102 protein-coding genes, 2 tRNA genes and 2 pseudogenes (2 of these 106 only partly in view) are annotated in these 113,105 nt (G+C 61.6%); 52 read left to right on the forward strand and 54 right to left on the reverse strand.

The genetic code is table 11. From position 1 onward, the window contains the following. The 3 genes from gshA to D3879_RS06995 all read right to left on the reverse strand — a co-directional run. A protein-coding gene (gshA, locus tag D3879_RS06985) for a glutamate--cysteine ligase (protein WP_119953336.1) crosses the window boundary here: on the reverse strand, positions 1-830 show its 5' portion. The gene continues 754 nt to the left of window position 1, outside the view; only the first 830 of its 1,584 coding nucleotides appear in the window; the start codon lies at positions 828-830; its stop codon lies off the left edge, out of view. Between the two features lie 135 nt (positions 831-965). Continuing rightward, complete coding sequence (locus D3879_RS06990) at positions 966-1,349, reverse strand: PaaI family thioesterase (protein WP_119953337.1); 384 nt, start codon at positions 1,347-1,349, stop codon at positions 966-968. Between the two features lie 104 nt (positions 1,350-1,453). Continuing rightward, positions 1,454-3,766 carry a Tex family protein gene (locus tag D3879_RS06995; RefSeq protein WP_119954911.1) on the reverse strand — a complete coding sequence of 771 codons (2,313 nt, stop codon included), beginning with the start codon at positions 3,764-3,766 and terminating at the stop codon, positions 1,454-1,456. Between the two features lie 167 nt (positions 3,767-3,933). Between D3879_RS06995 and ompR the strand changes: the two genes are divergently transcribed. The 3 genes from ompR (at position 3,934) to D3879_RS07010 (ending at position 10,109) form a co-directional block, all read left to right on the forward strand. After that, on the forward strand, positions 3,934-4,665 hold the full coding sequence (gene ompR, locus D3879_RS07000) for an osmolarity response regulator transcription factor OmpR (RefSeq protein ID WP_119953338.1): 732 nt from the start codon (positions 3,934-3,936) through the stop codon (positions 4,663-4,665). A 146-nt stretch (positions 4,666-4,811) separates the two neighbouring features. Further along, complete coding sequence (locus D3879_RS07005) at positions 4,812-6,125, forward strand: ATP-binding protein (RefSeq protein WP_119953339.1); 1,314 nt, start codon at positions 4,812-4,814, stop codon at positions 6,123-6,125. Between the two features lie 222 nt (positions 6,126-6,347). Next, a complete protein-coding gene (locus tag D3879_RS07010; protein WP_119953340.1) occupies positions 6,348-10,109 on the forward strand; it encodes a bifunctional diguanylate cyclase/phosphodiesterase in 3,762 nt (1,253 codons plus the stop codon). Positions 10,110-10,285: 176 nt separating this feature from the next. On the opposite strand, the gene rimK is transcribed toward D3879_RS07010, so the two are convergent. After that, positions 10,286-11,191 carry a 30S ribosomal protein S6--L-glutamate ligase gene (gene rimK / locus D3879_RS07015; RefSeq protein ID WP_119953341.1) on the reverse strand — a complete coding sequence of 302 codons (906 nt, stop codon included), beginning with the start codon at positions 11,189-11,191 and terminating at the stop codon, positions 10,286-10,288. Beyond that, complete coding sequence (rimB, locus tag D3879_RS07020) at positions 11,188-11,670, reverse strand: retropepsin-like aspartic endopeptidase RimB (RefSeq protein WP_119953342.1); 483 nt, start codon at positions 11,668-11,670, stop codon at positions 11,188-11,190. Before rimB ends, rimK begins: the two co-directional genes overlap by 4 nt. Before the next feature lie 130 nt (positions 11,671-11,800). Here rimB and D3879_RS07025 point away from each other — a divergent pair, with 130 nt between their 5' ends. The 3 genes from D3879_RS07025 to D3879_RS07035 all read left to right on the forward strand — a co-directional run bounded on the left by D3879_RS07025 (position 11,801) and on the right by D3879_RS07035 (position 14,882). Beyond that, entirely contained in the window at positions 11,801-12,199 is a 399-nt protein-coding gene (locus D3879_RS07025) for an RNA-binding S4 domain-containing protein (RefSeq protein WP_119953343.1), read from the forward strand. 88 nt (positions 12,200-12,287) lie between these two features. Next, on the forward strand, positions 12,288-13,181 hold the full coding sequence (gene hslO / locus D3879_RS07030; protein ID WP_119954912.1) for an Hsp33 family molecular chaperone HslO: 894 nt from the start codon (positions 12,288-12,290) through the stop codon (positions 13,179-13,181). 156 nt (positions 13,182-13,337) lie between these two features. Then, complete coding sequence (locus D3879_RS07035) at positions 13,338-14,882, forward strand: phosphoenolpyruvate carboxykinase (protein WP_119953344.1); 1,545 nt, start codon at positions 13,338-13,340, stop codon at positions 14,880-14,882. Positions 14,883-15,217: 335 nt separating this feature from the next. Here D3879_RS07035 and D3879_RS07040 read toward each other — a convergent pair whose 3' ends face one another. The 3 genes from D3879_RS07040 to D3879_RS07050 all read right to left on the reverse strand — a co-directional run bounded on the left by D3879_RS07040 (position 15,218) and on the right by D3879_RS07050 (position 16,422). Then, a complete protein-coding gene (locus tag D3879_RS07040; RefSeq protein ID WP_119953345.1) occupies positions 15,218-15,403 on the reverse strand; it encodes a hypothetical protein in 186 nt (61 codons plus the stop codon). 469 nt (positions 15,404-15,872) lie between these two features. Then, positions 15,873-16,169: a LasR-specific antiactivator QslA gene (locus tag D3879_RS07045; protein WP_119953346.1), complete on the reverse strand. Its 297-nt coding sequence runs from the start codon at positions 16,167-16,169 to the stop codon at positions 15,873-15,875. Beyond that, positions 16,162-16,422 (reverse strand): hypothetical protein, encoded by a 261-nt coding sequence (locus D3879_RS07050; RefSeq protein WP_119953347.1) that lies wholly within the window; start codon positions 16,420-16,422, stop codon positions 16,162-16,164. The genes D3879_RS07045 and D3879_RS07050 overlap by 8 nt, the downstream gene beginning before the upstream one ends. 729 nt (positions 16,423-17,151) lie before the next feature. On the opposite strand from D3879_RS07050, the gene D3879_RS07055 reads away from it, so the two are divergent. From D3879_RS07055 to D3879_RS07070, 4 genes are all read left to right on the forward strand, one after another. Beyond that, positions 17,152-18,201 carry a DUF4238 domain-containing protein gene (locus D3879_RS07055; RefSeq protein ID WP_119953348.1) on the forward strand — a complete coding sequence of 350 codons (1,050 nt, stop codon included), beginning with the start codon at positions 17,152-17,154 and terminating at the stop codon, positions 18,199-18,201. An 81-nt stretch (positions 18,202-18,282) separates the two neighbouring features. Continuing rightward, entirely contained in the window at positions 18,283-18,759 is a 477-nt protein-coding gene (locus D3879_RS07060; RefSeq protein ID WP_119953349.1) for a GNAT family N-acetyltransferase, read from the forward strand. An 82-nt stretch (positions 18,760-18,841) separates the two neighbouring features. Then, on the forward strand, positions 18,842-19,768 hold the full coding sequence (locus tag D3879_RS07065) for a chromosome segregation ATPase (protein ID WP_119953350.1): 927 nt from the start codon (positions 18,842-18,844) through the stop codon (positions 19,766-19,768). Positions 19,769-20,145: 377 nt separating this feature from the next. After that, the gene (locus D3879_RS07070; RefSeq protein WP_119953351.1) at positions 20,146-20,580 is read left to right on the forward strand and encodes a hypothetical protein; all 435 of its coding nucleotides are present in this window, start codon (positions 20,146-20,148) and stop codon (positions 20,578-20,580) included. A gap of 460 nt (positions 20,581-21,040) precedes the next feature. On the opposite strand, the gene D3879_RS07075 is transcribed toward D3879_RS07070, so the two are convergent. Beyond that, on the reverse strand, positions 21,041-21,445 hold the full coding sequence (locus D3879_RS07075) for a fimbrial protein (protein ID WP_158592070.1): 405 nt from the start codon (positions 21,443-21,445) through the stop codon (positions 21,041-21,043). Positions 21,446-21,562: 117 nt separating this feature from the next. After that, the gene (locus D3879_RS07080; protein WP_119953353.1) at positions 21,563-22,462 is read right to left on the reverse strand and encodes a LysR family transcriptional regulator; all 900 of its coding nucleotides are present in this window, start codon (positions 22,460-22,462) and stop codon (positions 21,563-21,565) included. A 98-nt stretch (positions 22,463-22,560) separates the two neighbouring features. Here D3879_RS07080 and D3879_RS07085 point away from each other — a divergent pair, with 98 nt between their 5' ends. The 4 genes from D3879_RS07085 to D3879_RS07100 all read left to right on the forward strand — a co-directional run bounded on the left by D3879_RS07085 (position 22,561) and on the right by D3879_RS07100 (position 27,518). Beyond that, the gene (locus tag D3879_RS07085; protein WP_119953354.1) at positions 22,561-23,802 is read left to right on the forward strand and encodes a 3-hydroxyacyl-CoA dehydrogenase; all 1,242 of its coding nucleotides are present in this window, start codon (positions 22,561-22,563) and stop codon (positions 23,800-23,802) included. After that, positions 23,799-25,589: an acyl-CoA dehydrogenase C-terminal domain-containing protein gene (locus tag D3879_RS07090; protein ID WP_119953355.1), complete on the forward strand. Its 1,791-nt coding sequence runs from the start codon at positions 23,799-23,801 to the stop codon at positions 25,587-25,589. Before D3879_RS07085 ends, D3879_RS07090 begins: the two co-directional genes overlap by 4 nt. Before the next feature lie 230 nt (positions 25,590-25,819). After that, on the forward strand, positions 25,820-26,983 hold the full coding sequence (locus tag D3879_RS07095; protein ID WP_119953356.1) for an iron-containing alcohol dehydrogenase: 1,164 nt from the start codon (positions 25,820-25,822) through the stop codon (positions 26,981-26,983). A gap of 100 nt (positions 26,984-27,083) precedes the next feature. After that, positions 27,084-27,518, forward strand: coding sequence for an acyl-CoA thioesterase (locus D3879_RS07100; RefSeq protein WP_119953357.1), 435 nt, complete (start codon positions 27,084-27,086; stop codon positions 27,516-27,518). 181 nt (positions 27,519-27,699) lie between these two features. On the opposite strand, the gene D3879_RS07105 is transcribed toward D3879_RS07100, so the two are convergent. The 5 genes from D3879_RS07105 to D3879_RS07125 form a co-directional block, all read right to left on the reverse strand. Continuing rightward, positions 27,700-28,113 (reverse strand): YMGG-like glycine zipper-containing protein, encoded by a 414-nt coding sequence (locus tag D3879_RS07105; protein WP_119953358.1) that lies wholly within the window; start codon positions 28,111-28,113, stop codon positions 27,700-27,702. A gap of 120 nt (positions 28,114-28,233) precedes the next feature. Further along, a complete protein-coding gene (locus D3879_RS07110; protein ID WP_119953359.1) occupies positions 28,234-28,728 on the reverse strand; it encodes a glycine zipper domain-containing protein in 495 nt (164 codons plus the stop codon). 415 nt (positions 28,729-29,143) lie between these two features. Next, positions 29,144-31,474 (reverse strand): FdhF/YdeP family oxidoreductase, encoded by a 2,331-nt coding sequence (locus D3879_RS07115; protein ID WP_119953360.1) that lies wholly within the window; start codon positions 31,472-31,474, stop codon positions 29,144-29,146. Continuing rightward, positions 31,471-32,331 carry a formate dehydrogenase accessory sulfurtransferase FdhD gene (gene fdhD / locus D3879_RS07120; protein WP_119953361.1) on the reverse strand — a complete coding sequence of 287 codons (861 nt, stop codon included), beginning with the start codon at positions 32,329-32,331 and terminating at the stop codon, positions 31,471-31,473. The genes D3879_RS07115 and fdhD overlap by 4 nt, the downstream gene beginning before the upstream one ends. Before the next feature lie 273 nt (positions 32,332-32,604). Beyond that, the gene (locus D3879_RS07125; RefSeq protein ID WP_119953362.1) at positions 32,605-33,498 is read right to left on the reverse strand and encodes a LysR family transcriptional regulator; all 894 of its coding nucleotides are present in this window, start codon (positions 33,496-33,498) and stop codon (positions 32,605-32,607) included. A gap of 195 nt (positions 33,499-33,693) precedes the next feature. Here D3879_RS07125 and lysM point away from each other — a divergent pair, with 195 nt between their 5' ends. Next, complete coding sequence (gene lysM / locus D3879_RS07130; RefSeq protein WP_119953363.1) at positions 33,694-34,131, forward strand: peptidoglycan-binding protein LysM; 438 nt, start codon at positions 33,694-33,696, stop codon at positions 34,129-34,131. A 93-nt stretch (positions 34,132-34,224) separates the two neighbouring features. Here the strand turns inward: lysM and yrfG are convergent, their stop codons facing one another. Continuing rightward, positions 34,225-34,896 carry a GMP/IMP nucleotidase gene (gene yrfG, locus D3879_RS07135; protein ID WP_119953364.1) on the reverse strand — a complete coding sequence of 224 codons (672 nt, stop codon included), beginning with the start codon at positions 34,894-34,896 and terminating at the stop codon, positions 34,225-34,227. Between the two features lie 146 nt (positions 34,897-35,042). Here yrfG and nudE point away from each other — a divergent pair, with 146 nt between their 5' ends. Together nudE and cysQ are read left to right on the forward strand one after the other, a co-directional pair. Continuing rightward, entirely contained in the window at positions 35,043-35,621 is a 579-nt protein-coding gene (gene nudE / locus D3879_RS07140; protein WP_119953365.1) for an ADP compounds hydrolase NudE, read from the forward strand. A gap of 26 nt (positions 35,622-35,647) precedes the next feature. Beyond that, complete coding sequence (gene cysQ, locus D3879_RS07145) at positions 35,648-36,454, forward strand: 3'(2'),5'-bisphosphate nucleotidase CysQ (RefSeq protein WP_420800921.1); 807 nt, start codon at positions 35,648-35,650, stop codon at positions 36,452-36,454. A gap of 120 nt (positions 36,455-36,574) precedes the next feature. On the opposite strand, the gene D3879_RS07150 is transcribed toward cysQ, so the two are convergent. The 20 genes and pseudogenes from D3879_RS07150 to D3879_RS07250 form a co-directional block, all read right to left on the reverse strand. Further along, entirely contained in the window at positions 36,575-38,482 is a 1,908-nt protein-coding gene (locus D3879_RS07150; RefSeq protein WP_119953367.1) for a beta-ketoacyl synthase, read from the reverse strand. Positions 38,483-39,116: 634 nt separating this feature from the next. Next, on the reverse strand, positions 39,117-40,526 hold the full coding sequence (locus tag D3879_RS07155; RefSeq protein WP_119953368.1) for a sigma-54-dependent transcriptional regulator: 1,410 nt from the start codon (positions 40,524-40,526) through the stop codon (positions 39,117-39,119). Continuing rightward, a pseudogene (locus tag D3879_RS07160) lies at positions 40,523-42,330 on the reverse strand (sensor histidine kinase). Before D3879_RS07160 ends, D3879_RS07155 begins: the two are co-directional and overlap by 4 nt. 45 nt (positions 42,331-42,375) lie before the next feature. Beyond that, positions 42,376-43,245, reverse strand: coding sequence for a dTDP-4-dehydrorhamnose reductase (gene rfbD, locus D3879_RS07165; protein WP_119953369.1), 870 nt, complete (start codon positions 43,243-43,245; stop codon positions 42,376-42,378). Further along, positions 43,242-43,787 carry a dTDP-4-dehydrorhamnose 3,5-epimerase gene (gene rfbC, locus D3879_RS07170; RefSeq protein WP_119953370.1) on the reverse strand — a complete coding sequence of 182 codons (546 nt, stop codon included), beginning with the start codon at positions 43,785-43,787 and terminating at the stop codon, positions 43,242-43,244. Before rfbC ends, rfbD begins: the two co-directional genes overlap by 4 nt. After that, positions 43,784-44,656: a glucose-1-phosphate thymidylyltransferase RfbA gene (gene rfbA, locus D3879_RS07175; RefSeq protein WP_119953371.1), complete on the reverse strand. Its 873-nt coding sequence runs from the start codon at positions 44,654-44,656 to the stop codon at positions 43,784-43,786. The genes rfbC and rfbA overlap by 4 nt, the downstream gene beginning before the upstream one ends. Further along, positions 44,653-45,804: a dTDP-glucose 4,6-dehydratase gene (gene rfbB, locus D3879_RS07180; protein WP_119953372.1), complete on the reverse strand. Its 1,152-nt coding sequence runs from the start codon at positions 45,802-45,804 to the stop codon at positions 44,653-44,655. The genes rfbA and rfbB overlap by 4 nt, the downstream gene beginning before the upstream one ends. Positions 45,805-46,118: 314 nt before the next feature. Then, positions 46,119-46,194, reverse strand: a tRNA-Thr gene (locus D3879_RS07185). A gap of 270 nt (positions 46,195-46,464) precedes the next feature. Continuing rightward, complete coding sequence (locus tag D3879_RS07190; RefSeq protein ID WP_119953373.1) at positions 46,465-47,706, reverse strand: methyltransferase; 1,242 nt, start codon at positions 47,704-47,706, stop codon at positions 46,465-46,467. Between the two features lie 96 nt (positions 47,707-47,802). After that, positions 47,803-48,492: an ABC transporter permease gene (locus tag D3879_RS07195; protein ID WP_119953374.1), complete on the reverse strand. Its 690-nt coding sequence runs from the start codon at positions 48,490-48,492 to the stop codon at positions 47,803-47,805. After that, complete coding sequence (locus D3879_RS07200) at positions 48,489-49,184, reverse strand: ABC transporter permease (RefSeq protein WP_119953375.1); 696 nt, start codon at positions 49,182-49,184, stop codon at positions 48,489-48,491. Before D3879_RS07200 ends, D3879_RS07195 begins: the two co-directional genes overlap by 4 nt. Positions 49,185-49,241: 57 nt before the next feature. Continuing rightward, on the reverse strand, positions 49,242-49,991 hold the full coding sequence (locus D3879_RS07205; RefSeq protein ID WP_119953376.1) for an ABC transporter substrate-binding protein: 750 nt from the start codon (positions 49,989-49,991) through the stop codon (positions 49,242-49,244). A gap of 16 nt (positions 49,992-50,007) precedes the next feature. Next, entirely contained in the window at positions 50,008-50,781 is a 774-nt protein-coding gene (locus D3879_RS07210; RefSeq protein WP_119953377.1) for an ABC transporter ATP-binding protein, read from the reverse strand. A 487-nt stretch (positions 50,782-51,268) separates the two neighbouring features. Then, positions 51,269-51,775, reverse strand: a complete 507-nt coding sequence (locus D3879_RS07215; RefSeq protein WP_119953378.1) for a DUF1993 domain-containing protein — start codon at positions 51,773-51,775, stop codon at positions 51,269-51,271. 103 nt (positions 51,776-51,878) lie between these two features. After that, positions 51,879-52,097, reverse strand: a pseudogene (locus D3879_RS07220) (LysR substrate-binding domain-containing protein); the annotation flags it as partial. A 218-nt stretch (positions 52,098-52,315) separates the two neighbouring features. After that, a tRNA-Phe gene (locus D3879_RS07230) sits at positions 52,316-52,391 on the reverse strand. 77 nt (positions 52,392-52,468) lie between these two features. Next, a complete protein-coding gene (locus D3879_RS07235; RefSeq protein WP_119953379.1) occupies positions 52,469-52,756 on the reverse strand; it encodes an oxidative damage protection protein in 288 nt (95 codons plus the stop codon). Then, positions 52,753-53,820 carry an A/G-specific adenine glycosylase gene (mutY, locus tag D3879_RS07240; RefSeq protein WP_119953380.1) on the reverse strand — a complete coding sequence of 356 codons (1,068 nt, stop codon included), beginning with the start codon at positions 53,818-53,820 and terminating at the stop codon, positions 52,753-52,755. Before mutY ends, D3879_RS07235 begins: the two co-directional genes overlap by 4 nt. Continuing rightward, entirely contained in the window at positions 53,817-56,045 is a 2,229-nt protein-coding gene (locus D3879_RS07245) for an AsmA family protein (protein WP_119953381.1), read from the reverse strand. The genes mutY and D3879_RS07245 overlap by 4 nt, the downstream gene beginning before the upstream one ends. A gap of 191 nt (positions 56,046-56,236) precedes the next feature. After that, positions 56,237-56,635 (reverse strand): acetyl-CoA sensor PanZ family protein, encoded by a 399-nt coding sequence (locus D3879_RS07250; RefSeq protein ID WP_119953382.1) that lies wholly within the window; start codon positions 56,633-56,635, stop codon positions 56,237-56,239. Positions 56,636-56,765: 130 nt separating this feature from the next. Here D3879_RS07250 and hisB point away from each other — a divergent pair, with 130 nt between their 5' ends. The 7 genes from hisB to D3879_RS07285 all read left to right on the forward strand — a co-directional run bounded on the left by hisB (position 56,766) and on the right by D3879_RS07285 (position 61,772). Further along, positions 56,766-57,359: an imidazoleglycerol-phosphate dehydratase HisB gene (gene hisB, locus D3879_RS07255; RefSeq protein ID WP_119953383.1), complete on the forward strand. Its 594-nt coding sequence runs from the start codon at positions 56,766-56,768 to the stop codon at positions 57,357-57,359. Continuing rightward, on the forward strand, positions 57,359-57,997 hold the full coding sequence (gene hisH, locus D3879_RS07260; RefSeq protein ID WP_119953384.1) for an imidazole glycerol phosphate synthase subunit HisH: 639 nt from the start codon (positions 57,359-57,361) through the stop codon (positions 57,995-57,997). The genes hisB and hisH overlap by 1 nt, the downstream gene beginning before the upstream one ends. After that, positions 57,997-58,257: a DUF2164 domain-containing protein gene (locus D3879_RS07265; protein ID WP_119953385.1), complete on the forward strand. Its 261-nt coding sequence runs from the start codon at positions 57,997-57,999 to the stop codon at positions 58,255-58,257. Before hisH ends, D3879_RS07265 begins: the two co-directional genes overlap by 1 nt. A gap of 51 nt (positions 58,258-58,308) precedes the next feature. Then, the gene (gene hisA, locus D3879_RS07270; protein ID WP_119953386.1) at positions 58,309-59,046 is read left to right on the forward strand and encodes a 1-(5-phosphoribosyl)-5-[(5-phosphoribosylamino)methylideneamino]imidazole-4-carboxamide isomerase; all 738 of its coding nucleotides are present in this window, start codon (positions 58,309-58,311) and stop codon (positions 59,044-59,046) included. A gap of 118 nt (positions 59,047-59,164) precedes the next feature. Then, positions 59,165-59,935 (forward strand): imidazole glycerol phosphate synthase subunit HisF, encoded by a 771-nt coding sequence (gene hisF, locus D3879_RS07275; RefSeq protein ID WP_119953387.1) that lies wholly within the window; start codon positions 59,165-59,167, stop codon positions 59,933-59,935. 177 nt (positions 59,936-60,112) lie between these two features. Beyond that, positions 60,113-60,868 carry a substrate-binding periplasmic protein gene (locus D3879_RS07280; protein WP_119953388.1) on the forward strand — a complete coding sequence of 252 codons (756 nt, stop codon included), beginning with the start codon at positions 60,113-60,115 and terminating at the stop codon, positions 60,866-60,868. 142 nt (positions 60,869-61,010) lie between these two features. Further along, complete coding sequence (locus tag D3879_RS07285; protein WP_119954913.1) at positions 61,011-61,772, forward strand: substrate-binding periplasmic protein; 762 nt, start codon at positions 61,011-61,013, stop codon at positions 61,770-61,772. Between the two features lie 312 nt (positions 61,773-62,084). Here D3879_RS07285 and D3879_RS07290 read toward each other — a convergent pair whose 3' ends face one another. The 3 genes from D3879_RS07290 to gpmI form a co-directional block, all read right to left on the reverse strand. After that, entirely contained in the window at positions 62,085-63,410 is a 1,326-nt protein-coding gene (locus D3879_RS07290; RefSeq protein WP_119953389.1) for a S41 family peptidase, read from the reverse strand. 76 nt (positions 63,411-63,486) lie between these two features. Beyond that, positions 63,487-64,749 carry a murein hydrolase activator EnvC family protein gene (locus D3879_RS07295; protein WP_218567810.1) on the reverse strand — a complete coding sequence of 421 codons (1,263 nt, stop codon included), beginning with the start codon at positions 64,747-64,749 and terminating at the stop codon, positions 63,487-63,489. A gap of 289 nt (positions 64,750-65,038) precedes the next feature. Continuing rightward, positions 65,039-66,574, reverse strand: coding sequence for a 2,3-bisphosphoglycerate-independent phosphoglycerate mutase (gpmI, locus tag D3879_RS07300; RefSeq protein ID WP_119953391.1), 1,536 nt, complete (start codon positions 66,572-66,574; stop codon positions 65,039-65,041). A 143-nt stretch (positions 66,575-66,717) separates the two neighbouring features. Here gpmI and D3879_RS07305 point away from each other — a divergent pair, with 143 nt between their 5' ends. Genes D3879_RS07305 through secB form a run of 3 tightly spaced genes read left to right on the forward strand, consistent with a single transcriptional unit; the run spans position 66,718 to position 67,915 of the window. After that, on the forward strand, positions 66,718-67,131 hold the full coding sequence (locus D3879_RS07305; protein WP_119953392.1) for a rhodanese-like domain-containing protein: 414 nt from the start codon (positions 66,718-66,720) through the stop codon (positions 67,129-67,131). Position 67,132: 1 nt separating this feature from the next. Beyond that, positions 67,133-67,387 carry a glutaredoxin 3 gene (grxC, locus tag D3879_RS07310; RefSeq protein WP_119953393.1) on the forward strand — a complete coding sequence of 85 codons (255 nt, stop codon included), beginning with the start codon at positions 67,133-67,135 and terminating at the stop codon, positions 67,385-67,387. Positions 67,388-67,423: 36 nt separating this feature from the next. Then, positions 67,424-67,915, forward strand: coding sequence for a protein-export chaperone SecB (gene secB, locus D3879_RS07315; RefSeq protein WP_119953394.1), 492 nt, complete (start codon positions 67,424-67,426; stop codon positions 67,913-67,915). A 270-nt stretch (positions 67,916-68,185) separates the two neighbouring features. Here the strand turns inward: secB and D3879_RS07320 are convergent, their stop codons facing one another. Then, positions 68,186-68,647 carry a tRNA (cytidine(34)-2'-O)-methyltransferase gene (locus D3879_RS07320; RefSeq protein WP_119953395.1) on the reverse strand — a complete coding sequence of 154 codons (462 nt, stop codon included), beginning with the start codon at positions 68,645-68,647 and terminating at the stop codon, positions 68,186-68,188. Here D3879_RS07320 and D3879_RS07325 point away from each other — a divergent pair. Then, a complete protein-coding gene (locus D3879_RS07325; protein WP_119953396.1) occupies positions 68,646-69,086 on the forward strand; it encodes a hypothetical protein in 441 nt (146 codons plus the stop codon). The genes D3879_RS07320 and D3879_RS07325 overlap by 2 nt on opposite strands. A gap of 83 nt (positions 69,087-69,169) precedes the next feature. On the opposite strand, the gene D3879_RS26490 is transcribed toward D3879_RS07325, so the two are convergent. The 6 genes from D3879_RS26490 to glnA all read right to left on the reverse strand — a co-directional run bounded on the left by D3879_RS26490 (position 69,170) and on the right by glnA (position 75,156). Continuing rightward, on the reverse strand, positions 69,170-69,316 hold the full coding sequence (locus D3879_RS26490; protein ID WP_158592071.1) for a hypothetical protein: 147 nt from the start codon (positions 69,314-69,316) through the stop codon (positions 69,170-69,172). Between the two features lie 51 nt (positions 69,317-69,367). Then, entirely contained in the window at positions 69,368-70,801 is a 1,434-nt protein-coding gene (gene ntrC, locus D3879_RS07330) for a nitrogen regulation protein NR(I) (RefSeq protein ID WP_119953397.1), read from the reverse strand. After that, entirely contained in the window at positions 70,798-71,883 is a 1,086-nt protein-coding gene (gene glnL, locus D3879_RS07335; RefSeq protein WP_119954914.1) for a nitrogen regulation protein NR(II), read from the reverse strand. Before glnL ends, ntrC begins: the two co-directional genes overlap by 4 nt. A 454-nt stretch (positions 71,884-72,337) precedes the next feature. Next, positions 72,338-72,961, reverse strand: coding sequence for a DUF4124 domain-containing protein (locus tag D3879_RS07345; RefSeq protein WP_119953399.1), 624 nt, complete (start codon positions 72,959-72,961; stop codon positions 72,338-72,340). A 4-nt stretch (positions 72,962-72,965) separates the two neighbouring features. After that, on the reverse strand, positions 72,966-73,526 hold the full coding sequence (locus D3879_RS07350) for a DUF4124 domain-containing protein (protein WP_119954915.1): 561 nt from the start codon (positions 73,524-73,526) through the stop codon (positions 72,966-72,968). Between the two features lie 223 nt (positions 73,527-73,749). Continuing rightward, positions 73,750-75,156: a glutamate--ammonia ligase gene (glnA, locus tag D3879_RS07355; protein ID WP_119953400.1), complete on the reverse strand. Its 1,407-nt coding sequence runs from the start codon at positions 75,154-75,156 to the stop codon at positions 73,750-73,752. 335 nt (positions 75,157-75,491) lie between these two features. Between glnA and thiI the strand changes: the two genes are divergently transcribed. From thiI to D3879_RS26805, 4 genes are all read left to right on the forward strand, one after another. Continuing rightward, entirely contained in the window at positions 75,492-76,946 is a 1,455-nt protein-coding gene (gene thiI, locus D3879_RS07360; protein ID WP_119953401.1) for a tRNA uracil 4-sulfurtransferase ThiI, read from the forward strand. Between the two features lie 131 nt (positions 76,947-77,077). Further along, a complete protein-coding gene (typA, locus tag D3879_RS07365; protein ID WP_119953402.1) occupies positions 77,078-78,889 on the forward strand; it encodes a translational GTPase TypA in 1,812 nt (603 codons plus the stop codon). Between the two features lie 366 nt (positions 78,890-79,255). Beyond that, positions 79,256-80,086: a substrate-binding periplasmic protein gene (locus D3879_RS07370; protein ID WP_218567811.1), complete on the forward strand. Its 831-nt coding sequence runs from the start codon at positions 79,256-79,258 to the stop codon at positions 80,084-80,086. Next, the gene (locus D3879_RS26805) at positions 80,083-81,693 is read left to right on the forward strand and encodes a CHASE domain-containing protein (RefSeq protein ID WP_119953404.1); all 1,611 of its coding nucleotides are present in this window, start codon (positions 80,083-80,085) and stop codon (positions 81,691-81,693) included. The genes D3879_RS07370 and D3879_RS26805 overlap by 4 nt, the downstream gene beginning before the upstream one ends. 112 nt (positions 81,694-81,805) lie before the next feature. On the opposite strand, the gene D3879_RS07380 is transcribed toward D3879_RS26805, so the two are convergent. Next, the gene (locus tag D3879_RS07380) at positions 81,806-82,204 is read right to left on the reverse strand and encodes a YkgJ family cysteine cluster protein (protein WP_119953405.1); all 399 of its coding nucleotides are present in this window, start codon (positions 82,202-82,204) and stop codon (positions 81,806-81,808) included. A gap of 311 nt (positions 82,205-82,515) precedes the next feature. On the opposite strand from D3879_RS07380, the gene D3879_RS07385 reads away from it, so the two are divergent. The 7 genes from D3879_RS07385 to D3879_RS07415 all read left to right on the forward strand — a co-directional run bounded on the left by D3879_RS07385 (position 82,516) and on the right by D3879_RS07415 (position 92,013). Further along, on the forward strand, positions 82,516-86,175 hold the full coding sequence (locus D3879_RS07385) for a DUF2339 domain-containing protein (protein ID WP_119953406.1): 3,660 nt from the start codon (positions 82,516-82,518) through the stop codon (positions 86,173-86,175). Continuing rightward, on the forward strand, positions 86,172-87,557 hold the full coding sequence (locus tag D3879_RS07390; protein ID WP_420800904.1) for a DUF3999 domain-containing protein: 1,386 nt from the start codon (positions 86,172-86,174) through the stop codon (positions 87,555-87,557). Before D3879_RS07385 ends, D3879_RS07390 begins: the two co-directional genes overlap by 4 nt. A gap of 215 nt (positions 87,558-87,772) precedes the next feature. Further along, the gene (locus tag D3879_RS07395; RefSeq protein WP_119953407.1) at positions 87,773-89,428 is read left to right on the forward strand and encodes a histidine kinase N-terminal 7TM domain-containing diguanylate cyclase; all 1,656 of its coding nucleotides are present in this window, start codon (positions 87,773-87,775) and stop codon (positions 89,426-89,428) included. Between the two features lie 90 nt (positions 89,429-89,518). After that, positions 89,519-90,526, forward strand: a complete 1,008-nt coding sequence (locus tag D3879_RS07400; protein ID WP_119953408.1) for a class 1 fructose-bisphosphatase — start codon at positions 89,519-89,521, stop codon at positions 90,524-90,526. A 3-nt stretch (positions 90,527-90,529) separates the two neighbouring features. After that, positions 90,530-91,132: a DUF924 family protein gene (locus D3879_RS07405; protein WP_119953409.1), complete on the forward strand. Its 603-nt coding sequence runs from the start codon at positions 90,530-90,532 to the stop codon at positions 91,130-91,132. 69 nt (positions 91,133-91,201) lie between these two features. After that, positions 91,202-91,456 (forward strand): outer membrane protein assembly factor BamE domain-containing protein, encoded by a 255-nt coding sequence (bamE, locus tag D3879_RS07410; protein WP_119953410.1) that lies wholly within the window; start codon positions 91,202-91,204, stop codon positions 91,454-91,456. Positions 91,457-91,458: 2 nt separating this feature from the next. Next, positions 91,459-92,013: a lipocalin family protein gene (locus D3879_RS07415; RefSeq protein WP_119953411.1), complete on the forward strand. Its 555-nt coding sequence runs from the start codon at positions 91,459-91,461 to the stop codon at positions 92,011-92,013. 25 nt (positions 92,014-92,038) lie between these two features. On the opposite strand, the gene D3879_RS07420 is transcribed toward D3879_RS07415, so the two are convergent. Continuing rightward, entirely contained in the window at positions 92,039-93,403 is a 1,365-nt protein-coding gene (locus D3879_RS07420) for a formimidoylglutamate deiminase (protein ID WP_119953412.1), read from the reverse strand. A gap of 95 nt (positions 93,404-93,498) precedes the next feature. On the opposite strand from D3879_RS07420, the gene hutC reads away from it, so the two are divergent. Both hutC and D3879_RS07430 read left to right on the forward strand, forming a co-directional pair. Then, entirely contained in the window at positions 93,499-94,251 is a 753-nt protein-coding gene (gene hutC, locus D3879_RS07425) for a histidine utilization repressor (protein ID WP_119953413.1), read from the forward strand. Continuing rightward, entirely contained in the window at positions 94,248-94,838 is a 591-nt protein-coding gene (locus D3879_RS07430) for a HutD/Ves family protein (RefSeq protein ID WP_119953414.1), read from the forward strand. The genes hutC and D3879_RS07430 overlap by 4 nt, the downstream gene beginning before the upstream one ends. Positions 94,839-94,896: 58 nt before the next feature. Here D3879_RS07430 and D3879_RS07435 read toward each other — a convergent pair whose 3' ends face one another. The 3 genes from D3879_RS07435 to D3879_RS07445 form a co-directional block, all read right to left on the reverse strand. Next, positions 94,897-95,631 (reverse strand): amino acid ABC transporter ATP-binding protein, encoded by a 735-nt coding sequence (locus tag D3879_RS07435; RefSeq protein WP_119953415.1) that lies wholly within the window; start codon positions 95,629-95,631, stop codon positions 94,897-94,899. Then, positions 95,624-96,646 carry an amino acid ABC transporter permease gene (locus tag D3879_RS07440; RefSeq protein ID WP_119953416.1) on the reverse strand — a complete coding sequence of 341 codons (1,023 nt, stop codon included), beginning with the start codon at positions 96,644-96,646 and terminating at the stop codon, positions 95,624-95,626. Before D3879_RS07440 ends, D3879_RS07435 begins: the two co-directional genes overlap by 8 nt. A 74-nt stretch (positions 96,647-96,720) precedes the next feature. Then, positions 96,721-97,515 (reverse strand): transporter substrate-binding domain-containing protein, encoded by a 795-nt coding sequence (locus tag D3879_RS07445; protein ID WP_119953417.1) that lies wholly within the window; start codon positions 97,513-97,515, stop codon positions 96,721-96,723. 517 nt (positions 97,516-98,032) lie between these two features. Between D3879_RS07445 and hutU the strand changes: the two genes are divergently transcribed. The 6 genes from hutU to hutH (D3879_RS07475) all read left to right on the forward strand — a co-directional run bounded on the left by hutU (position 98,033) and on the right by hutH (D3879_RS07475) (position 106,624). Next, a complete protein-coding gene (hutU, locus tag D3879_RS07450) occupies positions 98,033-99,718 on the forward strand; it encodes a urocanate hydratase (protein WP_119953418.1) in 1,686 nt (561 codons plus the stop codon). Between the two features lie 2 nt (positions 99,719-99,720). Continuing rightward, positions 99,721-101,253, forward strand: coding sequence for a histidine ammonia-lyase (gene hutH / locus D3879_RS07455; protein ID WP_119953419.1), 1,533 nt, complete (start codon positions 99,721-99,723; stop codon positions 101,251-101,253). Positions 101,254-101,624: 371 nt separating this feature from the next. Then, on the forward strand, positions 101,625-103,037 hold the full coding sequence (locus tag D3879_RS07460; protein ID WP_119953420.1) for an amino acid permease: 1,413 nt from the start codon (positions 101,625-101,627) through the stop codon (positions 103,035-103,037). A gap of 17 nt (positions 103,038-103,054) precedes the next feature. Further along, positions 103,055-104,263 carry an imidazolonepropionase gene (hutI, locus tag D3879_RS07465; protein WP_119953421.1) on the forward strand — a complete coding sequence of 403 codons (1,209 nt, stop codon included), beginning with the start codon at positions 103,055-103,057 and terminating at the stop codon, positions 104,261-104,263. A gap of 7 nt (positions 104,264-104,270) precedes the next feature. After that, positions 104,271-105,095, forward strand: coding sequence for an N-formylglutamate deformylase (gene hutG / locus D3879_RS07470; protein ID WP_119954917.1), 825 nt, complete (start codon positions 104,271-104,273; stop codon positions 105,093-105,095). Beyond that, positions 105,092-106,624: a histidine ammonia-lyase gene (gene hutH / locus D3879_RS07475; RefSeq protein ID WP_119953422.1), complete on the forward strand. Its 1,533-nt coding sequence runs from the start codon at positions 105,092-105,094 to the stop codon at positions 106,622-106,624. The genes hutG and hutH (D3879_RS07475) overlap by 4 nt, the downstream gene beginning before the upstream one ends. A gap of 134 nt (positions 106,625-106,758) precedes the next feature. On the opposite strand, the gene D3879_RS07480 is transcribed toward hutH (D3879_RS07475), so the two are convergent. Further along, positions 106,759-107,190 (reverse strand): hypothetical protein, encoded by a 432-nt coding sequence (locus tag D3879_RS07480; RefSeq protein ID WP_119953423.1) that lies wholly within the window; start codon positions 107,188-107,190, stop codon positions 106,759-106,761. An 89-nt stretch (positions 107,191-107,279) separates the two neighbouring features. On the opposite strand from D3879_RS07480, the gene pip reads away from it, so the two are divergent. The 5 genes from pip to D3879_RS07505 all read left to right on the forward strand — a co-directional run bounded on the left by pip (position 107,280) and on the right by D3879_RS07505 (position 111,446). Beyond that, positions 107,280-108,251, forward strand: coding sequence for a prolyl aminopeptidase (pip, locus tag D3879_RS07485; RefSeq protein WP_119953424.1), 972 nt, complete (start codon positions 107,280-107,282; stop codon positions 108,249-108,251). After that, complete coding sequence (gene dtd, locus D3879_RS07490; protein WP_119953425.1) at positions 108,248-108,685, forward strand: D-aminoacyl-tRNA deacylase; 438 nt, start codon at positions 108,248-108,250, stop codon at positions 108,683-108,685. Before pip ends, dtd begins: the two co-directional genes overlap by 4 nt. A gap of 131 nt (positions 108,686-108,816) precedes the next feature. Beyond that, positions 108,817-109,611: a transporter substrate-binding domain-containing protein gene (locus D3879_RS07495; RefSeq protein ID WP_119953426.1), complete on the forward strand. Its 795-nt coding sequence runs from the start codon at positions 108,817-108,819 to the stop codon at positions 109,609-109,611. A gap of 145 nt (positions 109,612-109,756) precedes the next feature. Next, entirely contained in the window at positions 109,757-110,719 is a 963-nt protein-coding gene (locus tag D3879_RS07500; protein WP_119954918.1) for an amino acid ABC transporter permease, read from the forward strand. After that, positions 110,712-111,446, forward strand: a complete 735-nt coding sequence (locus D3879_RS07505; protein ID WP_119953427.1) for an amino acid ABC transporter ATP-binding protein — start codon at positions 110,712-110,714, stop codon at positions 111,444-111,446. Before D3879_RS07500 ends, D3879_RS07505 begins: the two co-directional genes overlap by 8 nt. Positions 111,447-111,768: 322 nt before the next feature. Here D3879_RS07505 and D3879_RS07510 read toward each other — a convergent pair whose 3' ends face one another. Beyond that, positions 111,769-112,359, reverse strand: a complete 591-nt coding sequence (locus D3879_RS07510; protein WP_119953428.1) for a 2-hydroxychromene-2-carboxylate isomerase — start codon at positions 112,357-112,359, stop codon at positions 111,769-111,771. 37 nt (positions 112,360-112,396) lie between these two features. Further along, positions 112,397-113,105 carry the 3' portion of an SDR family oxidoreductase gene (locus D3879_RS07515; protein ID WP_119953429.1) on the reverse strand. The gene runs 20 nt beyond the window's last position, so the window shows 709 of its 729 coding nt (coding positions 21-729); the start codon falls outside the window, past its right edge; it ends in the stop codon at positions 112,397-112,399.

A 113,105-nucleotide genomic window follows, 5' to 3' on the forward strand; every position in this document is an offset into this window, starting at 1 on the left:
TCGGCATAGGCCGGGTAGGGCGTGGAGACCGCTTGGTGCAGGCTGTGGGTGTAGCTGGCAAGGTCGTTGTAGCAGGGCGTCAGGCCGGCCTGGGCACTGCTTTGGTAGCCCAGATCACTCATCCGCAGACTCGTGGCGTAGGGCAGGTACAAGGTGTGCTCATCGAGCTGCTTGAGCTGGTGCGGGCGGCCACGCAGGAAGCCGGCGTCCAGCGTCGGCGAGGCGCCGAACAGGTACATCAGCAGCCAGCTGTAGCGCCTGAAATTACGGATCAGGGCGATATAGCGCGCCGACTGATAATCGCGCGGGCTCTGCGTATTGCCTTCGGCCTGTTGCAGCAGCGGCCAGAGCGCTTCCGGCAGCGAGAAGTTGTAGTGAATGCCGGCGATGCACTGCATGGTCTTGCCGTAACGCAGCGCCAGGCCCTTGCGATAGACGTATTTCAGCTGGCCGATGTGCGAGTCGCCGTAACGGGCGATCGGAATCCGCTCTTCTTCCGGCAGCGGGCAGGGCATCGACGGGCTCCACAGGTACTCGCCGTCAAGCTTGCTGTAGGCAAAGCGATGGATCTGCTCAAGGTCCGCCAGCGTGGCCGCCGGGTCGGGTTCTGCGGGAGTGATGAACTCCAGCAGCGACTCGGAGTAGTCGGTGGTGATCTGCGGGTGCGTCAGCGCCGAGCCTAGTGCGGCCGGGTGTGGCGTCAGCGCGAGCTGGCCGTGGGCATCGACGCGCAGGCATTCCCGCTCGATACCATGTAGGCACTGGGTGAGCAGGGCAAGGTTGGCGCGCTCGCCGAGCAGAGCCAGGCGGCGGGAGAGAAGATCGCTCAAAATGGTATTCCTTCACGCGTCGGTCGCCCCAATATGGGGGTGGACGGAGCGGTCTACAAGGGGCAAAGGAAGTAACCGGCGTTGTCGCCTGGTTGGGATGCTGCGCCTGTTATAGCGCAGCCGGGAGGCAACGAGTTATACGCGAGCGAAGGTGGCTTGTGCTTTGGCGACCAGTTTGTCGCCTTGATGGGTTTCCGCCTCGACCACCTGGGTGCGCCGGCCTGCGTGCAGCACCCAGGCGCGGCAGACCAGCATGCCGTCGCTCACCGGGCGGATGTAATTGATCTTGCTCTCCAGTGTCACGCACTCCGGCACGCCGCCGGAGAGGCTGTGGCTGGCCTGGCCCATGGCCGTGTCGATCAGCGAGAACAGCGCGCCGCCATGCAGTTTGCCCTGCACATTGCGCAGGCCGTCGTGCATGACCATGTGCACTTCCGCGCGACCCTCGGCGGCGGCGACGACTTCCAGGCCGAGTAGGCGGCCGAAGGCGCTGCTGCTGCCAACTTGCTCTTGCTTCATCAGTTTTTCCTCAGATCGTAGGCTGGGTATGAGCTGGGTTTCGCTTCGCTCTACCCAGCCTACAGGGACCGCGATAGGTCAACGAATCAATCGATCAGTCCACTTCAGCGTTTCTTGATCTGCTTGGCGTTGGCGAACAGCGCGGCCATGGCTGCATTGCTGGCCGGCTGCGGCTCGCTACGTGGCGTGCTTTGCTGGCGTGGCTGGCTACCGGAGCGGCTGCCGCGTTGGCCTTCGATCTTCTCACCGGGCGTATCCGACATACGCATCGACAGGGCGATACGGTTACGCGGGATGTCCACCTCCATCACCTTGACCTTGACCACGTCGCCCGCTTTGACCGCTTCGCGCGGGTCCTTGATGAACTTCTCCGACAACGCCGAGATATGCACCAGGCCGTCCTGATGTACACCGATATCGACGAAGGCGCCGAAGTTGGTGACGTTGGTCACCACGCCTTCCAGCATCATGCCCAGCTGCAGGTCCTTGAGGGTTTCGACGCCGTCCTGGAACTCGGCGGTCTTGAACTCCGGGCGTGGGTCGCGGCCAGGCTTTTCCAGTTCCTGGAGGATGTCGGTCACGGTGACCAGGCCAAAGGCTTCGTCGGTGAATTTCTTCGGGTCGAGGCGTTTGAGGAAGCTCGAATCGCCGACCAACGAGCGCACATCGCGACCGGTATCGGCGGCAATCCGCTGTACCAGCGGGTAGGTTTCCGGGTGCACCGCGGAGGCGTCCAGCGGGTTGTCGCCGTTCATTACGCGCAGGAAGCCGGCGGCCTGTTCGAAGGTTTTTTCACCGAGGCGGCTGACTTTTTTCAGTGCATCGCGGGTTTTGAAGGCGCCGTTGGCGTCGCGGTGGGCAACGATATTCTGCGCCAGGGTCGCATTGAGGCCGGAGATGCGCGCCAGCAGGGCCACCGAGGCGGTATTCACATCGACACCGACGGCGTTTACGCAGTCTTCCACCACCGCATCCAGGCTACGCGCCAGTTTCAACTGGGAGACGTCGTGCTGGTACTGGCCGACGCCGATGGATTTCGGATCGATCTTCACCAGCTCGGCCAACGGATCCTGCAGGCGCCGGGCGATCGACACCGCGCCACGGATCGACACGTCGAGATCGGGGAACTCCTTGGCCGCCAGTTCCGAAGCCGAGTACACCGAAGCGCCGGCTTCGCTGACCATGATTTTGGTCATTTTCAGTGCTGGGTATTTTTTGATCAGTTCGGCGGCCAGTTTGTCGGTCTCGCGGCTGGCGGTGCCATTGCCGATGGCGATCAGGTCGACCGAATGCTTGGCGCAGAGCGCGGCGAGCACGGCGATGGTCTGGTCCCACTGGTTCTTCGGCACGTGCGGGTAGACCGTGGCGGTGTCCAGCAGCTTGCCGGTAGCATCCACCACGGCGACCTTGCAGCCGGTGCGCAGGCCTGGATCTAGGCCCAGGGTCGCGCGCGGGCCGGCCGGCGCCGCGAGCAGCAGGTCGTGCAGGTTGTGGGCGAACACGCTGATCGCTTCGTTTTCCGCGCTTTCACGCAGCTCGCCGAACAGGTCGGTTTCCAGGTGGGTGTAGAGCTTGACCTTCCAAGTCCAGCGCACCACTTCGGCCAGCCATTTGTCGGCGGCGCGGCCTTGGTCTTTGAGGCCGAAGCGCTCGCCAATCATCAACTCGCAGGGGTGCAGGGTGCCCGGCGCATCGTCGCCAACTTTCAGCGCTGAACTGAGGATGCCCTCGTTGCGGCCACGGAAAATCGCCAGAGCACGGTGCGAGGGGACGCTTTTCAGCGGTTCGTCGTGCTCGAAGTAGTCGCGGAACTTGGCGCCTTCCTCTTCCTTGCCAGCGACCACTCGGGCGCTGAGGGTGGCATCGTGTTTGAGGAAACCGCGCAGTTTGTCGAGCAGGCTGGCGTCTTCGGCGAAGCGTTCCATGAGGATGTATTTGGCGCCTTCCAGCGCGGCCTTCACATCGGCGACGCCTTTTTCCGCGTCGACGAAGCGTGCGGCTTCGCCTTCCGGGCTCAAGGTCGGGTCGTTGAACAGGCCGTCGGCCAACTCGCCAAGGCCAGCTTCCAGGGCAATCTGGCCCTTGGTGCGGCGCTTTTGCTTGTACGGCAAATACAAGTCTTCGAGGCGCGTCTTGGTGTCGGCGAGTTTGATTTCGCGGGCCAGTTCGGGGGTCAGCTTGCCTTGTTCTTCGATGCTGGCGAGGATGCTGGCGCGCCGGCCGTCGAGTTCGCGCAGGTAGCGCAGGCGCTCTTCGAGGTTGCGCAACTGGGTATCGTCCAGGCTACCGGTGACCTCTTTACGGTAACGGGCGATAAACGGCACGGTGGAGCCTTCATCGAGCAAGGCCACGGCGGCTGCGACCTGTTGCGGGCGGACACCGAGTTCCTCGGCGATACGGTTGTTGATGCTGTCCATAAAACCACCTGACAGAGAAATGAAGGCAAGCCGCGCCTGCCGCAAAAAGGCCGGCATTATACCCAGGCCTCCAATAGTCGGGGACGGGGAAAAATCTGCTAACGAATGCAGCGCACGCGTAGCGCGGCGTCTGCGCCATAATGTGCGCCGAGCTGAAAGGAGCCTCTATGAGCAGCACTGCCACAGTTGAAGGCGAAAAAATCCTCATTGTTGATGACGATCCCGGTCTACGGCGCTTGTTAGAGCGCTTTCTCGACGAGCAAGGCTACCGCGTACGGACGGTGGAAAACGTCGAGCAGATGGACCGTCTGCTGGCCCGCGAGTTGTTCCAATTGGTGGTGCTCGACCTGATGTTGCCGGGTGAAGACGGGTTGTCGGCCTGCCGGCGCCTGCGCGATTCGAACAATCAGGTGCCGATCATCATGCTCACCGCCAAAGGCGATGAGAGCAGCCGGATCCAGGGCTTGGAGCAGGGCGCCGACGATTATCTGGCCAAACCGTTCAACCCGCGCGAGCTGCTGGCACGGATCAAGGCAGTGTTGCGCCGGCAGTCCGCGCCGGTGCCGGGCGCGCCGGGCAGCGAGGACGAAACGGTCAGCTTTGGCGACTATGAGTTGTTCCTCGCCACCCGCGAGCTGAAGCGTGGCGACGAGCTGCACATGCTCACAACCGGTGAGTTCGCCGTGCTCAAAGCACTGGTGCAGCACGCTCGTGAGCCGCTGACCCGCGACAAGTTGATGAACCTGGCGCGGGGCCGCGAGTGGGACGCGCTGGAGCGTTCCATCGACGTGCAGATCTCGCGTTTGCGGCGGCTGATCGAGCCGGATCCGTCGAAGCCGCGTTATATCCAGACGGTCTGGGGTGTCGGCTACGTCTTCGTACCGGATGGCAATAAATGAGTTGTAGGGTGGGTTAGCCGCTGTGGCGGCGTAACCCACCAACCGCCCCGTCGGGGCGGCCACGCGATGCCTGCTGGCATCAATGGTGGGTTACGCCGCTAGCGCGGCTAACCCACCCTACGTATGACCTGTGCAGATGCTGCCTGATGAAAACCCCGCTGTGGTTCCCGCAAAGCTTTTTCGCCCGCACGCTCTGGCTGGTGCTGGTGGTGGTGCTGTTCTCCAAGGCACTGACTCTGGTTTATCTGATGATGAACGAGGACGTGCTGGTCGACCGCCAATACAGCCACGGCGCGGCGTTGACTGTGCGCGCCTATTGGGCGACCGACGCGGCGTCGCGCCCGCTGGTCGCCAAGGCCGCCGGCCTGCGCTGGACGCCGGACGCCGCAGCGCCGCCGGGTGAGCAGCATTGGCCCTACACCGGGATTTTCCAGCGGCAGATGCGCATGGAGCTGGGCCCGGATACCGAAGTGCGTTTGCGCGTGCATCAACCTTCCGCGCTGTGGGTACGGTCGCCCAGCCTCGGTGACGGTTGGATCGAGGTGCCGCTGTACCCGCACCCGTTGCGCGGGCAGAAAATCTGGAGCGTGCTCGGCTGGTTCCTGGCCATTGGCTTGTTGTCGACGGCGGCGGCCTGGATCTTCGTGCGCCAGCTCAATCAACCGCTCAAGCAGCTAGTGTTCGCTGCCCGCCAGCTCGGCCAGGGTCGCAGTGTGCGCCTGCCGATCAGCGACACGCCGAGCGAGATGGCCGAGGTGTATCGCGCCTTTAACCAGATGGCCGAGGGCGTTGAGCAAGCCGCCCGCGAGCGTGAGTTGATGCTCGCCGGGGTTTCCCATGATCTGCGTACGCCGCTGACCCGCCTGCGCTTGTCGCTGGAGCTGATGAACAGCGACGCCGAGCTGATCGACGATATGGTGCGCGACATCGAGGACATGGATGCGATCCTCGATCAGTTCCTCGCCTTTATCCGCGACGGCCGTGATGAGCGGCTGGAAGAAGTGGCGCTTGCCGAAGTTGTGAGCGAGGTAGTGGCACCGTTCAATCAAGATCTGGAGCGGGTGCGCCTATGTCTCGAGCCGGTGCCGCCATTCCCGCTGCGTCGGGTGTCGATCAAGCGCCTGCTGAACAACCTGATCGAGAATGCCTTGCACCACGGCGGCAATGCCGTGGAAGTGGCGGCCTACGTTTCCGGGGATCAGAGCGCACCCTACGTGGTGCTCAGCGTGATGGATCGTGGTCAGGGGATTAATCCGGCGGAGCTGGACGATATTTTCAATCCCTTCATTCGTGGCGACCGCGCGCGCGGCGGCAAGGGCACCGGTCTCGGCCTGGCGATCGTCAAACGCATCGCCGCCCAGCACGGTGGCAGCGTCGAGTTGCGCAACCGCTCAGGCGGTGGTCTGGAGGCTCGGGTGTGCTTGCCGTTGGGGCTGTTACTGCCACGCGACGCGGCTTGATCCGTGGAATGGATCCCTCAGAGAGGTAGGCTGGGTAGAGCCGTTTTTCGGCGAAACCCAGCTCATATCCCACTGGATTTCGCCAGGCTCTACCCAGCCTAGGGTTTTGCGTATTTCCAATGCGCCCCTTGCAAAAGCCAATCCGGATATAGCCATTTAATCCGCATAACGGATGCAGCAGCGCTGATCTATGCTACTTCAGCGTATTGGCACGAGGTCAGCATGCTCGCCGTATTTAAACGCCTACCCAAATGGACTTGGTGGCTACCGCTGCCGCTGCTCCATCTTGCTACCCGGTTATCGCTCACCACCCAGTTCAGTGAGGGGGTGGCGCTTTGGTATCTGCCATTTGCTCTGGGCCTGGTTTTCATCTTCTGGTGGGGGCCACGGGTACTGCCGGCAATTTACCTGAATGCCTGGCTGAGCATCCCGTTGTGGGATCTGGATTGGCACTGGGGCCCACTGTACGCGCTACCGGAAACACTCTGCATTGGTTTGGCGTGGTTGCTGCTGTGGCGCCGCGACTTCGATGTCGCCCTTCCAGATCTCAGCCATTTATTGCGCTTTATGCTGTTGGGTGTGCTGGTGCCGGTGACTCTGCTGGCCATCACTGGGCAAGGCGCGTTGCTGCTGGCGGGGCATGTAACGGTGGAAAACTGGGCAGCTGCCAGCTTGAACATCTGGCTGGCCGACTGCTTGAGCACACTGGTGATTGCCACACCCCTGCTGACCTATGCCACCGTGGTGTTGCGCCGCCGGGGCTGGGTGGCGCCACTGCCGGGCAGCGGAGCGCAGCCGTTGGTCGAACCATTGCAACGCTTACCGCCGTGGCCATTGTTAGTGGCCCTGTTGTTTGGCCTGCCCTGGCTGCTGGGTGTGTTGCCACTGCCGCTTACCTTGCCGTTACTGGGCCTGGCCATGCTCAGCCTGGCAATGCTCTGGGGTTTTCCTGGCGCGCTCTGCGGCGCGGCGCTGAGCAGTCTGATGATTCTCGCGGTGCCGCTGGCATACGGTTATATCAAGGTATCCGAGTTGCCCGACCCGCAGCTCAGCGAGCTACACCTCAGTGCGCTGATGTTGATGTTCGCCACCTTGCTGGTCGGCCGCAGCCTGAGTGACCTGCGTCTGGCGCTCAGTCGCAGTGCGCAGATGCAGCAGCAACTGGCGCTGACCAATCTGGCGCTGCAGGCCAGCCCGCTTGGTATCAGCATCGCCGATGCGCGTCAGCCCGATCTGCCGCTGATCTACTGCAACCCGATGTTTGAGCGCATCAGCGGTTATTCCCGCGAGGAGGTTCTCGGGCGCAACTGCCGTTTCCTACAGAGTGGTGACTGTAACCAAACCGAGCTGCCGCGCATGCGCGCGGCGTTGCAACTCGGTGAGCCGTGCCAGGTGGTGCTGCGTAACTACCGCAAGAATGGCAGCCAGTTTTGGAACGAAATCACCCTGGCACCGATGCGTGACGAGCAAGGCATCAGCCATTACGTCGCCCTGCAACACGATGTCAGCGCCCGTGAGCGGCTGGCGCTAGAGCTGGCGACGCGGCGCGAGGAGCTGCTGCGCCAGGCTCATTTGCTCTCGCAAACCGAGGCCATCGCCGATATCGGCGGCTGGGTGCTAGAGGTGCCGAGTTTCAACATGTTCTGGAGCGAGGGCAGCTTTCGCATTTATGAACTCGATCCGTCCGGGGCGACGCCGACTCTCAGTCAGGCCCTGAACTATTTCGATGAAGAGGGCGTCGCCCTGGTGCAGAAAACCCTGGCCGAGGTGCTGGAGTTCGCTCAGCCGTTCGACATCGAAGTGCGCTTGCTCACCGCTCGAGGCAACAGCCGCTGGCTGCGGATCAAGGGTTTGGCCGAGCGGGACGACGGGCGGGTCATCCGAATCTATGGCGCGATCCAGGACCTCTCCGCCCGTAAGCGTGCGGAGCAGCAGTTGCGTGAGCGCGATGAGTGGCTGCGGCTGTTCTTTGAGGCGCCGCTGATCGGCATGGCCATGATCAGCCCGCAACGCGTGTGGCTGGAGGTCAACGCCAAGCTTTGCCAGGTTCTTGGGCGCAACCGCGAGGAGCTGCGCGCCAGTTCCTGGGTGGCAATTACCCATCCAGACGATGTGGCGGTGGAGGCGCCGCTGTTCGAGTCGGTCAGGGCCGGACACCGCGATGATTATGAGCTGGATAAGCGCTTCCTGCGTGAAGACGGGAGCGTGATCTATACCCGCCTCAGCCTGCGTGCGGTGCGTGATCCGCAAGGGCGTTTGGAGGCCTGCCTGACCCTGGTCGAGGACATCACGGCGCGCCATGAGGCGGAGGCGCGCTACCGCGCGTTGGTCGAGCACGCCCCGGAAGCCATCGTGTTGTTCACCGCCGAGGGCGGCATGCTGGATGCCAATGAAAATGCCGCGCGGCTGTTCAATCTCAGCCGCGTCGAGTTGATCGGCAAGAGCCCGGTCGAGCTGAGCCCGCTGCGTCAGGCGGATGGCCGGACCTCTGCGCAAGCCGGCAACGAATACATCGTGGCGGCGCTGGACGGGGCGGCCCCGGTTTTCGAATGGCTACACCGCGACAGCGCCGGGCGCCTGCTGCCTTGTGAGGTGCGGCTAGTTCGGCTGCCGGGCGAGCAGCAGCTGATTCGCGGCAGCATCACCGATATCTCCGAACGCCAGCGTTATCAGCGCGAGATCGAGCGGCTGGCCTACAGCGATGATTTGACTGGCTTACCCAATCGCCGCCTGCTGCTCGACCGCCTGCAGCATGCGATGACCCGCGAGCTGCGCGACAGCAGTTTTGGCGCGCTGCTGTTTATCGATCTGGATCACTTCAAAACGGTCAACGACAGCCTGGGCCATCTGGTTGGCGATGCACTGCTGCGTGAAGTCACTGCGCGCTTGGCCGGTTGTCTGCGGGCGGAAGATACCTTGGCCCGGCTCGGTGGCGATGAATTTGTCGTGCTCCTTGAAGCCCTTGGCGAGAGCCCGGAAGTGGCCGGTGAGCATGCTGCGGAGGTCGGCGAGAAACTACTGCAGAGTTTGCTCGGCAGCTACCAACTCGACGGCCATGAACTGTCGGTCAGCGCCAGTATTGGTATCGCCTTGCATCCGTTCGCCGCGCAGGACGCAGCGGACGTGCTGAAACAGGCGGATACGGCGATGTACCGAGCCAAGCAGGGCGGCCGCAACGCCCTGCATTTCTTTGCCCCGGCCATGCAGGCGGTGATCGATCAACGCCTTCAGCTGCAAAGCGAACTGCGCCAGGCCATTCCCCGTGGCCAGCTGCACTTGATGTTCCAGCCGCAACTGACACTGGTCAACGGCCGGGTGGCCGGCGCCGAAGTGTTGTTGCGTTGGACGCACCCGGAGCGCGGCGAGATTCCACCTGCGCAGTTCATTCCGCTGGCGGAAGAAACCGGCCTGATACAGGAGCTCGGGGCCTGGGTGCTGGAGCAGGCCTGTGCGGCACTGGGGCGCTGGCATCAGCGCTGGCCGCAACTGGTGCTGGCGGTCAATCTCAGCCCCCATGAGCTGCGTCAGTTCGATCTGGTGCAGCGGGTCAGCGGCTGCCTGCAACATCACGGCTTGCCGGCCAGCGTGTTGGAACTGGAAATCACCGAAGGGGTGTTGTTAGAGGACGTTGATCAATGCATCGCCGCCATGCAGGCGCTGAAGCGGCTGGGGGTCCGCTTCGCGATTGACGATTTCGGCACCGGTTACTCCTCGTTGACCTATCTCAAACGTTTGCCGCTGGACCGTTTGAAGATCGACCGCAGCTTTATCAACGATTTGGAAGGCGAGGCCAGTGGCTTGATGCTGGTTGAAACCATCCTGGTGATTGCCCGTAACCTCGGTCTGGAGTGCGTCGCCGAAGGGATCGAAACCCAGTCCCAGTTCGACAGCCTGCGCGCGCATGGTTGCTCGCTGGGCCAGGGTTACTACTTCAGCCCGCCACTCAGCGAAGCAGCATTTCTCACCTGGCTGGCCGAGAGTTGAGCGCGGGCAATGTGTAGTTTCGTAGGTTGGTGCTGAGCGCAGCGATGCCCAACAAGGAGTCGCCCAGCGACTCCCCACTTACGGTCTCGAACTTGGAAGCCCGGCCTTGCAGGCCGGTTGTTGGGCATCGCCTTTGGCTCAGCACCAACCTACTGTCCGTTCGTTTTGGCTGCGCCTCAGCCCTTGCCTTTGGTGCGCGTCAGGTGCGGGCCGCCGTTTTTCTCCAGGTACTGGATGATCATGCTGGCGACATCCTTGCTGGTGGTGACTTCGATGCCTTCCAGCCCCGGCGAGGAGTTCACTTCCATGACCAGCGGGCCGTGGTTGGAGCGCAGGATGTCGACGCCGGCCACGCTTAGGCCCATGACCTTGGCCGCGCGAATGGCGGTCATGCGTTCTTCCGGGGTGATTTTGATCAGGCTGGCGGTGCCGCCGCGGTGCAGGTTGGAGCGGAACTCGCCGGGCTTGGCCTGGCGCTTCATCGAGGCGATCACCTTGTCGCCGACCACGAAGCAGCGAATATCCGCGCCGCCAGCTTCCTTGATGTACTCCTGCACCATGATGTTCTGCTTCAGGCCCATAAAGGCCTCGATCACCGACTCGGCGGCCTTCTCGGTTTCACACAGCACCACTCCGATCCCTTGCGTGCCTTCCAGTACCTTGATCACCAGCGGGGCACCGTTGACCATCTGGATCAAATCCGGAATGTCATCCGGTGAGTGGGCAAAACCGGTCACCGGCAGGCCGATGCCGCGGCGTGAGAGCAGTTGTAGCGAGCGCAGCTTGTCCCGCGAGCGGGCGATGGCCACCGACTCGCTGAGCGGGAACACGCCCATCATCTCGAACTGGCGCAGTACCGCGCAGCCATAGAAGGTGACCGAGGCGCCGATCCGCGGGATCACCGCGTCGAAGCCTTCCAGCGGTTTGCCGCGATAATGAATCTGTGGCTTGTGGCTGGCGATGTTCATATAGGCGCGCAGGGTGTCGATCACCACCATCTCATGGCCGCGCTGCTCGCCAGCTTCGACCAAACGACGGGTGGAATACAGACGCGGGTTACGCGACAGCACAGCGATCTTCATGCAGCACCTGTGACGGAAGAGGAAAGAGCCGGGAACGCCGGCTTATCTTGGATATAGGAAAGTGCCGGATTGACCACCAACTGGCCGTCAACCAAGGCGTTGGAGCCGAGCAGCAGGCGATAGCGCATAGCTTTGCGGCAGGCCAGGGTGAACTCGACCGACCACACCCGATCACCCAGCGCCAGGCTGGTGCGGATCACATAACGGCTCTGGGTCTGGCCGTTGGAGCTTTTGATAGTCTTCACCGCCACCAGAGGCGCCTCGCAACGGCGGTGGCGCAACTGCACCAGGGTGCCGAGGTGGGCATTAAAGCGAACCCAGCTTTCGCCATTGCGCTCGAACGGCACGATCTCGGTGGCATGCAGAGTAGACGTGCTGGCGCCGGTATCGATCTTCGCCCGCAAGCCCGCCACCCCGAGATCGGGCAGAGCAATCCATTCACGCAGGCCAATTACGCTGAGTTGGTCAAAAGTCTTCAAGTGCGGCTTTCCGAAAGGCTTGTCGCATTCTAGTCGGGCCGTATGACAACCGCATCTGCCGTTAATTCGTTAGAGTGAGCTGATCACGCGACCACCGTGCGCGCAGCCTACAGGAGCCAAGAGGACGCCGATGAACGAAAAAGATGACGGCAAGGTACGCCTGGACAAGTGGCTCTGGGCCGCGCGCTTCTATAAGACCCGCGCCTTGGCTAAGGCGGCCATCGAGGGTGGCAAGGTGCACTGCCGCGGCGAGCGCTGTAAGCCGAGCAAAGAGCCGCGGATCGGCGATGAGTTGCTGATTCGCAGCGGTTTCGATGAACGCACGGTGGTCGTGCAGGCACTGTCGGTGGTGCGCCGTGGCGCGCCGGAGGCACAGGCACTGTATGCGGAGACGGCCGAGAGCATCGCCCGCCGTGAACACGCCGCCCTGCAGCGCAAGGCCGGGGCCCTCGGTGTGGAAACCGATGGTCGGCCGAGCAAGAAACAGCGCCGCCAGCTCCAGCAGTTCCGTGGCAACCAGGATCAATAGAGGCTGCCAGCCAAGTCGATAGATAAGAGGCGCTTGGTCGGCTGTGGGTTTGCGCCTAAAATCGCCAACCCTGGCCACACTCAGCGAAATTGGCATGTCTGACTTTTCCCAACGTTTTCTCTTCGACGACAGTGACGTGCGCGGTGAGCTGGTCTCCCTCGGCGAAAGCTATACCCATGTGCTGGCCAAACACCCCTATCCCGAACCGGTCGCGCAGTTGCTCGGTGAAATGCTGGCGGCGGCGGCGCTTTTGGTTGGCACCTTGAAGTTCGAGGGGCTGCTGATCTTGCAGGCGCGCTCCTCCGGCGCGGTGCCATTGCTGATGGTGGAATGCTCCAGCGAGCGCGAACTGCGTGGCATCGCCCGCTACCATGCCGATCAGGTAACGGCCGACGCCGGCCTGCGCGAACTGATGCCCGAAGGCATGCTGACCTTGACCGTCGATCCGCGTAACGGGCAGCGTTACCAAGGCATTGTGGCGCTCGATGGAATCAATCTGTCCGCTTGCTTGTCAGACTACTTCGCGACCTCGGAACAACTGCCGACGCGCTTCTGGCTGAATGCCGATGGTCGGCGTGCTCGCGGCATGTTGCTGCAGCAGTTGCCGGCCGAGCGGATCAAAGACGCAGAGGCGCGAGCCGCCAGTTGGCAACATGTGACTGTGCTGGCCGAGACCTTGAGCGCCGAAGAACAGCTCGGACTGGACAATGAAACACTGCTGCACCGCCTCTATCATGAGGAACCGCTACGCTTGTTCGACCCGCAACCGCTGAAGTTTCGTTGCAGTTGCTCGCGTGATCGCTCGGCCAAGGCTCTGGTTAGCCTCGGTCAGCAGGATGCCGAACAACTGCTGCGCGAGCACGATGGCACCGTGGTGATCGACTGCCAGTTCTGCAATCAGCGTTATTCATTCGATGCTGCAGACGTCGCGCAGTTGTTCGCCGGTGGCGGTGTGCAAACGCCATCCGATACTCGGCACTAAGGGGCGCGGGCGCTAACCGCCCAATGATCTAATCAGAGGCTGCACTCGGCTTGTGCTTTTCTGGCATAATCCGGCGCACTTTTTTCGATGTAGTAGTGCTTTAGCTTTTACTACAAAACGTTTGGAGGCTCGGCCCTTGGCCGACGGGGACCCCACATGACGCAAGCCAATACCGCCGTGTACACCGACATTAGCGCCGCACAATTGGTCGAAGAGGCCATCCGTCGCGGTGAAGGCGAACTTGCCGCCAACGGCTCGCTGGTCGTTCGTACCGGCCACCGTACCGGCCGCTCGCCAGTTGACCGATTCATCGTCGAAGAGCCGAGCACCCAAGCTGCCATCGCCTGGGGCCCGATCAACCGCAAGTTCCCGGCCGACAAGTTCGACGCCCTGTGGAACCGCGTTGAAGCCTTCAGCGGTGAGCGTGAGCGTTTCGTTTCCCACGTCCATGTAGGCGCCGATGCTGAGCACTACCTGGCGGTCAAGATGACCACCAGCACCGCCTGGCACAACCTGTTCGGCCGTTGCCTGTTCATCAACCCGGAACAGTACAACCCGAGCGCCAAGCAAGAGTGGCAGATCCTCAATGTGCCGGAATTCGAGTGCGTGCCAGAGCGTGACGGCACCAACTCCGACGGTTGCGTGATCCTCAACTTCGCCGCCAAAAAAGTGCTGATCGCCGGCATGCGCTACGCCGGTGAAATGAAGAAAGCCATGTTCTCGGTGCAGAACTTCCTGCTCCCGGCCGTCGACGTACTGCCGATGCACTGCGCCGCCAACATCGGCGAAGAAGGCGACGTAACCCTGTTCTTCGGCCTGTCCGGCACCGGTAAAACCACCCTGTCGGCAGACGAAAGCCGCTACCTGATCGGCGACGACGAGCACGGCTGGGGCGTTGGCAGCGTGTTCAACATCGAGGGCGGCTGCTACGCCAAGTGCATCGACCTGTCCCAGAAGAACGAGCCGGTGATCTGGAAAGCCATCCAGTTCGGCGCGGTACTGGAAAACGTCGTGCTCGACCCGCTTACCCGTCTGCCTAACTACGCCGACGACAGCCTGACCCAGAACAGCCGTGCGGCCTACCCGATCGAACTGGTCGACAAGCGTTCCGAGAAAAACCTCGGCGGCGAGCCAAATGCTGTGATCTTCCTGACCTGCGACCTGACTGGCGTACTGCCGCCGGTGTCGATCCTCAACGAAGAGCAAGCGGCTTACCACTTCCTGTCCGGCTACACCGCGCTGGTCGGTTCCACCGAAATGGGTTCCGGCGGCGGCATCAAGTCGACCTTCTCCACCTGCTTCGGCGCACCGTTCTTCCCACGTCCGGCTGGCGAATACGCGGAACTGCTGATCAAGCGTATCCGCGGCTTCGGTTCCAAGGTCTACCTGGTCAATACCGGCTGGACCGGTGGTGGCTACGGTGTCGGCAAGCGCTTCAACATCCCGACTACCCGTGGCGTGATTGCAGCGATTCAGAGCGGCGCGCTGATCGGTACCGAGACCGAGCACCTGCCGATCATCAACCTGAACGTGCCGAAGTCGGTGCCGGGCGTTGAAACCAACCTGCTCAACCCGCGTACCACCTGGGCTGACCAGAACGCCTACGACGAAGCCGCGAAAGGTCTGGCGCAACAGTTCATCGAAAACTTTAAGAAGTTCGACGTGTCTGACGCCATCAAGAACGCCGGTCCGCAGCTGTAAGGCGCACCCGCTCATGAAAAAGCCGCCTATTGGCGGCTTTTTTGTGGATCACATGGTAGAAGGCGCCTTATTGGCAAGGCATCAAGCCTGCTGCAGCCGTGGTTCTGGCCGAAGTGGCTGCTGGTTGTCGCCATCAGCCTCACGGCCTTGGCCGGTGGTTGGCGCAGCGTAACGGGCGCCTGAACATCAAAACTGCTGGCCGCCTGGTTGATTCCAGGAAGCGGCGTAGGGTCGCCAAGCTGTGCAGTTCGAACGGGTCTTGGTCAACGCTGTGGCTGCTCTGACTTTTACAGTCAGCTAGGTGTTCGACTGGTTTCGCTCTTTGCGATCTGCCTCTACGCTGCTGCGGCTTCACGCGCAATTTGCGCGTTGTACTCTGTCTCTACACGTTGTTGGCCGGCATCCACGGCCTGATCAATCGGCTCCGGGTCTACACGTTCATCCGGTGCTTTAGCGACTTCGCCGCCGCGCAGGATGACGCGGGTGCTGAGTGGGAGGTTGGCGGTGCACCTGATCGTCATAGGATGAAATCCTCCTCGCAGCTAGCCTTGACCTTAGTGTAGATCGCGATACCCAGAGGGCATAGCCGGATTGGCAATATGGCAGTGGCTCCTTGGACTAAACCCGAATAACGGCTTTGCCCCGCTACTTCGGCATCTGCGGTACCACTGTGTACCAAGCTCAAGGCTCGCGGCATTCCGGGCTTCGCGACGCGCGAAGCCTATCCCTAAGCCAAGATTAGTCGCTGGGCTCAACAGCAACTAGTCGCTTTCTAACGCTCACCCAAAACCTACCCGCCGCTGCGTAATGCTCCGGGCGATGGGGGGGAAAGAGCCATACGCGGATGGTAAGTGGGCACGTAGCTTGGCTCTGAGCAAAGCGATGCCCAACGGGCGATCTACCAGGCACCGAAGTTTGTAGGGTGCAGCCCGCGCGGCAATTCCAGCCAACGCGCAAGTTTCACCCTACGGCCGAGGCCACCCCGCGAGCTTACAAACGCAAGCGGGTGCGTCGGGCCTTGTGATTGCCGCCTTGCGGCGAACACAGGCGCTGGTGAATCCGGCTGAGGAAGCCGACCTCGAACGCGCGACGCTGTATGCCTGGGGGCAGCGCTTCGCGCTCCAGAATCAGGTTGCCCCACAGCCAACAGCTGTCCGGATTGCTCAACCAGGCTTTGGCGCATTCCACGCCATTGGTAAAGGCCAGCCGACAGTCCGCCCGCCAAGCGATCTCGGCGCCTGGGTATTGGTCATGATCGGGAAGGTAGGTGATAAACGACTTACTCATCGCCCTGCCTCCCTTCTGCCAGCGTTTTGCGGTACAGCGCCGTAATCTGGCGGAACCACTCGTCGGAGTTCTGACCGCTCTCCTGCGACGGGGTAGGCCTGGCCTTCGTTTCCTCCAGGATGCTGAACAGCCTTTGCCGCATCGCTATCCGCTGCTCTGCGGTCAGCTGAAACTGGTGAACAGCGGAATCTGGCAAACCCTTCGACTCGAAGCGTCTAGGGAACGGGGTAACAGTAGGTTTTGAGTCAGCCATGGCGCACCTCCAAGACGGAGGACGATGACAAGGTGAACAGCCCAGGGTGGAGCCCTTGGGTAAAAGGGGGATAGCGCATATTCCTTATGCTCCTTGGTTCAATTCAGGAGCCGCAACCATCCGTTACCACGCGGAATGGAGGCGGACCGTACAAGGGTGGTAATACCGGGAACCAAGGGAACCGGCCAAGCCGAAGCCTGCCTTGCACGGCCCACCATAGAAATGCGGTAGCCAGACACAAAAAAAGCGCCGGCTACTCAGCTATGGCGCTACCGCGCCTTGGTTTGTCCGGGTTACCACACCCGGTCACGGGATTGACCGTGACGGACGCACTCTAGCCCGGTGAGAAGTAATGGACAAGCCCGAAGGGGGGTGGCTATTAGCCATAAAAATACTTGTTACGGCGCTCACTGTTCGGGTAGGTTCAGCGCATGCAGTGACGCAATCCGCAGGCTGGAAGCCAAGATACTCCCCTCCGGTTAGAAGCAAACTGCGAACGAATGTTGGCGACAGATAAGAAAATAAATCGATCCCCTTTAATCGTGATAACGCAACGCAACGCAACGAGTAGTCAGGGCTTTTCGTCCATGGTGTATAACTCCCTTATGCTGCCAGTCGACCGCCACAATGCCCAGCCTAGACAGGGATAGACGAGAGGACAAGGAATGTTATCCACCACGCCCGTAAAATCGTTATTACACCATTTGGTGTCTATTTATAGTTAGATATATGAGCAAAAAATCGAATCAGCATTATGTGCCACAATTTTACTTTCGATTATTTTCAAATGACGGAAAATCCATTTGTGTTTTTAACAGAAAAAACGGCAAATCTTGCCCTTCCGCATCTATAAAGGGACAAGCCTCTAAGCACAAGTTTTATGGAAGCGAGGAAATAGAAGATGCATTCTCCAATCTTGAAGGAATATTTAGCGGTCCACTTCGGCTTTTAAAAAGCTGCTCGGATTTGCGTGAGCTTTCAGAAGCTGATTACCTTTTAACGCTTCAGGCAATAATGTTTCAAAGAGCGCGCACATTGGCAGCAAGAAACAGCTCTCATCCCATGAACGACCGGCTTACCAAACTATGGCTAGAAGCTGAAATTAATAAGAACGAAGACCTTTCAGATGAGCAAAAGCATGAATTCATATCTAGTCTGGACCTATTTGAAATAGACCCTCTCAGATTCCATCTTGAGCAAATAAAAATTTCAATTGAGCAAGCCGACTTATTAAGCGATCTTATACCGGTATTGCTTGATAATAGAACTAATCGGCCATTTATATTTAGTGACTCACCAGCAGTATTCCACAATTCATACTACGGGAATGTAAAATTAAGAGGGGTCTTAGGTTTTACCACACCCGGCCTGCAAATTTTCTTTCCACTATGTGAGAAACGAACCCTATTACTCGTAGACCCTCAAAGGTATTCAGTCAAGAGAATTCGCGACGGAAATATGGTTCATGTCCGAGACTTGCAGGATGTAGCAGCCATAAATAAGCTACAAATACACTCCGCCACTACAGCTATATATTTTTCTGACTACAAGTATGCTGATTATGTAACAAGCATCTGGGCTCAAGAGAATAAAAAATTATCTGAAAATCTAGTGAACGTAATTGAAGCACCAAGCTTCGACTACGACGGCACCCCACGGGGAGATATTGTCCACAGTTTCGCCCCAACACTACCAATTAATCTAAAGCTCTCATTCCTAGAACATGAAGTATTAGGGGACAACGACTATGATTTTTCAGAACGGAGTGCATACGTCTAACTAGCGGTTAAAGTCGTTCGCTTTGCTCACTCGGGACTGGCTAAAGCCCGCCCCTTAACCAAACGTTAGAGCTCTAGCCATATGAATAACAAAATTAATATTCGTCTTTCTGAACATCAAGATCATGAAGCGGTAGGCATACTTACTTGGGAGCTCTTAAATGAGTTATTCCCAAAGTGCGCGGACCAATTTGAAAAATCAAAATTTATAACCACATCGCGAACTTTGCTTTCCGAGGGTAAGCGTTTCTGGTCGCTGGTCGCGGAGCTAAACAACGAAGTCGTGGCCATATTAAATATTAATGAATGTGCAGCCATTTATACTGGCGGCTCATTTGGTGAAATAACAGAATTTTATATTAAGCCAAGTTTTCGTTCAAAGGGCATTGGTGCTAGGCTTATTGAGGCAGCAAAGATATTTTGTGCTGAAAAAGGCTGGTCCGCTCTAGAGGTAGGAGCGCCGCCATCTGATCCATGGCAAAGAACCATTGACTTCTATCTTGAAAATGGATTTTCAATTATTGGGCCTCGCCTTGAAGCCACAATTAAATCGCTCTAACTACAAGTTCAAGCCGCTCGCTGCGCTCTCTGGGACGGCGTGCCGCCACCCCTTAACTTAAACGTTAGGCACATTAGACGCTATGGAATATTCGGAGATTGAAAAGTTGATTTCGCTTCTAGGTAGCTTTGGCATAGGCGCCATAATAGGCGGCGGGACAATCTATCTATTTATAAAGTCCTTTATCCCTTCATATTTGTCCGAAAAAGCAAAGAATCTCGCTTCGAAAGAAGACATCAAATACATTACTGAAAAAGTTGAGTCAGTGAAATCTGATTACGCTCATCTATTAGAAGAAGCTAGAAGCAGTTATCAATTGAAATTTGCCGCTGTAGAGCGTGAGAAGAACATCAAGAAAGAAGTGTACATGGAGGCTGTGGAAGCCATTACACGCAGCCAAAATATAATTGCTGGCTTTTGCAATCTAAATTTGAGCGAAGAACAAATCACCTCAAGCATGAGCGTCGATGCTGGCAAAGTAGCAAAAATCCAGGTAGTTGGTAGCAAAGAAACCGTAAGAACTGTTACCGATTATATGGCTGAGATTGGAACAGCCTCATTAGATTTAATGCTAAAAAGAAGCGAGTTAATGCTAAGAAAAAGCTCAATTCATACCTATGAATCTTTGCGAAACAAGTCACAGCAAGAAATTGATCGATATATAGCAATCATGAAAAATCTAAACCTGCAGGGAAGCACAGATCAATCTCTATGGGATACAGTAAGTCGCAATATAGAATATGAACAGGGACAATTCGACAAATATCAAGCTGAGCTTGATACGCTCTGGAAAACCCAGAATAAGGAGCATCTGAAATTTACCAGAGAGTGTATGGGTAGATTCTTTGATATCTCGCTATTGCTTCCGCCAGCGGTTTTAGCTGTTAGAAACGAGCTAGATCTTGAAATAGCTAGCGAAGATTATTTGGATATTTTTAACGAAAATATTAATAAAGGCAGGCGCGTATTCGAAGCATTCTTGCATCGGATAGAGCAAGGAAATATCTAACAAAAATATCAACTACGCGCCTACGGCGCCGGTTATGTTAACGTTAGGTGGTAAAAGCAACTAACAAGGTGCGCGCATGGAAGTTACGCAACCCAATCATAAAATTCGCTTTCTTTCCGGCGCTCCGCGTCGTCGTGAAGAATCCGGCCCGCAACATCTGCTTGGCTCTCGCCGACACACCGCATGCACCCGCCTCAACCTTAAGCGCGGCACGCGTATGCTCAAACACGCAAATCAAGCATCGCTGAGTTATTCAATTTCTACGTCCGGCTTGAGTCCGCATCCGGGCCTAACAAACGGTTCAAATCGTTCGCTTCGCTCACTGGGACGGGCTAAAGCCCGCCCCTTAACCTGAACTTTAGACGCATGGAATCGCTATGAGAGCCTTAACATATATTATTTTAACTCTACTCTTGGTCGGTTGCGGATCAGAAACCATACAGATTCCTGAACAGTCAGAAATACAAGAAATAAATATTTGCCAAGGGAGGCATGACTGCAATATTGGCAAATCCATGATTAATGACCAATACATCATAAAAAAAGCGCTGCAAGAGACACTAAAACATAGCCAGTCATGGCAAACAGAGCCTGAAATGGCCTTAACAACAGGCTGGTTAACATATCCAACACCTACTGACACCGTTGCCTTCAAAGGTCGCGACAACAACACCCTGCTCGTCTTATGGTTTGGCAGTGGCTGGATTGGCACCTGGCAAATAAAAGAAGGAAAGCACGTCAAATTTTTCAAAAGGGTCAGTGCAGAGGAAGTTAAAAGCCTTAGACTCACCTTAAGCATGAAGAACCCTTAACCACAACCGTGCAAATGTCTAACTATTCGTATATGGACTCTCCCCACAAGTAGTGAGTAAAGCTCTTCCAACCCTGTCGTCAGTGCGGTTGCATTCGCATAATCACAACAACGCTGCTGTTCGAATGCAGGTCTATGCCACGGAATTTCATCACTGCCTCCGCGAGTAAAAGACAAAGTTCGCATCTTGAATTTTGCTCCACTGTTGCCCGGCGGGAGGAGGCTGGCTAGATGATTCTCAGACCACGAATATTTCCCTTATTTCTTTCCGATAAACCGTGGTCTACCCCCCATTACAGTTCAGGGCATTAGTCGGGAGCCTTTGCAGGCTGTGCGGCTCGGCTGGGTTTGAGTTGGCAGTAGGTTCGTTATCGCGGCCATGGGCCGCTCCTACAGGTTGGTGTTGGCGTGGGGCTGCTCGGCCTGGGTTTGGCCGAGCAGTGGCCAGGTGGGCGCTTTGGCTAGGGGTAGGTAATGGAGACCAGGTAGGCCTTCGGTTGCCCGGCCACAGGCGGTTGCCCGTTGATGCGGTAGCTCTGCGAAAAGGTGTTGCCGCCAGTTGCGGGCGTGCTGCCGAGCAGTCGCATGTCGGCGGAGGGGGCCTGCTGGCCAGTCTCGTCCAGCAGTTGTACCGTTCCCTGTGTGTTGCCGGCTGGCTGGATGTTTAGCGTCGCGCCGCGTGTGTGGAGCGAACATCCGCTCAGGTTCAAGGTCGCGCCTGAGGCATTCGTGCTGATCGAGCAGGGTGGTTCGACGATTGCGCCGACAAAACTGATCGTCCCCCCCGTGGCAGCCAGAGCCTGGGTGGATGCGATTCCGGCTAGGAGCAACAGACTGGCTATGTGCTTTCCAATGTTCATGGTCAAGGCCTCGCTCTGCTTAGAATTCTTGTCCGTGAAATTTAGGATAGTTCCTAGCTGGGTCGGGTCGACTGGTTCACAACTCACGCCGAATGATTGCAAATGGCCACTACTGGTGTGCGCTCACACTTGCGCGATCGCCATGATCTGCTCGATCAACCATTGCAGCGCCGCATCGCGCTGACGTTGGGCCAGGCTGACGATTTCCAGGTGGAAGGGGCCAAGGGCGAAGGGCAGGTCGAACAGTTGCAGCGGCAACAGCCCGGCGAAGTGGCGGGCCAATTGGGTTGGCAAGACGGCTGCCAGTTCGCTGCTGGCGACGATATGCGCGGCCTGTAGATAGTTCGGCGTGGTGTAAAGAATCTCGCGGCTGAGGCCTTGTTCGCCAAGCCACTGGTCGACCATGCCGCGGGTCTGTCCGCCGTGGACCCAGAGGTGGCGCAGTTGCAGAAAGGTGTCGAGATCCAGGTTGCCATGTAGCTGCGGATGATTCTGGCGCAGCGCCACTTGCAGGGTTTCGCTCATCCAGTGGCGGCGGGCGAAGCGCGCGGGCACCTCTTCGAAGCGCCCCAGCACCAGATCCAGCTCGCCTTTATCCAGGGCTTCTGCGGGCAGGGTCGGGCTCAGGTGGCGGATGTCGATGCGGATGCCGGGCGCCTGCTGGCTGAGCTGTTGGAGCAGGCGCGGCATGCAGATCAGCTCGACGTAATCGGTCACCGCAATGCTGAAGCGCTGACGGCTGCGCGCCGGGTCGAACACTTCGCCGGCGCTGAGGCTTTGCTCGATCTGCTGCAACGCCGCACGGATTGGCGCCTCCAGCGCCAGCGCCCGTGGGGTTGGTTGCATGGCGCGACCGACGCGCACCAGCAGGGGGTCGTCGAGCAATACCCGCAGGCGATTCAGTGCGTTGCTGACTGCTGGTTGGCTCAAGGCCAGGCGCTCGGCGGCGCGCGAGACGTTGCATTCGCGCAGCAGCGCATCGAGCACACGCAGTAGGTTGAGGTCGAAGTTAGAGATATTCATTGAGTGAATGCCAAATATCACAAGACTAAATTTCAAAAATAGTAGCGCCTTGATTAAGGTGATTGGCGATTTTCTGCTCAGGTACACGAGGGATAACAATGAGCCACTCCGCTTTCACCGTTCAGCAAGCCGCCGTGATCGGCGCCGGCACCATGGGCCGCGGCATCGTCATGAGCCTGGCCAACGCCGGCATTCAGGTGCTGTGGTTGGACAACAACCCGCAGATGCTGGAACAGGCGCTGAATGTGGTCGCCGACACCTACGCCCACAGCGTGCGTCAGGGCCGCATCACGGAAGAGCAGGCGGCCGCTCGCCGTGCCTGTGTCACCCCGGTGGCCGACTATGCCGCGCTGAAAGACGCCGACCTGGTGATCGAAGCGGTGTACGAGAACCTCGAACTCAAGCAGCAGATTTTCCTCACTCTGGACGCCACCCTGAAGCCGGGTGCGATCCTTGCCAGCAACACCTCGGCGCTGGATATCGACGCCATCGCCGCCGTTACTTCGCGCCCGGAGCAGGTACTTGGCCTGCACTTCTTCAGCCCGGCGCACATCATGAAGTTGCTGGAAATCGTGCGTGGCGCCAAGACCGCGCCCGAGGTGCTGGCGGCCACTCTGGAGCTGGGCCAGCGCATCGGTAAAGTCAGCGTGGTGGCGGGTAACTGCCATGGCTTTATCGGCAACCGCATGCTTCACACCTATGTGCGCGAGGCTCGGATGCTGCTGCTCGAAGGCGCCTATCCGCATCAGGTGGATGCCGCGTTGCAGGGCTTCGGTTTTGCCATGGGGCCGTTCCGCATGTACGACGTGGTCGGTATCGACCTCGAGTGGCGCGCCCGCGAATTGGCCGGCAAGGGCCAGGACGACCCGGCGGTGCAGGTGGACAACCGCCTCTGCGGTCTTGGCCGCTTCGGACAGAAGTCGCGCATGGGTTACTACCTCTATGCCGAAGGCAGCCGCCAAGCCGAGCACGACCTGGAAGTGGACGCGCTGGTGCTACAGGTGTCTGAGCAACTCGGCTTCCAGCGTCGCGAGATCGGCGCTGAGGAAATCCTCGAACGCTGCCTGCTGGCGCTGGTGAATGAGGGCGCGAAAATCCTCGAAGAGAACATCGCCGCCAACAGCCACGACATCGACTTGGTCTACCTCAACGGCTACGGCTTCCCGGCCGACAAGGGCGGGCCGATCAGCTGGGCCGACAACCAAGGCGCCAGCGTCATCCTCGAACACCTGCGCGCCTTGCAGGTTCGTTTCGGCGAGCATTGGCAGCCGGCCAAACTGATCGAGCGACTGGCCGCCAGCGGTAAGCGCTTCGCCGATGTGAAGGAGGGCCAGCTATGAGCTATCAAGCACCCCTGCGCGATATGCGCTTCGTGCTGCACGAACTCTTCGATGTCAGCGCCCATTGCGAGCTGCTCGGCAATGGTCTCGACCGCGAGCTGATCGACGGCGTGCTGGAAGAAGCGGCGCGCTACACCGGCGAAGTCATAGCGCCACTCAATCGCAACAGCGATGAGGAAGGTGTGACCCTGGTGAATGGCCAGGTCACCACACCGAAAGGCTTCCGCGAGGCCTATCAGCAGTACGTCGATAATGGCTGGGCGAGCATGACCGGGCCGACCGAGTACGGTGGCCAGGGCTTCCCGCAGATGGTCGCCGCCAGCTTCCACGAAATGCTGATGGCCGCCAGTTTGTCCTTCCGCGTCTATTCCGGCCTGACCGAGGGCGCGGTGCTGGCGCTGTACAAGCACGGCAGCGAGGAGCTGAAAAACGCCTATCTGGAGAAGATGGTCAGCGGCGTCTGGACCGGCACCATGTGCCTGACCGAACCGCAGGCCGGTACCGACCTGGCGTTGCTGCGCACCCGCGCCGAGCCGCAGGCGGATGGCAGCTACGCCGTCACCGGCAGCAAGATCTTCATCAGCGGCGGTGAGCAGGATCTCTCCGAGAACATCGTGCACCTGGTGCTGGCTCGCCTGCCGGATGCGCCGGCTGGGGTCAAAGGCATCAGCCTGCTGCTGGTGCCCAAGTTCATCGCCAGCGCCGATGGCACGCCGGGGGTGAAAAACACCCTGAGTTGCGGCGCCATCGAGCACAAGATGGGCATCAAAGGTGCGGCTACCTGCGTGATGAACTTCGATGGTGCCACCGGCTGGCTGATCGGCTCGGCCAACCAGGGGCTGGCCTGCATGTTCACCATGATGAACGACGCGCGCTTCCAGGTCGGTCTGCAAGGCTTGGGAGTTGCCGAGCGCTCGTTCCAAGGCGCCTTGAGCTATGCCCGCGAGCGTCTGCAGTCGCGCGCGCTGACTGGCCCGGCCGCGCCGGAAAAAGCCGCCGACCCGATCATCGTTCACCCGGACGTGCGGCGCATGCTGTTGACCCAGAAAACCCTGGTCGAAGGCAGCCGCATGTTGTCGGCCTACACCGCGCGCCAACTCGACCTGGAACACGGCCACCCGGATGCCGACGCCCGTAAGGCCGCGAGCAAGCGCGTGGCGTTGCTGATCCCAATCGTTAAATCCTTCTTCACCGACATGGGCCAGGAAGTCGCCAGCCTTGGTGTGCAGATATACGGTGGCCACGGCTTTATCCGCGAGTGGGGCATGGAGCAGCTGATGCGCGACAGCCGCATCACGCAGATCTACGAAGGCACCAACGGCATCCAGGCGCTGGATTTCATCCGCCGCAAACTGCTCGGTGACGGCGCTGCGGAGTTGGGCAAATTGCAGGATGAGTTGAGCGAGCTGTGCAGTGCCCAAGCTCAGCGCCGAGAGTTGAGCGAACTGGTTGCGCCGCTGCAGGTACGCCTGCAGGAATGGCGCGCGCTGACCGCCGAAGTGCTGGCCGCGAGCAATCGTGACCCGCAGGAGATTGGTGCCTACTCGGTGGACTTCCTGCAGTACTCGTCCTACGTGCTGCTCGCCGGGCTCTGGCTGCAAGCCGCTGCCCGCGCTCAGGATGCCCTGGACGCTGGGGCTGGCGAAGCGGAGTTTTACCAGGCCAAGCTGCACAGCGCGCTGTTCTACACTCGACGGATCCTGCCGCGGGTCAGCAGCCATCGCGAAGCCTTGCTAGGTGGCGCGGATTGCCTGATGGCCCTGCCGGAAGCGCACTTCGCGTTCTAAGTTTCCCTCTCCCCAACCCTCTCCCACGCGTGGGAGAGGGGGCTGATCGCGATGGCCGTTGGGTAATACGCTCTGCTCCCCTCTCCCGTTTATGGGGCGAGCAGGCATGTTTTTAGAGCCGCACAGGCTCGTGTGCCGATGAGCGCCTGAACGCTCCGCGTTCAGGCCGGGGCGCGGAGCGAGGGGCCGGGGGAGAGGGTAAATACAACACCGCAACAAGAGGATCAGCTATGCATCCATTCAGTTTCGCCACCACCGCGCAGATGATCTGCGAAACCGGCTCGGCTCGTCCCCTGGCGGCGCTGTGCCGTGAGCGCGGTGCGCAGTCGGTGCTGATCGTCACCGACCCGGGCATCACCCGTTTCGGCCTGCTCGACGATGTGCTGCCAGGCTTCGCCGCCGAAGGTGTAGCGGTCGCGGTGTTCGATCAGGTAGTCGCCGATCCGCCAGAAGCCATCGTGCTCAGCGCGGTTCAGCAGGCGCGTGAGTTGCGGGCGGAGCTGATCGTGGGCTTCGGTGGCGGCAGTTCGATGGACGTGGCCAAGCTGGTCGCCTTGTTGGCTCACCCACAGTGCGCGCAGGCCTTGCCCGAGATCTACGGCGTCGGCAACGCCAAGGGCCAGCGCCTGCCGCTGATCCAAGTGCCAACCACCGCTGGCACCGGCTCGGAAGTCACCCAGATCGCCATCATCACCACCGGCGGAACTACCAAGATGGGTGTGGTCTCGCCGCTGCTGCTGCCGGATCTGGCGCTGCTGGATGCCGACCTGACGCTCGGCCTGCCATCGGCGGTCACCGCCGCCACCGGTATCGATGCGATGGTGCATGCCATCGAGTCCTATACCAGCGCCTTGAAGAAGAACCCGCTGTCCGACTTGCTGGCCCGCGAGGCTTTGCGTCTGCTCGCGGCGAATCTGCATGAAGCGGTACACAACGGCCAGAACCGCGCGGCGCGCCAAGCCATGCTGCTCGGTGCCTGCCTCGCCGGGCAAGCCTTTGCCAATGCCCCGGTGGCAGCGGTGCATGCGCTGGCTTATCCGCTGGGCGGGCACTTCCATATCCCCCATGGCTTGAGCAATGCCCTGGTACTGCCGCATGTGCTGCGCTTTAACGCCCCGGCCGCCAGCGAGCTTTACGCCGAACTGGCGCCGTTGCTGCTCGGTAGCCAACTCAAGCCGGGCAATGCGCAGAGCCTGACTGCACAGTTCATCGACGAACTGGCTGCGCTCAATGCGCGCCATGGCCTGCCGAGCCGCCTGCGGGATGCCGGTGTGCCTGAGGCGATGCTGGCGCAACTGGCCAGCGAGGCCATGTTGCAACAACGCCTGCTGGTGAATAACCCCCGCGAAATCAAAGAGGCAGACGCATTGGCGATTTACCAGGCGGCTTACTGATCAGTTCCCTTCTCCCCCCTGGGAGAGGGGCTAGGGGTGAGGGGAACACCTAGCCCGATCAGGCCATTGATCCACCCAATTCCGTAGGACTTAAAAGCCCATGACCGACCGCCAACACCTGCGTGCAGATTACCGATACTTCCAACCGATCAGCACCCGCTGGCACGACAATGACCTCTACGGCCACGTCAATAACGTCACCTACTACAGCTTTTTCGACAGTGCGGTGAACACCTACCTGATAGAGCAGGGCGGGTTGGATATACACGAAGGTGGGGTGGTCGGTTTCGTGGTCAGTTCGTCTTGCGACTACTTCGCCTCCATCGCTTTCCCCGAACGCATCGAAATCGGCTTACGGGTCGGCAAGCTGGGCAACAGCTCGGTGCAGTATGAGTTGGCGGTGTTCAAGCAAAACGAGGGGGAGGCCTGTGCGGCCGGGCGTTTCGTGCATGTGTTTGTCGATCGTCAATCGAATCGGCCGGTTGCGATTCCGGATGGACTGCGTGCGGCGTTGAGTGTGCTGTTGGTAGGCTGAAGTCGGTGCGAACCGTAGCTAGGTGCTAAGCCAAGGGCGGGGAGCCAATCGAATTCGAGCCGTAGGGTGGGCTTCAGCCCACCACAGCACCAAGTATCGGTGGGCTGAAGCCCACCCTACGACTGCTCGCTAAACAAGAAAGCCCGCACAGGGCGGGCTTTCTTGTTTAGCGAGCTAACACTCAGTCGTGTTTGTGCTTCTTGTGTTTCTTGCCGTAGCCGTAGTGATGACCTTCATTGTCATCCGCGACCTCGTTGCCGAGGGCGCCGCCGGCGGCACCACCCAGGCCGGCGCCAATGGCGGAGCCGGTGCTGCCGCCCAGTTTGCCGCCGATTACCGAGCCACCAGCAGCGCCGAGGCCACCGCCGAGCGCTGCTTCGGTTTTGTTGCCGTTCTTGGCACTGATCGCGCCGCCGGCGGCACCGCCGAGACCTGCGCCAACGGCGGCTCCGGTGCTACCGCCGACCTGCTGGCCGATCACATTGCCGAGCACGCCGCCGAGACCGCTGCCGACCGCGGCTTTGGTATTGTCGCTGGCCAACACTGGCTGAGCAGCGATCAGGCTGAACGCGAGCAATATTAAGGGTTTACGCATGTTGGGTGCCTCAGACTAAGACGCGATGAGTAGTGGATATGCGTCGCGCAGGGGAGGGCAAGGGTAATCCGCCACTGCTAGAAGTTAGATCCGTTTCAGAGCAGAAAGTCCAACCGCCGATCAGTCGTCGTCGTGTCTGCGGTGCTTATGGCGTTTTTTGTAGTGGCCGCGGTGGTAGCCATTGTCATGCCAATCGTCGTCGTCATCGTAGCCGCGACGGTAGCTACGACGGTCGTCATCGTCGTCACGGTTGTTGTCGCCGTAGTTGTTGCCTAGCGCACCACCGGCGCCACCGCCGAGGGCTGCACCGATCAGGCCGCCGGTGGTACCGCCCATCTTGTTGCCGATGACGTTGCCGCCGGCCGCGCCGAGGCCACCGCCGATGGCCGCCTCGGTCTTATTGCCGCGGCGTGCGCCGACCGCACCGCCGGCAGCGCCGCCGACGCCGGCGCCGATGGCCGCGCCGGTGCTGCCGCCAACCGATTGGCCAACCACAGAACCCAACACCCCGCCTAGTGCGCCACCAACGCCGGCTTCGGTATTACCGCTGCCGCCGGCTAGGGCTACACCGCTGGCCAGGCCAAGGGATAGCAAGAGTATCGAGGAGTACTTCATATCCAGAAGAACCTTAAGTAGGAAAGGGACGACGGCGCGATCCTGTCGTGCCGTAACCACTCTGACAAGCGCTTGCCGACGAGTAGCACGGGTTATTTCACAGTTGGTAAATATTTGTTTTATGGGGAGAACTTGCGGTTTTTTTGATGGTCCTACCCAGCTTGTAGGACTGGTTTTACGCGTGCTTACCGGTCCGTCATGAGGCCGGTTTAGGGGTTTCTACAGGCCCTAAAGCTCGGCAATCCTCTCGCGCTGTTCCCGCCTTTTCAAGTTCAACCAATGACTCTGCGTACTGCATCTCAAACCTGCAGTATTGCTAGCGGCTGCCGGGCCGCTAACGGGCTGAGGGGTTGATTCGCTTACCTATCGCGGTCTACGTTGTTGTTTGAAGGCCGCGGGCAACCTAGCAAGGTTCTTAGACAATCCGTCCGTTATCGCGCGCCGCCTCGAAGCGAATGGCGATGAACTTCGAAGTCGGCGTGAAGCTGCCATCACCCACGCTTTCCAGCGGCACCAACGGGTTGGTCTCCGGATAGTAGGCGGCGGCCTGGCCTGCCGGGATATCGAAGGCCAGCAGGGTGAAGCCGCTGATCCGGCGTTCGCGACCGTCGCCCCATAACGACAGCACATCGACTTTCTGCCCCGGCTTGTAGCCCAGTCGGATGATGTCGGCTTCGTTGGCGAACACCACATTGCGTTGGCCTTTAACCCCGCGGTAACGGTCGTCGAGGCCGTAGATGGTGGTGTTGTATTGATCGTGCGAACGCATGGTTTGCAGGATCAGATCCGGCACTTCGCCACGGGCACGGATGCCTTCGTGGACGAGATCGGTCGGCAGGCTGTTGGCTTTGAAGTTGGCTCGCCCAGACGAGGTGTTCCAGCGCCGTTGCGCCGCGGCGTTACCGAGGTAGAACCCACCGGGTTCGCGTGCCCGCTGGTTAAAGCCGTTGAAGCCGGGAATGGTGTCGGAAATCAGCTCGCGAATGCGGTCGTAATCTTCGACCAGCCAGAGCCAATCCACCGGTTTCTTACCCAGGGTGGCGGCGGCGATGCCGGCGACGATGGCCGGCTCCGAGCGCATTTGCGGGCTTAGCGGCTGCAGTTGGCCATTGGAGGCATGCACCATGCTGAAGGAGTCTTCCACGGTCACGGCTTGTGGGCCGTTGGCTTGCTGGTCGATGTCGGTGCGGCCGAGGCACGGCAGGATCAGCGCCTGCTTGCCCATGGTCAGGTGGCTGCGGTTGAGCTTGGTGCTGATCTGCACGGTCAGCTCACAATTTTGCAGGGCCTGCGCGGTGCGAGTGGTGTCGGGCGTAGCCATGGCGAAATTGCCGCCGAGGCCGATAAACACCTTGGCGCGACCTTCGAGCATGGCGTGGATGGCCTCCACGGTGTTGTGCCCGTCGGCGCGCGGCACCGGGAATTTGAAGCGCCGCTCCAGCGCATCGAGAAAGAAGGCCGGTGGCCGGTCGTTGATGCCCATGGTCCGGTCGCCCTGCACATTGCTGTGGCCACGCACCGGGCAGAGACCGGCACCAGGCTTGCCAAGGTTGCCGCGCAGCAGCATCAGGTTGGCGATTTCCTGGATGGTCGGCACCGAATGGCGATGCTGGGTGATGCCCATGGCCCAGCACACGATCACCCGTTCGGCGTTGCGGTAGAGGTGGGCGAGCTGTTCGATCTCGGCTTTTGGTAGGCCGGATTGCTCGACGATCTGCTGCCAGCTCGTGGCGTCCACCACGGCCAGATAGGCCTCGACCTCGGCGGTGTGCTGCTCGATAAAGGCATGGTCGAAGACCGCGGAGTGCCCCTTGGCCAGGGCCTCGCGCTCCCATGTCAGGAGGAACTTGGCCATGCCGCGCAGCACCGCCATGTCGCCACCCAGGGCTGGGCGGAAGTAGGCGGTGTTGGTCGGTTTATCGCTGTTGCTGAGCATTTCCAGCGGATGTTGCGGGTGTTGGAAGCGCTCCAGGCCGCGCTCTTTCAGCGGGTTGATGCAGACCACCTGGGCGCCACGTTTGACCGCCTCACGCAGCGGTTCGAGCATGCGCGGGTGGTTGGTGCCGGGGTTCTGGCCGATCACGAAAATCGCATCGGCGTGCTCGAAGTCTTCGAACGTCACGCTGCCTTTGCCAACCCCGACACTCTGGCCGAGCGCCACACCGCTGGCCTCGTGGCACATGTTCGAGCAGTCGGGAAAGTTGTTGGTGCCGTAAGCGCGGACGAACAGCTGATAGAGGTAGGCGGCCTCGTTGCTGGCGCGGCCGGAGGTGTAGAACTCGGCCTGGTTCGGGCTTTCCAGGTTGTGCAGATGTTTGGCGATCAGGGCGAACGCGGCGTCCCAACCGATCGGCCGATAGTGGTCGCTGTCCGGGTCATAGCACAGCGGTTCGGTCAGCCGGCCTTGGTATTCCAGCCAGTAATCGCTCTGCTCGCGCAGGGTGCTGACGCTGTGTTTGGCGAAGAAGGCGGCATCCACCCGGCGCTTGGTGGCTTCCCAGTTGACCGCCTTGGCGCCGTTCTCGCAGAACTTGACCATGCCACTTTCTGCCGACTCACCCCAGGCGCAGCCGGGGCAGTCGAAACCGCCGTGCTGGTTGGTCTTGAGCAGGGTACGGATGTTCTTCAGCGCGTTATCACTCTCCAGCCAGGCGTGCGTCACGCTGCGCAGCGCGCCCCAGCCGCCGGCCGCACCTTTGTAGGGTTTGTAGCGTTTGGTCGGGTTGAGGTCGGCGTGGTGGCTCATGAGGTTAACTCCGGGCTGTAAACCCGCGGCGCACTATGGTGCGGCAGGTGGATCAAGTTGAGGTTGTGTTGACGCGCCCACTGCACGGCGAGGCCGGTGGGGGCGGAGAGGCTGACCAGGGTTTGAATGCCGGCGCGCAGGACTTTCTGGATCAGTTCCAGGCTGCAACGGCTGGTGACGATGGCCAGGCCGCCGGCCACCGGTAGTTGCTGGCGCTTGATGGCACCGATCAGTTTGTCCAGAGCGTTATGCCGGCCGATGTCTTCGCGGCCCAAACGCAACTCGCCGTCCCCATCCATAAACAGTGCGGCATGCACGGCACCGCAGTGCTGGCCGAGTGGCTGGTAGCAGCTGATGCGTTGGCGCAGGCCATGCAGCCAAGCTAGCGGCGGCAACGGGGCGCCGGCGAGTACCTTGAGCGAAGGTAGGGCCTGTTCCACGGCCTCCACGCCGCACAGGCCGCAGCCGCTGCTGCCCGTCAGTTGCCGGCGCTGTTGCTTGAGATTCCAGAAGGCACGGCTGCTGATCTGCAGCTGTGCTTGGCGAGCGGCGCCGGTGCCACTCAGGTGCACGTCATAAATTTCGTCGATGGACTCGACGATGCCGCTGCCGAGACTGAAACCGACCACGAAATCTTCCAGATCAGCGGGCGAAACCAGCATCACCGCCTGGCTGATGCCGTTGAAGGCGATGGCCAGCGCAACTTCCTCGGCCAACTCGGCGGAGGCCGGCTGGGCCTGCTCGAGGTCGCAAAAACTGTAGGTCTGGCTGGCGGCGGCCAGAGGTAAGGTGAGGGGTGTCGAGGGCGGCGTGGCGGCACTGGCTGCCGGCGCGTTGGGTTGGCGCAGGGCATTCATCGGGATTCACCGGCTGGTTGTTATTTAACCAGCCTAGGCCGCTTGCCAGGCCTCGTCTAATCGCTAGTTCTGATGTTTTGATAGATGCGCTCGATGATGGCGAAAACGAGTCTATGTAGGTTGGGTTAGCGGCGTAAGCGAAGATTGCACCGCTCCCACGATTCACGTTGCTGCGTAACCCAACATTGCGGTGGTGCAGGCATCGGCGTATCGGTGGGTTACGGCGCGTCGGATATGGCGCATGAGCCTGGGACGTGGCGCGCCTAACCCACCCTACGGTCGTGGCGTCTGCAACAACCCCTTGGCCTCGACGAAACAGGCTTCGGCCAGTGCCGAGCGCGGCGCGGTGCGGCGCATGATCAGCCCCAGCGGGGCCAGGGTGTGGGCATCCTCGATCGGTTGCAGGCGCAGGTGCTCGGTCAGCGCATCGAGACCGCCCTGCAGCGGCATGATCGCGCAGCACAGGCCGCCATGCACGGCTTGCAACAGTTGGTGGACGACATCGGTTTCCAGCAGCGGAATCGGGGTCAGACCACGACTGCGGAAGCCGTGGTTGATCGACTGGCGAAAATGCATGCCGCTGGACAGTAGGCCCAGTGGCAGCTCGATCAAGGCTTCCCAGCTCAGTGGCGTCGCGCCGAAGCTGAAGTGCCGTTGGTCATACAGCAGACCCATGCGGGTTTCGTCCAGCACCAGGCTGTCGAAGTGGTCGGCGTTCAGGTGGTCGAGGTAAGACACACCAAGGTCCAGACGGTTACTCGCCAGCTGTTCGAGGATCTGCTCGGAGCTGAGTGCCGACAGTTGGAAGCGCAGGCTCGGGTGCTGTTGATGCAGGCGTTGCAGCAGCGGCACCGGATCGAAGCTGGACAGCGGGACCACGCCCAGGCGCAAGGTGCCGATCAAGCTGCCGCGGCAGGCGGCGGCTTCGGCCTGCAGACCGTCGTATGCCGCGAGCACGCTGCGCGCCCAGGCCAGCACGCGCTCGCCCGGCTCGGTGAAACCTTCGAAGCGTTGACCGCGCTTGACCAGTGGCAGTTCGAGTTCTTCTTCCAAGCCGCGCAGGCGCATGGACAAGGTCGGCTGGGTCACGTGGCAGCGCGCCGCGGCTTGGCCGAAGTGGCGGGTCTCGTCCAGGGCGATCAGGAATTTCAGCTGTTTGATGTCCATCATCGCTCCGAGGCGCAGGCAGTCGACACGATTCTAACGTGCGCCGGCGTAACCGGTGTGGCGGCGCCGCTGGTCGGCTCGAAGCGTGTCTGCGCAAGGCCGACTAGACTTGCCCGGCGGCGGTTGGGTTGGACAGTGTGTGCAGCCGTCAGGACGACTAACTAATGGAGTTGCAACGCAACGGGAGTCACACCGATGAGTATCTTCACGTTTGTCAAAGAAGCGGGCGCCAAACTCTGGGAATCGCTGGTCGGCCAGGAGGCGCAGGCGGCCGAGTCATTGAAGGAGCACGTGGCCAAGGTCGGCCTGGGAAATCCGAATATTCAGGTCACGGTGGAAGGCGAGAAGGTGATCGCCGCGGGTGAGGTGGCGACCCAGGAGGAGAAGGAAAAAATTCTCCTGGCGCTGGGCAACGTGGCCGGGGTCGGTGCGGTTGAGGATCGCATCACGGTGGCTGCGCCGGCTGCGGCGGCGCATTTCGTGACGGTGAAGAAGGGCGACACGCTAAGCGCGATTGCCAAGGCCGAGTACGGCAACGCCAATCTCTATCCGAAAATCTTCGAGGCGAACAAGCCCATGCTCAGCCACCCGGACAAGATCTATCCGGGGCAGGTGCTACGGATTCCTGAGTAATTTCCAGGGGCCGGGAGGTTGCAGAGCCTGCCTCTCTCCAGAGGTGAGAAGGGTGGATTCTGCAGGGCGAGGGCAGGGGTGAGGGTTGGCTAATCAGGCTCCACCCAGCCCCTCAATAAGCCGGCGATAATCCTCGACCGCGGCGAATTCCTCGGTGTCCTTCGGGCCTTTACGGCTGTCCGGTTCGCGCACGGCGAGCAGGTGGGCCACGCCGAACTGCCTGGCGCTACGCAGGATCGGTAGGCTGTCGTCGATAAACAAACTGCGCTTCGGCTCGAAGCCAAAGTCCTGTTGCAGGGCGAACCAGAACTGCTGGTCTTCCTTGGGGAAACCATAATCGTGGGAGCTGATCAGTCGGTCGAAGTAGGGCGCCAGCTCGATCCTTTCCAGCTTCAACGACAGCGAGTCGCGGTGCGCGTTGGTGATCAGCGCCACGCGCTTGCCGGCATTACGCAGGGCGGCGAGACAGGTATCGGCGTCCGGGCGCAAGGCAATCAAGTCGGCAACCTCGCGCTTCAGCTCGCGGATCGACAGCTTCAGCTCGCGGCTCCAGAAGTCCGTGCAATACCAATTCAATTGCCCGGCGTGCTCGCGAAACAGCGGCAGCAGTTCGGCGTCGGCCTGGCTGCGGGCGATGCCGTGGTGCTCGGCATAACGCTGCGGCAAGTGCTCCAGCCAGAAGTGATTGTCGAAGTGCAAATCGAGCAAGGTGCCGTCCATATCGAGGAGGACGGTGTCGATGTCGGCCCAGGGCAGTTGAGGCATGGCGGCTTCTTGTACGGTTCTGGTGGCGGATTGCATGAGAATGACGCGATTGAGCTGGCAACGGTCGCCTAGACGAAATCTGTCACGGCGATAATCGCAACGGCCGCGGTATGATAACCCGCCAGGTCACGCCAAGGAGCCGTCCCATGCGTCAGAAACCCACCGTACTCGCCCGCGAGATCGTCGCGAGTAGTCGTCTGTTCCGCGTCGAGGAGTTGCAGCTGCGCTTCGCCAATGGCGTCGAGCGTACCTACGAACGTTTGGTGGGCAAGGGTGCGGGCTACGGCGCGGTGATGATCGTGGCGTTGGTAGATGCCGAGCATGTGTTGTTGGTGGAGGAGTACTGCGCCGGCACGGACGATTATCAGCTGTCCCTGCCCAAGGGGCTGATCGAGCCGGGCGAGGATGTCCTGGCCGCCGCCAACCGCGAGCTTAAGGAAGAGGCAGGGTTTGGCGCGCGGCGGTTGGAGCTGCTGACCGAATTGTCACTATCGCCGGGTTACATGAGCCAGAAAATTCAGGTGGTGCTGGCCCGCGATTTGTACCCGGAAAGCCTGCCGGGCGATGAGCCGGAACCGCTGGGCGTGGAGCGGGTCAACCTGCGGGAAATCACCAGCCTGGTGCAGCACCCGCAATTCAGCGAAGGGCGGGCTTTGGCCGCGTTGTATCTGGCGCGTGATCTGTTGACCCAGCGCGGCGACTTCTTGCCTGGAGAACGCCCGTGAACGCCGCAAGCCTCAGCCACCCTTATCTGCCGCAGGTCATTGAGCTGGCCCGGCGGGCGGGTGAGGCCATCCTGCCGCATTGGCGCTCGGGCGTGACGGTCACGACAAAGGTCGATGCCTCGCCGGTCACCGCCGCCGATCTGGCCGCCCATGACGTGCTGGTCGCTGGACTGACGGCGCTCGATCCGAGCATTCCGGTGTTGTCCGAGGAGGCGGCGGATATTCCCTTGCGCGAGCGCGGGCAGTGGACGCGTTGGTGGCTGGTCGATCCACTGGATGGTACGAAGGAATTTATCACCGGTAGCGAAGAGTTCACCGTCAATGTGGCGCTGATCGAACACGGTCGCGTGCTGTTTGGCGTGGTCGGTATGCCTACCACTGGCCGCTACTATTATGGCGGCGCCGGCTTGGGTGCTTGGCGTGCGGAGGCGGACGGCGTGGTCGCTGCGGTCGCGGTGCGGATTGCACCAAACGAGGCGTTCACCGTGGTTGCCAGCCGCCGGCACTCCAGCCCGGCGCAGGAGCGGTTGCTGGCCGGCTTGGCTGAGCGCTTTGGTGATTTGCAACTGGCCAGTGTCGGCAGTTCGTTGAAGTTCTGCCTGCTCGCCGAAGGCGCCGCGGATTGCTATCCGCGCTTGGCGCCCACCTCGCAGTGGGATACCGCGGCGGCGCAAGGCGTGCTCGAAGGCGCCGGTGGCGAAGTGCTGGATATCAAGGGCGCGCCGTTGACTTACGAAGCACGGGAATCCTTCCTCAATCCGTCCTTCCTGGCCCTGCCGGCGGCTGCCGAATGGCGCGCCGAGTTGATTCAGCTAGCGCGCGCCTTGGACTGATCGACATTTGATCGTGCCCACGCTCCGCGTGGGCATGCAGCCTGAGACGCTCCGCGTCTGCCAGGAGCGGCCCTCGCGGGGCTCCCACGCAAGCGCGGGAACCATCAGAATCAGAACCCTTCAGTCGAGCATGTCCGCATAGCGCTGATCCTTCTTGAAGATCAGCGGTTGCGCAAAGCCGGGCACAGTAATCTGCTCAGGCGTTATCTCGATGGCCTTGTCGTCGATCTGATCCTGGCCAAAGTTGTAAATGATATCGAGCTGCCCCTTCAGCGCTTGTTGGTCATAGCGCTGCGCTGCCGCACGGGTTTGCTCGCGCCGCTCGCAGTAGGCGGCGAAGGCTGCATGGCCATAACGCTTGCGCAGCATGGCGTTGACCACGCGCGGCGCTAGCACCACGCCGCTGGCATTGTTGCCGCCAAAGCCTTTGGAGTTGATAAAGCACACATCGAGGTGGCCTTCACCGACCCGCCGATCCTCGGTGACGATCTGCAGGTGCTGCTGGTGCACGTCTTTGGCAACTGCATCGATGGTCTTGATGCCAGGAATGATGCCGTACTTGAACGAGCCCAGAGCGGAAATCAACTGATCGCCACTGGCGGTGGCCAGTGAGTGGCCGACAAACGCTTTAACCGCAGTCACCGGCCACTGTTCGATACCGAACGCGCCGGCGACGCGGTCCAGCAGTTCGGACTCGGTCACCCGGTTAGCCGGTGTGCTGGAGCCGTGCGCATGGATGAAGCTGCGCTGCTGCACGCCGTCCAATCCAACCAGCTGCACGGCACTGGCGACGGCTTTGGCGACGGTCAGGTAATTGCCCGGGCCTGGAGCGGAAATGGATTTCTTGAAACCGTCGGCGTTGATGAATACATCGGGCACGGCGCCATGAATGTCAGCGCCGAGTTCGAGCGCCAGGGCATCATCCATCAGCACCACGAACTGGCTGGATTCGGCCAGGGTAAAGCCACAGTTCTCGCCGAACGGTCGGCTGGCACGGCGGAAGTCGACGTCATCGCGGCCTTCGATGTGGCGCAGGCCGTCTTCGGTGGCCAGGGCGCCCATGGCCCCATAACCATCGATACATTCCTGGTTGATCGGTGCCTCGCTGTTGCCGACGATGGCCACCCGCGTGCGTCCAGAGCCAATCAGATCGACGGCTTTTTGCAGGTTATAGAGGAAAGTCGCGCAAGCGCCGGTAACGCTGCCGGTGGTGCCGACACTGCCCAGCACATAGGCATTGATGAAGTCGGCGGGCATGCTGTTCAGGCCCAGCGCCAGCTGTTTGGCGGTGACCCGGCCGCCTTTGAGGCGCGATTGCATCAGGCCGCCGAAGCCGTTTTCATCGAGCTGGCTCATGATGCTGCCGGCGAACACGGCGATTTCATCCGGCTCAACCCGATCGACAATGGTTTTCCATTCCAGACCGGTGGAGCGCAGGGCGTCGGTCACGCCGACTACAGTCATTTGCAGCCCGCGCGGATGAAAGCGCGAGTTGTACAACTCGCCTGGCTCGAACCCGGTCGGTAACTGCCCGGCCGACTTCACCGGCAAGGCGCGATAGCTATCGACCTTGAAGTCACAGCTATCATGCAGGGTCACGCGAACATCGATTGCGTCAATCGGCTCAACTGACCAATTGGCCGGAATCGGTTCGGGCAGCTGCTTGCGTGGTGCGTTGAAGGTCAGCTGATCGCCAGCCGTACCGGCGACCGTGATGGTTTTCTGCCAATGGGCGGCATCTACGTCGAGGTGCTGCTTTTCAATACGCCGAACCAGGGTCGAGGCGAGGATTTGCTCGGCAAACTGCGCCTCGATCTCCGCCAGGGTCAGCGGCGCGCCCTCGAGCGTGAGGTAGTCGCCATCCACGACTTCCACCAGCTTCATCATCACCGCCAGCCCGGCCAAGGTTTCCTGGCGGGCCTGGGCATCCATCGACTCGATCACGGTGCGGCGAAAACCATGGTGAAAGGAGCTGCGGCCCGCGGCGTTATAGCCACCGAAACCAACAATCACAGGTAAGCGAGACATAACTCAGAAAACTCCTTCAAATAGAAAATCTATTACAAGCTCAGATGAGGCTGTAGACGCTTGTCGATAGTCGGCCGGTTGATCTGAATAGCGACGGCCCCGTTTACGGTGACAAGGAGCCTCTTCGAATGATCGAGATGACTATGCTGACGAGATCTGTGACTTGTGAGTCACTGTTGCGGCCAAGGTTGGGATTCGTCAAGACCTTACAATGATAAGGGTTTCTGCTCGCCGGGCGGCTGGTCAAGAAGTACTGATGATCGGTTGTAACCCTTATGCATAGGGTTGGCCGCAGGTTGCGCGAGCTTTCCAGCCATCAACCACCGAGCTTTCTCGGTCGTGATCCGCAGTGTCTGGCTCTTTATTGGCGATCAGCGGTAGTACTGAGGAGGGGCTGCTGTGCTGTTGGCATTAGCGGGGGGGCTGCTGAAGCCGTGAGCGCCGTTTGTCAGCAACCTCGGGCAGGCCAGAACGCCTTGGCTTCGCCGAGACCCTATTCACAATCCATTTGAGCAATCGACTGTAGGCTGGGTAGAGCGCAGTGAAACCCAGCTCCTATCCCGCTGGGTTTCGCTGCGCTCTACCCAGCCCACCTCGCCTTGCCTGAGCCAAGGTGGCGGCGCGATCTAGCCACTCAATCCAGCTCTTCTGTGGCCTGGCCGCCAGCGTCGGCGAAGTTCAGGCCGTGCTTGCGCAGTTTGTCGTGCAGGGTCTTGCGTGGAATGCCCAAGGCTTCGGCCAGGCTGCGTAGCGAGCCGTGCGGGCGCGCCAGTTCGGCGGCAATCAAGGCACGCTCGAAGGCCTCGACCTGTTCGCTCAAGCCGCCACTTATGGCCGGTAGATTGGGCTGATTGCCGTCCGGCGCCAGTTCCGGGCTCAGTTCAAGACCCAGATCGAGGCCCAGCGCGAAACGTTCGGCGGTGTTCTGCAATTCACGGACATTGCCCGGCCAGGTGTGGCGCAGTAGCAGGGCGCGTTGCCCGGGTTGCAGTGTGTGGGCCGGCAGGCCGTGGCGGGCGCTGGCGCCGTCGGCGAAGTACTGGAACAGCAGCAAGGCGTCTTCGGCACGCTCGCGCAGCGGGGGGATGCGTAGCGGAGCGACATTCAGCCGGTAGTAGAGGTCCGCGCGGAAGCGCCCTTGATCGGCCGCTTGGCGCAGATCCTCCTTGCTCGCGGCGATCACGCGGATATCCAAAGGGATCAACTGATTGCCGCCGAGGCGCTCGACCACCCGTTCCTGCAGCAGACGCAACAGCTTGACCTGCACCTCCAGGCTCATGCTCTCGATTTCATCGAGGAACAGGGTGCCACCATTGGCGAACTCGAACTTGCCGATGCGGCGCTTTTGCGCACCGGTGAAGGCGCCGGGTTCGTGGCCGAAGAGCTCGCTTTCCACCACCGATTCAGCCAGCGCGCCAGCGTTGATGGCGACGAAGGGGCCGCTGCGGCGACTGGACAGATCATGCAGCGCGCGGGCGACCACTTCCTTGCCGGTGCCGGTTTCGCCGAGGATCAACACGTCGGTGTTGATCGCCGCGAGTGCGCCAATCTGCGCACGTAAACGTAGGATCGCTGGCGATTGGCCGATCAGCCGGACGCTCAAGGCCTGGCGGTCGGCTAGGGCCAAGCGCAGGCTGCGGTTGTCCAGCACCAGGCGGCGCAGGGCCAGGGCGCGGCGCACGCTGTCGAGCAGATCGTCGCTGGGAAAGGGCTTTTCCAAGAAGTCGTAAGCCCCGCTACGCATCGCCTGCACCGCCAGCGGCACGTCGCCGTGGCCGGTGATCAGCAGCACTGGCAGCTCGGCATCTTGCTCATGCAATTGCTCGAGTAGTTGCAGGCCATCGAGCCCCGGCATGCGGATATCGCTGACCACCACCCCCGGCCAGTCGCGTTCGATGCGCTTGGCCAGACCCTGCGCATCGGCCAGGGTGAGCACCTTGAGCCCGGCCAGGTCGAGGGTTTGGCCGAGCGCCTGGCGCAGGTGCGGGTCGTCGTCGATCAGCAGGACCTGGGTGCGGCTGTCGATGGCGTTGTCCGTACTCATGCAAAGTGATCCTCGGAGGGCTGGAGGTTGACGCCCGGTGCGGCGGCACGCAGGTGTAGGGTCAGCAGCGCGCCGCCTTCAGGGTGGTTGGCCAGCAGCAGCTCACCGCCGAGGGCGCGCATCAGGGTATCGCAAATCGCCAGCCCAAGGCCGAGGCCTTGGGCGCTGGTCTTGGTGGTAAAGAACGGTTCGCGGGCACGGTTCAAGGCTTCGGCGGAGAAGCCCGGGCCGTTGTCGCGCAGGGTAAGTTGGATGCCGTCGGCGGTCTGTGCGGCGCTCAGCCAAATACGCCGTGGCGGGGCCTTTTCGCTGAGTGCGTCGAGGGCGTTCGCCAGCAGATTACCGAGCACCTGACGCAGCCGCGTCTCGCCGGCCTGAACCCAGAGCGTGGCATCCGGCAGGTCGCGGATCAGTTCTACCTCCATCGCCCGCCGACGCTTGGCCAGCAGTGCCAGGGCATCATCCAGGGCCGGCTGTAGGGCAACGCTTTCCGGGGCATGCCGATCGCGGCGAGCGAAGGCGCGCAAGTGCGCAATGATCGAGGACATGCGCCCGGTCAATTCGCTGATCAGTTTGAGGTTGCCGCGCGCATCGTCAGTGCGCTGGTGGTCGAGCAGTACTTCGGCGTTTTCCGCATAGCTGCGGATGGCCGCCAGTGGCTGATTCAGTTCATGGCTGATGCTCGCCGACATGGTGCCGAGGGCGGATAGCTTGCCGGCCTGCACCAGTTCGTCCTGGGCGCGCAGCAGTTCTTGCTGAGCGTGTTCGCGCTCCAGCACTTCATCCTTCAGGCGGCTGTTCAGCGCCTCAAGATCGCGGGTCCGCTCCAGCACACGGATTTCCAGTTCGCGGCGGGCGCGGGCGTCCAGAACGATGCGTTCGAGGTAATGGCGGCGGCGCTGCATCAATAGGCCGAGCAGCAGGATCAGCACCAGTAAGGTGGCGCCGCCGATGGCCACGGCGGTCTGCACTGGGCGGGTGATCTGTTCGCTGGGGGTGAGGATGCTGACGGTCCAACCGGTCTCCGGCAGGCTGCGGCTCTGGGTTAACCAGGTGTTGTTGGCCAGCGACAATGCCTGCGGTTGCAAGGTCGGGTAAGGCTGGTTGGCGGCGATCTCGTGGCGTTCTTGTGGGCTCAGTTCGCGGCTGGCGCGGAACCGCCAATCCGGGCGCGAGGTGAGGATGACCACGCCGTTGCTATCGGTTACCAGCAGTTGCTCGGGGTTTTGCCCCAGAGGGTTTCGGTGTGAGTGAGGTCGACCTTGATCACCAGTACACCGATGATCGACTCGCCATCGTGTACCGCGGCGGCGAAGTAATAACCGCGCTTGCCGGAGGTGGTGCCGAGGCCAAAGAATCGCCCCAGCCGCCCGGCAATGGCTTCGCGATAGTACGGGCGGAAGGCGAAGTTGCGGCCGACGAAGCTATCCGCCTGATCCCAGTTGGAGGCCGCCAGGGTATTGCCGGTCGGGTCCATCAGGTAAATCGAGTCGGCTCCGGTCTGTTCACGCACCTGTTGCAGCAGGCGGTTGGCTTGCTCTTGCGCGCTGGGTTCGTGCGGCTGACTCAGCACGTTACGCAGGGCGGGTAAGTCGCCGAGAATCTGCGGCAATACCTCATAGCGACGCAGGGTGCCGAGCAGGTTGGCGACGTAGAGGTCGAGGGTCTGGCGGTTTTGCTCGATCAGTTCGCTGCTGTAGTAGCGCTCGGCCAGTTGTTGCAATGGCCAGAGCAAGGGTGTCAGCAGCAGGGCCAGCAGCAGCAAGCTGCGCCAGCGCGGGCGATGGGGAGCGGATCGGGTCATAGTGCAAGGCGCCTGTGGGTCAGGTGCATTATGCACGTTCACTGTTTAGCGGGGGTTGCGTAAGCAGTCGAGTAGCGCGCTACGCCAGTTCGGCAGCTCGATAGCCCAGTCGCTCTGCAGGCGGGCGCAGTTCAAGCGCGAGTTAAGCGGCCGTCGGGCCGGGGTTGGATAGGCGCTGGAGGGAATCGGCAGCAGTTTTGCGCGCAGCTGGCCTTGTTCTTGAAGCTGCTCGGCAATCGCGCTGGCGAAGCCAAACCAAGAGGTTTCACCAGTGGCAGTCAGGTGATAGAGCCCCCAAGGCCCAGCTTTGCCGTCACGCCAGCGCTGCACCAGTCCAGTCGTGGCGGCGGCAATGGTGCCGGCCCAGGTCGGTGCGCCAATTTGGTCGGCGACCACCTTCACTTCGTCGCGTTCTTGCAGCAGCCGCTGCATGGTCAGGAGGAAATTACGCCCGTGCAGTGAGTACACCCAACTGGTGCGCAGGATCAGATGGGCGCCCGCGACCGCCTGAATCGCCTGCTCACCGGCGAGTTTGCTGCGGCCATACACGCCGAGGGGATTGGCTTGATCGTCTTCGCGGTACGGCGTGTTCTGGCTGCCGTCGAAGACGTAGTCGGTGGAATAGTGGATCAGCGGCACACCCAGTGCTGCCGCTTCTTCGGCGAGTACGCCGGGGGCAGTGGCGTTGAGTGCAAAGGCCAGCTCGGGCTCATTTTCAGCCTGATCGACAGCAGTATGGGCGGCGGCATTGATGATCAGCTCGGGTCGCAGCGCGCGCACCTGCTGGCGAATTTGCGCGAGATCCGCCAGATCCAGCTGCTCGCGGCCCGGCACGATCAACTCGCCGGTACCCGCAAGGCAGAGCTGCAACTCGCGTGAGACCTGCCCGCGCTTGCCAATGAGCAAAATCTTCATGGGAAGACTTCGGCCTGCTTCAGGCTCAGGCCAGCCTGGTCCTTGGCCGACAGCTGCGGCGCTTCACCGAGCTGCCAGTCGATGGCCAGTGTCGGGTCATCCCAGCGGATGCAGCGCTCATAGGCCGGTGCGTAGTAATCGGTAGTCTTGTAGAGGCATTCGGCGTACTCGCTGAGGACCACGAAGCCGTGGGCAAAACCCTCCGGTATCCAAAGCTGGCGTTTGTTCTCGGCGGATAGACGCACACCGATCCAGCGGCCGAAGTTGGCTGAGCTACGACGAATATCCACCGTAACATCCAACACTTCGCCGGCTGTAACGCGCACCAGTTTTCCTTGCGCGTGCTGGATCTGGTAATGCAGCCCACGCAGTACGCCACGCTGCGAGCGCGAGTGGTTGTCCTGGACGAATTCGCGCTTGAGGCCAGTGGCCTGCTCGAAGGCTTTGGCGTTAAAGCTTTCATAGAAGAAACCGCGCTCGTCACCGAATACCTTGGGTTCGAGGATCAGTACTTCCGGCAGCTCGGTGGCGATTAGCTTCACTGGCTTTCCCCCGCCAGCCTATAGAGGTATTGGCCGTAGCCGGTTTTGCCAAAAGCCGAGGCTTGCTTGAGCAATTGGTCGCGATCGATCCAGCCATTCTGGAAGGCGATCTCTTCCAGGCAGGCGACCTTCAGGCCCTGGCGGTGCTCGATGATCTGCATGTACTGCGAAGCTTCCAGCAGGCTGTCGTGGGTGCCGGTATCGAGCCAGGCGAAGCCGCGGCCGAAACGCTCCACGCGCAGGTCGCCACGCTGCAGATAGGCGTTGTTGACATCGGTGATTTCCAGCTCGCCACGTGCCGAGGGCTTGACCGTCTTGGCGATCCTGACCACATCGTTGTCGTAGAAATACAAGCCAGTGACCGCGTAACTGGACTTTGGCTTAGCGGGCTTCTCTTCGATGGAAAGGGCGTTGCCTTGGCTGTCGAACTCGATCACACCGAAGCGCTCCGGGTCTTTTACCCAATAACCGAATACGGTGGCTCCGCTGGGCTGGGCGGCAGCGCGTTGCAGCTTCTCGGTGAAGTGTTGGCCATGAAAGATATTGTCGCCAAGGATCAGGCACACCGAGTCTTTGCCAATAAAGTCCTCGCCAATCAGGAAGGCCTGAGCCAGCCCGTCCGGCGAGGGTTGCTCGGCATAGGCGATGCGCACGCCGAACTGGCTGCCGTTGCCCAGCAGGTTGCGATACTGCGGCAGGTCATGCGGGGTGGAGATCAGCAGGATGTCGCGGATGCCGGCAAGCATCAGCACCGAGGTCGGGTAGTAGACCATCGGCTTGTCATAGACAGGGAGTAGCTGCTTGGAGATCCCTAGGGTAATAGGGTGTAGGCGGGTGCCTGAGCCGCCGGCCAGAATGATGCCTTTCATGCACGTGGCTCCTGTGCATCAACGGAACCCAAGCGTTGACGTCGATAGCTGCCGTTTTGGACGTGGCGACACCAATCCAGATTATCGAGGTACCACAGCACGGTTTTGCGCAGGCCGGTATCGAAGGTTTCTTCCGGCACCCAGCCCAGTTCGCGCTCGATCTTGCCGGCATCGATGGCGTAACGCAGGTCGTGGCCGGGGCGATCCTTCACAAAAGTGATGAGCTCTTTGTAGGAGCGGGCTTGCCCGCGATTCGCGCCACCAGGCACCGCGTTGTCCGCGGGTTGCTTCGCGAGCAAGCTCGCTCCAACAGGAGTGGGCTGCAGCGGCATCAGCTCATCCAGCAACTCGCAAATGCTTTCCACTACCTGCAGATTCTTCTGCTCGTTGTGGCCGCCGATGTTATAGGTCTCGCCGACCCGGCCTTCGGCCAGCACTTTCAACAAGGCACGGGCGTGATCTTCGACAAACAGCCAATCGCGAATCTGTTGACCATCGCCATACACCGGTAGCGGCTTGCCATCCAGCGCATTGAGAATCACCAGCGGGATCAGTTTTTCCGGAAATTGATAAGGCCCGTAGTTGTTCGAGCAGTTGCTCAGCAGCACCGGCAAGCCATAGGTACGCTGCCAGGCGCGTACCAGATGGTCAGAGGCCGCCTTGCTCGCCGAGTAGGGTGAGCTCGGTGCGTAGGGCGTGGTTTCTTTGAACGGGTCGTCGACACCGTGCAGGTCGCCGTAAACCTCGTCGGTGGAAATATGATGAAAGCGGAAGGCCGTACGGCGCTGATCTGATAGGCGTTGCCAGTAAGCGCGCGTGGCTTCCAGCAGGTTGTAAGTGCCGACGATATTGGTCTGAATAAAATCCGCGGGCCCATCAATGGAGCGATCGACATGGGACTCGGCGGCCAGGTGCATGATCGCCTCTGGCTGGAAGCGTTGCAGCGCTTCGCTGACTTTGCCTTGGTCGCCGATATCGGCCTGGAGGAACTGGTAGCGCGGGCTGTCTGCCACCGCAGCTAAGGATTCTAGATTGCCGGCGTAGGTCAGCTTGTCCAGGTTGAGCACTTCATGCCCGGTGTTTTGCAGCAGGTGGCGGATCAAAGCCGAACCGATAAAGCCCGCTCCGCCAGTTATCAGAATTCGCATGCCGATTGGTCTTCTTTCATCGTTTTGACGCGAAGTCGCAGGCTTGTAGCTTGTTGGAAGGGGGGGCAGAAGCAAGTGCGGTAACCCTGCAAAGAAACGCTCGTCAGAGGGGGTCGAGGTAGGGAAGAGCGCGCGGCGGCCATCAAGATGAATTGACCAAGGCAGCGCGTTGACAGCGCAAACCGGCTTCTTGGTGAGCAGGGTTGGTCGCGAGGGTGGCGGGAGAGTATTTACCCGGACGAGCGATGAGCTGCTTGGGGCCATCTGACAAAAACTAAAAAGGCCTAGAGTCGCCTCTAGGCCTTATTTATTAGTGGTGCCGGCACCAAGAATCGAACTCGGGACCTACTGATTACAAGTCAGTTGCTCTACCAGCTGAGCTATACCGGCATTTCAGGGCCGCCATTATATCCATTAGTTCGTGCGAGTAAAGACCCTGCGCAGAGCTGTTTGAGTATGGCTTGGGCATCGGCAGGAAAAGGCTTATGCACAATGGGGAGGCGCTTGGAACGGGCGTGCTCAATTTTTGTGCGGTACTTATCAGTTATTTGTAACTATATGGTTTTATTGCATTTTTACTTCTGACTAAAAAACAATCAACGGTTGCTGAGCCGTGCTGTGCCGGCTTTCTGTGATGTTTCCCAGAAACTATCAACAAAGTTATCCACAGTTTGTGTGGGCAACTTGATTGCGTTCGGCGAGCAACATGAGGTTGCGAGGGGTGAGTTGGCTGAGGCAAAAGCTGCCTAGCTGCACGTGGTAGCCCTGCTGTTCCAGGTAGAGGGCGCGGTCGAGTAGCAGCCAGAGTTCCAGTGGGCGACGGAACAGGCCTCGAACCAATTCGAGATTGCGTACTTCGGCCAAGCGCTGCCAGCCTTGGGCTTCCAGTCGCGGCCAGTCGCGTGGAGTGGGGATTGCCAGTTTCTTCAGTGCGGCTAAGTCGATGCAGTAAGTGGCGAACTCTTTGTTCAGCCAGGCTGGCGGTAGTGAGGGTGTGGGCAGGTAGTCGTCGGCTCCGCGCAGCTCTCGTTGCAACAGGTCGAAGGCTAGACGGCGCGCCATTGAGCTGTCTCGCTGGCGGCGCACGCGTGCGCCAGCTGTGACGGTTTCGCTGAGAGGCAGACCTAGGTCGTCCACCGACAGTGCAAGAGTTGAGGCCTGTGCAGCAGCTGAGAGTGGTTGATAGCTGTGCGTGCTGATCCGGTTGTAGCAGCAGGGCGCGATGGCTAGCTGCGCGCAGCCGGCGGCGCTGGCTAGCTGGATGAGGCGTACATGTAGGTCGCCGCAGGCATGCAGGGCTACAGGTGTGTGTGCGGCGCTGAGCAGTGTTCCGGCATCGATGGCCAGCACATCCTGTTGTAGATGCAGGGCCGGCAGGCCACGGCGCCGGCTCAGGTGCTGGCCGGCTTGCACCAGTTCTGGGTTGTATTCCAGGCAGGTCAGAGCGTTACCGTCATGAGCCACCAGGTGGCCGAGGTGGCCCTTGCCGGCGCACCAATCGAGCCAGTGCCGTGGTTGCTGGCGAAACTGTAGACGGCTGGCGAAGGCTTGGATTTGCTCCCACTTACGCCCCGGTACATCCACTGCAAAGCGCGCTGGTAGCTTTGCCAGGAGCCTTTGTGGCAGATCACCAATGACGCTAAGGGCGGTGGATTGTGCGGCCAGTTCGGGAAAGGGCGGCGGCGCCTGGAGTCGTTCGGGTTGATTGTGCGCGGCCTCGGCGTCGGCCAGGGAGCGTTGTCGCAGCCAGGCCGCCAGTTGTGGGTGCTGGGCCTCCCAAGGCAAGTCTAGATAGATGAAGGGCTTGGGGCGCCAGAGGTCTTGATAGGCCAGCAGAAAGCTATCCAGCGCCTGGAAGCGCTCTAGCAGTTGGGGGCCATGGAGTGGGGTAGGGTTGGGCACGGGGTTTTGTAGCTGTGAAAACGGATGCCGATTATAGCGCTGGCGTCGGTGATTCCTGCGCTACCCCTCTCTCGCGGGAGAGAGGGGCGTCAGGGTTTAACGCGCCTGGGTGGCGTCGACCCGTAGCCAGCGTTCCAGCAGCTTGAAGCCTTTGACCAGTAGGTAGGCAATCAGCAGGTAGAACATCCCGGCGGCGAAGAAGATCTCCACCGGCAGGTAGGTGCGGGCGATGATGGTGCGGGCCATGCCGGTCAGTTCCAGCAGGGTGATGGTGCTGGCCAGGGCGCTGGCCTTGAGCATCAGTATCACTTCGTTGCTGTAGGCCGGCAGGCCGATGCGCGCGGCCCGGGGCAGGATGATGTAGAACATCGCCTGCCAGCGCGACATGCCCAGCGCCCGTGCCGCTTCCACTTCACCCGGTGGCACGGCCTGAATCGCGCCGCGCAGGATCTCGGCGATATAGGCGGCGGTGTGCATGGTCATGGTCAGGATGGCGCACCAGTACGGGTCGCGCAGGTACGGCCAGAGCGGGCCCTGGCGAATCGATTCGAACTGCGCCACGCCGTAATACACCAGAAACAGCTGCACCAGCAGCGGTGTGCCGCGAAAGAAAAAGATATAGCCGTAAGGCACGGCGCGCACATACCAGTGCCGCGAGGCACGGGCGATGCCCATGGGCAGGGCGAGAATCAGGCCGGCGACCACCGCAAAGGCGACCAGTTCCAGAGTCAGTACCGCACCATCCAGCAGGCGCGGCAGGTATTTGAGGATGACTTCCCAGTTCATGATGCGCTCCGGGTAAAACCGCGGCCGGCGCGTTTCTCAAGAAAGTACATGCCGATCATGGCGATGATGGTCAGGCTGAGATAGATAAAGGCGGCGACCAGGAAAAAGGTAAAAGGCTCCTTGCTCGAGGTTACGGCGATTTGCGAGCGACGCATCAACTCTTCCAAACCGATCACCGAAACCAGGGCGGTGTCCTTCATCAGGATCATGAACAGGTTGCCCAGGCCGGGCAGGGCGATGCGCCACATCTGCGGCAGGATGATTCGCCAGAAGATTCGCGGCTTGGACATGCCCAGCGCCTGACCCGCTTCGCGGTGGCCGCGGGGGATGGCCAGGATGGCGCCGCGAAACACCTCGGTGGCGTAGGCGCCAAAACACAGGCCGAGGGCAATGATGCCGGCGGCAAAGGCATTCAGCGCCAAACCAGGATGGCCGAGCAGTTCGCCGAGGCGGCCCATCAGGTTGACGGTGCCGAAATAGATCAGCAGGACCCAGAGCAGCTCGGGAATACCGCGCACCAGGGTCGAATAAGTGCCGCCGAGCCATTGCAATGGCTTTTGCGGGGAAGTCTTGGCGAGCGCGCCGAGCAGTCCGAGTACCAATCCCAGGCATAGCGCCGAAAGCGCCAGCTTGATGGTCATCAGGGTGCCGGCGGCTAGGGCCGGGCCGAATCCGTAGAGATCGAGGGTCATCTGAGGGGGCTACTTAGGGACGGCGCCGCCCGACAGGGCGACGCCAGTCGGGGCAGGTCAGTAGATGCTGAACGGGAAGTATTTGTCGTTGATCTTCTTGTAGGTGCCGTCGGCAACTATTTCCTTCAGCGCGGTGTTCAGCTTCTCGCGCAGCGGGTCGCCTTTGCGCACGGCGATACCAATCTTGTCATTTTCGAAGACCGGCTCGCCTTTGAATTCGAAGCCTTTGCCGGCATCGCTCTTCAGCCATTCCCAGTTGACGAACTTGTCGGCCAGCACGCCGTCAACGCGGCCGGAGGTCAGGTCGAGGTAGGCGTTTTCCTGGGTGTCGTAGAGTTTGATGTCAACCACGTCAGCCATGTTGTCTTCCAGCCAGGTGCCCGCGATGGTGGCACGCTGGGCCCCAATCACCTTGCCTTTAAGGCTGGGCTTGTCAGTTTTGAAGTCGCTGCCTTTGGGGGCAATGAACTGCAGCTTGTTGGTGTAGTAGGGCGCAGTGAAATCCACCGCCTGCTTGCGTTCATCGGTGATCGACATGGAGGCGGCGAGGAAGTCGAACTTCTTGGCGTTGAGGGCCGGGATGATGCCGTCCCAATCGGAGGTGACCACGTCACACTCGACCTTCATTTTGGCGCACAGGGCCTGGGCGATTTCGACGTCGAAGCCCACCACCTGGCCACTGGCGTCGATCAGGTTGAAGGGTGGGTAGGCGCCTTCGGTGCCGATCTTCAGTTTGTCAGCGGCAACGGCGCCGGTGCCGAAAGCCAGAGCGGCGGCGACCAGCAGAATCTTCTTGTAGTTCTTCATGCGTTGTTGCTCCGTGTTAGCGATTGCTGGACATGAATTGTTTACAGCGCACCGAGTTCGGGTGGTTAAACACTTGCTCGGGCGACCCTTGCTCTTCCACCAGGCCCTGGTGCAGGAAAACCACTTCACTGGAAACCTGGCGGGCGAAGTTCATCTCATGAGTAACCAGCAGCATAGTGCGACCTTCGTCGGCGAGTGCGCGGATCACATTAAGCACTTCTTGTACCATCTCCGGGTCGAGGGCCGAGGTGGGCTCGTCGAACAGGATAACCTTGGGCTGCATGGCCAGGGTGCGGGCGATGGCGGCCCGCTGCTGCTGGCCGCCGGACAGTTGGGCGGGGTAGACGTGGCGTTTGTCGGCGATGCCGACCTTGGCCAGCAGCGCTTCAGCGACCTCGATCGCTTCGGCCTTGCTCTGGCCAAGCACACGGCGCGGTGCCTCGATGATGTTGTCGAGCACGCTCATGTGCGGCCATAGATTGAAATTCTGGAAGACAAAGCCGATCTGGCTACGCAGGCGATTGATCTGCTGATTGTCGGCGGCAACCAGTTCGCCGTTCTTGCGAGGCTTCAGCTTGAGTTCTTCGCCTGCTACCAGGATCTGCCCTTGGTGCGGGTTTTCCAGCAGGTTGATGCAGCGCAGGAAGGTGGACTTGCCGGAGCCGGAAGATCCAAGAATCGAGATCACATCGCCGTCGTGGGCGGTGAGGGAAATGCCCTTGAGCACTTCAAGGTCGCCGTAGCGTTTGTGCAGATTACGAATTTCCAGCGCTGGCGTGGCCTCGGCCATGGGGTGTCCTCTTTTCTTCAGATGCGCTCCGGCTAATTGGTGGCCTTCCTGGCGAGGCGCCAAGCTAGCATAGCGCTTCTGCGCGAGCCAAGCGTGCAGCGGGGGGCAAGCAGTCGCGGATGAGGGGCTTGTCGCATCAATGACGTTGCTTGTCGCGCCGCTGCAATTAAGCCTGAGCCAGATCGGTGAGCGGAGCGCAGAACGTAGTCACGTCTGGGGCAGAGTCGACTGATTTCGTGGGCGTAGCGGTACACCCAGGCCCGGAAGGGGGCAAGGGCCGGCGCACAGGCGGGTAACGCGTGTGGGCAGCGCCAGTTACTTCTGGGTTTTGAGGTGGCCGATTAGGTGTTGCCGATCCTCCGGCCTTTTCAGCCTGGGGAACAGCTTGCCTCTCGGCGATCTCTAACTTCGTTCTTGCTGGCGCTGTCGACTAGAGCCGCTCGCACCCTTGTCTGGAGCGAGCGGTATTCCGCTGTGCGACTGGGGCTCAGAGCCCGCCGAGGAAATCCATCTTGCCGATGTCCACGCCGTTGTGGCGCAGGATGTTGTAGGCGGTGGTGACGTGGAAGAAGAAGTTTGGCAGGGAGAAGCCGAAGAGGAAGTCGCGGCCACCGAAGCTGACTTCCTGGTTGCGTAGCTTCAGGGTCACCGTGCGATCTTCGCTGCCTTCCAGTTGCTCGGCCTTGAGGCTCTTGAGGAAGTCGAGAGTCTTGGCGATGCGCGCCTGCAACTCGGGGAAGGTGGTTTCGGTATCCGCGTAGCTGGGCACCTCGACACCGGCCAGGCGCGCGGCGCCGCCTTTGGCGCTGTCGGAGGCGATTTGCACTTGGCGCGCCAGGGCGAACATGTCCGGGGCGAGGCGGGCGTTGATGAACACCGATGGGTCGATTTTCTTCGCTTCGGCATGCGCCGCCGCTTTCTCGAGAATGGCCGAGAGATTGTTCAGGGTGCGGATGAAGGTCGGGATTGAAGCCTGGTAGATCGACAGGGACATGGACGTGCTCCAGACGGAAAGTTAAGGGCGCAGGAATAAGCGCCATCTGGAGTCTACTGCGTCCCTGTGCAAAAGAAATGGGCCGAGGTGGGCAGGCGTCCAGCTACTTTTCCAGCCCTGGCAAACTGCCTTCCTCGTCCCCGCGCGGGTTAGCTACCAGGCGCTCTACCAGGAAATCCAGCAGGGCGCGCAGGGTGGGTGGCATTTGCCGCCGAGCGGCGTAGACCGCATGTATGCCGAGCACCTGGGGCGTCCATTCGGATAGCCGCGCGACCAGATGCCCGGAGCGGATCAGTGGGGCGGCCGAGTAAAGCGGCTGCTGGCCGCCGCACGCCAGGTATCAGGGCTTGGGCTGCGCCTGCAAGGTGGCGGGATGATGACTGGTGCCAACCGTCAGCCAGTAACCGCGAGCTTGCGCAGTTACGTGAGCGGCAGGAAGCGAGGGGCTGCTGTGGGCGAGGAATTGCTCCAGGCACCGTCAAATCGCAGGCAATAAAAAACCCCAAGGAATCATCTTCGCTTGGGGTTTTTCGGTATTAGTGGTGCCCAGGGACGGAATCGAACCGCCGACACGGGGATTTTCAATCCCCTGCTCTACCGACTGAGCTACCTGGGCCAACGGGGCGCTATTAGACGGATTTGGCTTATGCCTGTCAAGCGCGAACCAGAAAAATATTTAGCTATAACGGGCGCTTACGGATTTTTGCCGGAATCGCTGGGGGGGACGTAGCCTTCCGCCTGGGCGTAATCCTCGCCGGAGAGGAACTTATCCATCTCGGCTTGGAGGAACTTGCGGTCCTCGGCGTTCATCATGTTCAGGCGCCGCTCGTTGATCAGCAGGGTCTGGTGTTTTTGCCATTCGTCCCAGGCTTGCTGCGAAACGTTGTTGAAGATGTCTTCGCCCTTGGCGCCTGGATAGGGCGGGCGGGGGAGGCCGGGCAGTTCCTTTTTGTGCTTGCGGCAATTCACGGTGCGGGTCATGACGATTCTCCTGCATTCAATACATCTGCGGCGCGCTTGAGCAGCTTTTTCACCGGAGCGGCGAGGCCCAGGCGCGGCGGGGTGGCGAGGTTATACCAGAGCCAGTCGGCCTCGGCCACGTTGGCTGCGGCGGTCTCGACGTGGATCAGCCAGGGTTCGATGGCCAGTTGGAAGTGGCTGAAGGTGTGGGTCAGCCCCGCCAATTCGCGGCGGTTGCCGAGGGTCAGGCCGTGGCGTGCGGCGAAATCGTCCAGCGCATCGATGGCGGGCACTTCTGGCAAGCTCCAGAGTCCGCCCCAGAGCCCGCTGGACGGGCGGCGATAGAGCAAGATGGCGCCTTCGCGGTTGGCCAGGATGGGCATCAGGGTGCGTTTCTGCGGCAGGGTCTTGCGCGGCTTGGACGTCGGGTAGGCACTTTCGCGGCCAAGCAGGTGCGCCCGGCAGCCTCTCTGCAATGGGCACAGCAGGCAGCTCGGCTTGCTGCGGGTGCAGAGGGTGGCGCCAAGATCCATCATCGCCTGGGTGTAGTGGTTGACCCGCTCGTGCGGGGTGAAGCGCTCGGCGGCGTCCCACAGTTGCTTGGCGACTTTCGGTTCGCCAGGGTAGCCGTCCTGCGCGGTATAGCGGGCTAGCACGCGTTTGACGTTGCCATCCAGAATCGGCGCGCGCAGGGCCATCGACAGGCTCGCGATGGCGCCGGCGGTGGAACGGCCAATGCCCGGCAGTTCGGTGAGTTGCTCGACATCCTGGGGAAACTCGCCGCCATGCTCGGCCATTACCATTTTCGCGGTTTTCTGCAGGTTGCGTGCGCGGGTGTAGTAGCCGAGGCCGGTCCACAGGTGCAGCACTTCATCTTCCGGCGCCTCGGCCAGCGCCTGTACGTTGGGCAAGGCGTCCATAAAGCGGTCGAAGTAGCCGAGCACGGTGCTGACCTGGGTCTGCTGCAGCATGATCTCGGAGACCCATACGCGGTACGGATCGATGTCTTGTTGCCAGGGCAGATCCTTGCGGCCGTGGCGGTCGTACCAGTCCAGCACGGCGCTACTGAATTGCTCGGGACTCATCGTTTGAACAGGCCCTTGAGTGCGTCTTTCAGTTCCGGGCTGACCTTGTCGCCGAGTTTCTCTTCAATTTTTTCGCTGAGTTTGTCGCCGGCCAGTTTGCCGGCGACCTTGCCCATGCCGTCCTTATCCAGGCGACAGGCTTTGGCGCCCAGTTCTAGCGGGCCGCGGCAGCGCAGAGGCCACTCGATGCCGACGTAGCGCTGGTTCACTTGGCAGGCCGGGTCAGGCATTTCGGTCTTGTCGCCTTCGATGGCGATGCCCAGGCGGTAGTCCATGCCAAGCACGCGCAGGTCGACGTCGCCGTTGCCCTTCACGCTCAGGCCGGGGATGCGCGCGCGCAGGTCGGGGTTGCTGGCGGCTCCGTTGCGGAAACTCAGGTTGCCCTTGAGCTCTTCAAACGGAGTGTCTTTGCCGCGTGCCGGGCCGCTAAGCGACTTGCGGTTAAGCGTGGCGATGCCTTGGCAAAGCTGTTGTTCGAGATTGGCGTCGAGCAGCACGCCGTCGCTCAAGGCAAAGCTGGCGGTGCCGTTGAGGCCTTCTACCCAGGCTTTCTGGCTGTTGCCGCTGGTGCTGATATCCGTATTCAGGTCGAGCAGGCCCTTGAGTGGTGGCTTCTGCCCTTGGCTCTTGAGCAGTTGTTCGACTGGTATGCGGCTGATGCGTTTCTGTGCACTCAGTAGCGGGATGGCGGGGCGCACGTCGAGGGTGGCATTGACGGCGAAGTTACCGTTGTAGAGCTCGCCGCGCAGATTCTCCAGGGTCAGTAGGCCGTCTTTGCCGTGGGCTTTCAGGCTGGCGTTTTCGATCGGCAGTTTGTCGAGGGTCAGTTGGCCGAGGCTGAGATTAAGCTGCAGATCCAACTTGCGCAGTCGATCGATCGGCAGCACCGGGGTTTCGCTCCAGGCTTGCTGTGTCGGGGCGTTGGGCAGCTCGTTGCTGCCGTTTTGGCTAGCGGTCGCGACGGTGCTTTTCACTTCGGCTTGGCGGCTGGTGCTGGCTGCTGCAGCCTTGGCCTCTGGCGGCAGGTAGCGGTCGAGATCCAGGCGGTCGCCTTTGAGTTGGGCGGACAAGGTCTGTTTGGCGAAGTCGATGATGGCGATGTTGCCGGTGAGGCTGCTGTCGTCGAGTTTCAGGTTCAGCTCATCCAGGGTCAGGCTGGTTGGGCTGCCTTTGAGGCGGGTGACCAGCTCGAACTTGCCGAGGGTGCTGGGATCGGCGCTGGCGGGCAGTTGCTGGCCTAGGCCGTCGAGGAATTCACGCAGATTGAACTGGGCGATGGACAGGCCGCCGGTCAGTTTCGGCTGGTTGTTCAGGTCGCGAACGTTCAACTCGCCGAGGGCGCGCAGTTGGTTGGCGGAAAACTTCAGGCCGTTCCATTCGGCGACTTGGGCTGCTTGGTCTAGGAGCAATTGGCCTTGGGCTGCGAAGGTCAGGGTCTTGCCCTTGAACGGTTCGCCGGATGCCTCGCCCGACAGTTTCAGGTCTTCGAATTGGTAGCGCTTGAGCGCTCGGTCGAAGCGCAGTTGACCTTGCAGTTCGGTCTTGGCGCGCAGTACTGGCTGGTTGGTGCCGAAGAAGGCGGTCAGTTTCAGCGGGATGTTTGCGCCTTCACGGATCGCGCCGGTGGTCAGCTCAATGCCTTCGGCGCTGAGCTGCTGGCCGCTCTTGGCGTCGTGATAGTCGATGCGGGCATTGTTCAGCGTCAGGCTGTCGATATCCAGCTTGAGTGGCTTCGCCGATGGGGCTTCGGTGGGCTCGGTACCGGCAGGTGCTTCGCTCGGGGCGGGCTGGCTAGCTGTCGCAGGTGGCGCCGCCGGTTTGGCTGGATGGCCGATGTCTTGCCAATTACCGCGGCCTTGCTCGTCGCGGCTGAGGGTCAGATTCAGGCCATCGACCTTGATGTCGCTCATCTGCACCTGGCGGCGCAGCAGTGGCAGCACTCGTACCGACAGGCCGAGCATGCGCAGATCGGCAAAAGGCTTGTCGGGGCTGGCCGCGCTGGCCAGGGTGGCCTCGTGCAGCTCCAGGCCCAGCCAGGGGAACAGGCTCCAGCCGATATCGCCGTTCAGCGTCAGTTCCAGGTTGGCCTTGTCGCGGGCGAGCTGGCGGATTTCGTCTTTGTAGTCGTTGGGATCGAACAGGTGGGTCAGGGCAAAGCCCAGTGCCACGAGGATCAGCAACAACCCGAGGAAAATCAGACCCAGGATTTTGCCGAGCGCTTTCATGGACGAGTCCTTGTAGTGAGTGCGAGACAGGTGTGGGTAGCGAGTATACAGAGTGGCTGAAATTACTGCGTTTGCTGCCCGGCTGGCGGGCCGCCGGCTTTGCGGCTGGACGCGCAGAGGGTTGGACGGGGAAGTCGGTGTGCGGTTCCCGGCTGTCGGCCAGCGCTACTCGGATCGCGCTGGCCGCTGGCTTATAGCGGTTCCAGTGGCAGATGCGCGCGCGCCGCTAGGGCTTGGCATTCCAGCTGATCTTGCGGTGCGGCCAGATGCAACGGTTTGCCGGCGGCCGCAGCCCAGCGTTGGGTTTCATCGAGCAAGCGCCGGGCGACCCCGCGTTGGCGGGTGAGTTTGCGCACGCAGAGGTGGGATAGCCGCCAGTGCAACTCCCCGCGCTCGACCAGGGCGGCGCCGAGCAGGCGATCGTTAAAGCGCCCGGCGATCAACGTTCCCTGCTCGATAGCGCTATCGAGCAGGGTCTCGGCATCGCGGTAGGGCGCCAATAACCAGGCCGGCGCGTCGGCGTAGATCTTCGCCAGGTCGCGTTTGTCCTGCGCCGACGGTGCGCTGACGACTTCGACGAATACGGGCATGGCACGGCTCCAGGTGGCGGTTCAGGTGGGCGGGCGCGAGTGTAAACCGCAGCGACCGCCGTCGGTAGCCGCGTCGAGCCTCGTCGCCCTATAATGGCTGCCTTTTCGTGAGCATTTTGTGGAGCTGGTGATGGCCGAACGTACGGCGTCCGTCGAGCGCAACACCTTGGAAACCCAGATCAAGGCCTCGATCAATCTGGATGGCACTGGCAAAGCGCGCTTTGCGATTGGTGTGCCGTTCCTTGAGCACATGCTCGACCAGATCGCCCGGCATGGGTTGATCGACCTGGATATCGAAGCCGAAGGCGACCTGCATATCGATGACCACCACATGGTGGAAGACGTCGGTATCACCCTTGGCCAGGCCTTCGCCAAGGCCCTCGGCGACAAGAAAGGCATTTATCGCTATGGCCATGCCTATGTGCCGCTGGATGAAGCCTTGTCGCGCGTGGTGATCGACTTCTCTGGGCGCCCGGGGCTGCAGATGCACGTGCCGTTCACCCGCGCCACGGTCGGCGGCTTCGATGTCGACCTGTTCCAGGAGTTCTTCCAAGGCTTCGTCAATCACGCCCAGGTCAGCCTGCACATCGACAATCTGCGCGGGCACAACACCCACCACCAGATCGAAACCGTGTTCAAGGCGTTCGGCCGCGCGCTGCGCATGGCCGTCGAGCTGGACGAGCGGATGGCCGGGCAGATGCCGTCGACCAAGGGTTGCCTCTGATGCAGACGGTAGCGGTTATCGATTACGGCATGGGTAACCTGCACTCGGTGGCCAAGGCCCTCGAGCACGTCGGTGCCGGGCGGGTGCAGATCACCAGCGACGCCAGCGTGATCCGCGAGGCCGATCGCGTGGTGTTCCCCGGCGTCGGTGCGATTCGCGACTGCATGGCGGAGATTCGTCGCCTCGGCTTCGATACGCTGGTGCGTGAAGTCAGCCAGGATCGTCCGTTCCTCGGCATCTGCGTCGGCATGCAGGCGTTGCTCGATCGTAGTGAAGAGAATGGCGGGGTCGATTGCATCGGCCAGTTCCCCGGACAGGTGCGTTTCTTCGGCAAGGATCTGGTCGAGGATGGCGAGTCGCTGAAAGTGCCGCACATGGGCTGGAACGAGGTCGCGCAGACGCTCGATCACCCGCTCTGGCACAACATTCCGGACCTGGCGCGTTTCTACTTCGTGCATAGCTACTACATCCAGGCGGGCAACCCGCGGCAGGTCGCCGGGCGTGGTCACTATGGCGTCGACTTCGCCGCGGCCCTGGCCGATGGCTCGCGCTTCGCCGTGCAATTCCACCCGGAGAAGAGCCATACCCATGGCCTGCAGTTGCTGCAGAACTTCGCCGCCTGGGATGGTCGCTGGTAATGGCCCGGGCCAAGCACAAGGCGCCAAGCCTGAGCCTCGAAGCCGCGCAGAAGACTGCGGCGGTGGCGGCGATCAAGGACTTTCTGGAAGAGCGCTTCGAGCTGCAACTGGGCTCCTTCGAGGCGCAGGAAGTGCTCGATCTGTTCACCCGCGAAGTGGCGCCGCTTTTCTACAACAAGGCGATTGCCGACGTGCAGGCGCACCTGGCCGACAGGTTCCTGAGCATAGAAAGCGACTTGTGGGCACTCGAGAAGAGCTGACCCTTCACCGATTCCAAGAACTGAATTCCAAGACTTGAGCAGGTTCGACTGATGCTGATTATTCCCGCTATCGATCTCAAAGACGGCGCCTGCGTGCGTCTGCGCCAGGGCCGCATGGACGACTCCACGGTGTTCTCCGATGATCCGGTGAGCATGGCCGCCAAGTGGGTCGACGCTGGTTGCCGGCGTTTGCATCTGGTCGACCTGAACGGCGCCTTCGAAGGCCAGCCGGTCAACGGTGAAGTGGTTACCGCCATCGCCAAGCGCTATCCGCAGCTGCCGATCCAGATCGGCGGCGGTATTCGCTCGCTGGAAACCATCGAGGCTTACGTCAAAGCCGGCGTCAGCTATGTGATCATCGGCACCAAGGCGGTGAAACAACCAGAGTTCGTCGCCGAGGCCTGCCGTGCGTTTCCGGGCAGGGTAATCGTCGGTCTGGACGCCAAAGACGGTTTCGTCGCCACCGATGGCTGGGCCGAAGTCAGCGCCGTGCAGGTCATCGACCTGGCCAAGCGTTTCGAGGCCGATGGTGTGTCGGCCATCGTTTATACCGACATCGCCAAAGACGGCATGATGCAGGGCTGCAATGTGCCCTTCACGGCAGCCTTGGCCGCGGCGACCAAGATTCCGGTGATCGCCTCCGGTGGTATCCATAACCTCGGCGATATCCGCGCCCTGCTGGATGCCAAGGCGCCCGGGATCATTGGCGCGATCACCGGCCGGGCCATCTACGAAGGCACGCTGGATGTGGCTGAAGCGCAAGCGTTCTGCGACAGCTACAAAGGCTGACCCGAACCGTAGGGTGGGTTAGCCGCGCAGCGGCGTAACCCGCCGACTGGCGTTGAACTCAAACCCGCTACGGTGGGTTACGGCCTGCGGCGTAACCCACCCTACGAGAGCACCTACTATGGCACTGGCAAAGAGAATCATCCCCTGCCTCGACGTCGACAACGGTCGCGTGGTCAAGGGCGTCAAGTTCGAGAACATCCGCGATGCCGGTGATCCGGTCGAGATCGCCCGCCGTTACGACGAGCAGGGTGCCGACGAGATTACCTTCCTCGACATCACCGCCAGCGTCGATGGCCGCGACACCACGCTGCATACCGTCGAGCGCATGGCCAGCCAGGTGTTCATCCCGTTGACCGTGGGGGGCGGGGTGCGAACCGTGCAGGACATCCGCAACCTGCTGAATGCCGGGGCGGACAAGGTTTCGATCAACACTGCGGCGGTGTTCAACCCGGAGTTCGTCGGCGAGGCGGCGCAGCGTTTCGGCTCGCAGTGCATCGTCGTCGCCATCGACGCGAAGAAGGTTTCGCTACCCGGCGAGACCCCGCGCTGGGAAATCTTCACCCACGGTGGACGTAAACCCACCGGCCTGGATGCCGTGCTCTGGGCGAAAAAGATGGAAGAGCTCGGCGCGGGTGAAATCCTCCTGACCAGCATGGATCAGGACGGCATGAAGAACGGTTTCGACCTCGGCGTCACCCGTGCCATCAGCGAGACCGTCGGCATTCCGGTAATCGCCTCCGGTGGTGTTGGCAATCTGGAGCATCTGGCGGCGGGTATCCTCGAGGGCAAGGCCTCGGCGGTATTGGCGGCGAGCATCTTCCATTTCGGCGAATACACCGTGCCGGAAGCCAAGGCTTACCTGGCCAGTCGGGGCATTGTGGTGCGCTAATAGCGCAGGCCCAAACCCAGCACCTGCGCCGCTGCTCAATGCGGGCTGAGGCCAAGTCTGCATTTGACTACTCAGTCGCATTTTTCCAGCCAAGATTGGGCGTCGGCAACGCTGCTGCGTATGCTGAGACGCTCTGTCCGCTCTACAAATACTCTACAAATCAAGAAGAGAGCCGCTATGTATAAACGCCTGTTGCTTGCGCTGACTGGCACCTTATTGGTGCTTGCCGGCAGCGCCCGTGCCGACGTGGACGAGAACTACAGTGTTGTCCTGCTGACCGAGAACTTCCCGCCGTACAACATGGCGGTCAATGGCAAGAACTTCGCCCAGGAAGACAATATCGACGGTATTGCCGTGGATATCGTGCAGGAGATGTTCAAGCGTGCCGGGATCAAATACAGCCTGACGCTGCGCTTCCCATGGGATCGGATCTACAAACTGGCGCTGGAAAAGCCGGGCTATGGAGTGTTCGTCACCGCCCGTCTACCTGAGCGTGAGCAAGCATTCAAATGGGTCGGCCCGATCGGCCCGGACGACTGGATCATGCTGGCCAAGCCTGACAGCAAGATCGCCTTGAGTAGCCTGGAAGGCGCGAAGAAGTACAGGGTCGGTGCCTACAAGGGTGACGCGATTGCCGAATACCTGGCACAGCAAAAGCTCGAGCCACTGACCGCGCTGCGCGATCAGGAAAACGCCAAGAAGCTGGAAAGCGGGCAGATCGACCTGTGGGCTACCGGCGATCCGGCTGGGCGTTATCTGGCCAAGCAGGAAGGGGTTGATGGGCTGAAGACCGTGCTGCGCTTCAATAAGGCCGAGCTGTATCTGGCACTGAACAAAGAAGTCCCGGATGAAGTGGTACAGAAGCTGCAAGGTGCGCTGGACAAGATGCGCAGCGAAGGCTTCGTAGACGAGATCCTCAACAGTTATCTGTAATACCAGCGAGAGGCAGCACCGGGCCGGCTTAGCGGCGGCCCTGGCCAAGGATGGCAACGAGACGAGCATTCCGCAGCGGAGCCTTGGCTCCCAGCAGGAATGCCCCCGACCACAATAACAAATCATGCGGGCGCTCCTAACCATGCTGAAACCATTCAAACGTACTCTGTTGCTGGGCTTGATCCTGGCAGCGGCAGCGGCAACGGCTCGAGCCGAGTTGCCGGCCGACTACAAGGTCGTGTTGCTGACCGAGAACTTTCCGCCATTCAACATGGCTGTGGATGACAAGAACTTCGCCCGCGACGATGGCATCGATGGCATCAGTGCCGATATCGTGCGCGAAATGTTCAAACGGGCGGGCATCGACTACACCCTGAGCCTGCGTTTTCCCTGGGACCGCCTCTACCGCCTGACCCTGGACAAGCCCAACTACGGCCTGTTCTCCACCACCTATACGGCTGAGCGCAAACCCCTGTTCAAGTGGGTCGGGCCGCTGGCCAAGACCGGCTGGGTGCTGCTGGCCGCTCCCGGCAATACGCTTAAGGTGCCGAGCCTGAAAGAAGCCGGGCAATACACCATCGGTGCCTACAAGAACGATGCGGTCAGTCAGCACCTGGAAAGCCAGGGCATGAAGCCGGTCAACGCCCTGCGCGATCAGGAAAACGTGAAGAAGCTGACCAGTGGCAAGATCGACCTGTGGGCCACCACCGATCCGGTGGGCCGCTACCTGGCCAAGCAAGAAGGCGTCAGCGGCCTGACCACGGTGCTGCGCTTCAACGATGCCGAGTTGTACCTGGCGTTGAACAAGGACACTCCGGACGAAGTGGTGCAGCGCCTGCAGAAGGCCCTGGACGAGTTGCGTGCCGAGGGCTTTATCGAAGACATCACCGGCAACTATCTGTAAGAGCCTGTTCACGATCCGCTGCGGGCGCCGCACAGTGCTGTGGCTCGCGACTATCTTTGAACAGGCTGCTAAGTCGCCGCGCCGTGGGAGCGAGTTCTACTCGCGATGATGTCGCCGGAGGTGGCGGGCGGATCGCCAGCAGAGCTGGCTCCTACAAAAAAAAAGCGGATGGCGGTTTTTGCTGGGAGCGGCTTTAGCCGCGACAGTTGTGGGGCCGAGAGGCCCTATCGCGGCGCAGCAGCCGTTCCCGACGGCTCGCTGCACTTCCCACGTCCCTGTGGGTCGTAAATTCGCTCCTGCTGGGGAGCCGCTTTAGTCGCCGCGGGTGACGCTCAGGCCTTTCAGCAGGTTGAGTGCTTGGCTCAGTTGGAAGTCATCGTCCTGCGGACGTGGCTGTTTGCTCTGCGCTTTGCCCTTGCTGCTCGGTTTGTCCGCGCCACCGTTGCCATTGCCTAGATGTCCGGCGAGATCGGCTTCCTTGAAGCTTTCGCCATCCTGCTCGCGGGTGATCTTGGCGCGCGTCACTTCGATATCCGGAACGATGCCCTGGGCCTGGATCGAGCGGCCGTTCGGGGTGAAGTACAGCGCGGTGGTGATCTTCAGTGCGCGCTCGTTGCTCAGCGGCAGCACAGTTTGCACTGAACCTTTGCCGAAGCTGTCGGTGCCCATCAGAATGCCGCGCTTATGATCTTGCAGGGCGCCGGCGACAATTTCCGAGGCAGAAGCGCTGCCACCGTTGATCAGCACCACCAGCGGCACACCTTCGCTGGCATCGACCGGGTCGGCGGAGAAGCGCAGTTCGGAGTTGGCGATGCGGCCTTTGGTGTAGACGATCAGGCCCTTTTTGAGGAAGTGATCGGTGACTTCCACCGCCGACTGCAGCACCCCGCCGGGGTTGTTGCGCAGGTCGAGCACCAGGCCGCGGAGTTTCTTATTGCCATAGTCTTTCCTCAGCTTGGCCAGGGCCTTGCCCACTTCATCGCCGGTGTTGACTTGGAATTGGGTGATGCGCAGGTAGCCATAGCCCGGCTCGAGCACCAAGCTTTTCACGCTCTTGACCTTGATCACCGCACGAGTCAGCTCTACGTCAAACGGCTGGCCGCCTTCGCGCACCAGGGTCAGGAGGATCTTTTCGCCGGCTTTGCCGCGCATCTTGTCCACGGCTTCCATCATCGACAGGCCCTTGGTCGGCTCGCCATCGATCTTAACGATCAGGTCGCCGGGCTGGATGCCGGCCTTGGAGGCGGGCGTGTCGTCGATCGGTGAAACCACTTTGACGAAGCCATCTTCCAGGCCGACTTCGATGCCGAGGCCACCGAACTCGCCGCTGGTGCTTTCCTGTAGCTCGGCGAAATCTTCCGGGCCGAGGTAGGCCGAGTGCGGGTCGAGGTTGCTGAGCATGCCCTTGATGGCATTTTCCAGCAGGGTCTTGTCGTCTACCGGCTCGACATAGGCCGCCTTGATTCGGTCCATGACCTCGGCGAAGGTGCGCAGCTCATCGAGCGGCAGCGGCGCTTTGCCGTTCGTCGCAGCTGCTGGCGCGGCGGTCTCGACAGCTTGTGCGGCATGCAGCAGCGGTGCGCCGATCACCAACGCGATAGCCAGGGCCAGAGAGGTAAGGCGGGACAAATGCGGCATAACGAACTCCAGTAGTAGGCTCTGTTAACGTCTAATGGTGTCATTAAACGCCAACAGAGCCTCGGTGATGTAACGCTTATCCTTGTGCGCGACACCATTGTGCCGGGTCGCTAGGGCGGCCCTGCTGACGAATCGCAAAATACAGCGCCGGCGTATCTTGGCCGCCGCTAGTGCCGACGGTCGCGATCGGCTCGCCAGCTTTGACAATGTCGCCGGCGTCTTTCAATAAACTTTGGTTGTGGCCATAGAGGCTCAGATAACCGTTGCCATGGTCGAGAATGACCAGAAGCCCGGCGCCACGCAACCAGTCGGCAAACACTACGCGGCCACCGTGTACGGCCCGCACTTGACTGCCGGCAGAGGCGCCAATCAGCACGCCATCCCAAGTTGTACGAGCGTCGCCGCCGCGAGCGGTTCCGTAACGGGCGACCAAGCGACCATCAACCGGCCAGGGCAATTTGCCGCGGCTCTTGGCGAAAGGGCCGCCGTAGGTGGCGCCGGCGCTGGAAACCAACGGGCCGCTAACGGATTTGTTGGCGGTCGGGCGTGACTGTTTTTCCGCCAGCTGCTGTTCCGCCAGCGCTCGTTGGCGCGCCTCTGCGGCGGCTTTGGCTTCGCGGGCCTGACGGGCGAGGGTCTCTTCGATGGTTTTTAGCACGCGCCCGAGGTCGGCTTGCTCCTGCTCGCGGGCTTTAAGCTTTTGGCCGCGCGCGTTGGACTCCTGGTTCAGCTTGGCCAGCGCTAGCTGTCGCTCCTTGCGGGCTTGCGCCAGTTGCTCGCGGCGGCCATCCAGCGCGCTTTTCTGCTCGGCCAGCTGGGCTTGTTGGGCGGCGCTTTCACGCTCGATATTGGCCAGTTGACGGAGGGTTTCGTTGAAGGTGTTGAGCTGTTCCAGGCGCGCCTGGCTGACGTAATCGTAATAGGTCAGGGTGCGGGCGAATTTTTCCGGGTTTTGTTGGTTCAGCAACAGTTTGAGATATTCCTGGCGGCCGCTTTGGTAGGCTGCACGTGCTTGAATGCCGATCAGGCGCTGCTGCTCAAGGCGTGCGCCTTCGAGTTTTTTTTTCTCGGTATCCAGCCGCTGAATCTCGGCTTCACTTTTATTTAGCTCTTCCTGCAGGGCCTTGACCTGCTTTTCCAGCTGGCCCATTTCGGTTTCCGTGCCGCGCAGTTGTTTCTGCACGCCGGATTTATCCTGTTCCAGCTGTTTAAGCAGCTTTTTCAGCTCGCCAATATCCTGCTGCGCAGCATCTAGCTGCTTCTGGGTTTCGGTGCGTTGATCGGCCATTACCGGGCTGAGCAGGCAAGCAAGGAAGACGGCAAGCAAAGTGCGGAGCATGGGGCGGGCGATACCGGGGGAGGGAGACGCCCTAGTATGCCCGCGGCGGGCTGCAAAAAAAACGTCCATACCACAGGCGGTGAGGCGTTTGTGTCGAGCGGTGTCGGTTTAGCGCATGTCGCGGGCGATCCATTCGAGCACCGAGGCGTGCTTGGGCTCCCAGCCCAGCAACTGGCGGGCGCGCTAGCCGCGCGGATCAGCTGCTTGCTCGACTTCATCGCCGCCCGCGTGCGGCTCTGAAACGACAAAGCCCCGGCTATTTGCCGGGGCTTTGTCTGGGGCGCCGAGTTTATTGCAGTTCGAGGATGCTGGTGCCAGTCATCTCCGCGGGTTGTGGCAGGCCCATCAAGGTCAGCATGGTCGGTGCCACGTCGGCCAGCACGCCGCCTTGGCGCAGGCTGACCTTACGCTTGCCGACATAGATGAACGGCACCGGCTCACAGGTATGCGCGGTGTGCACCTGGCCGGTGCATTCGTCCTCCATCTGTTCGACATTGCCGTGGTCGGCGGTGATCAGCGCTTCGCCGCCAACTTTGTCCAGCGCGGCGACGATGCGGCCGACACAGACGTCCAGGCATTCCACGGCCTTGACTGCCGCTTCGAACACGCCGGTATGGCCAACCATGTCGCCGTTGGCGTAGTTGACGATGATCACGTCGTAACGCTGCTGCTCGATGGCTTCGACGATGCGGTCGGTGACTATCGGCGCATTCATCTCCGGTTGCAGGTCGTAGGTGGCGACTTTCGGCGAGGGGACGAGGATGCGCTCTTCACCCTCGAACGGTTCTTCACGGCCGCCGGAGAAGAAGAAGGTGACGTGGGCGTATTTCTCGGTTTCGGCGATGCGCAGCTGGGTCTTGCCGTGTTTCGCCAGGTATTCGCCGAGCACGTTGTCCAGGCTGGTCGCCGCGAAGGCGCTGGGCGCTTGGATGCTGGCAGCGTACTGGGTGAGCATGATGAAGCCGGCCAGCTTGGGCTGGCGAGCGCGGGCAAACTCGTTGAAGTCCGGCTCGACGAATGCGCGGGTCAGCTCGCGGGCACGATCGGCACGGAAGTTCATGAAGACCACGGCATCGCCGTCTTCGACGTTAACCGGGGCGCCGATGCTGGTGGCTTTGACGAATTCGTCACTCTCGCCACGGGCATAGGCGGCTTCAAGGGCGGCAACGGCGCTGTCCGCCTGGAACTGGGCCTGACCATCGACGATCAGGTTGTAAGCGGCTTCGACGCGGTCCCAGCGATTGTCACGGTCCATCGCAAAGTAACGGCCGATGATCGAGGCGGTGCGGCCTTTGCCAAGGCGGGCGAAGGTGTTGTCGAGCAGTTCCAGCGACGGTTGGGCGCTTTTCGGCGGGGTGTCGCGGCCGTCGAGAAAGGCGTGCAGATAAACCTTCTCGGCACCGCGCTGGGCAGCCAGCTCGGCCATGGCGACTAGATGATCCTGATGGCTGTGCACGCCACCGTCAGACAACAGGCCGAGGATATGCACAGCCTTGCCGGCGCTGACGGCTTGATCCACCGCGCGGCAGATCGCCGGGTTGTCGAAGAACTCGCCATCGCGGATCGCCTTAGTCACCCGGGTAAAGTCCTGGTACACCACGCGGCCGGCGCCAAGGTTCATGTGGCCGACCTCGGAGTTGCCCATCTGTCCGTCCGGCAGGCCAACGTCCATGCCGCTGCCTGAGATCAGGCCATTCGGCTGAGTGGCGCGCAGGTGATCGTAGACCGGCGTGTTGGCGGCGTAGATGGCGTTGTATTCGGGGCTGTCACTGTGACCGAAGCCGTCCAGGATGATCAGAACCAGGGGTTTGGGCGTGGCAGTCATAGATCCGACTCGCTTTTGGCGTGGTGGTCAAAAAGGCCGGGCATTTTAAAGCCAAGTCTCGGCGGCGTCACCGTCGGGCGGGGTTTGGCCGACCTTTGGGCCTGTGTATACTGGCCGACATTTTACCGTCCTGGAACCTATTGATGCTCGCTCACCTGATTGAATTTGCCACTACCCACTATGTGCTCAGCGGTGTGTTCGCGGTGCTGCTGGCCTTGCTGATCTTCACCGAGCTGCAAAAAGGCGGTCAAAGCCTGAGCACTCGCGAGCTGACGGCGCTGGTCAATAGCGAACAGGGCCTGGTGCTCGATGTGCGCTCGAACAAGGACTTTGCCAGCGGCCATATCGTTGGCGCGCTGAATATCCCTTCCGAGAAAGTCATCAGCCGTATCGCCGAGCTGGAAAAGCACAAGACCAAGACCTTGATCGTGGTCGATGCCCTGGGCCAGCATGCCGGTAGCGTCAGCCGTGAGCTGAAGAAAGCCGGTTTCAACGCAGCCAAGCTGTCTGGTGGGATTTCCAGCTGGCGCGGCGACAATCTGCCCTTGGTGAAGTGATATGCCGTCCGTCGTCGTCTATTCCAGCGACTGGTGTCCTTACTGCACCCGCGCCAAACAGTTGCTGGCGAAAAAGGGTGTGATCTTCGAGGAAATCAGCGTCGACGGTAAGCCCGATGTGCGCGCTGAAATGACCCGCAAGGCGCGCGCCACTTCGGTGCCGCAGATCTGGATCGGCAGCACCCATGTGGGCGGCTGTGATGACCTCTATGCCCTGGAACGCGCCGGTAAGCTGGATGCGTTGCTCAAGGCCTGAATTTTTGTAGAAACCTAACGATAAGAAGGCTCTGCTATGACTGAACAAGTGACCAACGGCGCTGCACAAGACGACCAGAACCCGCAGTTTTCCCTGCAGCGCATCTATGTGCGCGACCTCTCCTTTGAAGCGCCGAAGAGCCCGGAAATCTTCCGTCAGGAGTGGAATCCGAGTGTGGCTCTGGACCTGAATACCCGGCAGAAGTCTCTGGAAGGCGACTTTCACGAAGTGGTGCTGACTCTCTCCGTGACGGTTAAAACCGGCGAAGAGACCGCCTTCATTGCCGAAGTGCAGCAGGCCGGGATCTTCCTGATCAAGGGGCTGGACGCCGCCTCGATGAGCCACACTCTCGGTGCGTTCTGCCCGAACATTCTGTTCCCGTACGCCCGCGAGACCCTCGACAGCTTGGTCGTGCGCGGTTCGTTCCCGGCGCTGATGCTGGCACCGGTGAACTTCGACGCGCTCTACGCTCAGGAACTGAGCCGTATGCAAGCGGCTGGCGAAGCCCCCGTTGCGGCTCAGCACTAAGTCGTTGCCGCACTGAAAAAGGCGCCCTGCGGGGCGCTTTTTCATGTCGGTGCTTTTGTTGGGGGCGGGAAGATTTATTGGCCCTGTCTGGGTTGGCAGTTGCGCAATAGCCTGACAACAACGCCGACTCCGTAGGAGCGAGCTCTGCTCGCGAAGCTGGTAAGTTGTCTATGTTCGCTAGCAGAGCTAGCTCCTACAAAGAGCAGCAGTCCGACGTAACAGATAACGGGTGCAGAGCCAATGTATTCGACTGAAGTACCTGCAGGAGCCTCAGTCGAGGCTGAAGTCGAGCTGGCGCCAGCCTTCATAGACGGCTACCGCGACGGTGTTGGAGAGGTTCAGGCTGCGACAGCCGGGGCGCATTGGCAGGCGTAGGCGCTGTTCAGGCGGCAAATTTTCCAGCACCTCGGCCGGCAGTCCGCGGCTTTCCGGGCCAAACAACAGGGCGTCACCGTGCTGAAAGCGGGCTTCGTGATAGGGCCGCGAGGCCTTGGTGGTAAAGGCAAACAGCCGCGGTTGGCCGAGGCTCGCCAGGCAACTGGCCAGGTCGGCGTGGCGGCTCAGGCTGGCGTACTCGTGATAGTCCAGCCCGGCGCGGCGCAGGCGCTTGTCGTCCAACTCGAAGCCGAGCGGTTCGATCAGATGCAGGCTGCAGCCGCTGTTGGCGCACAGCCTGATAATGTTGCCGGTATTCGGTGGGATTTCCGGTTGAAAGAGGATCACGTGAAACATGCACGGCTCCGAGCGTGAGGACGGGCAGGATTCTACTCCTGTAGAGGACCCGCGGCCGAAGTTATGGCGGCGCTTCCTCGCGGCGTTGGCGCTGCTTGGCTTGTTGGTCGGGTTGATGCTTGGCCGCTTGACGACACCTGAGCCGGTCACTCTGGAACAGGTTGAAGTGCTGCCTGATGGTCTGCAACTTTGGTTCAATGTTGAACCAAAAGTGTCCGCTGAGCACTTGCATGGTGCGCTGGTGCTGCTGTTTGAGGCAGAAGGTCGCGCCCAGCATGGGCAGCTGCAGTTAGCTGGAAAGGGCGTGAATTGGCGATTGATTCATAGTGAGCGGGGCTTGCTGTTGAATCTGGTTGCAGCCCGCCCGCTGCGTGGCGAGTGGCACGGCGCAGCGGTGGAGGGGCGGTGGCGGCTGACGATCAGCCTGCGCGCGGAATAAAAAAGGGGATTCCCCGGCCTGCCTGTACCAAGGTCCCCGAAATTGGAGTTACCTGATACTAAGCACGAGGTGTGCCAGTTTTATTACCGCTGCTGTTGGCCGGCCCTTTGGGCCGGGTGCTGGGTTACGGCCTGCGCGTCATCGCCTTCGGCATCGTCAGCGCCGTCGATCTTCATGCCGAGTTCGTAGGGTGGGTTAGCCGCGCAAGCGGCGTAACCCACCATCGACATGGCCGGCCCCTTGGGTCGGGTGGTGGGTTACGGCCTCCGGCCTAACCCACCCTACGCGTCGTCGCCTTCTTCGTCGTCACCGGCCACCTTCATGCCGAGTTCTTTGATCTTGCGCGTCAGGGTATTGCGCCCCCAGCCGAGCAGCACGGCGGCATCGCGGCGGCGGCCGGCGGTGTGCTTGAGTGCGGTCTCGATCATGATTCGCTCGAAGGTCGGCACGGCGCTGTCGAGCAGGCTCGATTGGCCGCGCGCCAGGGCCTGGTCGGCCCACTGGCGCAGTGCCTGCTCCCAGTTGGTCGCTGGCGCACTGTCTTGCGGTTGGGTCAGCAGCTCCGGCGGCAGGTCGTCGATATGCACTTCGCGACCGGAAGCCATCACGGTGATCCAGCGGCAGGTGTTCTCCAACTGGCGCACGTTGCCTGGCCACGGAAGGTTCTTCAGGTAGTCCTCGGTCTCACTCTTCAGCAGCTTCGGCTCGACCGCCAGCTCCTTGGCGGCTCGACTGAGGAAGTGGCGAGCCAGCGTGGGGATGTCTTCACGGCGGTCGGACATCCGCGGGATATGAATGCGGATGACGTTGAGGCGGTGGAACAGGTCTTCGCGGAATTTGCCCGCCTGCACCAGGTTTTCCAGGTTCTGGTGGGTGGCGGCAATGATGCGCACGTCGACTTTGACCGGCGTGTGACCGCCGACCCGGTAGAACTCGCCGTCGGCCAGCACCCGCAACAGGCGAGTCTGGGTGTCGGCCGGCATATCGCCAATTTCGTCGAGGAACAGGGTGCCGCCGTCAGCCTGCTCGAAACGCCCGCGGCGTTGGTTGGCGGCGCCGGTGAAGGCGCCTTTTTCGTGACCGAACAGCTCGGATTCCATCAGGTCTTTCGGAATCGCCGCCATGTTCAGCGCGATGAACGGTGACGTCGCCCGTGGACTATGCCGGTGCAGGGCATGCGCGACCAGCTCCTTGCCGGTGCCGGACTCGCCATTGATCAGCACGGTGATGTTCGAGTGGCTGAGGCGGCCGATGGCGCGGAACACTTCCTGCATCGCCGGCGCTTCGCCGATGATCTCCGGCGTGCGGGCTTGTACGACTGGGACTTCCAGCCCCTGCTGCTCCTGGGCGTGCTGGAAAGCGCGTTTGACCAGGGACACGGCTTCATCGACATCGAAGGGCTTGGGCAGGTACTCGAAGGCTCCGCCCTGGTAGGACGCCACAGCGCTTTCCAGGTCGGAATGGGCGGTCATGATGATCACCGGCAGGCGCGGGTGCTGCTCGCGAATCTTGGCCAGCAGTTCGAGGCCGCTGGAGCCGGGCATGCGGATGTCCGAGATGACCACATCCGGTTGCTGGCGGCTCAGGCGGCCGAGTACGCCGTCGGCGCTGTCGAAGCTGGTGGTGGTCATGCCTTCCTGTTGCAGGGCTTTTTCCAGGACCCAGCGGATGGAGCGGTCGTCGTCGACAATCCAGACGGTTTCACTGCGGCTCATGGCGAAGTAACTCCTTGTTCCAACGGCAGGAAGATCGAGAACACGGTGTGGCCGGGATGGCTCTCGCACTCGATCAGCCCCTGGTGCTGACTAATGATGTTCTGGGTGATGGCCAGGCCTAGCCCCGTACCGTCCGGGCGACCGCTGACCATGGGGTAGAAGATGGTTTCCTGTAGCTCCGCCGGGATGCCGGGGCCGTTGTCGATGATCTCCACCTTGGTCACCAGGCGATGGCGGGTGTGGCCGATGGTGAATTGGCGCAGGGTGCGGGTGCGCAGGGTGATGCGGCCCAGGCGCAACTCGTTCTGCGTGCCGATGGCCTGCATCGCGTTGCGCACGATATTCAGCACCGCCTGGATCATCTGTTCGCGGTCGATCAGCACGTCCGGGATGCTCGGATCGTAATCGCGCACCAACGTGATACTGCCCTGGCTTTCCGCTTCGACCAGGCTGCCGACGCGTTCCAGCACCTCGTGCACGTTGGTCAGCGCCAGAGACGGCAACTTGTTCGAGCCGAGCATGCGGTCCACGAGGTTCCGCAGGCGGTCGGCTTCTTCGATGATGACGTTAGTGTAGTCCTTGAGGCTTTCTTCCGGCAGCTCGCGGGCCAGCAGTTGGGCGGCGCCGCGGATGCCGCCGAGCGGATTCTTGATCTCATGGGCCAGGCCGCGCACCAGCAGCTTGGTGGTTTCCTGCTTGGACAGCTGCGCCTCTTCCTTGGTGATCCGCAGCAGTCGGTCACGCGGATGGACTTCCAGTAGCAACAGGGTTTCGCCGCGATTGAGAATCGGAGTCACCGCATAGTCGACGGTCAAGGTTTGCCCGGTCAGCGCCGTCAGCACGGCTTCGCGCTTGTTGAACGGGTGCGCCTGTTCCACCGCCTGGCGCAACGAGGCCAGGGCTTCCGGCGACTCGGTGAACAGCTCGCTGATGAACTGGCCATGGCTGCGTTGGCCACTGACGGCCAGCAGCATCTCGGCCGCCGGATTCATGTACTCAAGGCGCAGTTCGGCGTTGAGCAGCAGGGTCGCGGTGGTCAGGTTATCCAGCAGCAGTCGGTGCAGGGCGTCGTTGATGGTCATCATAGGCTCTGTTGACGTTTAATGACGAGCCGCGTTGTCGCCTGAAAGGGCGCCAGGCAAGGCGCAGGCAGCCGGCAATGGTCGTCCCTTGCCAAGGCCTGCAACGCGGCATGGCGCCCTTTCAGGCACAACCCGAAGGGCCGGGCCTGCTGTTGTGCAGGGCTGCGTTACTCGTCGTTCATTTGGAACAACCAAATCACACTCCTCGCGCCTTGCCCTGCGCAACAGCAGGCTCCGGCGCGGCCTTCATTAAGCGTCAACAGAGCCTAAAGATCCCGAGAATGGATCTGAAAATGCAAAAAGCAAACCAAAGCCCCGAAAAGACGCGCGAACACTGCCGGGCGGGGGCTTTGGGCTACTTTTCTGCGCCAACCAGAACAGTTAGCGAACCAAAATGGGGAGTGTATAGATAGTAGTGCAGGCTATCGCACCAAATCAGTGCGATGCCAGTGGATTAGATGAAGGGGACGTAAGGGACGTCCTTCTTCTCTGGCGGCTTATCTTTCAGCGGACATTCGGGTCGCACGCCGTAATCTTTTTTCTTGCACGGTTTGGCCATGCGTTTTTGATCCAGGGAAATACGCAGGACATGCACCGGCTGGTTCGGCGTGCGCTCCAGGGTGCGGCCGTTGCCATCGAGGATTTCCACGGCCAATTGATGGGTGCCGCGCGTCAGATTGCTCAACGGGAAGACTGGGCTGCGGCTGGGGCCGCCCATCACCTGGCCGTCGAGCAGCAGGCGGTAGTTATGCCCGGCCAACAGGTTGGGCTCACTGGTGGCGGTGACGATCAGGTTGCCGGAGGCACCGTCGCGGACCGTCGCATCTGGCTCGGGTATCAGGATGCGCAGGAGCTGATAGGTCGGTGGTGTGGCAACTGGCGCGGCCTGCACCAGCGCGGGGGGCGATGGGATATTGCTGGCTGACATGCCATTGGACGGGGCCAGCTCGATGCGCTTGGCATTGCCTGGTTTTGGGCGGTCGGTGAAGACACGATTACCCTCGCTGTCGATATAGGTGTAGACCTCGGCGGCAACCGGAGGGCCGATCAGCAGGAGGCAAAGCAGGAGAAATCGCATGTTTTTAGGGGGCTGGTCTCGGGGTAGGTGTTGGTGCAGGCGGACGCAACGCTGGGCTGCTGGTGTTGACGCGTTGCACGGTAAAGGTCTCGGTGGCGCTTTGTTGGAGCGATTGTTCGCCGCTGAGGACCTCCACCGCCAGGCTATGTTCGCCGCGTGGAATATTACTCAGCTGCAGGAGTGGCACATTGCTCGCCTGGCCGTAGGGCTTGCCGTCCAAGAGCAGGCGCAGACGATGGCCGGGGCTCAGGCGCGGTTGCAGCTTCACGCCGACGCTGAAGGTGCCGTTATTGGCGCGCAGGGCTCCCTCCGAGGGGAGGTTGGTCAGCTGTAGCACGCTGTAAACAGCTTTTGCGGCCGGAGTAGTCGCCGGATTGGCAATGGGCGCGGTCGGTACCTGCATTTCCACACTATTGGTGGGCGGCAGTTTGACGGTTTCGGTCGCTACACCGTCTGGCGCCTGGTTGGTGTACACCGTGTTGCCGTTGGCGTCGGTGTATTTGTAGATCTGTGCGGCGGCCGGCACGGCCAGTGCGAGCAGCAGACAGGTAAGCGTGAGGCGCATGGCTGGCTTCCCGTTGAGGGTGTGTTGCTTAGCCTTGCACTGGCGGGAGGCGCTGGCAAGCTCGTACATTTATAGCTGTGCGCGCCAGCAAATAAAAAGTGCCAGATAAAAAGGCTATAAAGCCCGCTCCTACGAAGAGCTACAGTCTGGCTCAATAAAAAGGCCTCCCCAGTTTTCACTGGGGAGGCCTTTGAGTCACGCTGCTAAAGCAGGCGTGGCTGGCTTAGACGCTGTAGTACAGGTCGTATTCCAGCGGGTGCACGAAGGTGCGCACCTTGATTTCTTCTTCGCTCTTCAGGGCGATGTAGGCATCGATGAAGTCATCGCTAAATACGCCGCCTTTGGTCAGGAACGCACGACCCTTGTCCAGCTCTTCCAGGGCTTCTTTCAGGCTGCCGCAAACCTGCGGGATCTCTTTCGCCTCTTCCGGTGGCAGATCGTAGAGGTTCTTGTCGGCGGCATCGCCGGGGTGGATCTTGTTCTGGATACCGTCCAGGCCAGCCATCAGCAGAGCTGCGAAGGCCAGGTAGGGGTTGGCAGCCGGGTCCGGGAAGCGCGCTTCGATACGGCGTGCTTTCGGGCTGGAAACGTAGGGGATGCGGATCGAGGCGGAACGGTTGCGGGCCGAGTAGGCCAGCATGACCGGTGCTTCGAAGCCCGGAACCAGACGCTTGTAGGAGTTGGTCGACGGGTTGGTGAAGCCGTTCAGAGCCTTACCATGCTTGATGATGCCGCCGATGAAGTACAGGGCGGTATCGGACAGGCCGGCATAGCCTTCGCCAGCGAAGGTGTTCTTGCCATCTTTGGCGATGGACAGGTGCACGTGCATACCCGAACCGTTATCGCCGTACAGCGGCTTCGGCATGAAGGTAGCGGTTTTGCCGTAGGCGTCTGCGACGTTGTGTACGCAGTACTTGAGGGTCTGAACTTCGTCAGCCTTGTTGACCAAGGTGTTGAACTTCACGCCGATTTCGTTCTGACCGGCAGTCGCCACTTCGTGGTGGTGAACTTCGATGACCAGACCCATTTCTTCCATGGCATTACACATGGCAGTACGGATTTCGTGGTCATGGTCGAACGGCGGAACCGGGAAGTAGCCGCCTTTAACGCCTGGGCGGTGACCTTTGTTGCCGGTTTCGATGTCGGCGTCGGACATCCAGGAGCCTTGTTCGGAGTAGATCTTGAACATGGAGCCGGAAATGTCGGATTTGAATTTCACTTCGTCGAAGATGAAGAATTCGGGTTCCGGACCGACGAATACGGTGTCACCGATACCGGTGCTCTTCAGGTATTCCTCGGCGCGGTGGGCGATTGCGCGCGGGTCGCGGTCGTAGCCTTGCATGGTCGACGGTTCGATGATGTCGCAGACCAGAATCAGGGTCGGCTCTTCGGTGAACGGGTCGAGCACGGCGGTGCTGTCGTCCGGCAGCAGGATCATGTCGGAGGCTTCGATGCCTTTCCAACCAGCCAAGGAGGAGCCGTCGAACATCTTGCCGACTTCGAAGAAGTCTTCGTCCGCTGCATCACGGGCCGGCATGGTCACGTGGTGCTGTTTGCCTTTGGTGTCGGTGAAGCGCAGATCAATCCACTTCACGTCGTGTTCTTTGATGAGTTGAAGCGACTTCGACATGGTGTCCTCCAGATGGATAGGGGCTTGGTAAGTGTTAGCCCCCAAAATAAACGGGTGAAGCCGGGCGGGAATACTCCGCCAGGGCAACCTGCCTCACAAGAGAGCAAATTGCATGCCAGTGCCCTGAAGTGGGCTTAATTAGTGAAAGTCAGGCGTGGCGGGGGTTGTGTGGTCAAGTTGGATGCGCCCTTGCACTGGTATGGGGCAGCAAAGAATCTCAGTGCTTTGTTTTGGTGCGCCTCAGATGTTTATGCTCGATAACTGGTTAAACCTTGAGCAATTTCCGCTATAATCCTGCCCCCTCTTTTTCGGCTGGCCTCACGCGCGCTGTTTTCATGAAACTTATCGTTAAAGTCTTCCCTGAAATCACCATCAAAAGCCGGCCGGTGCGTAAGCGCTTTATCCGCCAGCTGGCGAAGAACATTCGCATGGTGTTGCGTGACCTGGATCCAGACCTCGTGGTGGATGGCGTGTGGGACAACCTCGACGTCGAGACCAAGATCACCGAGCCGAAAGTACTGCGCGAGATGATCGAGCGCCTGACCCGTACTCCGGGTATTGGCCAATTCCTCGAAGTGAACGAATACCCGCTGGCTGATTTTGATGACATGGTGCAGAAGTGCAAGGCGCATTACGCCGACTTGCTGCCGGGCAAAGTCTTTGCCGTGCGCTGCAAACGCGCCGGCAAGCACAGCTTCAGTTCGATGGATGTCGAGCGTTATGTCGGTAGCCAACTGCGTCAGCAGTGCGGGGCGGCCGGGATTTCGCTGAAAGAGCCGGAAGTCGTGGTGCGCATGGAGATTCGCGACCAGCGCCTGTTTGTCATCCATCATCAGCATGAGTGCATCGGCGGTTATCCGCTGGGCGCCATCGAGCACGCGCTGGTGCTGATGTCCGGCGGTTTCGACTCGACGGTAGCGGCTTACCAAATGATGCGCCGCGGGCTGGTCAGCCACTTCTGCTTCTTCAACCTCGGTGGCCGTGCCCACGAACTGGGGGTGATGGAGGTTGCGCACTACCTCTGGGACAAGTACGGCCGCTCGCAGCGGGTGCTGTTCGTCAGCGTGCCGTTCGAGGAAGTGCTCGGCGAGATTCTCGGCAAGGTAGATAATAGCCATATGGGTGTGGTGCTTAAGCGAATGATGTTGCGCGCCGCCAGCAATATTGCCGATCGTTTGGATATCGATGCGCTGGTCACCGGCGAGGCGATTTCCCAGGTTTCCAGCCAGACCCTGCCGAATCTCGCGGTAATCGACCGGGCCACCGACAAACTGGTGATCCGTCCGCTGATTGCCAGCCACAAGCAAGACATCATCGACATGGCGACGCAAATCGGCACCGCCGAGTTTGCCAAGCACATGCCGGAATATTGTGGGGTGATATCGGTGAACCCGACCACCCGCGCCAAGCCCGAACGCGTCGTCTATGAAGAGGCCCAGTTCGATATGGCCGTGCTGGAGCGTGCCTTGGAGCGCGCCCGCTTGGTGCCGATCGACCGGGTGATCGACGAGTTGGGCGAAGACATCCAGGTTGAGGAAGTGAGTGAAGCCTTGCCTGGGCAGATCGTCTTGGATATCCGTCATCCGGATGCTCAGGAGGACCTGCCGCTGGAGCTGAATGGCATCGAGGTTCAACCTTTGCCGTTCTTCGCACTCAACAGTCGCTTTAAGGAGCTGGATGTTACCCGCCAGTACCTGCTGTATTGCGACAAAGGCGTGATGAGCCGCCTGCATGCCCATCACTTGCTCAGCGAGGGGCATGCCAATGTGCGCGTTTATCGCCCGGCATAAGACGCCGGGTCTGTTTGGCGGCAGTATCCGCCACCGCCCCCCCGACCGACGGGGCTGTTGAGCCACTCATTTTATTCATACTGGCCGCCTAGACTTAGCGGCGAACCGAATCCTCTGATCGAGATGCACAAGTGATCGAAAATCTACGCAACATCGCCATCATCGCCCACGTTGACCATGGCAAAACCACCCTGGTCGACAAACTCCTGCGTCAGTCCGGCACCCTCGAGCGTAACGAGCTCGACACCGAGCGCCTGATGGACTCCAACGACCAGGAAAAAGAGCGCGGCATTACCATTCTCGCGAAGAACACCGCGATCAACTGGAATGGCCACCACATCAACATCGTCGACACCCCCGGCCACGCCGACTTCGGTGGCGAGGTTGAGCGCGTGATGTCCATGGTTGACTCGGTTCTGCTGCTGGTCGACGCCGTTGACGGCCCGATGCCGCAAACCCGTTTCGTGACCCAGAAAGCCTTCCAGGCTGGCCTGCGTCCAATCGTTGTGGTGAACAAGGTTGACCGTCCGGGCGCACGTCCGGATTGGGTCGTCGATCAAATGCTCGACCTGTTCGACAACCTCGGCGCCACCGAAGAACAACTGGACTTCCCGGTCGTTTTCGCTTCGGCGATCAACGGCTTGGCCGGTCTTGAGCACGACAACCTGGCTGAAGACCTGACCCCGCTGTTCCAGGCTATCGTCGACAACGTCCCAGCGCCGAAAGTCGACCGTGACGGCCCGTTCCAGATGCAAATCTCCGCACTGGACTACAACAGCTACCTCGGCGTTATCGGCATCGGCCGTATCGCTCGTGGTCGCATCAAGCCGAACACCCAGGTTGTGGCAATCGATGTCGACGGCAAGCGCCGTAACGGTCGTATCCTCAAGTTGATGGGTCACCACGGTCTGCACCGCGTTGACGTTGAAGAAGCAGCTGCTGGCGATATCGTCTGCATCAGCGGTTTCGACCAACTGTTCATCTCCGACACCCTGTGCGATCCGCTCAACGTCGAAGCAATGACTCCGCTGTCCGTTGATGAGCCGACCGTGAGCATGACCTTCCAGGTCAATGACTCGCCGTTCTGCGGTAAGGAAGGCAAGTTCGTCACCAGCCGTAACATTAAGGAACGTCTGGACAAAGAGCTGCTCTACAACGTCGCCCTGCGCGTTGAAGAAGGCGACACCGCTGACAAGTTCAAGGTCTCCGGCCGTGGCGAACTGCACCTCTCGGTACTGATCGAAACCATGCGTCGCGAAGGCTTCGAGCTGGGTGTTTCCCGTCCTGAGGTCATCATCAAGACTGTGGATGGCGTCAAGCACGAACCGTACGAAAACGTCACCATCGACCTGGAAGAGCAGCACCAGGGTTCCATGATGGAGCAAATGGGTCTGCGTAAAGGCGACCTGAGCAACATGGTTCCCGATGGCAAGGGCCGCGTTCGCCTTGAGTACACCATTCCAGCTCGTGGCTTGATTGGTTTCCGTAACCAGTTCCTGACCATGACTTCCGGTTCCGGCATCCTGACCAGCATCTTCAGCCACTACGGCCCGATGAAGTCTGGCGATATGTCCAGCCGTCAGAATGGCGTGCTGGTTTCGACTGCGACCGGCAAGGCACTGACCTACTCGCTGGAGACTCTGCAAGCGCGTGGCAAGCTGTTCCTTGGCCATGGCGATGACGTGTACGAAGGCATGTTGGTCGGCATCAACAGCCGCGACAACGACCTGGGCGTCAACCCCACCAAGGGCAAGAAGCTCGACAACATGCGTGCTTCCGGTAAAGACGAAACCATCGCTCTGGTTCCGCCTATCCGCTACACCCTGGAGCAGTCTCTGGAATTCATCGAAGACGACGAATTGGCTGAAATCACGCCAAAATCGATCCGTCTGCGTAAGAAGATCCTGGACGAGAACCTGCGCAAGCGTTCGAGCAAAGGCTAAGCCTTAGCTCACTGCGGGCTTAAGTAAAAATCCCCGCCATCGTTGATGGCGGGGATTTTTTTTGGGCAAGTAAATAGTTGCTGAGGTGAGCTAAGCATCCTCCCAAGCCGAAGGTTGCGGCTAGCGAGACAACCCAACAGAAGTAGCGATTCAGCGCCCTGCCAGTCCGACTAACGGGGCGTTTTGTTGGCAGCGAGTCAACCTGCGTGGCTATACAGTGGGCAAGCGTTGAGGAAAGGGGGGGCGATTTGCGTGGTTTGCCGGGTCGAGCAAACGTCGGATTGCTGGAAATAGCGGCAATCGGCCATACAAGTCATCCGTGCTGGCCTACTCTTTCGATCGAGCAGGCGCAGAAAGGGACTTGATATGCGCACAGTCATCGGTCTGAGTTGTAGGGTGCGAAGTTTTATGCGGCAGTTTCTTCGGCTAACGCTGGCTTTGCTGGCGCTCGGTGCGGTCGACAACGTTCTAGCGGCGCAGGGGCCTGATTGCAGTCGCGCCATGACGCTGGCTTTACATGATCACGGTTTGCTCTATTCGGCAGAAACCGATGCCGGGATCGACAAGGACTTTGCGGCTGAACTGATCAAGCGCAGTGGCTGCAAGGTGACGGTTACCCTGCTGCCGCGCGCGCGGATATGGCAGTTGATTGAATCGGGTGCCCTGGATTTCAGCCTTTCCGGCATCAGCAATGAGGCGCGGGAAAAGTTTGCCGGCTTTGCCTGGTATTTTTCTAACAAGTACTACCTGCTGGTGCGCAAAGACGCCCAGGTACAGCAACTGGCTGATTTCGAAAACAATCCAGCGCTGCAACTGGGGATTATTCGCAGCTTCCGTTATAGCCCGAATGCCAATCACCTGGTCGACCGCCTAAGCGCCGAGCGGAGGGTCAGCTATGCGAGCCGGCTGGAGCCGCTGTATGAAGTGTTGGAGATGAATCGGATCCAGGGAATGATCATCGAGCCGTTCGACTATTCGCAGGTGGAGAGCGGAGCGATCAGGCAGCTGACGCGCATTATCGATACCGGTGACGCTCCCACTCCGCATGGGCTGATCATGTCCAAGAAGTCGATTCCCGAAGCGGAGCAAGCCAAATGGCGTGCATTGGTGGAGACGATGCGCGCGGATGGCACGGTGCTGCGCATTTTTGAAAAGTACTTCCCTGCTGAACTTGCTCGAACGATGGTCGACTTTTGAAAACGCTCAAGTGGACGTTGCGCTATCAGCTACTGGCGCCGCTGACGCTGTTGGTCTCGCTGAGCGTTACCTACCTGCTTTGGCAGCATGAACAACGCAATGCCTTGCTCGATCAGCAGGAGCGCGCTGATTTCAATTTGCGTGAGGCGAGCAGCAGCATTGAGCAACGGATTGCGGCCTATGAGCAGGTGCTAAGGGGGGTGCAGGGTTTGTTTGCCGCGTCGGGCAAGGTCAAGCGTGGGGAGTTCAAAACCTATGTTGACTCTCTGCAGTTAGGCGCGGACTTTGCCGGCATCGAGGGGATTGGCTTTTTGCAATGGGTGCCGCATGCCGAAAAAGCCCAGCACATTGCCGCCCAGCAAGAACAGGGTCTGGCGCAGTACCAGATAAGGCCCGAGGGTGAGCGTGAGTTCTATGCGCCGGTGATCCAGTTGGAACTCTTCGCGGGGCGCAACCGCTTGATGTTTGGCCTTGACCCCTACGCCGAGCCTTTGCGGCGCGCGGCGATGGAGCAGGCGCGGGATTCCGGCGATGCGACCATCACCAGCAAATTGGAGCTGCTGCTGGAAGCTGATGCGCAAGCCGGCTCGCAGCCTGGCTTCGTGATGTTTTTGCCGGTGTATGCCAAAGGCCTGTCGCACGATAACCCGGTTGCTCGGCGGGCCGCGCTCAGTGGCTGGGTAGTCGCGTCGTTGCGCATCAACAAGCTGATGGCGAGTCTCTATGGTGAGCGCGCCGGTTCAGCTCAGATCAAAATCTACGATGGCGTGAGAATGGCCGAGCAGTCGCTGCTCTACGATTCGACTGGGGCCAGTGAAGTAGCCACCACCCAGCGCGGCGAAGCGGTCGAATACCTTGAGGTGGCGGGTCGAACCTGGGCCTTGGAGCTGGGTTCCCTGCCGGACATGGACACTCCCCTCAGTAAAGATAACTCCCGACTGATCGGCCTTGCTGGGATCGCCTTGAGTTTGCTGTTAACGCTGCTTACCTGGATGCTCGCCACGGGTCGCTCACGGGCGCTGGCTCTGGCCAGGGAGATGACCCAGGAGCTGCGCGAAAGCGAGACACGCCTGCGTCATCAGGCTGAACACGATGCGCTGACGGAGCTGCCCAACCGGGCGCTGTTCAGTGATCATTTGACTCATGCACTGGCTCAAGCCAGGCGCAATAAGTCGCGCTTGGCGTTGATGTTTATCGACCTCGACAAGTTCAAACCGATCAACGATACCTTGGGCCATCATGTCGGCGACGCGCTGTTGCAAGTCGTGGCGCGGCGCCTGCAGGGTTGTGTGCGCGAGTCGGATATCGTTGGGCGTTTGGGCGGCGACGAGTTCGTCGTCCTGCTGCCGGCCATCGAGAGCGAGCATGACGCGCTGCGGGTCGCCGAGAAAATCCGCGAGTCGCTTAATCAGCCGTTCGAGTTGGAGGGCGAGTTGCCCCTGAGTATTTCTTCGAGCACCGGCATTGCCGTCTATCCCGAACACGGCAGTGACGAGGTGCAACTGTCGAAGAATGCTGACACGGCGATGTATCAGGCCAAGGACCGTGGTCGCAATCGGGTGCAGCTATATTGCCCGAAGGTCATCGAGCGCCACACCGCGCAATAGGGCTGGCTATGTTGGTTGGTGCGTAGGTGGTGCGTAGGTTTGTTCGGATTAGCGCCTGGCAGCCCGGCCTTGCAGGCCGGTTGTTGGGCATCGCCTTTGGCTCAGCGCCAACCTACCGGGCTTTCGGCTTATAGGCGCAATAGCCAGGCCGTGGGCCAATCTTCGGGTGATTGCGACAGGTGTCTGGGCGCTTGTCATAGATGGTGCACAAGCGCGTCTTGCGATCCAGATAGAGGCAGTCGTTATTGCCCATGCGGGTCAGTGTGTAGATGCCATATTTCTGGTTGAAGCGCTCGACCACGCCCTCTTTCATCAAGCGCTTGGCAATCTGCTTGGGCGGTTCGCCGCGTTCGAACTCTTGCACCAGGCCGATACGCAGCAAATCGGTGAAGCGCACTTCCACAGGCATGGTGCAGCAGCTGGAGATACAGCTGCTGCACATGGTTTTTTCGTATTTGATCCAGGTGTCCGTCCGATCGAGCTCGGCACCGACGACCAACAACTTAGTCATTTATCCACACCTAGCAGGGCGTTCTGGGAACCTGTTCGATACTTGTCTGGGCTTGCTCGACTAGATCTTGAACAGGTTCTGGGCGCGGCATGATAGCGGGGCTGGCGAATTTGTGAACAACCATCTGCCGGTTTGTCGCAATGACTGGATTAGTGGCTGAATGATCTGGATCTGTGCGGCGCAGTGCATTCGCCGCTATAAGGTGAGGTGGCGGGGCCGATATACTGGCCAGCAGCCTAATTGCGCCGGCCTTGACGGCTCTTTGCAGGGACGCAGGTGGTTTGTTCGTAACCCGATTGGGAAATCAGTGCATGCAATGGATCTTCATGCTGGTCGGTCTGCTGGTCGGTGCCGTGGTGGGCGAGTCGGTTACTGGTGGGTTTTTGGGTGGCTTGCTCGGTCTGGGGCTCGGCCAGGCGCTCAAGCTACGGGGGCTGCAAGCGCAGAACGCCGAGCTGCGCCAGGAGCTGAAGAGCTTCGCCGAGCGCTTTGCCCAGGGCACTACGGCGATTCATGAACGCTTGCTCAAGGTTGAGCAGAGCCAACCTAGCCAGCCGGGTTCGGATCAAGCGGTGCCAGCCGAGCCACCCCCCACGCAGGCCGAAGCCGCCGCCCCAGCCACCCGCGAGCCGGAGCCGGCATTTGCGCATGAGCCTGAAATCGAGCTGGTTTGGGAGCTACCGCCGGAGTTGTTGGGTTCGCCTCATGCACCCACTACGCCGCCAGCGCAGGCCAGTGCGCCCAGCGAGTGGGGCGCCGAGGCTGTAATCCCGCCGCGCACACCTGCACCGCGAGTACCGCCAGCGCCACGCCAGCCTTCGCCGATTGAACGGGCGATCGACCTGGCGCAAGCCTGGCTGTTCGGTGGCAATACCGTGCTGCGGATAGGTGTGGTGCTGTTGTTCCTCGGTCTGGCCTTCCTCCTGCGTTACGCCACCGAAGGCATGGTGGTGCCGGTGGAGATGCGCTACGCCGGGGTGGCCGCCAGCGCGATCGCCTTGCTCGGCCTGGGTTGGTGGTTGCGTCTGCGTAATCCGAACTATGCCCTGATGCTGCAAGGCACCGGGATTGCCGTGTTGTACCTGACGGTGTTCGCCGCCATGCGTCTACATCCGCTGCTGTCGCCGGGTACGGCGCTGTCGCTGTTGGTGGTGGTGACGCTCTGTTCGGCGATCCTGGCGGTGGCGCAGAACGCCATGGGCCTGGCTACGGTGGCGGCTTTGGGCGGGTTTGCCGCACCGATCCTGACTTCGACCGGCAGCGGCAACCACGTCGCGCTGTTCTCCTATTTTGCGCTGTTGAATGCCGGCATCTTCGTCATCGCCTGGTTCAAGGCCTGGCGTCTGCTCAACCTGATCGGCTTTGTCGGCACCTTCGGCATCGGCTTCGCCTGGGGGCTGCGCTCCTACACGCCAGAGTTGTTATGGAGCACCGAGCCGTTCCTGATCCTGTTCTTCCTGATGTACGTGGCCATCGGCCTGTTATTCGCCCGGCGTAAGTTGCGTGAAGTGGGCGCGGGCCCGGAGGACGACAGTCGCGCCGCGCTGCTGCGTTGGTCGGCGCGCCAGGGCGACTATGTCGATGGCACCGTACTGTTTGGCCCGCCCATCGTCGGTTTCGGCCTGCAGTTCGGGTTGGTGCAGCACCTCGAGTTTGCCGCCGCCTTCAGTGCACTGGCACTGGGTCTGTTCTACCTGGGCTTGGCCCGTTTGCTGGCCGGGCGGGCTCCGGGTCGCGCCTTGCTGCTGGTGGAAACATGCCTGGCGCTGGGGGTGGTGTTTGGCACGCTGGCGATTCCGTTGGGCTTGGATGCGCGTTGGACGGCAGCGGCCTGGGCGGTGGAGGGGGCGGGCATCTACTGGCTAGGCCTGCGTCAGCAGCGCACTCTGGCTCGCGCTTTTGCCTTGCTGTTGCAACTGGGTGCGGCGCTGGCCTTCCTTGCTGAGCTGGACTCGGGCGTGGATACCTTGTTGAGCGGTGCGCCGCTAGGTGCGCTGCTGCTCGGCGGAGCCTTGCTGTTCAGCCATGACCGCTTGCGCCGCGCATTGCCTGCGCAGGTTACGAGCTGGGAGCGGCGTGGCTTGCCGATCCTGGCCTGTGCCGGTCTGGCCTTCCTCTATCTCTTGGCACCGTTGAACCTGGAGGCCGAGGCCACTGCGATTTGCTGGGCGCTGGCCGGTCTGGCGACCTTGTTCGCCGGGCTGCGCATCCATTCGCGCAGCTTCCTGTTCAGCGCCTTTGCCGTGCAGTTGCTCGGCGGTGCGCTGTTCCTGCTGCAGCTGAAAACCGCCTCGGGGGCCGAGACTGGCGTGTTCAGTGCCGGTTGGCGCGGCTTGGTCACCGCCTCGTTAATCGGTCTGGCGCTGATTGGCGGCATGCTGATCGCCGCGCGTGACAAGCAAGTCAGCAGTGATGCGCGGTTGATGCGCGGCTTGTCGCTGGTGTTGCTGGTTGGCCTGGTGTTCATCAACCTGGCGGTACTGTTCGTGCTGCCTTGGCAAACCGCCAGCGCGGTGTGGGCAGGCAGCGGCCTGCTGATCATCTGGCTCAGCTTGTATCTGCAACAGCGCGCGAGCTTCGTCTTCGGCCTGCTGCTGCAAGCGTCGGGTGGGGTAGCCTTCCTGGCCGCGAGCCCGCTGTTGCTCTATCAGTTGAGTGCGGAAGGTTTGCGGCCGCTGGCACATGCCGGTTTCTGGACCCCGGCGGTGCTGGCGATAGCCGCGTTGATCGGTGCCTGGCGGCTGTTTCTGGCGGCCAGGCGTGACGACGAGTCGATGGGCCCGCTGAGCCTGGAACGGCTGTCGCAGTTGCTGCTGGTCTGGGGCGCGGGCTGGTGGACGCTGGCGTTGGTCAGCGAGGTGTTGCGCTTTGCTCCAGCGGACTTGCAGGTACCGCTGCTGTTGCTGGTCGCCGCCGGCACGGTGGCGCTGTGGACGTTGCTGGCCGTGCGCGTGCGCTGGCCGGCGCTGGCGCTGCTCTGCCCATTGCTGGTGCCGGCCGCTGGCGTGGCGCTGCTGTATGCCTGGCAGACGGACTACCACCCGGCGGCGAATTTCGGCTGGCTGGCTTGGGGGCTGTTGTTTGCCGTGCATCTATGGTCCTTGCATCGCCTGGCCACGCTGTTGCCAGCCGCCGCCTTGAGCGCGGCGCATGTGCTCGGCTGCTGGCTGATCATCGGCGTGCTGGCGCTGGAATTGCGCTACCTGCTGTATGTCTTGTCCGAGCATTACAACGCTTGGCGTTGGCTGGGCTGGGCGTTGCTGCCGAGTGGGTATTTATTGCTGATGGCTCAGCCGCTGAAGGCTCCACTGCCGATGGCCGCTGCGCGCAGCTTGCCGTGGCCGGTGCGGGCCTATCCGCGCGAGTATCGTGTGTTGGTCGCCTTGCCGTTGGCGCTGCTGATGTTGGTCTGGTTCTGGCTGGCGAATATCGCCAGTGACGGCGGCGCCGAGCCGCTACCGTATCTACCGCTGATCAACCCGCTGGAGCTGGGCTTGCTGTTTGCCTTGCTCGGCGTGTGCAACTGGCTGCGCAGTGGCTTGCCGCAACTGGGCTTCGCCGCCGGTCAGTCGAAGTGGCTGCCACAACTGGTGGCGGGCGCCTCGTTGTTTGCCTTATGTACCGCTGCGGTATTCCGCGCCGCGCATCACTGGGGCGGCGTGCCTTATCAACTGGCCGCGCTGCTCGAGTCGATGCTGGTGCAGGCGGGTTTGTCCATCGTCTGGACCCTGATCGCCCTGGCCTTGATGATCGTCGGCCATCTGCGCAGCCGCCGTGAGATCTGGTTGGTGGGTGCGGTACTGATTGCCGTGGTGGTGGCCAAACTGTTCTTCATCGAACTGGGTAACCGTGGCGGTCTGGAACGTATCGTGTCGTTTATCGGAGTCGGCGTGCTGCTGTTGATCGTCGGCTATTTCGCCCCGTTGCCGCCCCGGCAGCCGGCATCTGAAGCAGAGCAGGCCCGTACATGAGTGGTTTTTCTTCCTTTCGGCGTTGGCGGCCGCTACTGGCGGCTGCCGGGATGCTGGTCACGGCGCTAGTCGGCGCTCAGGAACAGCGCAGTGACTATGTCGTGCAAGTGCCGCTGACGCTCAGCGGTGAGGGGCCGTGGTATCGCCTGGAGTTGCCGATGGCGCTGCATTTCGCTGGGCGCTTTGGTGATCTGCGCGACTTGCGGGTATTCAATGCCGAGGGCGAGGCCCAGGCTTATGCCTTGACCCTCGGGAGTGCCCAACACAGCGAGACGCGCACGGAAACCGCGGTCAAATGGTTCCCGCTACATAGCCAAGCTGACGCTGCGCAGGCGGTGCCGAGCATTCGGGTGCGGCGCAATACCAGCGGCACCTTGGTGGAGGTGGCGCCGGAAGGCGCGTCTGTCAACGCCGAGGAGGTGCTGCGTGGTTGGCTGCTGGACGCCAGTGCGATCAAGGCGCCGCTCTACAAGCTGATCCTCGATTGGAGTGCCGAGCGTGACGGCTTCCAGCGCTTTTCCATCGAGGCCAGCGATGACCTGCAGCATTGGCAAGCTTGGGGCGACGGGCAGATTGCTCGGTTGGCATTCGCTGATGAGCGTATCGATCAGCGTGAAGTCAGTCTGCCGGGGCAGCGTGCGCGTTACCTGCGCCTGCTATGGCTGGCGCCGCAGCAAGCGCCGGCGCTGACCGCGGCGCGTTTGCTCAGTGCCAGTAGCAGCAGCGCGCCGGCGCCGATGGCTTGGTCGGCGGCGCTGGCTCCGAGCGACGTGAAGGCGGGTGAATATACTTGGAACTTGCCCCTGGCGTTGCCGCTGGAGCGCGTGCGTGTCGAACTGAAACAGTCGAATACCCTGGCGCCGGTGATCCTTAGCGGCCGCCGCGATGGCAAGGTGCAGTGGCAACCGCTGGCGCGCGGCCTGCTCTATCGCCTGCCGCAGAACGGCAAGGAGGTCATCCAGAATGAATTGGAGCTGCCTGCGCAACGGGTGCAGCAATTGCGTTTGCAGGTCGACGAGCGCGGTGGTGGGTTGGGCAGTGCCGCGCCACAGCTGACGGTCGGGCTGCGGGCGACGCAAGTGGTGTTCCTCGCCCGTGGTACGCCGCCCTATACGCTGGCGATCGGCAATGCTGCCGCGCAAGCGGCCAATCTGCCGCTAACGACCTTGATTCCTGGCTATGACGATGAGCGTTTGGCCAAGCTGGGGGTGGCGCAAGCGGCCGCCGAGCCGCAAGTAGAGGCGGCTGTGGAGTCCAGTGCAGTGCAGGCGGCCAGCTTCGACTGGAAGCGCCTCGGACTTTGGGCCGTGCTGTTGCTCGGGGTCGCGCTGCTGGTGCTGATGGCCTGGAGTCTGTTGCGCGCGCCGGCGGTCAAGCCATGATGGCCAACGGACATGCAGAAAGTCTTTAGGCAGCTGAGTGAGTTGGCGTATGGTTGGCTCGGCGCGCAGTTCTGTGCGATTCGTCGGCGTGACTTTAGGTCGGGAAGGCCTTTGCATAACTATTTCTTGAGTGCTTTGCACAGGGCTGTGACAGCCCCCAGCTGCTTAGGTGACGTGGCTGCAACTGCTGCCCAGACGCCTGCAGGGGTGCGGTCATGAATGCCTGCAGTCAATCGGGCTGGGCGCTGAGCATGCCGGTCATCCTCACAGGCCTGGTCTGCGTGGGCGTCATCCTGCTGGCGCGCTGGGTGACCCGGCAGCGCTATTTCCCCGGCCGCGACAGCTTTATCCTGCTGCATATCGCCAGCCTCTGGTGGATGCTCGCTGCCAGTGTCGAGATGGCAGCGCAGGGCGCCAGCTGCAAGATGTTCTGGGCCAGCATGGCCTGGCCAGGCATCGTCGGGGTGCCGACCTTCTGGGCGGTGTTTCTCTGGCAATACGTCAACAGTGAACGTCAACCGCTGCCGCTGCGCCATGTCCTCGGTCTGACAGTGGTGCCGGCGATAGTCTGGCTGCTGGCCCTGAGCAATCCCTGGCATGGACTGTTCTACACTGCCGGCAGCGCACCAATCTCCGCTGCGCCGGGGGCGGCGATCCGCTACCAGCATGGCCTGCTGTTCTATGCCACGGCGGTTTACGGCTACTTCTTCATGCTGTTCTGCCTGGCTATCGTGATTCGCGCGGCGGTGCTCAGCAATGGCGTGCACCGCCGGCATTATCTGGCGTTCGTGCTGGTCACCGCGGTGCCCTGGGTCGCCAATCTCAGCTATGTGTTATTCGGCTGGATGCTCTTTGGTTTCGACCCGACGCCCTTCAGCTTTGCCTTCACTTTGGCGGCTTTTGCCTGGTTGATCGTCGGGGTGCGCCTGTTCGACCTGCTGCCCGTGGCGCGTCATCTGCTGCTGCAAGAACTGCTCGATCCGGTGTTGGTGATCGATCCACGGCAACGGGTCATCGAAGCCAATCCGGCAGCGCTCAAACTGGCGGGTTTGACCAGCGCTTGGCAGGGTCGGGTGCTGGCGGACTGGCCGGTATTTGGCGTGGACTTGCGCGCCTTGCTCCAGGAGCCGCCGAACAGCGAACAGGATCGACTGCTGACGCTGGCCAGCCCGGTGCGCTATTTCGAGGTGCGCACGCGAGCCATCGAGAGGGTTACCCGCACCAGCACCTTCGTGCTCGGACAGATGCTCTATCTGCGCGACGTCACTCAGCGTCACCTCAGTGAACTCAAGCTGGCCGAGGCCTTGGCGACCAGTGAGGAGCGATTGCGGACGATCTCCAGTCTGCATGAGCAGTTGCAGGAGCAGGCGCTGCGCGATCCGCTGACCGGGCTCTACAACCGCCGTTATCTGGACGAATTCTTCAGTCGGGAGCAGGCCCGCGCTCAACGCGAACACGCGCCGGTTGCCTTGGCGTTGATCGATTTGGATCACTTCAAGCTGCTCAACGACGCGCATGGCCATTTGGTCGGCGATGACGTGCTCAAGGTGGTGGCGCAGCACCTGACCGACAGCCTGCGCAGCTCGGATGCGGTGTTTCGCATCGGTGGTGAGGAGTTCTTGCTGATCCTTCCGGGTGCTGGCGCGCAAGAGGCGCAGCAACGGCTGGAACTCATTTGCCGGCAATTGGCCGACAGCCCGCTGCCCACGCGCAGTGGCCCACAGACTGTGACCCTGTCTGCCGGTCTGGCCTTCTGGCCGGCCCAAGGGCAGGCGCTGGACGAGTTGATGCAAGCCGCCGATGCGGCACTCTACGAGGCCAAACGCAGTGGCCGTAACCGTGTTTGCGCCTTGGCTTTGTCGAGCGGCTGAACTCTCCGGACAGACGCCCGGTCTGACAGGAGGTATTGCTTGCTCACTCGCGCTAAACTGCGCGGGTTTTCCAATCCTCCGGAGCCTTCCATGTCCCGCGTTACCCTGAGCCGCTATCTGATCGAGCAGACCCGTTGCAATAACACCCCCGCCGATCTGCGCTTCCTTATCGAAGTGGTGGCGCGTGCGTGCAAGGAAATTAGCCACGCGGTTTCCAAAGGCGCGCTGGGCGGTGTGCTTGGCAGCATGGAAACCGAGAACGTGCAGGGCGAAGTGCAAAAGAAGCTCGACGTCCTCTCCAACGAAATTCTGCTGGAAGCCAACGAGTGGGGCGGTCACCTGGCCGGCATGGCGTCTGAAGAAATGGATAACGCCTACCAGATCCCCGGCAAGTACCCGAAAGGGGCTTACCTGCTGGTGTTCGACCCGCTGGATGGCTCCTCGAACATCGACGTGAACGTCTCGGTCGGCACCATCTTCTCGGTGCTGCGTTGCCCGGATCGCAATGGCAACGACGGCGACCTCGGCGAAGAGGCGTTCCTCCAGCCGGGTACCCAGCAAGTCGCTGCCGGTTACGCGATCTACGGCCCGCAGACCATGCTGATGCTGACCTTGGGCGACGGCGTCAAAGGCTTCACCCTGGATCGCGAGCTGGGTAGCTTCGTGCTAACCCACGACAACATTCGCGTGCCGGAGCAAACCAAGGAATTCGCCATCAACATGTCCAACCAGCGCCACTGGGAAGCGCCGGTGAGCCGCTATGTCGGCGAATTGCTGGCCGGCAAGACCGGGCCGCTGGGCAAGGATTACAACATGCGCTGGGTCGCCGCGATGGTGGCTGACGTACACCGCATCCTCACCCGTGGTGGGCTGTTCATGTACCCGCGCGATTCCCGCGAGCCGGAGAAGCCGGGCAAGCTGCGCCTGATGTACGAAGCCAACCCGATGTCGTTCATCGTCGAGCAAGCGGGCGGTGCGGCGACCAATGGTACGCAGCGGATTCTCGATATCCAGCCGACTTCCCTGCACCAGCGGGTCGCGGTGTTCCTCGGCTCCAAAGAAGAAGTCGAACGGGTTACCGCCTACCACCAGGAGTAAGTCATGCGCACGCCTTGGCAGCCGTTGCTGGACTGGTGGTTCGGTTCAGCCGTTACGGTTACCGAGGTGGTTGCCGCGCGCGGCGGGCTCTGGTTCGGCAAGCAGGACAGCCAGGATAACGAGGCGCGTGAGCGCTTCGCCGAGCAGGTGGAGCAGGCTCTGCGTGGTGGTTTGGCTGACTGGATGGCAGACCCTGCGGGGTGGCTGGCGCTGATCCTGCTGCTGGATCAGTTGCCGCGAATGATTTATCGCGACACACCACAAGCGTTTGCCGGCGATCGCCGCGCGCAGCTGCTGGTTCGCGAAGGCTTGGCACACGGCAGGGAGGCCGCGTTAGCACCGATCCAGCAGGTCTTTATCTACCTCGTGCTCGAACATGCCGAGGACTTGCCCAGCCAGGCTCAGTCGGTGGCGCGGTTTGCCGCATTGCACGCTGGCGCGGCCGCGTCGGAGGACAAACTCTTCGCCGGTTATCTGGATTACGCCGAGCGGCATCAGCGGGTGATTGCCCGCTTTGGCCGTTTTCCCCATCGCAACAGCATTCTCGGCCGGGCTTCCACTGCAGAGGAAGTTTCTTTCCTGCGGGAACCGGGCTCGCGCTTCTGACGTCCAACCGGGCAACCCGCGGTTTGCTGTGCCAAGCTTGCCGCCAATGTCCCGTCTAGGAGTTGGTTCATGTCCCTGCGTCGCTTCGCCCTGTTGTCGTTCTGCGTGCTGTTAGCTGCGTGCAGCAAGATCAATCAGGAAAACTACTCGAAGATCAAAACCGGCATGACTAAGGCCGAAGTGGAAAGCCTGCTCGGCAGCCCGACCGATTGTTCCGGCGCACTGGGTTTCTCCAGTTGCACCTGGGGCGACCAGAAGAGCTTTATCAGCATTCAATACGCCGGCGACAAGGTGCTGATGTTCTCCGGCCAAGGGCTGAAATAATGATGCGGCTATTTATTGCTCTGTGCGCGGCGTTGGGGCTGGCCGGTTGTGCCAACTCGGGCACTGGGCCGGTGCCACCGAAGACCGTTGATGAGGTCGATCTGCAACGCTACCAAGGTACTTGGTACGAGCTGGCGCGTTTGCCGCTATTGTTCCAGCGCAACTGTGCGCAATCCGAGGCGCACTATCAGCTGCAAGGCGATGGCAGTCTCGCGGTGACCAACCGCTGTCGCGGCCAAGACGGCGAGTGGCAGGAGGTCATTGGTCGCGCCGAGCCGCAGGTCGCCGGCGAGACCGACAAGCTCTGGGTGCACTTCGATAGCGGCTTTTCGCAGGTGATTCCAGGCCTGAGCAAGGGCGATTACTGGGTGCTCTACCTGGATGACGATTACCGCACCGCCCTGGTGGGCAGCCCGGATCACGACCATCTTTGGTTGCTGTCGCGCACGCCTGAGGTAGCGCCCGCGACCCGCGATACCTTGCTCAAGGTGGCGAACGACCGTGGCTATGCGGTCGAGGAGCTGGTCTGGCGCACGCCGGACGCCAAGATCCCGTAGGCGCGGCCCATGGCCGCGCACACCGTTAGCTCAGCAGATCCCGCAGCAGCTGGGCAAAGGCCTGCCCGGTCTGCTCCTGAGCGGCGTGCCGGCCTTCGCGGATCACCCAGCGACCGCCAACCATGACATCGCGGACCTGACGGTCGCCGCCGGCGAACAGCCAGCGGTTGAGGATCGCGTCCGCCTCGGCTGTGGCGATGTACGGGTCGTTACCATCCAGGACCAGCAGGTCGGCGCGCTTGCCGACTTCGAGTGCGCCGACCGACTGACCAAGCGCCTGGGCACCACCGGCGAGGGCGGCGTCGTACAAGCTGCGGCCGATCATCGGCTGGTCGCTGCGGTACAGGCGGTTACGCTTCTGATCGCGCAGGCGCTGGCCGTATTCGAGCCAGCGCAACTCTTCGGCCACGCTGACCGAAACATGGCTGTCCGAACCGATCCCCAGGCGTCCGCCTTGGGCGATGTAGTCCACTGCCGGGAAGATTCCGTCGCCCAGATTGGCCTCGGTGGTCAGGCACAGTCCGGCCACGGCGCCGCTTTGGGCCATGCTGCTGAGCTCCTCGCTGCTGGCGTGGGTCGCATGCACCAGGCACCAGCGTTGATTCACCGGCGCGTGCTCATACAGCCACTGCAAAGGCCGGCGGCCGCTCCAGGCCAGGCAGTCATCGACTTCCTTCTGCTGTTCGGCGATGTGGATATGGATCGGGCAATCGCTGTTGTCTGCGGCCAGCACCATGGTGATCTGCTCGGGGGTGACTGCGCGCAGCGAGTGAAAGCACAGGCCCAGCTGTTGCGCCGGCTGTTGTGCCAGCAGTGGGCGCAGGCGTTGATGCAGGGCCAGGTAGCTGTCGGTGCTGTGGATAAAGCGTCGTTGCCCTTCGCTCGGCGGCTGCCCGCCGAAACCGGCGTGGGAATACAGCACCGGCAGCAGGGTCAGGCCGATACCCGCATCCGCCGCGGCCTGGCTGATGCGTAGCGCCAGTTCCGCCGGGTCGCTGTAGGGGTGGCCGGCGCTGTCGTGATGCACATAATGGAACTCGGCAACGCTGGTGTAGCCGGCCTTGAGCATCTCGATATACAGCTGGCGGGCGATGACTTCGATCTGCTCGGGGTCGAGCTGGCCGACCAGGCGGTACATCAGGTCGCGCCAGGTCCAGAAGCTGTCGTTCGGGTTGCCCGCCACCTCGGCAAGCCCGGCCATGGCTCGCTGGAACGCGTGCGAGTGCAGGTTCGGCATGCCCGGCAGCACCGGGCCGTTCAGGCGTTCGGCGCCCTCGGTCGAGCCGCCAATGGTGATTTTTTCCAGGCTGCCGGAGGTGGAGATTTCCAGGCGCACGTCGTGCGCCCAGCCTTCGGGTAACAGTGCGCAGGGCGCTATGAATGCAGGCATAATGACTAACCTAAGTACTCACATTTATTTGTATATACATATACGTGTGTTTGCGGCGAGAGTAAACTACCGTCCAGGCTGACAAGGAGAATCACATGTCGAAACAGCCCTTGAGGTCTTCTTCGCTGGCCGATCAGCTCAGTGATGTACCGGCGCCTCTCTATGTGCAGGTCAAGCAGATGATCACCCAGCAGATCCAGAGCGGCGCCTGGCTGGCCCACCACCGAGTCCCCTCGGAAAGCGAGCTGGTGGAGGAGCTGGGGTTCAGCCGCATGACCATCAACCGCGCCCTGCGCGAACTCACCGCCGATGGTTTGTTGCTGCGCATGCAGGGGGTGGGCACTTTCGTCGCCGAGCGCAAAGGGCGTTCGGCTTTATTTTCGGTGAATAACATCGCCGATGAGATCAGCGCGCGCGGCCATCGCCATCATTGCAAGGTGATTCGCCTGGCCGAGGAGCTGGCCAGCCCGGAGCGGGCCCTGGCGCTGGATATGCGAGAAGGGCAGCGGGTGTTTCATTCGCTGATCGTGCACTACGAGAACGACGTGGCGGTGCAGCTCGAAGATCGCTACGTGAATGCCGCAGTGGCTCCGGATTACCTCCGGCAGGATTTCACCGTGCAGACCCCCTATGCCTACCTGTCCCGGGTCGCTCCGCTGACCGAGGGTGAGCATGTGGTCGAAGCGATCCTCGCTGAGGCCGAGGAGTGCCGGCTGCTGCAGATCGAGCGCAACGAACCCTGCCTGTTGATTCGCCGGCGCACCTGGTCCGGCAGTCAGGCCGTCACTTCTGCGCGCCTGCTGCATCCGGGCTCGCGGCACCGCCTGGAGGGGCGTTTCAGTTCATGAGCCGGATTAATACCTATAGGGCCGCCGACTATCCGCGCATGCCCTGGAAGAATGGCGCGGGCAGCACCCTGGAGATTGCCCGGGATGGCGGCGAAAGCCTGGACAGCTTTGGCTGGCGTCTGTCGATCGCCGATGTCGGCGAGTCGGGGGGCTTCTCTGCCTTCAATGGCTACCAGCGCATCATCACTGTCCTGGAAGGCGGCGGAATGCAGTTGCAGGTGGATGGCCGGGTATCGCGGCCACTGCCGACCCTCGAGCCCTTTGCCTTTGCCGGTGACAGCCAGGTGGATTGCCATTTGCTGGCGGGCGCTATCCGTGACTTTAACCTGATCTATTCGCCAGATCGCTACCTGGCGCGCCTGCAATGGCTGGCGCTGGAGCAGCCGCAACGGCTGTTCAGCTCGGCGCCTACGCTGCTGTTGTTCAGTGCCGGTGAGGGGCTCGAGGTACGCCTGGATGACGCCGTTTGCGCCGTCTTGGGACGTTACGATTGCCTGCACCTCGAGCGCGAGCCTGGGCTGACGGAGTTGCAGATTCAGGCCGCAACCGCGGGCAGCTGCTGCCTCATCGAATTGACCCCCCGATAACTATCCTTAGCGGCTGCCGGTAAAGCCGGTGGAGCCCCTGGCGGGGCTCCCTTCAGGGCTACAGCACTTGGCGCAGGAAGGCTTGCGCGCGCGGGTCCTGCGGCTGGGCAAAGAACTGCGCGGGAGCGGCATCTTCCAGCAGCTTGCCGTGATCGAAGAACAGCACGCGATCCGCCACTTCGCGGGCGAAACCCATCTCATGGGTGACGCAGACCATGGTCATGCCTTCCAGGGCCAGGGTCTTCATCACGTCGAGCACTTCGCCGACCATTTCCGGGTCGAGCGCCGAGGTCGGCTCGTCGAACAGCATCACCTTCGGGCCCATGCACAGTGCCCGGGCGATGGCCACGCGCTGTTGCTGACCGCCGGACAGGCGCGAGGGGAACTCGTCGGCCTTCTGCGCGATGCCGACCTTGGCCAGCAGCGCCCGGGCCTTCTCCTCGCGTTCGGCCTTGCCGCGCTTGCGCACCACCTTCTGCGCCAGGCAGAGGTTTTCCAGTACGGTCATGTGCGGGAACAGGTTGAAGTGCTGGAAGACCATGCCGACTTCACGGCGGTAGGCGTTGACATCGGTCTTCGGGTTGGCCAGGTCGAGGCCGTCGATGCTCACCGAGCCGGAGTCGAATGCCTCCAGGCCGTTCAGGCAGCGCAGGAAGGTCGACTTGCCGGAGCCGGACGGGCCGAGCACCACCAGCACCTCGCCCTTGGCCACCTGGGTGCTGACGTTATCCACCGCGCGCACCACCTGACCGCGCGCGTCAAAGACTTTGAGTAGTTCACGGACTTCAATCACTTTGGGCGAGCCTCCGCTCCAGTCGGTTGGCAATTTGCGACAGTGGCAAATTGATCAGTAGGTACAGCGCGGCGACGCAGAACCAGATTTCAAAAGTGGAAAACGAGGTGGTGATGGCTTCCCGGCCGCTCTTGGTCAGTTCGGTGATGGCGATCACCGAGACCAGCGAGGTGTCCTTGACCAGGCTGATGAACTGCCCGGCCAGTGGTGGCAACACGCGCTTGAACGCCTGCGGCAGGATCACATGGCGCATCGATTGTGGCGCGGTCAGGCCCAGCGAACGGGCCGCCTCGCCCTGGCCTTTGGCGATCGACTGCACCCCGGCGCGCACGATCTCGGCCACATAGGCACCGGTGAACAGCGCCAGCGCCGCGACCCCGGCGAACTCGCGGGAGAGGTTGAGCACCGTGCCGATGAAGAAGTAGAAGATGAAAATCTGTACCAGCAGCGGCGTGCCGCGCACCAGTTCGACATAGACGGTCGACAGGTCGCGCAGGGTCGGGTTGCGGGACAGGCGGCAGAGCCCCATAAACAGGCCGATCAGCAGGCCGATCACGCCGGATGCCACGGAGATCCATAGCGTCGCCCACAGTCCCCAGAGCAGTGGACCCGCCGCCCAATGCCGGGTCACGCCGATCACATCGCCCTCGGCGACTTCGTCACCCTGGGCGACCTGCAAGCTGCCCTTGGCAACCTCGACTACCTGTTGGGCGCCGGCCGCGCTCAGCAGTGTCACTCGCGAGCCTTCGCCCTGTTCACTGATCGCCTCGACGCGACCATAGTCGACCGCGCGCTGAGCCTCCTCGGCCTGATAGACGAAGTACTGCGGCACCCGATTCCAGCGCCACTCGTAGGAGATCAGCGAAGTCGAGTACCACAGGCTGGCGGCCAGCGTGACCAAGATCAGGCCGGTCAAGGCATGCCAGGGCCATTGCGTGGACCTTTGCAGACCCAGCCCGCGGGGGCGGCCCGTCAGCACCTGCCAGGGCCAGGGGAGTCTTTTTTGCGTATTCATAGAGAGATCTCGATTACAGGCTTCAGGCCGCAAGCAACTGGGTCGCATCGCATCCAGTTGCTTGCAGTGGTTTTTTATTCCATCTCTTTGAGCCAATCGGAGCTCTTGAACCACTTGGCATGGATACGATCGTAGGTGCCGTCTTCGCGGGCCTGACTGAGGAAATTGTTGATCCAGTTGAGACTGTCGTAGTCGCCCTTCTTCAGACCAAACGCCAGCGGCTCGTAGGTGAACGGCTGTTCCAGGTAGGCCAGCTTGCCGGCGCCGGCCTTGTTCACCGCCACCACGTTGTAGGGCGCGTCATAGATGAAGGCATCGGCCTTGCCGTTGACCACGTCCAGCACCGCTTCCTGCTCGTTGTCGAAGCCGTGGTACTGGGCCTGGCTGATCAGCTTCTTGGCGACCATCTCGCCGGTGGTGCCGATCTTCGAGGTGATGCGGTACTGCGGATCGTTGAGGTCCTTGTAGGACTTGATCTTGCCTTCCAGCTCCTTGCGGATCAGCAGGGTCTGGCCGACCACGATGAAGGGCGCGGAGAAGTTGATGCGCAGGTTGCGTTCCTGGGTCAGGGTCATGCCGGAGCCGATCATGTCGAACTTGTCGGTCAGCAGCGCCGGGATGATGCCGTCATAGGAGGTAGAGACCAGCTCCAGCTTCACCCCAGCCGCCTTGGCCATGGCTTTCAGTAGATCGACCTCGAAACCGATGATCTCGCCGCGTTTGTTGGTCATCTCGAACGGCATGTAGGTCGGGTCCATGCCGACCCGCAGGGTGCCGCTGGTGACTGCGTTGTCGATGGCGCCGGCATTGGCGCCGAGACCGGTCAGGGTGCAGGCGGAGAACAGCAGAAGCGAAAGTAGCTTTCTCATAGTTATCTCTACTTGTGGGGTTGGGATTGGCGAGGCATGACATTCAATGATCACACCTGTATAGACATGATAGGCAAAAGGCGGGCCAATGCCAACGAGCAGGTCGGAGCCCAAGGTTTGCGCCGACATGAGCCCCGCTCACGGGTTTTCGCTCGACTCGCGAGACAGTTGGCCGGTTACACATGGTTACATCGCTGTGGGAAATTTATGCCCATCCCTCTCTCGCTGTCGGAATACCCCTGTACAGAAGGGTTGCGGGGGAGCAGCCTAGATTTGGCCAGCCCAGCCTTTCCGAACAACCACCTGGCGGCAGGTTCGCAACCGCGGCAGGTCGGGGCCAGGCATCGCGGGTGCGTGCCAGTAACTGCAGGTGCATAAACAGCAGCGCAGCCGGGGCGCACAAGCGGCTAAAATTTCTCTTGATGGATGTTGTATATACATGATTACATGTATGTGTGCCCTGTCGTGGCAAACCAACAAAACAGGCTGACGACGGCCTTTCCCTGGAGGACTTCTGGTGAGCAAGCCAACCCATTTCCGTGATGTCGAAATTCGTGCCCCGCGTGGCACCCAGCTCAACACCAAGAGCTGGATGACCGAAGCGCCGCTGCGCATGCTGATGAATAACCTGGACCCGGAAGTGGCGGAGAACCCCAAGGAGCTGGTGGTGTATGGCGGCATCGGCCGCGCCGCGCGCAACTGGGAGTGCTACGACCAGATCGTCGCCAGCCTCAAGGAACTGAACGACGACGAGACCCTGCTGGTGCAGTCTGGCAAGCCGGTCGGCGTGTTCAAGACCCACAGCAATGCCCCGCGCGTCTTGATCGCCAACTCCAACCTGGTGCCGCACTGGGCGACCTGGGAGCACTTCAACGAACTGGATGCCAAGGGCCTGGCCATGTACGGCCAGATGACCGCCGGCAGCTGGATCTACATCGGCAGCCAGGGCATCGTCCAGGGCACCTATGAAACCTTCGTCGAAGCCGGCCGCCAGCATTACGCCGGCAGCCTCAAGGGCCGTTGGGTACTGACCGCCGGCCTCGGTGGCATGGGCGGCGCACAGCCACTGGCGGCCACCCTGGCCGGGGCCTGCTCGCTGAACATCGAGTGCCAGCAGAGCCGCATCGATTTCCGTCTGAAGACCCGTTACGTCGACGAGCAAGCCACCGACCTCGACGACGCCCTGGCGCGCATCGAGAAGTACTGCGCCGAAGGCAAGGCAATCTCCATTGCCCTCTGCGGCAACGCCGCGGAAATCCTACCGGAACTGGTCCGTCGTGGCGTGCGCCCGGACCTGGTCACCGACCAGACCAGCGCCCACGATCCGCTCAACGGCTACCTGCCGATCGGCTTGACCTGGGCGCAATACCGCGAGCGCGCCAAGAGCGAGCCGGCGGCGGTGGTCAAGGCCGCCAAGCAATCGATGGCCGTGCACGTCGAAGCCATGCTGGCGTTCCAGCAGATGGGTGTGCCGACCTTCGACTACGGCAACAACATCCGCCAGATGGCCAAGGAGGAGGGCGTCGCCAATGCCTTCGACTTCCCCGGCTTCGTCCCGGCCTATATCCGTCCGCTGTTCTGCCGCGGCATCGGCCCGTTCCGCTGGGCCGCCTTGTCCGGCGACCCGCAGGACATCTACAAGACCGACGCCAAGGTCAAGGAACTGATCCCGGACGACGAGCACCTGCACCGCTGGCTGGACATGGCCCGCGAGCGCATCGCCTTCCAGGGCCTGCCGGCGCGCATCTGCTGGGTCGGCCTGGGCCTGCGCGCCAAGCTCGGCCTGGCCTTCAACGAAATGGTCCGCAGCGGCGAATTGTCCGCGCCGATCGTGATCGGCCGCGATCACCTCGACTCCGGCTCGGTGGCCAGCCCCAACCGCGAGACCGAAGCCATGCGCGACGGCTCCGACGCGGTCTCCGACTGGCCGCTGCTGAACGCTCTGCTGAACACCGCCAGCGGCGCGACCTGGGTCTCGCTGCACCACGGTGGCGGGGTCGGCATGGGCTTCTCCCAGCACTCGGGGATGGTCATCGTCTGCGACGGCAGTGACGACGCCGCCGCCCGCATCGCCCGCGTGTTGCACAACGATCCGGCCACCGGGGTGATGCGGCATGCCGATGCCGGTTATGAAATCGCCATCGACTGTGCGCGCGAACAGGGCCTTAACCTGCCAATGATCAACGCTGTTAAAGGAGCGTGAGCGTGACTGCACTAACACTGACACCTGGCCAGTTGAACCTGGCTCAACTGCGCCGTATCCATCAGGGGCCGGTGAACATCACCTTGGATGACAGTGCCGCGGAGGCCATCGAGCGGAGCGTGGCGTGTGTCGAGCAGATCCTGGCTGAGGGGCGCACGGCTTACGGCATCAACACCGGCTTCGGCCTGCTGGCGCAGACCCGCATCGCCACGGCGGACCTGGAAAACCTGCAGCGTTCGCTGGTGCTGTCGCATGCCGCTGGCGTCGGTCAGCCCATCAATGATGCCCTTGTTCGACTGATCATGGTGCTCAAGGTCAACAGCCTGGCCCGTGGCTTCTCCGGGATCCGCCGGGTGGTGATCGACGCGCTGATCGCCCTGATCAACGCCGAGGTTTATCCACATATCCCGCTCAAGGGCTCGGTGGGTGCCTCGGGCGACCTGGCGCCGCTGGCGCACATGTCGCTGGTACTGCTCGGCGAGGGCAAGGCGCGTTATCGTGGCGAGTGGCTACCGGCCACCGAGGCGCTGGCCGTCGCCGGCCTGGAGCCGCTGACCCTGGCGGCCAAGGAAGGCCTGGCGCTGCTCAACGGCACCCAGGTCTCCACTGCCTATGCGCTGCGCGGCCTGTTCGAGGCCGAGGATCTGTTCGCCGCCGCGACCGTCTGTGGTGGCCTCAGCGTCGAGGCCATGCTCGGTTCGCGGGCGCCCTTCGATCCGCGCATCCACGCGGCGCGCGGCCAGCGCGGGCAGATCGATGCCGCCGCGGCCTATCGCGATCTGCTCACGCCGAGCAGCGAGATCTCCCGCTCCCACGAGAACTGCGACAAGGTGCAGGATCCCTATTCCCTGCGCTGCCAGCCGCAGGTGATGGGCGCCTGCCTGACGCAGATCCGTCAGGCCGCCGAAGTCCTGAGCGTCGAGGCCAATGCGGTGTCGGACAACCCGCTGGTGTTCGCCGCCGAGGGCGATGTGATCTCCGGCGGCAACTTCCACGCCGAGCCGGTGGCCATGGCCGCCGACAACCTGGCGCTGGCCATCGCCGAGATCGGCTCGCTGAGCGAGCGGCGGATCTCGCTGATGATGGACAAGCACATGTCGCAACTGCCGCCGTTCCTGGTGGCCAATGGCGGGGTCAACTCGGGCTTCATGATCGCCCAGGTCACCGCCGCCGCGCTGGCCAGCGAGAACAAGGCGCTGGCGCATCCGCACAGCGTCGACAGCCTGCCGACCTCGGCCAACCAGGAAGACCATGTGTCGATGGCGCCGGCTGCCGGTAAACGCCTGTGGGAGATGGCCGACAACGTGCGCGGGATTATCGCCATCGAATGGCTGGGTGCCTGCCAGGGCCTGGACTTCCGCGAAGGCCGCAAGACCTCGCCGAAGCTGGAGCAGGCGCGGCAGGCACTGCGCGAGCAGGTGTCCCACTACCAGCAGGACCGTTTCTTCGCCCCGGATATCGAGGCGGCCAGCCAACTGCTGGCGTCACGCTGCCTGAACGTACTAGTGCCGGCCCAGCTATTGCCGAGCGTCTAAGCAGGCGCCTAAGAGCCTGTTCAAGATCGTCGCGAGAGCAGGTCAGGCAAGGCGCAACGACCAACGGGAGTAACAGCCGCAGGCTGGCCCGGAGGGTGAGCGCCAGCGAGTCAAACAGGCGAGGAAGCGGAGTTTACGTGTGGTAAATGAGCATGACTCGCTTCGCTCGCCCCTGCGGGGCCGCGCTAAAGCGCGTTAGCCGCAAGCGGCCTGCCGAGTCTGTTTTCAACGCAGCATGGCCAAGCGCAGCAGATCTTGAGCAGGTCCTAAGCCGGGAAGCCTGACTCCCGGCGTGACCCAATTGCCGTGCGCGGCCTGTCTAGCGGGCTGCGCACGGCTTTTCGCCCGACAAAAATAATCAGGAAAGCGAAATGCAACAGCATTCAAACGGCTTGCAGCGCGGCCTCACTGCGCGTCATATCCGCTTTATGGCGCTTGGCTCGGCCATTGGTACGGGCCTGTTCTATGGCTCTGCGGCGGCTATCCAGATGGCGGGGCCGGCTGTCCTGCTGGCCTATCTGATCGGTGGCGCCGCCGTGTTTATGGTAATGCGCGCCCTCGGCGAGATGGCGGTGCACAACCCGGTGGCCGGCTCGTTCGGCCAGTACGCCAGCAGCTACCTGGGCCCGCTCGCCGGCTTCATCACCGGCTGGACCTATGCTTTCGAGATGATCATCGTCTGTCTGGCGGACGTGACCGCCTTCGGCGTCTACATGGGCTTCTGGTTCCCGGAAGTGCCGCGCTGGATCTGGGTACTGGCCATCGTCTTCTTCATCGGCGCGCTCAACCTGTGCAACGTCAAGGTCTTCGGCGAGCTGGAGTTCTGGCTGTCGCTGCTCAAGGTCGGCGCCATCGTGGCGATGATCGCGGCAGGCTTCGGCATCATGCTCTATGGCCTGGGCAGCGCCGAGGGCGGCAGTGCGGCTACCGGCATCCACAACCTGTGGGCGCATGGCGGTTTTATGCCCAACGGCATCGGCGGCCTCATCGCCTCCTTCGCCGTGGTCATGTTCGCCTTCGGCGGCGTCGAGATCATCGGCATCACCGCCGGTGAGGCGAAGAACCCGCAACAGGTCATCCCGCGGGCGATCAACGCGGTGCCTGCGCGCATCCTGCTGTTCTACGTGCTGACCCTGTTCGTGCTGATGGCGATCTACCCCTGGCCGCAGATCGGCAGCCAGGGCAGCCCCTTCGTGCAGATATTCGACAGCCTGGGCATCGCCTCGGCGGCGACCATCCTCAATATCGTGGTGATTTCGGCCGCCGTCTCCGCCATCAACAGCGACATCTTCGGCGCCGGGCGGATGATGTACGGCATGGCTCGTCAGGGGCAGGCCCCAGCAGGCTTCGCGCGCCTGTCGCGCCAGGGTGTACCCTGGATGACGGTGCTGGTGATGGGCGGCGCTCTACTGATCGGTGTGTTGCTCAACTACCTGATTCCGGAAAACGTGTTCCTGCTGATCGCCTCGATCGCCACCTTCGCCACCGTCTGGGTGTGGCTGATGATTCTCCTGTCGCAGGTCGCCATGCGCCGTAACATGAACGAGGAAGAGGTCGCCGCGCTGAAGTTCCGGGTGCCGTTCTGGCCTTTCGCGCCGGCCGCGGCCATCGTCTTCATGCTGTTCATCTTCGGCGTGCTCGGCTATTTCCCCGATTCGCGCATGGCCTTGTATGTCGGTGCCATGTGGATTGCCCTGCTGTCTATCGGTTACTGGCTGTGGGTCAGGCCGGCAGTAGCCAAGCAGGCAGGGGCGCCCTCGAACCTGTTCTCCACGCATAGATAAGCAAGCGGAGTGTTCCGATGAAATCTCTCTGGCACCACTGTCACGCCGCGACCATGGCCGGCGGGCGTTACTCGAGCATCGAGGATGCGGCGCTGGTCACCCTCGGTGAGCGCATCGAATGGATCGGCCCGCGCGCCGAGCTGCCGGCCGGCGACTATGCCAAGACCATCGACCTCGGCGGCGCCTGGCTTACCCCCGGGCTGATCGACTGCCACACCCACACGGTGTTCGGCGGTAACCGCAGCGGCGAGTTCGAGCAGCGCCTCGAAGGTGTCAGCTATGCCGAGATCGCGGCGGCCGGTGGCGGTATCGCCAGCACCGTGCGCGCCACCCGTACGGCCAGCGAGGACGAGCTGCTGGCCAGTGCGAGCAAGCGCCTGCGCAGCCTGCTGCGTGACGGCGTGACCACCGTGGAGATCAAGTCCGGCTACGGCCTCGACCTGGCCAGCGAACGCAAGATGTTGCGAGTGATCCGCCGCCTCGGCGAGACCCTGCCGGTCACTGTGCGCAGCACCTGTCTGGCGGCCCATGCGTTGCCACCGGAATACGCCGAACGCGCCGACGACTACATTGCGCATATCTGCGCCGAGATGCTCCCGGCCCTGGCGGCGGAAGGGTTGGTCGATGCGGTCGATGCCTTCTGCGAGTACCTGGCGTTTTCGCCGGCGCAGGTCGAGCGGGTGTTCATCGCCGCCCGCGCGCTGGGCCTGCCGGTCAAGCTGCATGCCGAGCAATTGTCATCCCTCGGTGGCTCCAGCCTGGCGGCGCGCTATCAGGCATTGTCGGCCGATCACCTGGAATTCATGACCGAGGGCGACGCCCAGGCCATGGCTGCTGCCGGCACCGTGGCGGTGCTACTGCCCGGCGCGTTCTACTTCCTGCGCGAGACCCAGCTGCCGCCGATGGCGGCGCTGCGCAAACATGGCGTGGCGCTGGCGATTGCCAGCGACCTCAACCCCGGCACCTCGCCGGCGCTGTCCCTGCGGCTGATGTTGAACATGGCCTGCACGCTGTTTCGCATGACCCCGGAAGAGGCGCTGGCCGGTGTCACCGTGCACGCAGCCAAGGCCCTGGGTCTGGCCGACAGTCACGGCAGCCTGGAGCCTGGCAAGGTCGCCGACTTCGTCGCCTGGGACATCGCCCGGCCGGCGGAGCTGTCCTACTGGCTCGGTGGCGAGCTGCCCAAACGCGTGGTCCGCCATGGCGAGGAGCTTATAAATGTCTGACTTGGCGATGTCTGAGATCAAAGATGCTTTCGAATTCAGCCGTGGCCACGTGCCGCTGCTGATCAGCATGCCGCACGCCGGCACCCGTCTGACCCCGGCCGTAGAGGCTGGCTTGGTTGCGCAGGCCCGCAGCCTGCCGGACACCGACTGGAACATCCCCAGGCTTTACGACTTTGCCGCCGAGCTGGGCGCCAGTACCCTGGCGGCCGGGTATTCGCGCTATGTGGTCGACCTCAATCGACCGGCCGATGACAAGCCTTTGTACGCCGGCGCGACCACTGGGCTGTATCCCTCGACGCTATTCGATGGCACGCCGTTGTTCCATGAGGGCGGCGTGCCTTCGAGCGAAGAGCGGGCCCGCTACCTGGCCGAGGTCTGGATGCCCTATCACCGTACCCTGGCCACTGAACTGGCGCGGTTGCGTGACGAGTTCGGCTACGCCTTGCTGTTCGATGCCCACTCGATCTGCTCGCAGGTGCCGCACCTGTTCGATGGCCGCCTGCCGGACTTCAACCTCGGCACCCATTCCGGTGCCAGCTGCGACCCGCAACTGGCGCAACGGCTCAAGCAAGTCTGCGCCGCAGCCCCACAGTACAGCCATGTGCTCAACGGGCGCTTCAAGGGCGGTCATATCACCCGCTATTACGGCCAGCCCGAAAACAATATCCATGCGGTCCAGCTGGAGCTGGCGCAGTGCATCTACATGGACGAGGCCGAGCCCTTCGCCTTCCGCGAAGAGCTTGCTGCCGATGCCCGCGTGGTCTTGCGCAAACTGCTGGAAACCTACCTGGCATGGGGCCAGGAAGCTCATTCGACGAGGACCTCACAATGAAGGCCAAGCTGCACTTCACCCCCGGCCAGCTGAGCCTGGAGCAACTGCGTCAGGTGTACCGTGAGCCGGTCTCCGTGACCCTGGATCCGGCCTGCTATGCCGACGTCAAGGCGTCTATTGCGACCGTGGCCGATATCATCGCCAGCGAGCGCACCGTCTACGGCATCAACACCGGCTTCGGCCTGCTCGCCCGCACCTCTATCCCCACCGAATCGCTGAGCACCCTGCAGCGCAACCTGGTGTTGTCGCACAGCTGCGGCACCGGTCCGCTGCTGGATGACGCCAGCGTGCGACTGATCATGGTGCTGAAAGTCGGCTCCATGGCTCGCGGCTTCTCCGGCATCAGCGTCGAGGTGTTGGAGGCGCTGCTGAAGCTGCTCGAACTGGAGATCTACCCATGCATCCCCTCGCAGGGCTCGGTAGGGGCCTCCGGCGATCTGGCGCCGCTGGCGCACCTGGCGGCCACTCTGCTCGGCGAGGGCCAGATGCGCCATCGGGGCGAGCTACTCAGTGCCCGTGATGGCCTCAAACTGGCTGGGCTGGAACCCATGACCCTCGGCCCGAAGGAGGGGCTGGCGCTGCTCAACGGCACCCAGGTTTCCACCGCGTTGGCCCTGCGCGGCCTGTTCGCCGCCGAGCAGCTGTTCGCCGCCGCAGTGGTTGCCGGTGCGCTGACGGTGGACGCGCTGAAAGGCTCCGACGTGCCCTTCGACCCACGCATCCAGGCCGTGCGTGGTCAGCCCGGGCAGATCGCGGTGGCGGCCTTCTACCGCGACCTGCTGGCCGGCAGCCAGATCCGCCATTCGCACCTTGACTGCAAGCGCGTGCAGGACCCGTACTCGCTGCGCTGCCAGCCGCAGGTGATGGGTGCGTGCCTGGATCATCTGCGCTTCGCCGCCGGAGTCTTCCTGCGTGAGGCCAATGCGGTATCGGATAACCCGCTGGTGTTCGCCGACTCCGGCGATGTGCTGTCCGGCGGCAACTTCCACGCCGAACCGGTGGCCATGGCCGCCGACGTGCTGGCCCTGGCGATTGCCGAGATCGGTGCGCTGTCCGAACGGCGCATCGCCCAACTGGTCGACCCGGCGCTCTCGGGCTTGCCGGCGTTCCTGGTGGTAGAGGGCGGCCTGAACTCCGGCTTCATGATCGCCCAGGTGACGGCTGCGGCGCTGGCTTCGGAGAACAAGAGCCTGGCCCACCCGGCCTCGGTGGACAGCCTGCCGACTTCGGCGAACCAGGAGGACCACGTGTCGATGGCGACTTTCGCCGCCCGGCGTCTGGCCGATATGGCCGGCAACAGCGCCGGGGTGGTGGCGATTGAGGTGCTTGCCGCCGCCCAGGGCCTGGACTTCCATCGGCCGATGACGACTTCGCAGAAGCTCGAAGAAGTGATGGCGCTGATCCGTGCCGAGGTGCCGCGTTACGACGTAGACCGCTACTTCGCCCCGGATATCGTCGCGTCGCGGGCCTGGGTCGAGGGCGGGGCGTTCCAGCGCTGGTTGCCGGCACAGGCGTTGTACCAAGGCTGAGCCTGGTGTGTGCTGCCTCTGAATGTAGGAGCGAGCTCTGCTCGCGATGCTTTTGTGCCGTGCCCGATCGCGAGTAGAACTCGCTCCTACAAGAGCAAAGGTCCAGTGTGCTGGCCGAGCACCCTACGGGTTATTTATTCCCAGCTCAGCCGCGCCAGCTGCCACTCGTCGTCATCGCTCCACCATTCCAGCTTCACGCTGTAGTGCCCGGCGCTATCCGGGATCAGCCCTTCGGCGCCGGTCAGGGCGACCTGCGCTTCGCTGTAGCCTTTGTCGCGGTAGATTGGGTCGATGCGGCTACTCTTGCTCAGGGCGATCACCTTGACGTTCTTGTGGCGCATGAACAGCAACAGCATGGTGCGCTTGGCCCAGTCGCGATCGAACTGTTGCTGGGCGCGGAACTCCGGGTGCAATTGATCGAGCACGGTGCTGGTCTGTTTTGCCTCGAGATTGTCCTGCAGTTGCTGCACCGCAGCTTCCAGCTCCGCTTGCGGATCATCGCGGCCACAGCCGGCCAGCAGGGCGAAAATCAGTAACAGGGGCAGGGTAAATATCCGTGGCGACATGCTGAACTCCCTTTTCATGGTTATGATGCCCGGCAGAGCATCAGAGCGGCGCCCAACAGGCACCGTAGGTAAAAACAAGGGAGCGCACCATGCAGACTTTGTATCCGGAGATTAAGCCCCACGCCCGCCATGATTTGGCCGTGGGGGAGCCGCATGTACTCTACGTCGACGAGAGCGGCTCGCCGGATGGTTTACCCGTAGTCTTTATCCACGGCGGCCCAGGCGCGGGCTGTGACGCGCTGAGTCGACGGTTCTTCGATCCCAACCTGTATCGCATCATCACCTTCGATCAGCGCGGTTGCGGCCGTTCCACCCCGCACGCCAGCCTGGAGAACAACAGCACCTGGCATCTGGTGGAGGATCTGGAACGCATCCGCGAGCACCTGGGCATCGACAAATGGGTGCTGTTCGGTGGCTCCTGGGGTTCGACCTTGTCGCTGGCCTACGCGCAGACCCATCCCGAGCGTGTGCACGCGTTGATCCTGCGTGGCATCTTCCTCTGCCGCCCGCAGGAGATTCACTGGTTCTATCAGGAGGGTGCCAGCCGGCTGTTTCCGGATTACTGGCAGGATTACCTGGCGCCGATTCCGCCGGAAGAGCGTGGTGAGCTGGTGCAAGCCTTCTACAAGCGCCTGACCGGTGCGGACCAGATTGCCCAGATGCACGCGGCCAAGGCCTGGTCGACCTGGGAAGGGCGCACCGCGACGCTGCGTCCCAATCCGCAGCTGGTCGACCATTTCTCCGAGCCGAATCGCGCCCTGTCGATTGCGCGGATCGAATGCCACTACTTCATCAACAATGCCTTCCTCGAGCCGGATCAACTGATCCGCGACATGCCGAAGATCGCCCATCTGCCGAGCATCATCGTGCATGGCCGCTACGACGTGGTCTGCCCCCTGGATAACGCCTGGGAGCTGCACCAGGCCTGGCCGAACAGCGAGCTGCAAGTGATCCGCGACGCCGGCCATGCGGCCTCCGAGCCGGGCATCACCGATGCGTTGGTGCGTGCGGCCAACCAGATCGCCCGCCGTCTGCTCAAATTGCCACCTGAAGAAGTATGAAAGGGCTGATTCAACGCGTGCGCGGGGCGCGGGTCGAAGTGGCGGGCGAGATCGTCGGCGCCATCGACCAGGGCCTGCTGGTACTGGTCGGAGTCGAGCCGCAGGACACCCAGGCAAGTACCGACAAACTGCTGCACAAATTGCTCAACTACCGGGTGTTCAGCGACGCCGAAGGCAAGATGAACCTGTCGCTCAGCGATATCGGCGGCGGTTTGCTGCTGGTCTCGCAATTCACCCTGGCCGCCGACACCAACAGTGGTCTGCGCCCGAGCTTTTCCACTGCGGCACCGCCGGCGCAAGGCGCGGCCTTGTTCGATTACCTGGTCACGCGGGCGCGGCACAAGCATCCGCAGGTCGCAATCGGGCAATTCGGTGCGGATATGCAGGTGCATCTGATCAACGATGGGCCGGTGACCTTCCTGCTGGAAACCTGATGGCGCCGGGATGATCGCGGACTTGCGTGATGCAGGCTCGCCAGCCACGCTTTCGGCGGTTAGCATGCGCTCCCAAGGCCTGCGGGCTTGGGCATTTACCCCAGACAATCTGCCAATTGCTAGGAGAGGGAATGAAAAAGTTTCTCGCGACACTGCTGTTTTCCGCCTGCGCCCTGACCGGCCTCGGCGCCAATGCCGGCGCCATCGATGATGCGGTGAAGAGCGGCACCTTGCGGGTCGGCATGGACCCGACCTATATGCCGTTCGAGATGACCAACAAGCGCGGCGAGATCATCGGCTTCGAGGTTGATCTGTTGAAGAGCATGGCGAAAGCCATGGGCGTCAAACTGGAACTGGTCTCCACCAGCTACGACGGGATCATCCCGGCCCTGTTGACCGGCAAGTTCGACATGATCGGCAGCGGCATGACCCTGACCCAGGAACGTAACCTGCGCCTGAATTTCTCCGAGCCCTTCATCGTGGTCGGCCAGACCCTGCTGATCCGCAAGGAGCTGGAAGGCAAGATCAAGTCCTATAAGGACCTCAACGATCCGCAATACCGCATCACGTCCAAGATCGGCACCACTGGCGAGATGGTCGCCAAGAAGCTGATCAGCCAGGCCAAGTACAACGGCTTCGACAACGAGCAGGAAGCGGTGATGGACGTGGTCAACGGCAAGGCCGATGCCTTCATCTATGACGCCCCGTACAACGTGGTGGCGGTGAACAAGGCCGGTGCCGGCAAACTGGTTTACCTGGAGCAGCCGTTCACCTACGAGCCGCTGGCGTTCGGTCTGAAGAAGGGCGACTACGACAGCCTCAACTGGATCAACAACTACCTGCACCAGATTCGTGAAGACGGCACCTACGAGCGTATCCATGCCAAGTGGTTCAAGAACACCGACTGGCTGAAAGACATGGAATAAGCCGGTTCGGTTATTCGCTAGGAGTCTGTCGGGCTAAGGCGCCCGTAGAAGGGCAGTTCTAAGCCTGACAGACGCCTACACCCCAACGCGCAGGTTCGTCCTGCGCGTTGGTCATTACGGAGCACTCTTTTTGTGGAACAAGCTCGTGGCTAAACAGAAAAAACCACAGTGGCCTTGGCATGTACTGACCGGGCTGATCTTGATCGGTCTAGCGTGCAGCCTCTGGTTCGCCACTTCCCTGATTTCCTACGAGTGGCGCTGGAGCCGCGTGCCGCAGTACTTCGCTTACCATGCCGAGCAAGCCCAACGGGCAGCTGACTTTGCCCAGGTCGAGGTGGTCGACGTGGACGGTGACCGGGCCCGTGTAACGCTGTTAGGCGGCGCTGGCGGCAAACAGGTGGTCGAGGTGGCCACGGACAGTCTGCTGGTCTCGGCTGGCGGCGATGTGGACGAAGGCGATGTGATCGGCGTGAACCGTCACTGGGCGGCCGGGCCGTTGCTGTGGGGGCTGTGGACCACCCTCTGGATCTCACTCGCCTCCGGCGCGCTGGGGCTGCTGATTGGCCTGTTCACCGGGCTCTGCCGGCTGTCGAACAACTCGACCTTGCGTGACCTGTCGACCGTCTACGTCGAACTGGTGCGCGGTACGCCGCTGCTGGTGCAGATTTTCATCTTCTACTTCTTCATCGGCACGGTGCTCAACCTCTCCCGCGAGGTTGCCGGGGTCGCGGCGCTGGCGCTGTTCACCGGCGCCTATGTGGCCGAGATCGTGCGCGCCGGGGTGCAGTCGATCGCCAAAGGTCAGGGCGAAGCGGCCCGTTCGCTGGGCCTGACCGCGCCGCAGTCGATGCGCCATGTGATCCTGCCGCAGGCGTTCAAACGCGTCCTGCCGCCGCTGGCCGGGCAATTCATCAGCCTGGTCAAGGACACCTCGCTGGTCTCGGTGATCGCCATCACCGAGCTGACCAAGAGCGGTCGCGAGGCCATCACCACCTCGTTCTCGACCTTCGAGATCTGGTTCTGTGTGGCGGCTCTTTATCTGGTTATCAACCTGCCGCTGTCGCAAATCGCCAGCCGGCTCGAACGGAGGCTCGCGCAAAGTGATTGAAGTTCGCGATCTGGTAAAAGTCTTCGACACCCGCGGGCAGGTCGTGCGCGCGGTGGATAACGTCAGCACGCGAGTGGACAAGGGCGAGGTGCTGGTGGTGCTCGGCCCGTCCGGCTCCGGCAAGTCGACCTTCCTGCGCTGCCTGAACGGCCTGGAGGAACTCGATTCCGGCTCGGTCAGCATCGACGGCCTCGATCTGGCTAACCCGAAGACCGACGTCAACGCCTACCGCCGCGAAGTCGGCATGGTCTTCCAGCACTTCAATCTGTTTCCGCACATGACCGTGCTGCAGAACCTCTGCCTGGCGCAGAAGGTGGTGCGCAAGCGCAGCCAGGCGGAGAGCGAGGAAAAGGCCCGGGCGCTATTGGCCAAGGTCGGTATCGGCCAGAAGGCCAACGAGTTCCCCTCGCGCCTGTCCGGCGGTCAGCAACAGCGCGTGGCCATCGCCCGGGCACTGTGCATGGGCCCGAAGGTGATGCTGTTCGACGAGCCGACCTCGGCGCTCGACCCGGAAATGGTCGGCGAGGTGCTCGACGTGATGAAGACCCTGGCGCTGGAAGGCATGACCATGGTCTGCGTCACCCATGAAATGGGTTTCGCCCGCGAAGTGGCGGATCGCGTGCTGTTCTTCGATCACGGCAAGTTGCTGGAAGATGCGCCGCCGGCGCAGTTCTTCGCGCAACCAAAAGATCCGCGGGCACAGGCGTTTCTCAAGCAGGTGCTGTAGAACCGTTTATGATCTGCTACGCGTCGGCCATGCGGCGTTGAAATGGGGCTAAAAATGCTCATTTACTACGTGTAAATTGCGCTTTTTAGCCCGATTGACTCGCTATGCTCGCCCTGCGGGCCAGCCTTTGGCTGTTACTCCGCTTCGCTGCGTTGCGCCTTGTGACCCACATGGATGAGGGGAATGCCGCTACCCGTAGGCGACCCCATGGATGGGGGAGGTAGGAAAAATGCCGGGAGCATTTTCGAGAACGGGTGCGGCCCTGACCTTAGCTCGCGAGATCCTAAATCGGTTCTAAGTCCGCTAAACCTTAGCGGCTGACTCAAGCCTTACCCAGTGCTTCGGCGACGAAGTCGAGGCGATCCTGGCCGAAGTGCATTTCGTTGCCGACGAAGAAGGTCGGTGCACCGAACGCGCCGCGCTGGATCGCTTCTTCGGTGCTGCTTTTCAGCCGTTCCTTGACCGCTTCGTCATTCACCAAACGCTCGAACTCTGCCGGGTCCAGCCCCGCCGCACTCAGTACCTCGGCCACCACCTCGGGCTTGCCGAGGTTTTTCTGCCCGACCCACATGGCTTCGAACACCGCCTTCAGATAAGGCTGGAACTGCGGCGTATCGAGGTAACCGGCAGCGCCGCGCATCAGCGTCAGGGTGTTGATCGGAAAGTGCGGGTTGAAGGCCATGGGCACGCCGTAGCGCTGAGCGAAGCGCTCCAGGTCTTGCAACATATAACGGCCTTTGGCCGGAATGGTTACCGGCGATTGGTTGCCGGTGGCTTTGAATACGCCACCCAACAGCATCGGTCGCCAGGTGATCTCGGCGCCTGCGTCGGCGGCGATTTTCGGCAGCTGGGTCCAGGCCAAGTAGGTGGCCGGGCTACCGAAATCGAAATAGAACTCTACGGATTTGCTCATCTTATTGTTCTCAGGTAGTTAAACGGGTCGCCGTTGTTCAGAAGGTTTCCAGCCAGGGCCGCAGATCCATCTCATGCACCCAGCAGTCGCGGGGCTGGCAATGGATTTGCCAATAGGTCTCGGCAATGTGCTCGGGGTTGAGGATGCCGTCCTGCTCCTTGAGCTGATACAGCTCGGGGAAGGTCTCACGGATAAACGCGGTGTCGATGGCGCCATCGATGATTGGGTGGGCGACATGAATGCCCTGCGGCCCAAGTTCGCGGGCCATGCTCTGGGCCAGGGCGCGCAGGGCGAACTTGGCGCTGGCAAAGGCGGAGAACTTCGCACGGCCGCGCAGGGAGGCAGTGGCGCCGGTGAAAATAATGCTGCCGCGCTTGCGGGGCAGCATGACCCGCGCGGCTTCGCGGCCGGTGAGAAAGCCGGCCAAGGCAGCCATTTCCCAGACTTTGCGGTAGACCCGCTCGGTGGTTTCGGTGATCGAGAACTGCACGTTGGCGCCGATGTTGAATACCACCACTTCCAGCGGGCCGATCTCCCGCTCGATGGTTTCGAACAGGCTGAGCACTTGTTCTTCCACTCGCGCATCGCAGCCGAAGGCGCGTGCCGTACCGCCGGCGGCGGTGATTTCATCGACCAGCGGCGTGAGTTTATCGGCATGGCGTCGCGCCACGCAGGCGACATAGCCCTCGCGGGCAAAGCGTTTCGCTATTGCCCCGCCGGTCGCATCGCCGGCGCCCATCACTAAT

The sequence above is a fragment of the Pseudomonas cavernicola genome, from assembly GCF_003596405.1.
GTDB lineage: Bacteria > Pseudomonadota > Gammaproteobacteria > Pseudomonadales > Pseudomonadaceae > Aquipseudomonas > Aquipseudomonas cavernicola.

What these genes read in the sequence shown, in the direction of transcription:
- D3879_RS07250 (WP_119953382.1), bottom strand. Translation starts at nt 56,635, where the DNA reads ATGCCCGTATTCGTCGAAGTCGTCAGCGCACCGTCGGCGCAGGACAAA.
- rfbA (WP_119953371.1), bottom strand. Translation starts at nt 44,656, where the DNA reads ATGAAAGGCATCATTCTGGCCGGCGGCTCAGGCACCCGCCTACACCCT.
- D3879_RS07405 (WP_119953409.1), top strand. Translation starts at nt 90,530, where the DNA reads ATGCGCACGCCTTGGCAGCCGTTGCTGGACTGGTGGTTCGGTTCAGCC.
- D3879_RS07390 (WP_420800904.1), top strand. Translation starts at nt 86,172, where the DNA reads ATGAGTGGTTTTTCTTCCTTTCGGCGTTGGCGGCCGCTACTGGCGGCT.
- D3879_RS07080 (WP_119953353.1), bottom strand. Translation starts at nt 22,462, where the DNA reads ATGAATATCTCTAACTTCGACCTCAACCTACTGCGTGTGCTCGATGCG.
- hisB (WP_119953383.1), top strand. Translation starts at nt 56,766, where the DNA reads ATGGCCGAACGTACGGCGTCCGTCGAGCGCAACACCTTGGAAACCCAG.
- lysM (WP_119953363.1), top strand. Translation starts at nt 33,694, where the DNA reads ATGAGTATCTTCACGTTTGTCAAAGAAGCGGGCGCCAAACTCTGGGAA.
- D3879_RS07200 (WP_119953375.1), bottom strand. Translation starts at nt 49,184, where the DNA reads ATGACCCTCGATCTCTACGGATTCGGCCCGGCCCTAGCCGCCGGCACC.
- D3879_RS07245 (WP_119953381.1), bottom strand. Translation starts at nt 56,045, where the DNA reads ATGAAAGCGCTCGGCAAAATCCTGGGTCTGATTTTCCTCGGGTTGTTG.
- D3879_RS07480 (WP_119953423.1), bottom strand. Translation starts at nt 107,190, where the DNA reads ATGTCGCCACGGATATTTACCCTGCCCCTGTTACTGATTTTCGCCCTG.
- D3879_RS07385 (WP_119953406.1), top strand. Translation starts at nt 82,516, where the DNA reads ATGCAATGGATCTTCATGCTGGTCGGTCTGCTGGTCGGTGCCGTGGTG.
- fdhD (WP_119953361.1), bottom strand. Translation starts at nt 32,331, where the DNA reads ATGAATGCCCTGCGCCAACCCAACGCGCCGGCAGCCAGTGCCGCCACG.
- D3879_RS07440 (WP_119953416.1), bottom strand. Translation starts at nt 96,646, where the DNA reads ATGAATACGCAAAAAAGACTCCCCTGGCCCTGGCAGGTGCTGACGGGC.
- D3879_RS07285 (WP_119954913.1), top strand. Translation starts at nt 61,011, where the DNA reads ATGCTGAAACCATTCAAACGTACTCTGTTGCTGGGCTTGATCCTGGCA.
- D3879_RS07125 (WP_119953362.1), bottom strand. Translation starts at nt 33,498, where the DNA reads ATGGACATCAAACAGCTGAAATTCCTGATCGCCCTGGACGAGACCCGC.
- rfbD (WP_119953369.1), bottom strand. Translation starts at nt 43,245, where the DNA reads ATGAAGATTTTGCTCATTGGCAAGCGCGGGCAGGTCTCACGCGAGTTG.
- D3879_RS07070 (WP_119953351.1), top strand. Translation starts at nt 20,146, where the DNA reads ATGAGAGCCTTAACATATATTATTTTAACTCTACTCTTGGTCGGTTGC.
- D3879_RS07210 (WP_119953377.1), bottom strand. Translation starts at nt 50,781, where the DNA reads ATGGCCGAGGCCACGCCAGCGCTGGAAATTCGTAATCTGCACAAACGC.
- D3879_RS07105 (WP_119953358.1), bottom strand. Translation starts at nt 28,113, where the DNA reads ATGCGTAAACCCTTAATATTGCTCGCGTTCAGCCTGATCGCTGCTCAG.
- D3879_RS07395 (WP_119953407.1), top strand. Translation starts at nt 87,773, where the DNA reads ATGAATGCCTGCAGTCAATCGGGCTGGGCGCTGAGCATGCCGGTCATC.
- mutY (WP_119953380.1), bottom strand. Translation starts at nt 53,820, where the DNA reads ATGAGTCCCGAGCAATTCAGTAGCGCCGTGCTGGACTGGTACGACCGC.
- D3879_RS07085 (WP_119953354.1), top strand. Translation starts at nt 22,561, where the DNA reads ATGAGCCACTCCGCTTTCACCGTTCAGCAAGCCGCCGTGATCGGCGCC.
- D3879_RS06990 (WP_119953337.1), bottom strand. Translation starts at nt 1,349, where the DNA reads ATGAAGCAAGAGCAAGTTGGCAGCAGCAGCGCCTTCGGCCGCCTACTC.
- D3879_RS07380 (WP_119953405.1), bottom strand. Translation starts at nt 82,204, where the DNA reads ATGACTAAGTTGTTGGTCGTCGGTGCCGAGCTCGATCGGACGGACACC.
- yrfG (WP_119953364.1), bottom strand. Translation starts at nt 34,896, where the DNA reads ATGCCTCAACTGCCCTGGGCCGACATCGACACCGTCCTCCTCGATATG.
- D3879_RS07370 (WP_218567811.1), top strand. Translation starts at nt 79,256, where the DNA reads ATGCGCACAGTCATCGGTCTGAGTTGTAGGGTGCGAAGTTTTATGCGG.
- D3879_RS07065 (WP_119953350.1), top strand. Translation starts at nt 18,842, where the DNA reads ATGGAATATTCGGAGATTGAAAAGTTGATTTCGCTTCTAGGTAGCTTT.
- D3879_RS07035 (WP_119953344.1), top strand. Translation starts at nt 13,338, where the DNA reads ATGACGCAAGCCAATACCGCCGTGTACACCGACATTAGCGCCGCACAA.
- hisA (WP_119953386.1), top strand. Translation starts at nt 58,309, where the DNA reads ATGCTGATTATTCCCGCTATCGATCTCAAAGACGGCGCCTGCGTGCGT.
- D3879_RS07150 (WP_119953367.1), bottom strand. Translation starts at nt 38,482, where the DNA reads ATGTCTCGCTTACCTGTGATTGTTGGTTTCGGTGGCTATAACGCCGCG.
- D3879_RS07215 (WP_119953378.1), bottom strand. Translation starts at nt 51,775, where the DNA reads ATGTCCCTGTCGATCTACCAGGCTTCAATCCCGACCTTCATCCGCACC.
- hutI (WP_119953421.1), top strand. Translation starts at nt 103,055, where the DNA reads ATGAAATCTCTCTGGCACCACTGTCACGCCGCGACCATGGCCGGCGGG.
- D3879_RS07510 (WP_119953428.1), bottom strand. Translation starts at nt 112,359, where the DNA reads ATGAGCAAATCCGTAGAGTTCTATTTCGATTTCGGTAGCCCGGCCACC.
- D3879_RS07420 (WP_119953412.1), bottom strand. Translation starts at nt 93,403, where the DNA reads ATGCCTGCATTCATAGCGCCCTGCGCACTGTTACCCGAAGGCTGGGCG.
- D3879_RS07010 (WP_119953340.1), top strand. Translation starts at nt 6,348, where the DNA reads ATGCTCGCCGTATTTAAACGCCTACCCAAATGGACTTGGTGGCTACCG.
- ntrC (WP_119953397.1), bottom strand. Translation starts at nt 70,801, where the DNA reads ATGAGCCGCAGTGAAACCGTCTGGATTGTCGACGACGACCGCTCCATC.
- pip (WP_119953424.1), top strand. Translation starts at nt 107,280, where the DNA reads ATGCAGACTTTGTATCCGGAGATTAAGCCCCACGCCCGCCATGATTTG.
- D3879_RS07290 (WP_119953389.1), bottom strand. Translation starts at nt 63,410, where the DNA reads ATGCCGCATTTGTCCCGCCTTACCTCTCTGGCCCTGGCTATCGCGTTG.
- D3879_RS07055 (WP_119953348.1), top strand. Translation starts at nt 17,152, where the DNA reads ATGAGCAAAAAATCGAATCAGCATTATGTGCCACAATTTTACTTTCGA.
- D3879_RS07050 (WP_119953347.1), bottom strand. Translation starts at nt 16,422, where the DNA reads ATGGCTGACTCAAAACCTACTGTTACCCCGTTCCCTAGACGCTTCGAG.
- rfbB (WP_119953372.1), bottom strand. Translation starts at nt 45,804, where the DNA reads ATGCGAATTCTGATAACTGGCGGAGCGGGCTTTATCGGTTCGGCTTTG.
- secB (WP_119953394.1), top strand. Translation starts at nt 67,424, where the DNA reads ATGACTGAACAAGTGACCAACGGCGCTGCACAAGACGACCAGAACCCG.
- glnA (WP_119953400.1), bottom strand. Translation starts at nt 75,156, where the DNA reads ATGTCGAAGTCGCTTCAACTCATCAAAGAACACGACGTGAAGTGGATT.
- rimK (WP_119953341.1), bottom strand. Translation starts at nt 11,191, where the DNA reads ATGAAGATCGCTGTGCTGTCGCGTAACCCGCGTCTGTATTCCACCCGT.
- D3879_RS07235 (WP_119953379.1), bottom strand. Translation starts at nt 52,756, where the DNA reads ATGACCCGCACCGTGAATTGCCGCAAGCACAAAAAGGAACTGCCCGGC.
- D3879_RS07495 (WP_119953426.1), top strand. Translation starts at nt 108,817, where the DNA reads ATGAAAAAGTTTCTCGCGACACTGCTGTTTTCCGCCTGCGCCCTGACC.
- D3879_RS07100 (WP_119953357.1), top strand. Translation starts at nt 27,084, where the DNA reads ATGACCGACCGCCAACACCTGCGTGCAGATTACCGATACTTCCAACCG.
- D3879_RS07320 (WP_119953395.1), bottom strand. Translation starts at nt 68,647, where the DNA reads ATGTTTCACGTGATCCTCTTTCAACCGGAAATCCCACCGAATACCGGC.
- D3879_RS07445 (WP_119953417.1), bottom strand. Translation starts at nt 97,515, where the DNA reads ATGAGAAAGCTACTTTCGCTTCTGCTGTTCTCCGCCTGCACCCTGACC.
- hisF (WP_119953387.1), top strand. Translation starts at nt 59,165, where the DNA reads ATGGCACTGGCAAAGAGAATCATCCCCTGCCTCGACGTCGACAACGGT.
- D3879_RS07350 (WP_119954915.1), bottom strand. Translation starts at nt 73,526, where the DNA reads ATGCGCCTCACGCTTACCTGTCTGCTGCTCGCACTGGCCGTGCCGGCC.
- grxC (WP_119953393.1), top strand. Translation starts at nt 67,133, where the DNA reads ATGCCGTCCGTCGTCGTCTATTCCAGCGACTGGTGTCCTTACTGCACC.
- bamE (WP_119953410.1), top strand. Translation starts at nt 91,202, where the DNA reads ATGTCCCTGCGTCGCTTCGCCCTGTTGTCGTTCTGCGTGCTGTTAGCT.
- D3879_RS07295 (WP_218567810.1), bottom strand. Translation starts at nt 64,749, where the DNA reads ATGCTCCGCACTTTGCTTGCCGTCTTCCTTGCTTGCCTGCTCAGCCCG.
- glnL (WP_119954914.1), bottom strand. Translation starts at nt 71,883, where the DNA reads ATGACCATCAACGACGCCCTGCACCGACTGCTGCTGGATAACCTGACC.
- D3879_RS07040 (WP_119953345.1), bottom strand. Translation starts at nt 15,403, where the DNA reads ATGACGATCAGGTGCACCGCCAACCTCCCACTCAGCACCCGCGTCATC.
- D3879_RS07305 (WP_119953392.1), top strand. Translation starts at nt 66,718, where the DNA reads ATGCTCGCTCACCTGATTGAATTTGCCACTACCCACTATGTGCTCAGC.
- D3879_RS07400 (WP_119953408.1), top strand. Translation starts at nt 89,519, where the DNA reads ATGTCCCGCGTTACCCTGAGCCGCTATCTGATCGAGCAGACCCGTTGC.
- hutC (WP_119953413.1), top strand. Translation starts at nt 93,499, where the DNA reads ATGTCGAAACAGCCCTTGAGGTCTTCTTCGCTGGCCGATCAGCTCAGT.
- D3879_RS07045 (WP_119953346.1), bottom strand. Translation starts at nt 16,169, where the DNA reads ATGAGTAAGTCGTTTATCACCTACCTTCCCGATCATGACCAATACCCA.
- D3879_RS07090 (WP_119953355.1), top strand. Translation starts at nt 23,799, where the DNA reads ATGAGCTATCAAGCACCCCTGCGCGATATGCGCTTCGTGCTGCACGAA.
- hutH (WP_119953422.1), top strand. Translation starts at nt 105,092, where the DNA reads ATGAAGGCCAAGCTGCACTTCACCCCCGGCCAGCTGAGCCTGGAGCAA.
- D3879_RS07195 (WP_119953374.1), bottom strand. Translation starts at nt 48,492, where the DNA reads ATGAACTGGGAAGTCATCCTCAAATACCTGCCGCGCCTGCTGGATGGT.
- D3879_RS07060 (WP_119953349.1), top strand. Translation starts at nt 18,283, where the DNA reads ATGAATAACAAAATTAATATTCGTCTTTCTGAACATCAAGATCATGAA.
- hutG (WP_119954917.1), top strand. Translation starts at nt 104,271, where the DNA reads ATGTCTGAGATCAAAGATGCTTTCGAATTCAGCCGTGGCCACGTGCCG.
- D3879_RS07005 (WP_119953339.1), top strand. Translation starts at nt 4,812, where the DNA reads ATGAAAACCCCGCTGTGGTTCCCGCAAAGCTTTTTCGCCCGCACGCTC.
- D3879_RS07025 (WP_119953343.1), top strand. Translation starts at nt 11,801, where the DNA reads ATGAACGAAAAAGATGACGGCAAGGTACGCCTGGACAAGTGGCTCTGG.
- D3879_RS07110 (WP_119953359.1), bottom strand. Translation starts at nt 28,728, where the DNA reads ATGAAGTACTCCTCGATACTCTTGCTATCCCTTGGCCTGGCCAGCGGT.
- D3879_RS07095 (WP_119953356.1), top strand. Translation starts at nt 25,820, where the DNA reads ATGCATCCATTCAGTTTCGCCACCACCGCGCAGATGATCTGCGAAACC.
- D3879_RS07205 (WP_119953376.1), bottom strand. Translation starts at nt 49,991, where the DNA reads ATGAAGAACTACAAGAAGATTCTGCTGGTCGCCGCCGCTCTGGCTTTC.
- dtd (WP_119953425.1), top strand. Translation starts at nt 108,248, where the DNA reads ATGAAAGGGCTGATTCAACGCGTGCGCGGGGCGCGGGTCGAAGTGGCG.
- D3879_RS06995 (WP_119954911.1), bottom strand. Translation starts at nt 3,766, where the DNA reads ATGGACAGCATCAACAACCGTATCGCCGAGGAACTCGGTGTCCGCCCG.
- D3879_RS07115 (WP_119953360.1), bottom strand. Translation starts at nt 31,474, where the DNA reads ATGAGCCACCACGCCGACCTCAACCCGACCAAACGCTACAAACCCTAC.
- D3879_RS07155 (WP_119953368.1), bottom strand. Translation starts at nt 40,526, where the DNA reads ATGAGTACGGACAACGCCATCGACAGCCGCACCCAGGTCCTGCTGATC.
- D3879_RS07265 (WP_119953385.1), top strand. Translation starts at nt 57,997, where the DNA reads ATGGCCCGGGCCAAGCACAAGGCGCCAAGCCTGAGCCTCGAAGCCGCG.
- D3879_RS07415 (WP_119953411.1), top strand. Translation starts at nt 91,459, where the DNA reads ATGCGGCTATTTATTGCTCTGTGCGCGGCGTTGGGGCTGGCCGGTTGT.
- D3879_RS07430 (WP_119953414.1), top strand. Translation starts at nt 94,248, where the DNA reads ATGAGCCGGATTAATACCTATAGGGCCGCCGACTATCCGCGCATGCCC.
- D3879_RS07325 (WP_119953396.1), top strand. Translation starts at nt 68,646, where the DNA reads ATGCACGGCTCCGAGCGTGAGGACGGGCAGGATTCTACTCCTGTAGAG.
- D3879_RS07460 (WP_119953420.1), top strand. Translation starts at nt 101,625, where the DNA reads ATGCAACAGCATTCAAACGGCTTGCAGCGCGGCCTCACTGCGCGTCAT.
- hisH (WP_119953384.1), top strand. Translation starts at nt 57,359, where the DNA reads ATGCAGACGGTAGCGGTTATCGATTACGGCATGGGTAACCTGCACTCG.
- gpmI (WP_119953391.1), bottom strand. Translation starts at nt 66,574, where the DNA reads ATGACTGCCACGCCCAAACCCCTGGTTCTGATCATCCTGGACGGCTTC.
- thiI (WP_119953401.1), top strand. Translation starts at nt 75,492, where the DNA reads ATGAAACTTATCGTTAAAGTCTTCCCTGAAATCACCATCAAAAGCCGG.
- nudE (WP_119953365.1), top strand. Translation starts at nt 35,043, where the DNA reads ATGCGTCAGAAACCCACCGTACTCGCCCGCGAGATCGTCGCGAGTAGT.
- D3879_RS26490 (WP_158592071.1), bottom strand. Translation starts at nt 69,316, where the DNA reads ATGTCGATGGTGGGTTACGCCGCTTGCGCGGCTAACCCACCCTACGAA.
- D3879_RS07345 (WP_119953399.1), bottom strand. Translation starts at nt 72,961, where the DNA reads ATGCGATTTCTCCTGCTTTGCCTCCTGCTGATCGGCCCTCCGGTTGCC.
- D3879_RS07280 (WP_119953388.1), top strand. Translation starts at nt 60,113, where the DNA reads ATGTATAAACGCCTGTTGCTTGCGCTGACTGGCACCTTATTGGTGCTT.
- ompR (WP_119953338.1), top strand. Translation starts at nt 3,934, where the DNA reads ATGAGCAGCACTGCCACAGTTGAAGGCGAAAAAATCCTCATTGTTGAT.